General features: G+C 62.7%; 115 protein-coding genes, 2 tRNA genes and 2 pseudogenes (1 of these 119 running past the window's edge). 59 read left to right on the top strand and 60 right to left on the bottom strand.

The genetic code is table 11. The annotated features are described in order from the left end of the window. The 15 genes from V6765_RS20450 to V6765_RS20520 all read right to left on the bottom strand — a co-directional run. Positions 1–767: the 5' portion of a F0F1 ATP synthase subunit alpha gene (locus tag V6765_RS20450; protein ID WP_448432226.1), read on the bottom strand. 763 nt of this gene lie to the left of the window's left edge; 767 of the gene's 1,530 nt are visible here — the first part of the coding sequence; the start codon lies at positions 765–767; its stop codon lies off the left edge, out of view. Further along, a complete protein-coding gene (locus V6765_RS20455; protein ID WP_448432228.1) occupies positions 757–1,515 on the bottom strand; it encodes a F0F1 ATP synthase subunit B family protein in 759 nt (252 codons plus the stop codon). The genes V6765_RS20450 and V6765_RS20455 overlap by 11 nt, the downstream gene beginning before the upstream one ends. Positions 1,516–1,519: 4 nt before the next feature. Then, complete coding sequence (locus tag V6765_RS20460; protein WP_448432230.1) at positions 1,520–1,810, bottom strand: F0F1 ATP synthase subunit C; 291 nt, start codon at positions 1,808–1,810, stop codon at positions 1,520–1,522. After that, positions 1,803–2,504, bottom strand: a complete 702-nt coding sequence (locus V6765_RS20465; protein WP_448432232.1) for a F0F1 ATP synthase subunit A — start codon at positions 2,502–2,504, stop codon at positions 1,803–1,805. The genes V6765_RS20460 and V6765_RS20465 overlap by 8 nt, the downstream gene beginning before the upstream one ends. Beyond that, positions 2,495–2,797 carry an N-ATPase subunit AtpR gene (locus tag V6765_RS20470; protein WP_448432234.1) on the bottom strand — a complete coding sequence of 101 codons (303 nt, stop codon included), beginning with the start codon at positions 2,795–2,797 and terminating at the stop codon, positions 2,495–2,497. The genes V6765_RS20465 and V6765_RS20470 overlap by 10 nt, the downstream gene beginning before the upstream one ends. Beyond that, positions 2,784–3,080 (bottom strand): AtpZ/AtpI family protein, encoded by a 297-nt coding sequence (locus V6765_RS20475; RefSeq protein ID WP_448432236.1) that lies wholly within the window; start codon positions 3,078–3,080, stop codon positions 2,784–2,786. The genes V6765_RS20470 and V6765_RS20475 overlap by 14 nt, the downstream gene beginning before the upstream one ends. Next, complete coding sequence (locus tag V6765_RS20480; RefSeq protein WP_448432238.1) at positions 3,077–3,487, bottom strand: ATPase; 411 nt, start codon at positions 3,485–3,487, stop codon at positions 3,077–3,079. The genes V6765_RS20475 and V6765_RS20480 overlap by 4 nt, the downstream gene beginning before the upstream one ends. Continuing rightward, entirely contained in the window at positions 3,484–4,884 is a 1,401-nt protein-coding gene (atpD, locus tag V6765_RS20485; protein WP_448432240.1) for a F0F1 ATP synthase subunit beta, read from the bottom strand. The genes V6765_RS20480 and atpD overlap by 4 nt, the downstream gene beginning before the upstream one ends. A 15-nt stretch (positions 4,885–4,899) precedes the next feature. After that, a complete protein-coding gene (locus V6765_RS20490; RefSeq protein WP_448432242.1) occupies positions 4,900–5,667 on the bottom strand; it encodes an SDR family NAD(P)-dependent oxidoreductase in 768 nt (255 codons plus the stop codon). 14 nt (positions 5,668–5,681) lie between these two features. Continuing rightward, positions 5,682–6,596: a carbamate kinase gene (arcC, locus tag V6765_RS20495; protein WP_448432245.1), complete on the bottom strand. Its 915-nt coding sequence runs from the start codon at positions 6,594–6,596 to the stop codon at positions 5,682–5,684. A gap of 2 nt (positions 6,597–6,598) precedes the next feature. Further along, on the bottom strand, positions 6,599–7,600 hold the full coding sequence (gene argF, locus V6765_RS20500; protein WP_448432247.1) for an ornithine carbamoyltransferase: 1,002 nt from the start codon (positions 7,598–7,600) through the stop codon (positions 6,599–6,601). A gap of 12 nt (positions 7,601–7,612) precedes the next feature. Next, positions 7,613–8,842: an arginine deiminase gene (locus V6765_RS20505; RefSeq protein WP_448432249.1), complete on the bottom strand. Its 1,230-nt coding sequence runs from the start codon at positions 8,840–8,842 to the stop codon at positions 7,613–7,615. A gap of 14 nt (positions 8,843–8,856) precedes the next feature. Beyond that, positions 8,857–10,305: a YfcC family protein gene (locus V6765_RS20510; RefSeq protein WP_448432251.1), complete on the bottom strand. Its 1,449-nt coding sequence runs from the start codon at positions 10,303–10,305 to the stop codon at positions 8,857–8,859. A gap of 456 nt (positions 10,306–10,761) precedes the next feature. Then, positions 10,762–11,772 (bottom strand): alpha/beta hydrolase, encoded by a 1,011-nt coding sequence (locus V6765_RS20515; RefSeq protein ID WP_448432253.1) that lies wholly within the window; start codon positions 11,770–11,772, stop codon positions 10,762–10,764. Positions 11,773–11,884: 112 nt separating this feature from the next. Next, positions 11,885–12,361 carry an RrF2 family transcriptional regulator gene (locus tag V6765_RS20520; protein WP_448432255.1) on the bottom strand — a complete coding sequence of 159 codons (477 nt, stop codon included), beginning with the start codon at positions 12,359–12,361 and terminating at the stop codon, positions 11,885–11,887. A gap of 134 nt (positions 12,362–12,495) precedes the next feature. Here V6765_RS20520 and V6765_RS20525 point away from each other — a divergent pair, with 134 nt between their 5' ends. The 5 genes from V6765_RS20525 to V6765_RS20545 all read left to right on the top strand — a co-directional run bounded on the left by V6765_RS20525 (position 12,496) and on the right by V6765_RS20545 (position 17,332). Continuing rightward, complete coding sequence (locus tag V6765_RS20525; RefSeq protein ID WP_448432257.1) at positions 12,496–13,425, top strand: NAD(P)/FAD-dependent oxidoreductase; 930 nt, start codon at positions 12,496–12,498, stop codon at positions 13,423–13,425. Continuing rightward, positions 13,425–14,048 carry a class I SAM-dependent methyltransferase gene (locus V6765_RS20530; RefSeq protein ID WP_448432259.1) on the top strand — a complete coding sequence of 208 codons (624 nt, stop codon included), beginning with the start codon at positions 13,425–13,427 and terminating at the stop codon, positions 14,046–14,048. The genes V6765_RS20525 and V6765_RS20530 overlap by 1 nt, the downstream gene beginning before the upstream one ends. 97 nt (positions 14,049–14,145) lie before the next feature. Further along, the gene (locus tag V6765_RS20535) at positions 14,146–15,018 is read left to right on the top strand and encodes a LysR family transcriptional regulator (protein WP_448432261.1); all 873 of its coding nucleotides are present in this window, start codon (positions 14,146–14,148) and stop codon (positions 15,016–15,018) included. Positions 15,019–15,293: 275 nt separating this feature from the next. Then, positions 15,294–16,271 (top strand): DUF1852 domain-containing protein, encoded by a 978-nt coding sequence (locus V6765_RS20540; protein ID WP_448432263.1) that lies wholly within the window; start codon positions 15,294–15,296, stop codon positions 16,269–16,271. Positions 16,272–16,300: 29 nt separating this feature from the next. Then, complete coding sequence (locus V6765_RS20545; RefSeq protein WP_448432265.1) at positions 16,301–17,332, top strand: methionine synthase; 1,032 nt, start codon at positions 16,301–16,303, stop codon at positions 17,330–17,332. Positions 17,333–17,650: 318 nt separating this feature from the next. On the opposite strand, the gene V6765_RS20550 is transcribed toward V6765_RS20545, so the two are convergent. Further along, positions 17,651–18,055 (bottom strand): SDR family oxidoreductase, encoded by a 405-nt coding sequence (locus V6765_RS20550; protein WP_448432267.1) that lies wholly within the window; start codon positions 18,053–18,055, stop codon positions 17,651–17,653. Positions 18,056–18,069: 14 nt separating this feature from the next. On the opposite strand from V6765_RS20550, the gene V6765_RS20555 reads away from it, so the two are divergent. After that, positions 18,070–18,276 carry a hypothetical protein gene (locus V6765_RS20555; protein ID WP_448432269.1) on the top strand — a complete coding sequence of 69 codons (207 nt, stop codon included), beginning with the start codon at positions 18,070–18,072 and terminating at the stop codon, positions 18,274–18,276. A 31-nt stretch (positions 18,277–18,307) separates the two neighbouring features. On the opposite strand, the gene V6765_RS20560 is transcribed toward V6765_RS20555, so the two are convergent. Continuing rightward, positions 18,308–18,397 (bottom strand) — tRNA-Ser (locus tag V6765_RS20560). Positions 18,398–18,651: 254 nt separating this feature from the next. Between V6765_RS20560 and msrA the strand changes: the two genes are divergently transcribed. The 10 genes from msrA to V6765_RS20610 all read left to right on the top strand — a co-directional run bounded on the left by msrA (position 18,652) and on the right by V6765_RS20610 (position 28,129). Next, on the top strand, positions 18,652–19,302 hold the full coding sequence (msrA, locus tag V6765_RS20565; protein WP_448432271.1) for a peptide-methionine (S)-S-oxide reductase MsrA: 651 nt from the start codon (positions 18,652–18,654) through the stop codon (positions 19,300–19,302). Positions 19,303–19,535: 233 nt separating this feature from the next. After that, a complete protein-coding gene (locus V6765_RS20570; RefSeq protein WP_448432273.1) occupies positions 19,536–20,528 on the top strand; it encodes a BMP family lipoprotein in 993 nt (330 codons plus the stop codon). A gap of 141 nt (positions 20,529–20,669) precedes the next feature. Further along, positions 20,670–22,175, top strand: coding sequence for an ABC transporter ATP-binding protein (locus V6765_RS20575; RefSeq protein ID WP_448432275.1), 1,506 nt, complete (start codon positions 20,670–20,672; stop codon positions 22,173–22,175). A gap of 7 nt (positions 22,176–22,182) precedes the next feature. Beyond that, complete coding sequence (locus tag V6765_RS20580) at positions 22,183–23,295, top strand: ABC transporter permease (protein ID WP_448432277.1); 1,113 nt, start codon at positions 22,183–22,185, stop codon at positions 23,293–23,295. A gap of 3 nt (positions 23,296–23,298) precedes the next feature. Then, complete coding sequence (locus V6765_RS20585; RefSeq protein WP_448432279.1) at positions 23,299–24,270, top strand: ABC transporter permease; 972 nt, start codon at positions 23,299–23,301, stop codon at positions 24,268–24,270. 1 nt (position 24,271) lies between these two features. Further along, the gene (cdd, locus tag V6765_RS20590) at positions 24,272–24,670 is read left to right on the top strand and encodes a cytidine deaminase (protein WP_448432281.1); all 399 of its coding nucleotides are present in this window, start codon (positions 24,272–24,274) and stop codon (positions 24,668–24,670) included. After that, positions 24,667–25,461, top strand: a complete 795-nt coding sequence (locus tag V6765_RS20595; RefSeq protein ID WP_448432283.1) for a purine-nucleoside phosphorylase — start codon at positions 24,667–24,669, stop codon at positions 25,459–25,461. Before cdd ends, V6765_RS20595 begins: the two co-directional genes overlap by 4 nt. Before the next feature lie 3 nt (positions 25,462–25,464). Next, positions 25,465–26,238 (top strand): deoxyribose-phosphate aldolase, encoded by a 774-nt coding sequence (gene deoC / locus V6765_RS20600; RefSeq protein WP_448432285.1) that lies wholly within the window; start codon positions 25,465–25,467, stop codon positions 26,236–26,238. A 4-nt stretch (positions 26,239–26,242) separates the two neighbouring features. Beyond that, entirely contained in the window at positions 26,243–27,571 is a 1,329-nt protein-coding gene (gene deoA / locus V6765_RS20605) for a thymidine phosphorylase (protein ID WP_448432287.1), read from the top strand. Positions 27,572–27,607: 36 nt separating this feature from the next. Further along, positions 27,608–28,129 (top strand): hypothetical protein, encoded by a 522-nt coding sequence (locus tag V6765_RS20610; RefSeq protein ID WP_448432289.1) that lies wholly within the window; start codon positions 27,608–27,610, stop codon positions 28,127–28,129. A 34-nt stretch (positions 28,130–28,163) separates the two neighbouring features. On the opposite strand, the gene V6765_RS20615 is transcribed toward V6765_RS20610, so the two are convergent. From V6765_RS20615 to purU, 6 genes are all read right to left on the bottom strand, one after another. Further along, on the bottom strand, positions 28,164–28,436 hold the full coding sequence (locus tag V6765_RS20615) for an usg protein (RefSeq protein WP_448432291.1): 273 nt from the start codon (positions 28,434–28,436) through the stop codon (positions 28,164–28,166). 139 nt (positions 28,437–28,575) lie between these two features. After that, positions 28,576–29,394 carry an aldo/keto reductase gene (locus V6765_RS20620; RefSeq protein WP_448432293.1) on the bottom strand — a complete coding sequence of 273 codons (819 nt, stop codon included), beginning with the start codon at positions 29,392–29,394 and terminating at the stop codon, positions 28,576–28,578. A 72-nt stretch (positions 29,395–29,466) separates the two neighbouring features. Next, a complete protein-coding gene (locus tag V6765_RS20625) occupies positions 29,467–29,853 on the bottom strand; it encodes a hypothetical protein (protein ID WP_448432295.1) in 387 nt (128 codons plus the stop codon). A 36-nt stretch (positions 29,854–29,889) separates the two neighbouring features. Further along, positions 29,890–30,219, bottom strand: coding sequence for a DUF883 family protein (locus V6765_RS20630; RefSeq protein ID WP_448432297.1), 330 nt, complete (start codon positions 30,217–30,219; stop codon positions 29,890–29,892). A gap of 87 nt (positions 30,220–30,306) precedes the next feature. Next, positions 30,307–30,513, bottom strand: coding sequence for a hypothetical protein (locus V6765_RS20635; RefSeq protein WP_448432299.1), 207 nt, complete (start codon positions 30,511–30,513; stop codon positions 30,307–30,309). A gap of 543 nt (positions 30,514–31,056) precedes the next feature. Further along, a complete protein-coding gene (purU, locus tag V6765_RS20640; protein ID WP_448432301.1) occupies positions 31,057–31,941 on the bottom strand; it encodes a formyltetrahydrofolate deformylase in 885 nt (294 codons plus the stop codon). A gap of 321 nt (positions 31,942–32,262) precedes the next feature. Here purU and V6765_RS20645 point away from each other — a divergent pair, with 321 nt between their 5' ends. Beyond that, positions 32,263–33,360 carry a glycoside hydrolase family 5 protein gene (locus V6765_RS20645; protein WP_448432303.1) on the top strand — a complete coding sequence of 366 codons (1,098 nt, stop codon included), beginning with the start codon at positions 32,263–32,265 and terminating at the stop codon, positions 33,358–33,360. Between the two features lie 6 nt (positions 33,361–33,366). Here the strand turns inward: V6765_RS20645 and epmA are convergent, their stop codons facing one another. Then, on the bottom strand, positions 33,367–34,437 hold the full coding sequence (epmA, locus tag V6765_RS20650; RefSeq protein ID WP_448432305.1) for an EF-P lysine aminoacylase EpmA: 1,071 nt from the start codon (positions 34,435–34,437) through the stop codon (positions 33,367–33,369). A 133-nt stretch (positions 34,438–34,570) separates the two neighbouring features. Between epmA and efp the strand changes: the two genes are divergently transcribed. Beyond that, the gene (gene efp / locus V6765_RS20655; protein ID WP_448432307.1) at positions 34,571–35,140 is read left to right on the top strand and encodes an elongation factor P; all 570 of its coding nucleotides are present in this window, start codon (positions 34,571–34,573) and stop codon (positions 35,138–35,140) included. Positions 35,141–35,253: 113 nt separating this feature from the next. On the opposite strand, the pseudogene V6765_RS20660 reads toward efp, so the two are convergent. After that, positions 35,254–35,424 (bottom strand): annotated as a pseudogene (locus V6765_RS20660) (branched-chain amino acid ABC transporter permease); the annotation flags it as partial. Positions 35,425–35,470: 46 nt separating this feature from the next. On the opposite strand from V6765_RS20660, the pseudogene V6765_RS20665 reads away from it, so the two are divergent. From V6765_RS20665 to V6765_RS20735, 15 genes and pseudogenes are all read left to right on the top strand, one after another. Continuing rightward, positions 35,471–35,758, top strand: a pseudogene (locus tag V6765_RS20665) (FCD domain-containing protein); the annotation flags it as partial. Positions 35,759–35,901: 143 nt separating this feature from the next. Further along, positions 35,902–36,222, top strand: a complete 321-nt coding sequence (locus tag V6765_RS20670) for an ArsR/SmtB family transcription factor (RefSeq protein ID WP_448432309.1) — start codon at positions 35,902–35,904, stop codon at positions 36,220–36,222. Continuing rightward, positions 36,219–36,695 (top strand): SRPBCC family protein, encoded by a 477-nt coding sequence (locus tag V6765_RS20675; RefSeq protein ID WP_448432311.1) that lies wholly within the window; start codon positions 36,219–36,221, stop codon positions 36,693–36,695. The genes V6765_RS20670 and V6765_RS20675 overlap by 4 nt, the downstream gene beginning before the upstream one ends. Before the next feature lie 131 nt (positions 36,696–36,826). Beyond that, positions 36,827–38,104 (top strand): cysteine desulfurase-like protein, encoded by a 1,278-nt coding sequence (locus V6765_RS20680; RefSeq protein WP_448432313.1) that lies wholly within the window; start codon positions 36,827–36,829, stop codon positions 38,102–38,104. Between the two features lie 76 nt (positions 38,105–38,180). Then, positions 38,181–38,972: an ABC transporter substrate-binding protein gene (locus tag V6765_RS20685; protein ID WP_448432315.1), complete on the top strand. Its 792-nt coding sequence runs from the start codon at positions 38,181–38,183 to the stop codon at positions 38,970–38,972. A gap of 124 nt (positions 38,973–39,096) precedes the next feature. Next, positions 39,097–39,771, top strand: coding sequence for an amino acid ABC transporter permease (locus tag V6765_RS20690; RefSeq protein ID WP_448432317.1), 675 nt, complete (start codon positions 39,097–39,099; stop codon positions 39,769–39,771). Between the two features lie 81 nt (positions 39,772–39,852). Further along, the gene (locus V6765_RS20695; RefSeq protein WP_448432319.1) at positions 39,853–40,539 is read left to right on the top strand and encodes a GntR family transcriptional regulator; all 687 of its coding nucleotides are present in this window, start codon (positions 39,853–39,855) and stop codon (positions 40,537–40,539) included. Between the two features lie 136 nt (positions 40,540–40,675). Then, entirely contained in the window at positions 40,676–41,545 is an 870-nt protein-coding gene (locus tag V6765_RS20700; protein ID WP_448432321.1) for a glycerophosphodiester phosphodiesterase, read from the top strand. A gap of 305 nt (positions 41,546–41,850) precedes the next feature. Further along, positions 41,851–43,200 carry an extracellular solute-binding protein gene (locus V6765_RS20705; protein ID WP_448432323.1) on the top strand — a complete coding sequence of 450 codons (1,350 nt, stop codon included), beginning with the start codon at positions 41,851–41,853 and terminating at the stop codon, positions 43,198–43,200. Between the two features lie 134 nt (positions 43,201–43,334). Beyond that, positions 43,335–44,615 carry a carbohydrate ABC transporter permease gene (locus tag V6765_RS20710; protein ID WP_448432468.1) on the top strand — a complete coding sequence of 427 codons (1,281 nt, stop codon included), beginning with the start codon at positions 43,335–43,337 and terminating at the stop codon, positions 44,613–44,615. Between the two features lie 12 nt (positions 44,616–44,627). After that, positions 44,628–45,452, top strand: coding sequence for a carbohydrate ABC transporter permease (locus V6765_RS20715; protein ID WP_448432325.1), 825 nt, complete (start codon positions 44,628–44,630; stop codon positions 45,450–45,452). Beyond that, complete coding sequence (locus V6765_RS20720) at positions 45,452–46,510, top strand: ABC transporter ATP-binding protein (protein WP_448432327.1); 1,059 nt, start codon at positions 45,452–45,454, stop codon at positions 46,508–46,510. Before V6765_RS20715 ends, V6765_RS20720 begins: the two co-directional genes overlap by 1 nt. Next, complete coding sequence (locus V6765_RS20725; RefSeq protein ID WP_448432329.1) at positions 46,507–47,274, top strand: glycerophosphodiester phosphodiesterase; 768 nt, start codon at positions 46,507–46,509, stop codon at positions 47,272–47,274. Before V6765_RS20720 ends, V6765_RS20725 begins: the two co-directional genes overlap by 4 nt. Continuing rightward, positions 47,271–48,278: a LacI family DNA-binding transcriptional regulator gene (locus tag V6765_RS20730; protein ID WP_448432331.1), complete on the top strand. Its 1,008-nt coding sequence runs from the start codon at positions 47,271–47,273 to the stop codon at positions 48,276–48,278. The genes V6765_RS20725 and V6765_RS20730 overlap by 4 nt, the downstream gene beginning before the upstream one ends. Further along, positions 48,275–49,102, top strand: a complete 828-nt coding sequence (locus V6765_RS20735) for an inositol monophosphatase family protein (protein WP_448432333.1) — start codon at positions 48,275–48,277, stop codon at positions 49,100–49,102. Before V6765_RS20730 ends, V6765_RS20735 begins: the two co-directional genes overlap by 4 nt. A gap of 35 nt (positions 49,103–49,137) precedes the next feature. On the opposite strand, the gene V6765_RS20740 is transcribed toward V6765_RS20735, so the two are convergent. The 4 genes from V6765_RS20740 to V6765_RS20755 form a co-directional block, all read right to left on the bottom strand. Then, positions 49,138–50,214, bottom strand: coding sequence for an ABC transporter ATP-binding protein (locus V6765_RS20740; RefSeq protein ID WP_448432335.1), 1,077 nt, complete (start codon positions 50,212–50,214; stop codon positions 49,138–49,140). A gap of 22 nt (positions 50,215–50,236) precedes the next feature. Beyond that, the gene (locus V6765_RS20745) at positions 50,237–51,121 is read right to left on the bottom strand and encodes a carbohydrate ABC transporter permease (RefSeq protein WP_448432338.1); all 885 of its coding nucleotides are present in this window, start codon (positions 51,119–51,121) and stop codon (positions 50,237–50,239) included. Further along, positions 51,114–52,049 carry a carbohydrate ABC transporter permease gene (locus V6765_RS20750; protein WP_448432340.1) on the bottom strand — a complete coding sequence of 312 codons (936 nt, stop codon included), beginning with the start codon at positions 52,047–52,049 and terminating at the stop codon, positions 51,114–51,116. Before V6765_RS20750 ends, V6765_RS20745 begins: the two co-directional genes overlap by 8 nt. Before the next feature lie 114 nt (positions 52,050–52,163). Next, positions 52,164–53,456 carry an extracellular solute-binding protein gene (locus V6765_RS20755; protein WP_448432342.1) on the bottom strand — a complete coding sequence of 431 codons (1,293 nt, stop codon included), beginning with the start codon at positions 53,454–53,456 and terminating at the stop codon, positions 52,164–52,166. A 227-nt stretch (positions 53,457–53,683) separates the two neighbouring features. On the opposite strand from V6765_RS20755, the gene V6765_RS20760 reads away from it, so the two are divergent. The 9 genes from V6765_RS20760 (at position 53,684) to V6765_RS20800 (ending at position 63,730) form a co-directional block, all read left to right on the top strand. After that, positions 53,684–54,883 (top strand): ROK family protein, encoded by a 1,200-nt coding sequence (locus V6765_RS20760; protein WP_448432344.1) that lies wholly within the window; start codon positions 53,684–53,686, stop codon positions 54,881–54,883. Positions 54,884–54,916: 33 nt separating this feature from the next. Beyond that, the gene (locus V6765_RS20765) at positions 54,917–56,017 is read left to right on the top strand and encodes a Gfo/Idh/MocA family protein (RefSeq protein ID WP_448432346.1); all 1,101 of its coding nucleotides are present in this window, start codon (positions 54,917–54,919) and stop codon (positions 56,015–56,017) included. A 65-nt stretch (positions 56,018–56,082) separates the two neighbouring features. Beyond that, positions 56,083–56,724 carry a ThuA domain-containing protein gene (locus V6765_RS20770; RefSeq protein WP_292054133.1) on the top strand — a complete coding sequence of 214 codons (642 nt, stop codon included), beginning with the start codon at positions 56,083–56,085 and terminating at the stop codon, positions 56,722–56,724. Positions 56,725–56,769: 45 nt separating this feature from the next. Further along, positions 56,770–57,801: an aldo/keto reductase gene (locus V6765_RS20775; RefSeq protein WP_448432348.1), complete on the top strand. Its 1,032-nt coding sequence runs from the start codon at positions 56,770–56,772 to the stop codon at positions 57,799–57,801. 171 nt (positions 57,802–57,972) lie between these two features. Then, positions 57,973–58,899, top strand: a complete 927-nt coding sequence (locus V6765_RS20780; protein ID WP_448432350.1) for an ArsR/SmtB family transcription factor — start codon at positions 57,973–57,975, stop codon at positions 58,897–58,899. Positions 58,900–59,021: 122 nt separating this feature from the next. Then, positions 59,022–60,530, top strand: a complete 1,509-nt coding sequence (gene arfA / locus V6765_RS20785) for an arabinosylfuranosidase ArfA (protein ID WP_448432352.1) — start codon at positions 59,022–59,024, stop codon at positions 60,528–60,530. 128 nt (positions 60,531–60,658) lie between these two features. Then, positions 60,659–61,936, top strand: a complete 1,278-nt coding sequence (locus V6765_RS20790) for an extracellular solute-binding protein (RefSeq protein ID WP_448432354.1) — start codon at positions 60,659–60,661, stop codon at positions 61,934–61,936. A 70-nt stretch (positions 61,937–62,006) separates the two neighbouring features. Beyond that, on the top strand, positions 62,007–62,888 hold the full coding sequence (locus V6765_RS20795) for a carbohydrate ABC transporter permease (protein WP_448432356.1): 882 nt from the start codon (positions 62,007–62,009) through the stop codon (positions 62,886–62,888). Further along, positions 62,888–63,730: a carbohydrate ABC transporter permease gene (locus tag V6765_RS20800; protein ID WP_448432470.1), complete on the top strand. Its 843-nt coding sequence runs from the start codon at positions 62,888–62,890 to the stop codon at positions 63,728–63,730. Before V6765_RS20795 ends, V6765_RS20800 begins: the two co-directional genes overlap by 1 nt. A gap of 86 nt (positions 63,731–63,816) precedes the next feature. Here the strand turns inward: V6765_RS20800 and V6765_RS20805 are convergent, their stop codons facing one another. Further along, entirely contained in the window at positions 63,817–64,890 is a 1,074-nt protein-coding gene (locus V6765_RS20805) for an ABC transporter ATP-binding protein (RefSeq protein ID WP_448432358.1), read from the bottom strand. 608 nt (positions 64,891–65,498) lie between these two features. On the opposite strand from V6765_RS20805, the gene V6765_RS20810 reads away from it, so the two are divergent. Then, on the top strand, positions 65,499–65,693 hold the full coding sequence (locus V6765_RS20810) for a hypothetical protein (RefSeq protein ID WP_448432360.1): 195 nt from the start codon (positions 65,499–65,501) through the stop codon (positions 65,691–65,693). A 70-nt stretch (positions 65,694–65,763) separates the two neighbouring features. Here V6765_RS20810 and V6765_RS20815 read toward each other — a convergent pair whose 3' ends face one another. The 20 genes from V6765_RS20815 to rplU form a co-directional block, all read right to left on the bottom strand. After that, positions 65,764–67,176: a M20 family metallopeptidase gene (locus tag V6765_RS20815; protein ID WP_448432362.1), complete on the bottom strand. Its 1,413-nt coding sequence runs from the start codon at positions 67,174–67,176 to the stop codon at positions 65,764–65,766. A 134-nt stretch (positions 67,177–67,310) separates the two neighbouring features. Continuing rightward, positions 67,311–68,852 (bottom strand): ABC transporter substrate-binding protein, encoded by a 1,542-nt coding sequence (locus V6765_RS20820; RefSeq protein WP_448432364.1) that lies wholly within the window; start codon positions 68,850–68,852, stop codon positions 67,311–67,313. Between the two features lie 32 nt (positions 68,853–68,884). After that, positions 68,885–69,745, bottom strand: a complete 861-nt coding sequence (locus V6765_RS20825; RefSeq protein WP_448432365.1) for a serine hydrolase — start codon at positions 69,743–69,745, stop codon at positions 68,885–68,887. After that, a complete protein-coding gene (locus V6765_RS20830; RefSeq protein ID WP_448432367.1) occupies positions 69,738–71,372 on the bottom strand; it encodes an ABC transporter ATP-binding protein in 1,635 nt (544 codons plus the stop codon). The genes V6765_RS20825 and V6765_RS20830 overlap by 8 nt, the downstream gene beginning before the upstream one ends. After that, positions 71,369–72,187: an ABC transporter permease gene (locus V6765_RS20835; RefSeq protein ID WP_448432369.1), complete on the bottom strand. Its 819-nt coding sequence runs from the start codon at positions 72,185–72,187 to the stop codon at positions 71,369–71,371. The genes V6765_RS20830 and V6765_RS20835 overlap by 4 nt, the downstream gene beginning before the upstream one ends. Continuing rightward, entirely contained in the window at positions 72,184–73,128 is a 945-nt protein-coding gene (locus tag V6765_RS20840; RefSeq protein ID WP_448432371.1) for an ABC transporter permease, read from the bottom strand. Before V6765_RS20840 ends, V6765_RS20835 begins: the two co-directional genes overlap by 4 nt. Before the next feature lie 167 nt (positions 73,129–73,295). Further along, entirely contained in the window at positions 73,296–74,201 is a 906-nt protein-coding gene (locus tag V6765_RS20845; RefSeq protein ID WP_448432373.1) for a LysR family transcriptional regulator, read from the bottom strand. A 273-nt stretch (positions 74,202–74,474) separates the two neighbouring features. Next, on the bottom strand, positions 74,475–75,854 hold the full coding sequence (locus V6765_RS20850; RefSeq protein WP_448432375.1) for a S41 family peptidase: 1,380 nt from the start codon (positions 75,852–75,854) through the stop codon (positions 74,475–74,477). Further along, a complete protein-coding gene (locus V6765_RS20855; RefSeq protein WP_448432377.1) occupies positions 75,844–77,205 on the bottom strand; it encodes a murein hydrolase activator EnvC family protein in 1,362 nt (453 codons plus the stop codon). Before V6765_RS20855 ends, V6765_RS20850 begins: the two co-directional genes overlap by 11 nt. A 100-nt stretch (positions 77,206–77,305) precedes the next feature. Continuing rightward, positions 77,306–77,788 (bottom strand): 23S rRNA (pseudouridine(1915)-N(3))-methyltransferase RlmH, encoded by a 483-nt coding sequence (gene rlmH, locus V6765_RS20860; RefSeq protein ID WP_448432379.1) that lies wholly within the window; start codon positions 77,786–77,788, stop codon positions 77,306–77,308. Positions 77,789–77,884: 96 nt separating this feature from the next. Continuing rightward, positions 77,885–78,307, bottom strand: coding sequence for a ribosome silencing factor (rsfS, locus tag V6765_RS20865; RefSeq protein ID WP_448432381.1), 423 nt, complete (start codon positions 78,305–78,307; stop codon positions 77,885–77,887). A 110-nt stretch (positions 78,308–78,417) separates the two neighbouring features. Then, entirely contained in the window at positions 78,418–79,275 is an 858-nt protein-coding gene (locus tag V6765_RS20870) for a hypothetical protein (protein WP_448432383.1), read from the bottom strand. After that, complete coding sequence (locus V6765_RS20875; RefSeq protein ID WP_448432472.1) at positions 79,272–79,859, bottom strand: nicotinate-nucleotide adenylyltransferase; 588 nt, start codon at positions 79,857–79,859, stop codon at positions 79,272–79,274. The genes V6765_RS20870 and V6765_RS20875 overlap by 4 nt, the downstream gene beginning before the upstream one ends. Before the next feature lie 34 nt (positions 79,860–79,893). Continuing rightward, complete coding sequence (locus tag V6765_RS20880; protein WP_448432385.1) at positions 79,894–81,168, bottom strand: glutamate-5-semialdehyde dehydrogenase; 1,275 nt, start codon at positions 81,166–81,168, stop codon at positions 79,894–79,896. Continuing rightward, positions 81,161–82,306 (bottom strand): glutamate 5-kinase, encoded by a 1,146-nt coding sequence (gene proB, locus V6765_RS20885; protein WP_448432387.1) that lies wholly within the window; start codon positions 82,304–82,306, stop codon positions 81,161–81,163. Before proB ends, V6765_RS20880 begins: the two co-directional genes overlap by 8 nt. Before the next feature lies 1 nt (position 82,307). Beyond that, complete coding sequence (gene obgE, locus V6765_RS20890; RefSeq protein WP_448432389.1) at positions 82,308–83,366, bottom strand: GTPase ObgE; 1,059 nt, start codon at positions 83,364–83,366, stop codon at positions 82,308–82,310. Between the two features lie 117 nt (positions 83,367–83,483). After that, on the bottom strand, positions 83,484–84,038 hold the full coding sequence (locus tag V6765_RS20895; RefSeq protein ID WP_448432391.1) for a GNAT family N-acetyltransferase: 555 nt from the start codon (positions 84,036–84,038) through the stop codon (positions 83,484–83,486). Then, positions 84,035–84,673, bottom strand: a complete 639-nt coding sequence (locus V6765_RS20900; protein ID WP_448432393.1) for a GNAT family N-acetyltransferase — start codon at positions 84,671–84,673, stop codon at positions 84,035–84,037. The genes V6765_RS20895 and V6765_RS20900 overlap by 4 nt, the downstream gene beginning before the upstream one ends. Positions 84,674–84,819: 146 nt before the next feature. Continuing rightward, positions 84,820–85,092, bottom strand: a complete 273-nt coding sequence (gene rpmA / locus V6765_RS20905; RefSeq protein WP_024706188.1) for a 50S ribosomal protein L27 — start codon at positions 85,090–85,092, stop codon at positions 84,820–84,822. Positions 85,093–85,131: 39 nt separating this feature from the next. Then, positions 85,132–85,446: a 50S ribosomal protein L21 gene (rplU, locus tag V6765_RS20910; protein ID WP_448432474.1), complete on the bottom strand. Its 315-nt coding sequence runs from the start codon at positions 85,444–85,446 to the stop codon at positions 85,132–85,134. Positions 85,447–85,947: 501 nt separating this feature from the next. Here rplU and V6765_RS20915 point away from each other — a divergent pair. The 7 genes from V6765_RS20915 to V6765_RS20945 all read left to right on the top strand — a co-directional run bounded on the left by V6765_RS20915 (position 85,948) and on the right by V6765_RS20945 (position 92,145). Next, positions 85,948–86,037: transfer RNA gene (locus V6765_RS20915), tRNA-Ser, on the top strand. A 320-nt stretch (positions 86,038–86,357) separates the two neighbouring features. Continuing rightward, on the top strand, positions 86,358–87,416 hold the full coding sequence (locus V6765_RS20920; RefSeq protein ID WP_448432395.1) for an ABC transporter ATP-binding protein: 1,059 nt from the start codon (positions 86,358–86,360) through the stop codon (positions 87,414–87,416). A gap of 59 nt (positions 87,417–87,475) precedes the next feature. Beyond that, complete coding sequence (locus V6765_RS20925; RefSeq protein ID WP_448432397.1) at positions 87,476–88,717, top strand: extracellular solute-binding protein; 1,242 nt, start codon at positions 87,476–87,478, stop codon at positions 88,715–88,717. A 66-nt stretch (positions 88,718–88,783) separates the two neighbouring features. Further along, positions 88,784–89,704 carry a carbohydrate ABC transporter permease gene (locus V6765_RS20930; RefSeq protein WP_448432399.1) on the top strand — a complete coding sequence of 307 codons (921 nt, stop codon included), beginning with the start codon at positions 88,784–88,786 and terminating at the stop codon, positions 89,702–89,704. Then, complete coding sequence (locus V6765_RS20935) at positions 89,701–90,558, top strand: carbohydrate ABC transporter permease (protein ID WP_448432401.1); 858 nt, start codon at positions 89,701–89,703, stop codon at positions 90,556–90,558. Before V6765_RS20930 ends, V6765_RS20935 begins: the two co-directional genes overlap by 4 nt. After that, complete coding sequence (locus tag V6765_RS20940) at positions 90,555–91,226, top strand: N-acetylmannosamine-6-phosphate 2-epimerase (RefSeq protein WP_448432403.1); 672 nt, start codon at positions 90,555–90,557, stop codon at positions 91,224–91,226. Before V6765_RS20935 ends, V6765_RS20940 begins: the two co-directional genes overlap by 4 nt. A 4-nt stretch (positions 91,227–91,230) precedes the next feature. Further along, the gene (locus V6765_RS20945; RefSeq protein WP_448432405.1) at positions 91,231–92,145 is read left to right on the top strand and encodes an N-acetylglucosamine kinase; all 915 of its coding nucleotides are present in this window, start codon (positions 91,231–91,233) and stop codon (positions 92,143–92,145) included. Positions 92,146–92,243: 98 nt separating this feature from the next. On the opposite strand, the gene V6765_RS20950 is transcribed toward V6765_RS20945, so the two are convergent. From V6765_RS20950 to V6765_RS20965, 4 genes are all read right to left on the bottom strand, one after another. Beyond that, complete coding sequence (locus V6765_RS20950; protein WP_448432408.1) at positions 92,244–93,356, bottom strand: ABC transporter permease; 1,113 nt, start codon at positions 93,354–93,356, stop codon at positions 92,244–92,246. Positions 93,357–93,359: 3 nt separating this feature from the next. Further along, positions 93,360–96,140: a ribosome-associated ATPase/putative transporter RbbA gene (rbbA, locus tag V6765_RS20955; protein WP_448432410.1), complete on the bottom strand. Its 2,781-nt coding sequence runs from the start codon at positions 96,138–96,140 to the stop codon at positions 93,360–93,362. Then, entirely contained in the window at positions 96,137–97,195 is a 1,059-nt protein-coding gene (locus V6765_RS20960; protein ID WP_448432412.1) for an HlyD family secretion protein, read from the bottom strand. The genes rbbA and V6765_RS20960 overlap by 4 nt, the downstream gene beginning before the upstream one ends. A gap of 430 nt (positions 97,196–97,625) precedes the next feature. Beyond that, complete coding sequence (locus V6765_RS20965) at positions 97,626–98,021, bottom strand: DUF2794 domain-containing protein (protein ID WP_448432414.1); 396 nt, start codon at positions 98,019–98,021, stop codon at positions 97,626–97,628. A 236-nt stretch (positions 98,022–98,257) separates the two neighbouring features. Between V6765_RS20965 and V6765_RS20970 the strand changes: the two genes are divergently transcribed. Further along, on the top strand, positions 98,258–99,409 hold the full coding sequence (locus V6765_RS20970) for a GNAT family N-acetyltransferase (protein ID WP_448432416.1): 1,152 nt from the start codon (positions 98,258–98,260) through the stop codon (positions 99,407–99,409). Between the two features lie 73 nt (positions 99,410–99,482). On the opposite strand, the gene V6765_RS20975 is transcribed toward V6765_RS20970, so the two are convergent. From V6765_RS20975 to V6765_RS20990, 4 genes are all read right to left on the bottom strand, one after another. Continuing rightward, positions 99,483–100,058: a hypothetical protein gene (locus V6765_RS20975; RefSeq protein WP_448432418.1), complete on the bottom strand. Its 576-nt coding sequence runs from the start codon at positions 100,056–100,058 to the stop codon at positions 99,483–99,485. A gap of 109 nt (positions 100,059–100,167) precedes the next feature. Then, a complete protein-coding gene (gene trhO, locus V6765_RS20980) occupies positions 100,168–101,073 on the bottom strand; it encodes an oxygen-dependent tRNA uridine(34) hydroxylase TrhO (RefSeq protein WP_448432420.1) in 906 nt (301 codons plus the stop codon). Between the two features lie 79 nt (positions 101,074–101,152). Beyond that, positions 101,153–102,067 (bottom strand): CHAD domain-containing protein, encoded by a 915-nt coding sequence (locus V6765_RS20985; RefSeq protein WP_448432422.1) that lies wholly within the window; start codon positions 102,065–102,067, stop codon positions 101,153–101,155. 1 nt (position 102,068) lies between these two features. After that, positions 102,069–102,545 (bottom strand): CYTH domain-containing protein, encoded by a 477-nt coding sequence (locus tag V6765_RS20990; protein WP_448432424.1) that lies wholly within the window; start codon positions 102,543–102,545, stop codon positions 102,069–102,071. 183 nt (positions 102,546–102,728) lie between these two features. Here V6765_RS20990 and V6765_RS20995 point away from each other — a divergent pair, with 183 nt between their 5' ends. The 7 genes from V6765_RS20995 to recF all read left to right on the top strand — a co-directional run bounded on the left by V6765_RS20995 (position 102,729) and on the right by recF (position 110,404). Continuing rightward, positions 102,729–103,370, top strand: coding sequence for a 2-dehydro-3-deoxy-phosphogluconate aldolase (locus V6765_RS20995; RefSeq protein WP_448432476.1), 642 nt, complete (start codon positions 102,729–102,731; stop codon positions 103,368–103,370). A 71-nt stretch (positions 103,371–103,441) separates the two neighbouring features. Then, positions 103,442–104,134: a GNAT family N-acetyltransferase gene (locus tag V6765_RS21000; RefSeq protein ID WP_448432426.1), complete on the top strand. Its 693-nt coding sequence runs from the start codon at positions 103,442–103,444 to the stop codon at positions 104,132–104,134. Further along, positions 104,127–104,342: a hypothetical protein gene (locus tag V6765_RS21005; RefSeq protein ID WP_448432428.1), complete on the top strand. Its 216-nt coding sequence runs from the start codon at positions 104,127–104,129 to the stop codon at positions 104,340–104,342. The genes V6765_RS21000 and V6765_RS21005 overlap by 8 nt, the downstream gene beginning before the upstream one ends. A gap of 20 nt (positions 104,343–104,362) precedes the next feature. Further along, positions 104,363–105,475, top strand: a complete 1,113-nt coding sequence (locus tag V6765_RS21010) for an adenosylhomocysteinase (RefSeq protein WP_448432430.1) — start codon at positions 104,363–104,365, stop codon at positions 105,473–105,475. 246 nt (positions 105,476–105,721) lie between these two features. Then, positions 105,722–107,650 (top strand): molecular chaperone DnaK, encoded by a 1,929-nt coding sequence (dnaK, locus tag V6765_RS21015; RefSeq protein WP_448432432.1) that lies wholly within the window; start codon positions 105,722–105,724, stop codon positions 107,648–107,650. Positions 107,651–107,731: 81 nt separating this feature from the next. Then, positions 107,732–108,877, top strand: coding sequence for a molecular chaperone DnaJ (dnaJ, locus tag V6765_RS21020; protein WP_448432434.1), 1,146 nt, complete (start codon positions 107,732–107,734; stop codon positions 108,875–108,877). A gap of 393 nt (positions 108,878–109,270) precedes the next feature. Next, a complete protein-coding gene (gene recF, locus V6765_RS21025; RefSeq protein WP_448432436.1) occupies positions 109,271–110,404 on the top strand; it encodes a DNA replication/repair protein RecF in 1,134 nt (377 codons plus the stop codon). On the opposite strand, the gene V6765_RS21030 is transcribed toward recF, so the two are convergent. Continuing rightward, positions 110,398–110,601 carry a SlyX family protein gene (locus V6765_RS21030; protein WP_448432438.1) on the bottom strand — a complete coding sequence of 68 codons (204 nt, stop codon included), beginning with the start codon at positions 110,599–110,601 and terminating at the stop codon, positions 110,398–110,400. The two genes, recF and V6765_RS21030, sit on opposite strands and share 7 nt — an antisense overlap. A 66-nt stretch (positions 110,602–110,667) precedes the next feature. Between V6765_RS21030 and V6765_RS21035 the strand changes: the two genes are divergently transcribed. Then, a complete protein-coding gene (locus tag V6765_RS21035) occupies positions 110,668–111,435 on the top strand; it encodes a molybdopterin-synthase adenylyltransferase MoeB (protein WP_448432440.1) in 768 nt (255 codons plus the stop codon). A 9-nt stretch (positions 111,436–111,444) separates the two neighbouring features. Here V6765_RS21035 and V6765_RS21040 read toward each other — a convergent pair whose 3' ends face one another. Beyond that, positions 111,445–112,338 carry an MBL fold metallo-hydrolase gene (locus V6765_RS21040; protein WP_448432442.1) on the bottom strand — a complete coding sequence of 298 codons (894 nt, stop codon included), beginning with the start codon at positions 112,336–112,338 and terminating at the stop codon, positions 111,445–111,447. Between the last annotated feature and the right edge of the window lie 27 nt (positions 112,339–112,365).

A 112,365-nucleotide genomic window follows, 5' to 3' on the forward strand; every position in this document is an offset into this window, starting at 1 on the left:
CCACGGGCCGCAAACGCTTCGGCCATCGCCATTGCGGCATAGGGCGCGACATAGACCAGGCCCGGTACATCCTCGTCGCCCGCCGCCATGATGACGGTACGCTCCATCATGCCGCCCTCGCGGATCGCGCCGATGACCTTGGCGACGGCATCACCGCGCTGGCCGATCGCGCAATAGATGCAGCGTACTCCGGTCGTGCGCTGATTGAGGATCGCATCCACCGCGATCGAGGTCTTCCCGGTCTGCCGGTCGCCGATGATCAGTTCCCGCTGGCCCATGCCGACAGGCACCGCCGCGTCCACCGCCTTCAGCCCGGTGGCAAGCGGCCGCGACACCGGCCGCCGTTCTAGAATCCCTGTCGCCGGCCATTCAATGGGGCGGCGGTAGTTCGTCTCGATCGGCCCCTGGCCGTCCCGCGGGCGGCCGATCGCGTCAACGACGCGCCCCAGGAGCGGCGTCCCGACCGGCACGTTTACCACCTCGCGGGTGCGCCGCGCCGTCTCTCCCGGCGTCAGCCGTTCCGTGGGGCCAAGCAGAACGACGCCCAGCCGACCCGGCTCCAGATCAAACACGATACCCTTCACGCCGGAGGCGAATTCCAGCACTTCATCGGCCAGCGCCGAGCCAAGACCGGTGACGATGGCGACGCCGTCGGCGACTTCCTCCAGACGCCCCATCTCGCTGACGCGCGGTGGCGGCGCGGGCGCATCGAGGATTTTGCGCAGCAACGCGCTCGCGCCGGTTTCGGCAGCGCCGTCATCCCTCATCGCGCGCGCTCCCGGCCGGCAGGTCGTCCACGGCCTGATCCAGCATCGCCTCGAGGTCTTCGAGATAGTGGTCGATCGTCCAGTCAATCTGCGCACTGCCCAGTTTCAGACTGAGGCCCGGCGACCGCGTCTGATCGGTCTCGAAACTGAGCTGCGCGCCCGGCGCAAGCGTCTTCAGCGCATCGCGCAGGCCGGCGCGTACATCCTCGGGCAGGGGATTGCGGGTCACGGCCACCGCGTATTGAGGCTTCCCATGCAGCCTGTCGGCCACCTCGGGCAGCCGCGCAACCGCGCGGGCCACGATGCGGCTCTCCAGCGTCTCGTCGGCCAGGTCCGTCAGCGCCTTGCGGGTCAGCGACAACAGCGCCTCGGCGCCGGTTTTCTGCAGTTCGGCCCGGTAGGCGCGCGCATCCTCGGCGCGTTGCGCGGCCCGTTCCGCCTGTTCGTGGTCGATTTTCCGGCGGGCCTCGGCCAGCATTTCGCGGCGCTCCTTCTCGGCCTCCTGCCGGGCGGCTTCCAGCGTTTCGGCGCGACTGGCCTGAAGCGCGTCGATCCGCGCTTCGTATTTGGCCTTCTGCTTCTCAGCCGCCGCCTCGACCCTTGCGGCTTCGCCCATGCGCGTGGAGATTTCCCGCTCGCGCGCGTCGATGCCATCGAGAATGGGCCGGTACAGGAACCGCTTCAGCAGCCAGACGAGAACCAGAAAATTGCCGATCTGCGCGCCGACCGTGATCCAGTCGATCGACATGGCGTCAGCTCCCGGCCCCTTGCGCCGCCGCCTCCAGCGCCGCGTTCCAGAACGGGTTGGCGAACAGCAGGATCATGGCAACGACGAAACAATAGATGGCGGTCGATTCGATCATCGCGAGGCTGACGAACAGCGTGCGCGACAGGGTCGAGGCGGCATCGGGCTGCTGCGCGATGGCGCTGAGCGCGGTCGCGGCGGCGCGTCCTTCGCCAAGGGCCGGACCGAGCGCGCCGAACGATACCGTCAGCCCGGCTGTCAGGATCGAGATGAAGGCGATGATGGAAAGGTCAGTCATGGGGCTTGTCCTTTTTGTCGTCGGCGGCATCGGAAACGGCGGTGGCCGAGGAAATGTAGACGGTCGCCAGAACGGCGAAGATGTAGGCCTGGATGACGCCCGTCAGCAGGCCCAGTATGTCCATGACCACCGGAAAGAAGAACGGCGCGATGGACAAGAGGATCGCGGCGATGACGGCGCCGCTCATGATGTTGCCGTAAAGACGGATGGCGAGCGAAACACCGCGCGATGCCTCGCTGACGATGTTGAACGGCAGCATGATGATCGACGGCTCGGCGTAGGTCTTCAGGTAGCCGCCCAACCCTCGGCTGCCGATACCGAAGACCGGCACTGCCACCAGCACGGAGAGCGCCAGCGCCACCGTGGTCGAAAGCGATGCGGTCGGCGTGTCGAAGCCGGGCACGACCATGAGAAGGTTCGCGGTCACGATGAACAGGAACAGCGTGCCGACGAAATAGAGGATGCGCGGATCGCGCCGCTGCGTCACCTCGGCGATCTGGCCGACAATCAAGCTGACGATGACTTCGAGCGCGGTGCGCCAGCGGCTCGGCGGAACATCCGGGCGCAGCCGGCGCGTGACCAGGGCCGACACCCCGACAAGCAGCGCCATGATGATCCACGTATTGACGATCGTGGCGTTGATGCCAATGCCGAGAATGGTGAAGACGATCGTGTCATCGGGCGTCAGTTGCATCTCTGAGCCTCGCGAGCCTGGCCCGATCGCACGACGGCCACGATGATCGTCCGCGTGAGGAGAAAGCCGAAAGCGAAGGCCGCGATCGCCTGGAGACCCAGCCCCGCGACCCACCAGCCAAGCCCGAGCAGTGCCGCCATGCGCAGCGCGGCACTGAGAAACAGCACCAGTGCCGGGCTCTGCCGGCGCAACGCAAACCGGATGCCGAGCGCAAGGCCGCCGAGAAACAGGGCTGCCGCCACGGCGCCGGCCAGAAAGCCCGGCGCAACCAGTGTCCAGTCAAGTGCGATCATCGTCATTTCCTTCCTTCAAGACCCAGCCCCAGGCAATGAACACGCCAATGACAACACCGCCGAGCAGCAGTGCCAGCGTCCACGAAAACCCTTGCGGCGCGACACGATCCAGCCAGAGGCCCAGCAGCGCGCCGCCCACCGTCGGCACGGCAACCGACCAGCCGATCATGCCGAAGGTGCCAAAGCCCCTGAGCGGGCTCGGGCCGGGTTTGTCGCGCGCGTTCTTCATTCGGCCGGCACGGCGGCCGATCTCGCTGGCAGCGCGGTCGTCCTCGTCGTTCATGGCTGCATCTTCCTCAGGCTTGCGAAGCGGCGCACCATCTCGGCCTCGAGCCGCGACAGGGCGGTGCGCGCCACGCGCTCCTCGTCCTCGATTTCGGCGAAGCTGCGGACCACGCGCGCGCGCAGGCTCTCCAGATCGTCGCTCTCGATCCCGCGGCGCACCGCGACGTCGAGGGAATGCCCCTTCTTGACCAGAAGCCCTTCGTCGATGCCGAAGAACCGTTCCCGCCCGTCCGGCTCGCTCAGCAGGAGAACCGATGGCACCAGGGCCGTGACGAAATCCACATGGTTGGGCAGAATGCCAAAGCCGCCATCCTCCGCCTCCGCCCTGAGGCGCGTGGCAGCGCCCTCGAACAGCACGGCGGAGGGCAGGCGCAGATGAACCTGCATTTGCGCAGCCGTACTCATGCCGCCGCCTCCCCGAGCTCTTTCAGGCTGCCGATCATGTAATAATCGCTTTCCGGGCGGTCGAAACTAGTTTGCGAGAGGATCGCCTCGCAGCCCTCCAGCGTCTCGGCGATGGAAACGAGCCTGCCCGTCGTGCCGGCCGAAGCGCCGACGGTGAAGAAGGGCTGGGTGAGGAAGCGCTCCAGCCGCCGGGCGCGGGCGACGACGGCGCGGTCATGGGCCGACAGTTCCTCGATGCCGAGCATGGCGATGATGTCGCGCAGGTCCTCATATTCCGCGAGCGTCCGGCGCACCGCGCGGGCGACATCGTAATGGCGCTGCCCCACCACGTTCGGCGTCAGCATGACCGAGGTCGAGGCCAGCGGATCGACCGCCGGATAAAGCCCCTCGCTCGCGCGCTTGCGCGACAGCACCACCGAGGCGGAAAGATGCGAGAAGATGTGGGCGGCGGCCGGATCGGTGAAATCGTCGGCCGGGACATAGACCGCCTGGATCGAGGTGATCGCACCCTTGCGGGTGGAGGAGATGCGTTCCTCCAGCTCAGCCAGTTCGGTCGCCAGCGTCGGCTGATAGCCCACGCGGCTCGGCATCCGGCCCAAAAGCCCGGAAAGTTCCGAGCCCGCCTGCACGAAGCGGAAGATATTGTCGATCAGCACCAGCACGTCCTGACCGCGCGTGTCGCGGAAATATTCGGCCATCGTCAGCGCCGATTTTCCGACGAGGTAGCGCACGCCCGGAGCCTCGTTCATCTGGCCGAACAGCATCACCATCTTGTCGCGGACGCCGGCCTCGCCCATCTCGCGCCACAGCTCCTCCGCCTCGCGCGAGCGTTCGCCGATGCCGCAGAACAGGCTGACGCCGTGGTGATGCTCGACCGTGTTGTGGATGAGCTCGCTCAGGAGAACCGTCTTGCCGACCCCCGCACCGCCGAACAGTCCGGTCTTGCCGCCGCGCTCGATGGGGGAAAGCAGGTCGATCGCCTTGATGCCGGTCTCGAGCACCTCCGCGCGCAGCACGCGGTCTGCCAGATGCGGCGGCGCGGCGTGAATGGAACGGCGGTCCTCGGCCTCCGGCGCGGGCCGCCCGTCGAGCGGCCTGCCGAACATGTCGAGCATCCGCCCCAGCACCGCCTCGCCCACCGGAACGGCGATGCCGCCGCCCGTGTCGGCAACCTCGGCGCCGAGCGCCAGACCGCCAACGACGCCGAGCGCAATGCAGCGCACGGTGCGCTCGCCGACCATGGAGGCAACCTCCATCGGAATATCGCCGGCCATCAAAAGGCTGTTGATGGCGGGAACCCGGTCCGCGAACGCCACATCGACGATCCCGCCCCGGATCGCCACGACGGTCCCGCGGGTTACTCCCTCATCGACAGTGTCCGGCGCTGGTTCCTGCATGGGCGGCATCTCCTGTCACGTGGCGGCCATGCCGCCATCCACCGGATATTGCGCGCCGGTGATGAAGGCGGATTCGTCGGATGCGAGGAACAGCACGAGATTGGCAATATCCGCGCTTTCGCCATACCGGCCGAGCGGGATGGTGGAGGCAAGCTGATTCTTGACCTCATCGCCGTGGCCGGGGCTGAACCCGTCTTCGAGCGAGCGCATCATGCGCGTGTTGACCGGCGAGGGATGGACGGAATTGACCCGCACATTGGCCACCGCCGCCTCGACAGCGGCCGCGCGCGTCAGGCCGACCACGGCGTGTTTCGAGGTGATGTAGGGGGCGACATTGGGGCTGCCCTTCAGCCCGGCAATCGACGACATGTTGATGATGCTGCCGGATTTCTGTTTCATCATCACCGGCAGAACATGTTGCAGGCCCAGGAAGGGGCCGCGCACATTGACGGCGATGACCCGATCGAAATCCTCGATCTTCTGCTCGGTCAGCGGGGCGACCTTGCCCTCGATCCCGGCATTGTTGAAGAAGATGTCGATCTGGCCGAACCGCTCCACGGTTTCGCGAACGTAGCGCGCGGTGTCCTCCGGCGAGGACACATCGGCCGCCACCGTCAGAACGTCGGCCGAGCCGAGACTTTCGGCCGCCTTCTTCAGATCCTCTTCGCGCAGATCGACCAGCGCCACGCGCGCGCCCTCCTTCAGGAAGAGCCGGGCGGTCTCAAGCCCGATCCCGGCAGCGCCGCCGGTAATGAGCGCGATCTTGTCCTTCAAGCGAGGCATGGTCTTTCCTTTCCCTATCTTCCATCTCTGACAATGCGGGTGCCGGCGCGTTTCTCCAGAATGGCGGTGGCCTGGTCGAGCCGGCCGATCCCGGCCAGTCCGCCATGACGGGCGAATTCCGCCGCGGCCCTGATCTTCGGCCCCATCGACCCGGCCGGCAAATCGAGCGCACGGGCCTCCTCGGGCGCAAGTTCGGCAATCGCCGCCTCGTCCGGGGTGCCGAAGCCGCGATAGACCGCATCCACATCCGTCAGCAGCAGCAGGGCATCGGCCACGAGTTGTTGCGCCAGAAGGGCGCTGGCGGCGTCCTTGTCGATCACCGCCTCGATGCCGGTCATGCTGCCATCGGGCAGGCGCAGCACGGGAATGCCGCCGCCGCCGGTGCAGATTACGATCACGCCCTGATCCAGCAGAAGCCGCAGCACGCGGATATCCGGGATCTCCTGCGGCGCTGGCGATGGCACGACCCGCCGCCACTTGTCGCCATCCTGCGCAATGGTCCAGCCGGCGGCCTTGGCGCGCGCCTCGGCCTCTTCGCGCTCATAGACCGGCCCGATGAATTTGGTCGGCTTGCCGAAGGCCGGGTCACGTGCGTCGACGACGACCTGTGTCAAAAGCGTGGCGACCGGCTTTGCATGATCGAGCGCGTTTTCCAGCTCCTGCTCGATCATGTAGCCGATCATGCCGCCGGTCTCGGCCCCGAGCACATCCAGCGGATAGGCCTCGTCCGGTTTGTAGGCCGCGCCCTGCAGCGCCAGAAGCCCCACCTGCGGGCCGTTGCCGTGGGTGACGACGAGCCGGTGCCCCGCCTTGACGATGCCGGCCAGCGCATGCGCGGCATCGCGGACATTGGCGCGCTGATTTTCCGCAGTCAGCGGCTCGCCCCGTTTCAGGAGCGCATTGCCGCCCAGTGCCGCCACGACAAGCATGATCAGCCTCCCAGCGTGGCGACTAGAACCGCCTTGATGGTGTGCATCCGGTTTTCCGCCTGATCGAAAACGATCGAGGCGGGGCTTTCGAACACCTCTTCCGTGACTTCCATCGCGTCGAGGCCGAACTGTTCGAGAATCTCCTTGCCAACGCTGGTCTCGGTGTTGTGGAAGGCCGGCAGGCAATGCATGAATTTCGCGCGCGGATTGCCGGTCTTTTCCATGACCTCTTTCGTGACCTGATAGGGCTTGAGAAGATCGATGCGCTCGGCCCATTTCTCCTTGCCCTCGCCCATGGACACCCAGACATCGGTATAAAGGAAATCCGCGCCGCGAACCGCCTCATCCACATTCTCCGTCAGCATGATCCGCGCGCCGGTTTCGGCCGCGATCTCTTCGGCCTCGTTGCGGATATCCGCCGTCGGCCACAGGCTTTCCGGCGCGCAAAGCCGCACGTCCATGCCCATCTTTGCCCCGCCAATCAGCAGGCTGTCGCCCATATTGTTGCCGGCATCGCCCAAGAAGCAGTAGGCGATTTCGCGCAGGGGCTTGTCGCTGTGTTCCTGCATGGTCAGGAAATCAGCGAGAATCTGGGTGGGGTGGAACTCGTCCGTCAGCCCGTTATAGACCGGCACGCCAGACCATTCGGCAAGCGTCTGCACCACCGCCTGCCCGAAGCCGCGATACTCGATCGCATCATAGACCCGGCCGAGCACCCTTGCGGTGTCCTTGACGGTTTCCTTGTGGCCCATGTGGTTGCCGGACGGGCCCAGATAGGTGACGGTCGCGCCCTGATCGTGGGCCGCCACCTCGAAGCCGACGCGGGTGCGGGTGCTGTCCTTCTCGAAGATGAGCGCGATTTCCTTGCCCTTGAGCGTCGGCACCTCGGTGCCCGCATATTTGGCCGACTTCAGGTCGACCGCGAGCTTGAGAAGGAAGGCGATTTCCTGCGGCGTGAAATCGCGCAGCGTCAGGAAATTCCGGTTCTTCAGATTGAAAGCCATACTATTATCTCCTCAGGCCGGATCGCGTATCGTCGGGCAGGACATGCAGCGGCTGCCGCCGCGCCCGCGCCCGAGTTCCGCGCCCGGCAGCTCGATCACCTCGATGCCTTCGGCGCGCAGCGCCGCATTGGTGTCGTCGTTGCGGTCATAGCCCATGACCACGCCGGGACGCAGCGCCAGCACGTTGTTGCCGTCGTTCCACTGCTCCCGCGACTGCTCGAACGGATCGCTACCGCCGGTGGGAATGACCTTCAGCTGCTTGAAGCCCATCGCATCGGCCACGACCTCGAACAGCGGGCGTTTATCGTGACGCATGTCGATCGGCTTGCCACCCTCGCCGGGATGCAGGTCGTAGCAGGTCATTTCTTCCGCGACCTCCTTGAAGCTGGTCACGACATCGCCGCCGCAGAAGGTGAAGACCGTGTCGAGATGCATCGCGGAGCGTTCCTTCGGCATCTGGCAGGCGATCACCCGCTCGGCGCGGCCCTGGCTGAACAGTGCCTCGGCCAAAAGCCCCACGGCCTGCGGCGAGGTGCGCTCGCCCATGCCGACCAGAACAAGGCCGTTGCCGACCGGCATCTGGTCGCCGCCTTCAAGCGTGGCGAGCCCGTGATCGGCCAGCGGATCGCCCCAGATCACCTCGGTCTTGCCGGCGAATTTCGGGTGGAACCGGTAAATCGCAGCGGTCAGCAGGGTTTCCGGACGGCGGGCCTGCCAGTACATCGGGTTCAGCGTGACGCCGCCATAGATCCAGGCCGAATTGTCGCGGGTGAACATGAAATTCGGCAGGGGCGGCAGGATGAAGCCGTGATAGCCGAGATAGCTGCCGAACATGCCATCGGCGGCAAACGGCAGGTCGGCGACCGTCAGCCCGCCGATCAGATATTCGGCCAGTGTGGCACCAGGCAGCGTGTCCATCCAGCCCCGTAATTCCTTCTGCATGCCGATGCCGACATGCTGGGCGGAAATACGGTGATCGAGAACCCATTTGCGGGCCTCGGGATTGTCCAGAACCTCGGCCAGCATCGCGCCGGTTTCCAGCACCTCGACGCCTTCATTGCGCATCGCCTCGCCAAAGGCGTCGTGGTCCTTCTGCGCCTGCTTGACCCAGAACACGTCGTCGAAAAGCAGTTGCTCGCAATTGTCGGGCGTGAGCCGCCGGTGCGCGAGGCCCGGCCGGCAGATGATGACCTGCCGCAACTTGCCGCTTTCGGAATGGACCCCGAGTTCATGGTTGGTCATAACGGACCTCTCTTTCACAGTAATGCGCCGATACTCAGCACGACCGAGATGAAGATCAGCAGGATCAGCATCAGCGGCCAGATGAAGACGATCCAGCGGTCATAGGACACCCGCCCGATGGCGAGCCCGCCGATGACCACCGCGAAGGTCGGATTGATCAGGTTCGCCAGCCCGTTGGCGGACTGATAGGCCGTGACCACAAGATCGCGGCCGACGCCGGCGAAGTCGGAAAGCGGTGCCAGGATGGGCATCGACAGAACCGCCAGACCCGATGACGAGGGAACGAAGAAGCTCATGCCGAGTTCGATCCAGAACATCACATTGATGAAGGCCAGCTCGCCGAGCCCACCGAGCGTCTGTTCGGCGCCGTGCAGGATCGTGTCGGCGATCAGCCCGTTTTCCATGATGACGACGATGCCGCGCGCCAGGCCGACCACAAGCGCCACGCCCAGAAGATCGCGCGCGCCGTCGACGAAATTGCCGGTCAACTGCTTTTCGCCCTGGCGCGAGACCAGTCCGATGACGATGGCCGAACCAAGGAATAGCGCGCTCATCCGCGCCATCCACCAGCCCTGGCTGGAAACACCCCAGATCATGACCACGAAGGTGGCGGCAAAAATCAACAGAACAACCTTCTGAGTGCCGCTCAGCTTCGCCTCGGTCTCTTCCCCGAATTTGTCCTGAAGAAAGATCTTTTTATGGGCCTCGGCCTGTTTCGCGACGACCGAGCGTGACGGATCGGTCCTGACCCGGTGGGCATAGCGCATGACATAGGCCGCGCAGATCACCAGACCGCCCAAGAGGAGCACCAGCCGCAGGATCAGCCCGTCGGTGAAGGGAATGCTTGCCGCATTGGAGGCAATCACGGTGGCGAAGGGGTTGATCGTCGATCCGAGCACGCCGATGCCCGCGCCGATCAGGATGATCGCGACGCCCGTCACGGCGTCGTAGCCGGCGGCGATCATGACCGGGATCAGGATCGCGTAAAAGGCCAGCGTCTCCTCGGCCATGCCATAGGTGGTGCCGCCCAGCGCGAAAAGACCCATCATGATCGGAATGATCCATATCTGGTGCCCCTTCATGTCGAACATCGCCGCCTTGATCCCCTTGTCTATCGCGCCCGTGGCATTCACCACGCCGAGGAAGCCGCCGAGAAACAGGACGAAAAGCGCCACGTCGATGGCGTTGGCCGCATAGCTGTCGGGATTGTAGAACCCGGCAATCGGCGCCAGCATCACGTCGACGAAGCCCTGCGGGTTCGGATCGACCTCATGGAAGGTGCCGGCGACGGCGATTTCGCGCCCGACCTCCTCATTCATGACCCGGTCATACTGGCCGGCCGGAATGATCCAGGTCAGCGCGGCGACCAGGATGATCAGAGCAAAAAGAATGGTGTAGGCCGTCGGAAATCTGGATGAAAGCTCTGGCGCCGTATCGTTCGGCGGCTTGGTTTGGTCGATCATTGCGGTCCTCCGACTGAAAATATCGCCCCCGGCTTGCGCTCTGAAGGGTCCTTTTGAAATGGACCTGACTGATTTCCCGCGACGTCGCATTGACCGAGGTTAACGCGCCGCCGGGAATTGAAATGGCGCGAAAGAGCCCGACAGGCGACGTAATACCAAGAGTCAATGATTAGGACCCATCTGACCGGAGCGATTTTGAAAGCCGGCTAGGCGAAAACCGCAGTGGTAGCCATAGCTACGGCGAGGATTTTCAACGACGCAGGCTTTCAAAAGCGCCCGGCCCTTAAAAGGGGGCGGCGGGTTGATATGACGAGACGTAGGTTCAGCCGACCAAGGCCAAGTTCTTCCCTTATCCGTTAAACCAGATCTGTCTCAAAGGCGTTGAAACGGAACAATCCCTGTCTTGCGCGTGCAACCAGCGATATGGCGCTCCGTATCGCGAATTTCTCCTGACAGTCAGCGCACGTCGCCTCTGGCCAGGATCCATCCGGTTAACGTATCGAGTGCGCCGGGTGCATAGGCATACCGCCCCTCGACGAGAAACCGCGCAACCGCAGTCCATGACCACTCTTCGGTCAATTGCCAGTTGTAGGCGGAGGACTTCAGGAGCCCGTGCGTGGCCTCCGGCCAGATGACGATCCGGGTTCGGTCATCCCGTCCGGATAAAAGGTCGCGATAAATCGCTGCGTTGCGTTCGGCATCGACATTCAGGTCGTCGGAGCCCCAGATTGCAAGCAGGGGCAGATCGAGTTGCGAAAGCGCACGACGCGCATCGACATCCCGGTTGGCCTGAATGAACTGCCAGCGATCCACGGGCATTCCGGCAGGTGCATCAGTCGCCTTTGCTTCCGGCCCGAATATGCGTTCATCTTCACGATGCTGATCCGCAATCTTCAGATTGATCGCCTGCAGATGAAGACCCTGACGAGCGAGCCGGACGCGCGTGAAATACTCTCCCTGATCATGCCAGGATACCGCTGCCCCGACCAGCACGAGAAAATCCGCATCGTCACGCGAGAGCTCCGGCAGAACCCATCCGGCCTGCGAAAACCCCACTGCCCCGATCGCGACGCCCTTCAGGCGCCGGGCCAGGGCCTGAAGGGCCGCGCGCGTTTCCTCGGCACGCTCTTCCATGGTTTGGTGCAGCCAGTTTCCCTCGGAATTGCCAACGCCTGGCTTGTCCCAGGACGCCACGGCTATACCCCGGTCCAGCATGGTGTTGATCAGCGGAGCGTATCCTCCTTCTGAGGTGCGATCCTGCGCCCCATCTCCATGGACGAAGACGACAGCCACCCGGGGTGGCTGGTCGGGAAGCCAAAGCGTTCCCGAGACGGACTTCCCCGAGGACATGAAGTCAAAACGCTCGCTGAAGCGTCGGTCGAGGTCATGGTCGGCCAAACGCCAGAACAAAAGGCCCGCAAAGAGTGACAGTATCAGAGCGGTTGCCAGAACCGAGCGCAATCTCAATGGAGTCCATCTCCAGATCTCATCATTTTATATGGAATACCTATGGGGGGAGTGCCTTGAATGCAAATCGGGTTCGGTCATCTTTCATGGAGGCCGCCCCGATGCAAACATGTCAGCCCTTGATATGCGAAAAGGCCGCTTCCCGATCGCCCGCATCGGCCTGAAGCGCGGCGAACCGGTGCTCGAAATCCTGCGCCAGGTCTTCCACCGAGATTTCGGAAAACTGCTGTAACAGCCGGCGTTCGGCTTCCTGCATCGCCAGGTCAAGCCGGGCGTCGACGGCCTTTTCCACCAGACAGTCGGCGGGTTCGGCGCCGGGGCCGATGTTGAACAAAGGCGGGCTGCCGATCGCCTCGTAGACGTCCAGCAGCGATATCGCGCTCAACGGCCGCGCCAGCCGCCAGCCGCCGCCATGGCCCTTTTCCGAGATCAGAATTTCCTTGTCCCTGAGGCCTGCCATCATCCGCCGCACCACGACAGGGTTGGTCGAAATCATCCCGGCGATCTGATCCGAGGTCGCGCGCTCGACGTGCCGGTCGAGATGGATCAGCACGTGCAGCATGCGGGAGAGGCGGAGATCGCGCGGCATGAAATGGGCTCCTGGCTTTTCGCTGGTCCCTGTCTAGCATCCATCACGCAACAATGAAAGTTTCATGTCTTGCCACGACCCAGGCTTTCATGTAACTCATAAAAATACATAAAGGCCGAACACAGGAGCAGGCTATGGATCATGATGTTCTGATAATCGGCGGCAGTTTTGCCGGCGTCTCCGCCGCCATGCAGCTGGCGCGGGCGCGAAAGGCGGTGCTGGTGCTGGATACCGGCATGCCCAGAAACCGCTTCGCTGAAGCATCGCACGGGTTTCCGGGACAGGACGGGCAAAGCCCGGCCGCGATCAAGGCGCGCTTGCGCGAAGAGCTGAGCGCCTATCCGACCGTGCGCTTTCGCGACGAGGCGGCACTTTCAGCCCGGCGTGAGGGCAATGGCTTCCGCGTGTCTCTGGCCGACGGCGGAGATATCACCGCGCGGCGGATCGTCCTTGCCCATGGCGTGCGCGACAGCCTGCCGGATATCCCCGGCCTTGCCGAACGCTGGGGCGCAAGCGTGCTGCATTGCCCCTATTGCCATGGCTATGAGCTCGACCGGCAGCCCGTCGGCGTGCTGGCGCGCGATGAGATGGCCTTCCATCAGGCCATGCTGCTGCCTGACTGGGGGCAGACGACATTGTTTACCGGAACGGCTTTCCATCCGACAGACGAGCAGGTGCAATCGCTGAAGAGCTGCGGCGTTCAGATCGAGGAGACGCCGGTCAAGGAACTCATCGGGCCCGGTCCGGCGCTTGAAGCGGTGCGACTTGAAGACGGGCGGACGGTTCCGCTTGCGGGGCTTTTTCTGGCGCCGCAGACCGCGCCATCCAGCGACATTGCGGCGCAACTGGGCTGCGAAATGCGGGACGGGCCGACCGGGCCCTATGTCGCCGTCGACCAGACGCAGGCGACCACGGTTGCCGGCGTCTTTGCCGCCGGCGATCTGGCAAGCCCGATGCCGAACGCGACGCTGGCAGCCGCGGCGGGCGTGATGGCCGGAGGCGCTGCCCATCGCTCGCTGATCTTCGATCCCGATCTGAAACAGCACAATAAGAGGGCATCGTGATGGCGCTGGCCGCACAGGACGAATTCTGGAACGATCTCTATTCCAGGGCCTCGCCGACCTCATCCGGAAAGCCGGGAATGGCGCTGGCCCAGTTTGCCGGTCCGCTGTCGCCCGGCGCGGCGCTGGAGCTTGGCTGCGCCAAAGGGGACGATGCCGTCTGGCTCGCCGGGCGGGGCTTTCAGGTGACGGCCGTCGACATATCCTCCGTCGCGCTGGAATATGCCGCGGAGAATGCGCGGCGCGCCGGCGTCGCCGAGCGCATCCGCTTCGAGGCGCATGATCTCGCCGTTTCCTTCCCCGAGGGCGACTATGATCTGGTGACGGCAAGCTTTTTGCATTCCCCGCACGATTGGCCGCGCACCCGGGTTCTGGCGCGCGCCGCCAGCGTCGTCAGGCCGGGCGGGCATCTGCTGATCGTCGAACATGGCTCATACGCGCCGTGGTCATGGTCATCGAATGAGACGCTGCCGCCCACTGCCGAGGAGACGTTTCGCGCGATGGCTCTTGCCGCCCATGACTGGCAGAGAAACTGCGTCTGCCAGATCGAGCGCGTGGCAAATGGGCCGGATGGCCAGACCGCGCTGGTGAAGGACAATATCATCTTCCTTCAACGCATCGGCTGAGCAGGGCTGCTATGGGCTCTTGGACGGATGAAACCAATTGTCTATCATGACGTGACTTCGATAGAATACCCATGTTCATGACAGGAGATCATGCTCCATGATCGACATCCAGCCCCTCGCCATCCTTCGCGAAATAGACCGGACAGGCAGTCTGACCCAGGCGGCCGAGCAGTTGAACCTGACGCAATCGGCCGTCAGCCACGCGATCCGCCGTTTCGAGGACCGCTACGGCGTCAAGCTGTGGGAGCGCGAGGGGCACAAGCTGCGGCTGACGCTCGCCGGAGACTATCTTCTGGGCCTTGCGCAGCGGGTGCTACCGCAACTGGAACACGGCGCCTCTGTGATCGAGGATTATGCGCGCGGGCGGCGCGGCGCGATCCGGGTGGGCATGGAGTGCCACCCCTGCCAGGACTGGCTGATGCGGGTGGTGGATCCGTTTCTGGCGGAATGGCCGGATGTCGAGCTGGATGTGACCACCGCCTTTCAGTTCGGCGGTCTCGCAGCCCTTCTGAGCCACGAGATCGATATTCTCGTCACCCCCGACCCGATCGAACGCGCGGGCCTCGAATACAGGCCCGTCTTCGATTACGAACTGGTTCTGGCGGTGGCCGAGAATCATCCCCTTGCGCAAAAACAACGGATCGAGCCGGAGGATCTGGCGGGCGAAACCCTGATCACCTATCCGGTCTCGCGCGAACGGCTCGATATTTTTACCCGTTTTCTCGTGCCCGCCCATGCCCTGCCGCGCCGCCACCGCACGGTGGAGACGACCGATCTTATGCTGCGGCTGGTGGCATCCGGCCGCGCCGTCAGCGCAACGCCCGACTGGCTGTTGCGCGGGGCGAAGGGGGTGAAGGGCGTGCGGATTGGCGAAGGGATCGCCAAATCCATCCATCTCGGCCACCGCAAGGGCGAGCGCCCCGACTATCTGGATGGCTTCATGGCACTGGCCGAGACCGTTCAGATCTGAGCCTTCGCTGGAGGGCCGGCGACGCCCGGTCGTTTGTCGCGCCCAGTCGGCGAGCGGCTATCGTTGCACGGCGGCTCCAAACCGGATTGCCTCAACATGACGACGTGTCATGTTTTTCTGAAAAATAATCATTTTTTATCATGGAAAAACTCGGGCATACAACATGCATTGCCTGAGCCGTCGTCTCATGAAGACTGCCGACAGGGCAGGCTCAAAAAGGCCTCGAAAACGCAAACAATGCCCGCGCGCGCTTTCTCGGAAGCCAGGATACTACCATGACCAATGACCTCACCTTCACGATCAAGACCATTCGTTTCGACGAAAATTACAAGCCGTCCGATGCCACGCGGACGACCACCAATTTCGCGAATCTGGCGCGCGGTGAGCGCCGGCAGGAGAACCTGCGAAACGCGTTGCGCATGATCGATAATCGTTGCAACGATCTCGCGCATTGGGACAATCCGGAGAGCGACCGCTACGCGGTCGAGCTCGACATCATTTCCGCCGAACTGGATATTGGCGGCAATGGCCAGACTTTCCCGGCCATCGAGGTGCTGAAGACGACGATCCTCGATCGCAGGACCGGCGCGCGAATCGAAGGCATCGTGGGGAACAACTTCTCCTCCTATGTGCGCGATTATGATTTCAGCATCCGACTGCCCGCGCATAATAAGAACCGAGCGGGTTTTAGCGTGCCAGACGATTTCGGCGAGTTGCACGGAAAGCTCTTCCAGTGCTTCGTGAATTCGAAGGCGTACAAGGCGCATTTCCGCAAGCCGCCGGTCATCTGCCTCAGTGTCTCGGAGAACAAGGTCTATCGCCGCACCGCGAACCGGCATCCCGTGCTCGGCGTTGAATACGAGGCCAACGAGCCGTCGCTGACCGAACAGTACTTCCGCAAGATGGGATTGCAGGTGCGCTATTTCATGCCGCCTGAATGCGCAGCACCCCTGGCCTTCTATTTCTTCGGAGACCTGCTCAACGACTACACCAATCTGGAACTGATCGGCACCATCGCAACGATGGAGACGTTCCAGCGGATCTACCGGCCGGAGATCTACAACGCGAACTCGGTTGCGGGCCAATGCTACAAACCGAACCTGAAGCAGAGCGACCACTCGCTCACCCGCATCGTCTATGACCGGGAGGAGCGGACCCGGCTCGCCATCGAGCAAGGCAGGTTCGCGGAGGAGCATTTCATCAAGCCCCACGCTTCCCTTCTGGGCCGATTGTCCGCTCGACACGCCCTTTGACCCATTCAAGAACCCGCAAGGTCGCCATCATGAACAAACTCCTCCCCACCTCGACCGCCGGCAGCCTGCCCAAGCCCGTCTGGATCGCAGAGCCGGAAAAGCTCTGGTCCCCCTGGAAGCTCGAGGGCGATGAGCTCGCCGAGGGCAAACAGGATGCCCTGCGGCTGACGCTGGCCGAGCAACAGCGCGCCGGCATCGACATCGTCAGCGATGGCGAACAGACCCGCCAGCACTTCGTCACGACTTTCATCGAGCATCTCGATGGCGTCGATTTCGAAAAACGCGAAACCGTGAGGATCAGGAACCGCTATGACGCCAGCGTCCCGACCGTCGTCGGCGCCGTCTCGCGCGAAAAGCCGGTCTTCGTCGAGGATGCGAAATTCCTGCGCAGCCTGACCGACGGCCCAATCAAATGGGCCCTGCCCGGCCCGATGACGATGATCGACACGCTTTATGACGCCCATTACCGGAGCCGCGAGAAGCTTGCCTGGGAGTTCGCCAAAATCCTCAATCAGGAAGCCCGCGAACTTGAAGCCGCCGGCGTGGACATCATCCAGTTCGACGAGCCCGCCTTCAACGTGTTCTTCGACGACGTGAATGACTGGGGCATCGCCACGCTGGAAAGAGCGATCGAAGGGCTGAAATGCGAGACGGCGGTTCACATTTGCTACGGCTACGGCATCAAGGCCAATACCGACTGGAAGAAGACGCTGGGTTCGGAATGGCGGCAATATGAAGAAACCTTTCCCAAGCTTCAGGCCTCCAATATCGATCTGGTCTCGCTGGAATGCCACAACTCGCATGTGCCGATGGAACTGATCGAGCTGATCCGCGGCAAGAAGGTGATGGTCGGCGCGATCGACGTGGCGACCGACGCCATCGAAACGCCGGAAGAGGTCGCCGCTACTCTCCGCAAGGCGCTTCAATTCGTCGATGCCAACAAGCTTTACCCCTGCACCAATTGCGGCATGACGCCGCTCGCGCGCAGCGTCGCCCGCGGCAAGCTTGAAGCGCTGAGCGCCGGCGCGGACATCATCCGACGGGAAATTGCCGCTGTATAAGCCAATTGAAATGGCTCTGAAATGCTCGGCAAAGCGCCGAACGGGAAGCTGCTGCCTCGTTGTCGGGAAGCGTAGCCGCCGACCAAAGGCGCTCCGGCAGTTCGTCTTCCCCGATTTCACCGCCAGCCCCGTCTTCCATCAACTGGATTGCATCGACCAGTTGGAAGCGCAGCCGGCATCCGCCATCAGCAAGAAAAGACGTGCAGCGATCCGGGCTGTGCGTTCGTCACGCGCGCAGTGGCGGAACCGATGCAGCCATCGGCGCCGGTAATACGGATATGTCCGGCGATTGAACTGCCCTCCCTCGTTTCATCCTCCCTATGCGGCGGTATATCCGCCGTCGACCGGGATCGTGACGCCGGTGATCATGCGCGACGCCGAAGATGCCAGAAACACGGCTGTACCGCAGAGTTCGTCCGGATCGGCCCAGTCGCCGCCCTTCGGCAATCGGGTCAGGACTTTCTGGCGGATCTCCGGGTCGGCCCGGCCGCGCTCTGTCATCGGCGTGCGGATCCAGCCGGGCGCAATCGCGTTGACCCGGATGCCTTCCTCGGCAAACGAAAGCGCCAGCGATTTCGTCAGCGACACCACGCCGGCCTTGGCCGCCGCATAGGCCGGTATATGCGGCGCGCCGTAATAGGAAAACATCGAGGCGATATTGATGATCGCACCGCCGCGCGCGGCAAGTCCGGCGCGATAGGCATTGGCAACCCCACTATCCACTCCATGATCGCACCTTGCGCGTCACACGATGCGGGCGAATCTGTATCGGGAAACGAAAAATCAATCTCAGCCAGGTCTTCGCCGGCCAAATCTTCGGACTGCGCGAAGTCGAAGACGGCATTTGGATCGTGTCATTTCTCGGCTATGATCTGGGCTTCTTCGACAACAATGAGGACGGTGTCGAACCGGCAGAAAACCCATTCGCCCCGGAGATAATGTAAACCATGTGACGAGAATGGACCGACGAGGTAATGGCGGACAGAGAGGGATTCGAACCCTCGATACGGTTGCCCGTATACACGCGTTCCAGGCGTGCGCCTTCGACCACTCGGCCACCTGTCCGTTCGATGCCTGCTTCGGCGAAGCCGAGCGGCGGGAACGGCGCGATATATACCGATGAAGGCGCGATGATCAACCCGAATTTGTCAGTTTCCTGAAATGATTGCGGCCGGTCGGCAATTGCGCGGCTCTGGCGGCCGGCCGCGGAACCGGAACTTGTGTCCGATCGTTTCGATGCTTATCTAATATGCATCTATCGCCGTCGTTCCGCGGCGCAGGAAAAGCGGAGCCGGCCTACCCGTTCAAAGGAGAATCAGATGTTTCTCTCGACCCTGAAAAAGGAAAAGACCACGCTGCCGACGGCCGAGACCGCGCTGCCCGGCCGCGCCGAGCCGATTCCCACGGCGCGCGAGCATTTCGTCAATGGTCGTCCGCTCGCTCCGCCCTACCCCGATCACCTGAAGGAAGTGATGCTCGGCATGGGGTGTTTCTGGGGCGCGGAACGGCTGTTGTGGCAGACGCCCGGCGTCTATGTGACCGTTGCCGGCTATTCCGGCGGAATCACCCCCAATCCGACCTATGAGGAAACCTGCACGGGGCTGACCGGCCACACCGAGGTGGTGCGCGTGGTCTATGATCCGCAGCAGGTGAGCCTCGAACAATTGCTCGCGATCTTCTTCGAGGCCCATGACCCGACCCAGGGCATGCGCCAGGGCAATGATATCGGCACCACCTATCGCTCCGCGATCTACCTTGAGGACGAGGACGATCTGAAGCTTGCCGAACGCGTGCGCGATCGCTTCCAGTCCGCGCTGAAGGAAAGCGGTCGGGCCGACCTGATCACCACGGAAATCGCGAAGGCTGGCGCATTCTATCCGGCCGAGGATTATCACCAGCAATATCTGGCCAAGAACCCTGCCGGCTATTGCGGGCTCAGGGGCACCGGCGTCTCCTGCCCGATCGGCTGACACGAACGGCCACCGCCAACCGAGTTTGCCGAAGGGAGCGTTCGCGCTCCCTTTTCTCTTATCCTGTCCTGTTGATAACCACCCGCCATTTTTTACCCTTCGGGCAAATTTTGTGATGAAATTTTGTCTGAGCCGTGCAACGATGATGGCAGGGTCGGCCATTGCGCGCCGGCGACCTTCCCGGACAGGGGCCGGGATCTCAGGGTTTCACGCACAGGGAACAGAGCTGCGATATGAAGAAGACCATTTTGAGCCTTATGGCTGTAGCCGCCATGTCGACCACCGCGCTGGCCGCCGATTTCAAACCGGCGCTGGTCTACGGCACGGGCGGCAAGTTCGACAAATCCTTCAATGAATCCGCCTATAACGGCGCCGAAAAGTTCAAGGCCGACACCGGCGTTGAATACCGCGATTTCGAACCCACCGGCGACGCACAGGGCGAACAGGCGATTCTGAACTTCGCCTCGATGGGCTTCAACCCGGTCGTGGCGCTGTCGTTCGCCTGGAAGTCGGCTGTCGAAAAGATCGCGCCGCAGTTTCCCGATACCGAGTTCTACATCGTCGATGACGTGATCGACGCGCCGAACGTCCAGTCCGTCGTATTCAAGGAAGAGCAGGGCTCCTATCTGGTCGGCCTGCTCGGCGCGATGAAATCGGAAACCGGCACGGTCGGCTTTGTCGGCGGCATGGATATTCCGCTGATCCACAAATTCGGCTGCGGTTATGCCCAGGGCGCCCATGCGGCCAATGAAAACGTCAAGGTGCTGCGCAATTTCGTCGGCACCACGGGTGCTGCCTGGAACGACCCGGTCAAGGCCGGCGAGCTCACCAAGAACCAGATGGACCAGGGCGCGGACGTGATCTACGCGGCAGCCGGCGCCTCCGGCCTTGGCGTGCTGCAGGCCGCGGCTGACGCCGAGAAATATTCGATCGGCGTCGATTCCAACCAGAACTACGTTCATCCTGGCTCGGTTCTGACCTCGATGGTCAAGCGCGTCGACAACGCCGTCTACGATGCCTTCAAGGCGAGCCAGGACGGCAATTTCGAAGCCGGTGTCAACAGCCTCGGCGTTGCCGAGGACGGCGTGGGCTGGGCCTATGACGACAACAACAAGGCGCTGATCACCGAAGATATGATGGCCGCCGTCGAAAAGGCGAAGGAAGGCATCATCTCCGGCGAGATCGAAGTCCACGACTACGCCGTCGACAACACCTGCCCCTATTGATGTGAACCCTGGCGGGCGTCTGCGCGTGTTGCAGACGCCCGCCTTTTGATTTCCGCCCCGCCACTTTTTTAGTCAAGCGGGCGGCGCCAACCTGCCCGCCTGTCAATGGCTGCGGCAAGACCTGTTGGAGAGTAAGAGCATTTGAGCCCCGCGATCGAACTCATCGGCATCGACAAAAGCTTTGGCCCGGTCCATGCCAACAAGGACATCAATCTCACGGTTGAGAAGGGCACGATCCACGGCATTATCGGCGAAAACGGGGCGGGCAAGTCCACGCTGATGTCGATTCTCTACGGCTTCTACCAGGCCGATAATGGCGAGATTCGTGTTAACGGCGAGAAGCTGGTGATCGCCGACACCGATGTCGCGATCGATGCCGGCATCGGCATGGTCCATCAGCACTTCATGCTGGTGGAGGATTTCACCGTTCTGGAAAACATCATGCTCGGCGCTGAGGGCGGCGCGCTGCTTGCCAAGGGCGCAAGTGCGGCCCGCAAGGAACTGAAGCGGCTTGAAGAGGAATACGGCCTGGAGGTCGACCCCGACGCCGTGATCGAGGAATTGCCGGTCGGCCTGCAACAGCGCGTCGAAATCCTGAAGGCGATGTTTCGCGGCGCCGAAATCCTGATTCTCGACGAGCCGACCGGCGTGCTGACGCCGTCGGAAGCCGATCACCTGTTCCGCATCCTCGGCATGCTGCGCGACCAGGGCAAGACCATCATTTTCATCACCCACAAGCTGCGTGAGATCATGGCGATCACCGACAAGGTCTCCGTCATGCGCCGCGGCGAGATGGTTGCGACCCGCGAGACCGCCGAGACGACGGTGGAGGAGCTTGCCGAACTGATGGTCGGCCGCCGGGTGCTGCTGCGCGTGGAAAAGGGCGAGGCCAAGCCGGGCGATGTCGCGCTTTCGGTGCGCAACCTCACCGTTCACGACAGCCGCGGCGTGCCGATGGTCAAGAACGTCTCCTTCGATGTGCGCAAGGGCGAGATCGTTGGCATTGCCGGCGTCGCAGGCAACGGCCAGTCGGAGCTGCTGGAGGCGCTGTCGGGCATTCGCAAGCCGCATTCCGGCGAAATCTGGATCGATGGCAAGAAGGTCGTTCACGCCGATCCGGCGAAGATCCGGCAAGCAGGCGTTGCCCATATTCCCGAGGACCGCCACCATATGGGGCTGATCCTGCCGTTCGAGGAGCGCGAGAACAATATTCTCGGCTATCATCATCTTGAGAAATACGGCCGCGCCGGCGTTCTCGACCGTCAGGCGATCCTCGAGGACGCGCGCGAGAAGATCGAGAAATACGATATCCGTCCGCCAAACCCCATGCTGAAGACCGCCAACTTTTCCGGCGGCAACCAGCAGAAGATCGTGGTCGCCCGCGAGATCGAGCGCGATCCGGACATCCTGCTTGTCGGCCAGCCGACCCGCGGCGTCGATATCGGCGCGATCGAGTTCATCCACCGCCGCATCATCGACATGCGCGACAGCGGCAAGGCGGTGCTGCTCGTATCCGTGGAGCTTGACGAGATCCGCGCCCTTGCCGACCGCATCCTGGTGATGTTCGTCGGCGAAGTCGTCGGCGAAACCACGCCGACGGCAGACGAACAGAAACTCGGCCTGATGATGGCCGGGATAGCATCTTGAGGACCTCATGAGCGCCGCCAACACGCCCCTGCCCTCCTGGGTCACCTTCCTGCTGATGCCGCTGCTCAACCTCGTCACGGCGCTGGTGATTTCCGGCCTTGTGATCTGGATGATCGGCCAGAGCCCGTTCGAGGCGCTTGGCATTCTCATCAACGGCGCGCTTGGCAGCGGCATGGGCATTGGCTTCACGCTGTTTTACGCGACCAACTTCATCTTCACCGGGCTTTCGGTGGCGATGGCCTATCACGCCGGGCTGTTCAATATCGGCTCCGAGGGCCAGGCCTATGTCGGCGGGCTCGGCTGCGCGCTGGTGGCGCTGTCGCTGGGCAATTACGTGCCCTGGTATGTGACCATGCCTTTCGCCGTTCTGGGCGCGGGCATATTCGGCGCGGCCTGGGCCTTCATCCCGGCATGGCTGCAGGCCAAGCGCGGCAGCCATATCGTGATCACCACGATCATGTTCAATTTCATCGGCGCGGCGCTGATGGTCTATCTGCTGGTGCATGTGCTGAAGCCCGCCGGCGCGATGTCGCCGGAAACGCGCGGCTTCGCACTTGGCGGCCAGCTTCCGAACCTTGACTGGCTGATGGCGATGTTCGGGTCCAGGCTTGGTCCCGCGCCGCTCAACGTCTCCTTCATCATCGCGCTGGTCATGGGCGTCGCCGTCTGGTTCCTGATCTGGCGCACCAAGTTCGGCTATTCGGTGCGCGCGCTCGGCATGAGCAAGTCGGCCGCCACCTATGCCGGCATTCCCTATGCCCGCACGGTGATCGTCACCATGCTGCTGTCCGGCGGCCTTGCCGGCATGATGGCGCTCAATGTGGTGATGGGCTCGGCGGATCGCCTGCAGGTGGAGTTCGTCGGCGGCGCAGGCTTTGTCGGCATCGCCGTGTCGCTGATGGGCCGCAACCATCCGCTCGGCATCGTGCTCGCCGCAATCCTGTTCGGCATTCTCTACCAGGGCGGCGCGCAGCTTTCCTTCATGATGCCGCAGATCACCCGCGACATGATCGTGATGATCCAGGGTCTGGTCATCCTGTTCGCTGGCGCGCTGGAATTCCTCTACCGGCCGGCGCTGGTCAGGGTGTTTTCCAGACGACAGATGACGGCGGAGGCCTGAGCCATGCAGAGCATCGACATCATCATCGGCATGCTGGGCTCGACCATCCGCCTGTCTATTCCGCTGATCTTTACAGCGCTGGCCGGCCTGTTTTCCGAACGTTCCGGCATTTTCGACATCGGGCTCGAAGGCAAGATGCTGGCCTCGGCCTTTGCGGCCGCCGTCGTCGCCTATTACACCGGTTCGCCCTGGCTCGGGCTGCTCGGCGGTATTCTGATCTCGATCGTCTTCAGCCTTGTCCACGGCTATGCCTCGATCACCGCGCGCGGCAACCAGATCGTCTCGGGCGTCGCGCTCAACTTCGTGGCGGCGGGGCTGACCGTGGTGCTCGGCAACGCGTGGTTCCGCCAGGGCGGGCGCACGCCGCAGCTTGAAAACAGCGCCCGTTTCACCGGCATCGATTTTCCGGGCGCGGAAGCGGCAAGCCAGATGGGCTTTTTCGGCAAGCTCTATTCCGATGTCATTTCCGGCAACAATATCCTCGTCTATATCGCCTTCATCACCGTGCCGATCGTGTGGTGGGTGGTCTACAAGACCCGCTTCGGCCTGCGCCTGCGCGCCGTTGGCGAAAATCCAGGCGCGGTGGATACGGCGGGCATTTCGGTGACGTGGCTTCGCTACCGGGCGGTGATCCTTGCCGGCCTGCTCTGCGGTTTTTCCGGCACCTATCTCGCGATCGCGCAGTCCGCGTCGTTCATCAACAACATGTCGGCCGGCAAGGGCTATATCGCGCTCGCGGCGCTGATCTTCGCCAAATGGAAGCCGGTTCCGGTGATGTTTGCCTGCCTGCTGTTCGGCTTCCTCGAGGCGCTTTCCAATTTCATGCAGGGCAAATCCATGCCGCTGATCGGCGAGGTGCCGGTGCAGGTGTTCCAGGCCATGCCCTATATCCTCACCTGCGTCCTGCTTGCGGGCTTCATCGGCACCGCCCGCCCGCCCAAGGCCGGCGGCGTGCCCTATACCAAGGAGCGGTAAAATGGCGACACCCGCAGATCTGTTCGAGACCGCGCGCGCGGCGAGCGCCAAATCCTATTCGCCTTATTCCAAGTTTCCGGTGGGCGCGGCCATCCTCGCCGAGGACGGCAAGGTCTATGCCGGCACCAATGTCGAAAACCTCGCCTATCCGGAAGGCATCTGCGCCGAGGGCGTGGCGATCGGCCACATGATCATGGGCGGCGCGACGAAGATCAAGGCCGTCGCCGTCTATGCGCCGCGTCTGGCGCTGTGCTCGCCCTGCGGCGGCTGCCGCCAGAAGCTTGCCGAATTTTCCGATGCCGGGGCTGAGGTCTATCTCTGCGACGATGCCGGCGTGCGCGAAACCGTGACCGTCGGCGGCCTGCTGCCCCACGCCTTCGATACCGAGGACATCGGATGACCGAGGCAGCGCTTCTGTTGAAGGAGGCGCTTGGCGATCTTTCGCCGCGCCATGCCATCGTGCTCGGCTCCGGCCTCGGCGGTCTGGCGGACGAGATCGAAAACCCGACGCGCTTTGCCTTTTCGGAACTGCCCGGTTTCCCCGTCGGCGGGGTCAGCGGCCATCACGGCAGTCTCGTTGCCGGCCATCTTGCCGGCACGCCCGTGATCGTGCTTTCCGGTCGGGTGCACTATTACGAGCAGGGCGATGCTGCGGCGATGCGTTTGCCGCTCGAAACGCTAGCCGCTCTCGGAGTGGAAAACCTTATCCTCAGCAATGCCGCCGGATCGCTGCATGAGGACATGCCGCCCGGCTCGGTGATGCTGATCACCGACCACATCAATTACTCCGGCATGAACCCGCTGATCGGCGAAGCCTCCGACCGCCGGTTCACCGGAATGAACCGTGCCTATGACCGCGAACTCGCCGACGCCATGCGGACCGCGGCGGCCGATCTCGACATAATACTTGCGGAAGGCACATATATGTGGTTTTCAGGACCGAGCTTCGAAACGCCGGCGGAGATCCGCATGGCCCGGGTGCTCGGCGCCGACGCGGTCGGCATGTCGACGGTGCCCGAGGTCATTCTGGCGCGCTTTTTGGGTCTGAAGGTCGCCGCAGCCTCCGTCATCACCAATTTCGGGGCGGGTATGAGCCAGGGGGAGCTTGGCCATGACGAAACCAAGAAAATGGCGCCGATCGGCGGCCGCAAACTGGCCGCCATCGTCAAGCGCGCGATCGGCAGGGGGTAAGCCATGAAACACCACACGCTTCAGGAGGCCGCGTCGGTCTCGCTTTCGCTGCTTGACCTGACCAATCTGAACGACGACTGCACCGACAAGGATATCGAGGCGCTGCTGGAGCGCGCCCATACGCCCTACGGCACGCCGGCGGCGATCTGCATCTGGCCGCGCTTCGTCAGTCTTGCCCGGCAGATGCTCGGCCCCGACCACCTGATCAAGATCGCGACTGTGGTGAACTTCCCTGCAGGCGACATGTCGATCGCGGCCGTGGAAGAGGAGACCGAACAGGCGATCCGCGACGGCGCCGACGAAATCGACCTGGTGATCCCCTATGCCAAGCTGAAGGCCGGCAATGAATGGGCTGTCAGCGAGATGATCCGCGCCGTGCGTTTTCTCTGCCGCGAGCCCGTTCTGCTGAAGGTCATTCTGGAAACCGGTGAGCTGGCCGATGCCGGCCTGATCCGCAAGGCCGCGGAGCTCGCGATTGCCGAGGGCGCGGACTTCATCAAGACCTCCACCGGCAAAGTCAAGATCAATGCCACACTGGAAGCCGCCGACATCATGCTCGGCGTTATCCGCCAAACCGACCGCAAGGTCGGCATCAAGCCCGCCGGCGGCATTTCGTCGGTGCGCGACGCCCAGCTCTATCTGAGCCTTTCCGAAACCGTGATGGGCGAAGGCTGGGTGATGCCCACCACCTTCCGCTTCGGCGCGTCCGGCCTTTTGAACGACATCCAGGCCGTGCTGGACGGCAAGCAGTCGAGCGCTTCGGCTGGCGGCTACTGAGCCAATGCTCGCCCAGGAGATCATCCGCAGGAAACGCGACGGGTTGACGCTCTCGGGCGAGGAGATCGCCAGCTTCGTGCGCGCGCTCAGCGACGAAACGCTGTCGGAGGCGCAGGCCGCCGCCTTCGCCATGGCCGTGTTCTTTCGCGGCATGGACGAAGCGGAAACGGTGGCGCTGACGCTTGCCATGCGCGATTCCGGCCATGTGCTGTCCTGGCCCGGCATCGACCGCCCGATCGCCGACAAGCATTCCACCGGTGGCATCGGCGACAATGTCTCGCTGATGCTCGCGCCGATCGCGGCCGCAGCGGGGCTGGCCGTGCCGATGATTTCCGGCCGCGGGCTCGGGCCTTCCGGCGGCACGCTCGACAAACTGGAATCGATACCCGGTTACAGCATAAGCCCCGACGAAACGACGCTCCGGCGGGTCATAAGCGAGACCGGATGCGCGATCATCGGCCAGACGGCGGAACTCGCGCCGGCCGACAAGCGGCTCTATGCGATCCGCGACGTCACGGCCACGGTCGAATCCATGCCGCTGATCGTCTCCTCGATCCTGTCGAAAAAGCTCGCGGCCGGGCTGCAAACGCTGGTGCTGGACGTCAAATTCGGCAATGGCGCATTCATGACCGATCCCGATGACGCCAGAGCCCTCGCCCGCCTTCTGGTGCGGGTCGCCAACGGCGCGGGGCTCGCCACCACCGCGCTGGTCACCGACATGAAAGAGCCGCTCGCCGATGCCGTCGGCAATGCGGTGGAGATCGAAAACGCGCTGGCGTTTCTCAGGGGCGAAAAATCCGGAACGCGGCTTGAAGCCGTCGTGCTCGCCTTCGCCGCCGAGATGATCGCCAATGCCGGCCTTGCCGAAGACCATGACCACGCGCGCGAAATGGCGCTCGTGACGCTGAAAAGCGGCAGGGCGCTGGAGAGCTTCGGCCGGATGGTGACGGGCCTTGGCGGCCCGGCGGATTTCGTCGAGCGGTGGCAGAGCTATCTCCCCAAGGCCGCGATCATCCGCCCGGTCGAAACCCCCGCCTCCGGCTATCTTTCCGCTTGCGATGCCAGGGCGATCGGTCTGAGCGTGGTATCGCTCGGCGGCGGGCGGCAGCGTCCGACGGACCGCATCGACCACAGCGTCGGCTATTCCGGGCTGAAGCCGCTCGGTACCAGCATCGAGGCCGGCGAACCGCTCGCCATGCTTCATGCCGCCGGCGAGGACGATTGGCAACAGGCCGCCGCCAGCCTGCGCGCGGCCATCACGATCGCCGACAAACCACCGGCAGAACGCCCGCTCATCCTCGACCGGGTCGACCTGCGGGCCGACGACCTGTAGTCTCAGTCACACATGCATCAGCAGAAGGACGCACCGATGACCTTCAAGACCCTGCTCGCCATTCTCGTTCTCTCCGCCCCGGCCTTTGCCGCCGACCCGACAGAGCCGGTGCGCGAGGTCATGGCCGTGACGGAGAACAACTGGGCCGAAGGCGCCTCGGACTACGAGCCGCTGTTTTCCGAAAAACGCCTGTCCCGTCTGTTCAGCGCGGATTTCCAGACGCTTTATGCCGAGGCGATGGAAACGCCCTATGCCGAGGAAGCCGGCTCACCCTTCGACTACGACGTCGTGACCAACGCCCAGGACGGTTGTCCGCTCGAAAACGTTATGATCTCGTCGCCAACCCGGGACGGTGCGGCAACCCATGTCACGGTGGAGTTCCAGTCATTCGCCTGCATGGGCGACGCCGATGAATACCAGATCTATTCGACCGCGCGCTTCGTCCTCGTCGAGGAAGACGGCGTTGCCCGTATCGACGATATCCTTGCCACCAATCCCGACGGCATCGCGATCTCGGCCAAGGAGCAGCTGCAGGCCGTGATCGATACCGAGGAGTGAGCCCGGCGGCTTTCCGACTGGTGCCGATATCAACTCAGTGGATCGTGAACTCGCCCGACACCTGTCGCCATTCATTGGGGCCGATCAGCCGTCTGTGGGCGTATCGAACGGAATGCAGCGGCCCGTCGAGCTTTTCCCGCCAGAAGTCGAGGAATTTGTGCATCTCGGGAAAGTCGGGGGCGAGATCGTAGTCCTGCCAGACATAGGTCTGTAGCAGGCTTTCGAAATCCGGCAGGCGGTAGAGGATATGCGCGGTCGTCAGCCCGTAGCCGGCGAGCTGCAATTCGAAGTCCGATGCAAGTTTCATGGTCCACCTCATTATCGTTGACAATATCAGAGGCTGACGTATTTTGCCGGCGGCTTCAATCTGAAAATTTCGTTTTAATAAACAAATTCAATATCTTGGCAGCACATCGCCCTGAGTGCTGCCAAGATATCCGGAAGACTCAGTCCCATTCCGGCGCCCATTCCGGATCGATCAATCGCATGCCCGCATCGAGTTCGCGGATGCGCATGACCTCCTCGCCGGAGAGCCGGATCGACGCCGCCTCCAGATTGGACTTCACCCGTTCGGGCCGGCTGGAGGTGGGGATCACCACATGGCCTTCCGCCATCAGAAAGGCGAGCGCGATGACGCCTTCGCCGGTCTCATGCGCGTCCGCCACTTCCTTCAAGATCGGATTGCCCACGACCATGCCCTGGGCAAGCGGCGAGTAGGCCGTGAGCGCGATATCGTGCGCCCGGCAGTAATCGGCCACGACCCTGTTCTGGTTGAACACGTGGCACTCGACCTGATTGGTGGAAATCTTGCGATCGCCGAGAAGGCGCGCGGCTTCTGCCAGCAGGGTCGTGTTGAAATTGGAAACGCCGATGCGTTTGGTCAGGCCATCGTCATAGACCGCGGCGAGTTCACCGATATAGTCCTCGAACGCCGGACCGTCCGGGCGGCCGGGCCAGTGCAGCAAAAGCAGATCGAGCTTGTCGAGCCGCAGCCGCGCCATACTCTCCTCCACGCTCGGGCGGAAGGAGCCGTGCCCGTAATTGTCGATCCAGACCTTGGTGGTGACGAAGATATCCGCGGGCGTGAAGCCGGAATCGGAAATCGCATTGCCGACTTCGGTTTCATTATCATAGGCCTGGGCGGTGTCGATGTGGCGGTAGCCTGCCTCGAGAGCGGCGATCACCGTCTCATAGGCCTCGCTGTCATTCCGCTTCCAGGTTCCGAATCCCATCTGCGGTATGCCGTTGACGGTCTTCATGGTCATGTATCATTCCCTGCGACGCGCGAACGGAAATCAGGCGGCATGCTCGCCGCCTGTTTTCCGTTGCCGTCGTCGTCAATTCTTTTTCTGGTAGGCGCGCATCAGCACGAAGGCCAGCGCGGCGATGGAGGCAACGCCCGTGATCGGCTTCTGGTTGATCATGGTTGGCACGACGCCGACCACGCTTTGAAGCATCTCCTCGGTCGCATATTTCGCGGCGCGGAAACGCCGCCGCTCCATGCGGTTCATCATCATCGCATAGGCAAGGACGAACAGCGCCAGCGCGAGCGAAGCGATGGCGATCGTTAACGTGGCGCCAAGGGGGCCAAATTTTTCCGCAAGATAGATGGCAAGCGCTGCAACGCCGCTGACAAAGGCGGCGAGAAACAGAAAGAACAGAATAACGGCGACAACCGCGTTCCGCTTGGCTGAACGCGCAATGATGCGGCCATCCACTGCCATGGCGGCCGCCACGAGTGATATGAGCCGATCCATCATCTAGCGCCGCGTCAGGAGCGCCATCAGAAATCCGAACCCTGCAGCCATCAGGATCGACTGAAGCGGACGGCTGCGGATATGATCCTCAACATCTTCCTCGAATGAAAGCGCCTCGTCGCGAGCGCGGTCATAGGCGTCCTGGCCGCTCTTGATCGCATCGTCGCGGAACTTCTCGGCCTTGACGCGGGCGTCACTGGCCTTCTGATTGCCAAGCGCGCCGATCATCTTCGTCAGTTCGGCGATATCGCCGCGCAGTTGATCAATCTGCGCCTGAATGTCGGCTTCCGTCGTCTTGCCCGCCTGGGCTTCCGTCGATTTATTGGCTACCATTGTGAACTCCTGAATTTAGGCTACTTCCTTACGATAACGCCCGAGCATGATCCTTGTTCCAGATCAAAGCAACCGGCAACGGAAAAATCAGCCCGCCAGAGCTTGGTCAGGGCCCTCACGATAAAAGGTTTCCACATGGGTGCGGATGGCAAGGCGCAGTTCTTCCATCGTCTCGTAGAACCGGCCGTCGAGACCATGCACGTGAAACTTCACCGCCACGAACTTCAAGCGACCGTTTTCGGGGATGACGATACCGACCGGCTGGCCGGCGAATTCAACCATCTGCTTTTTCATGAAATGCACCTCCGACCCTTGAAAAGCGGCCGGCCTCTTATGTTTTAGACGTATGTTTTCAACCTGCGTGTGCAGTCTGACGCATATGAAACCGGGCGCTTCTCAGGGCAAAGCCAAAGCCGGGCTCCGGTTGATGGGTCAGGCCGCACTGCCTTTCGAAGGACAGACGCAAAACAGGACATAATTGAGATATCGGCGTTGATTGATTTCTAAAGTATCCATCTCGACGGGCATCGAACGCCTCCTCTCCTTGAAGCGGCACAGGGCCGCATTCCGGTTATCGTGATAGCCAAAACCGGCCACGAATACCAGAGTTATATTTTACCGATAATGAGGATATTCTTCAAATTCATGACACAAACGCTCGAAAAATTGAAATTTATTTTCCGGGCGAAAGCACCGATGGGTCCGTAATCCTCCGCCTTCCCATAGATAGCGCGAGGCAAACGACGAACAAGGGCCCGGCCGATAAAATTGACCGCCAGTCAACAAATACAATTCCTGGATGCAGCCTGAATTGTGACCGCGTTGCGGGACGGGGCCTCAGCCCATCCGCTCGGAGGCGTAGGAGCCGGCAGACGGCGCGAATATCACCGTCCGGTTGCCGTTGATGAAGACCCGGTGATGAATATGCGCGTGGATGGCGCGGGCGAGCACCAGCGCCTCGACATCGCGCCCCAGCGCCACATAATCATCCGGGCTTTGGGCATGGGTGATGCGCACCGTTTCCTGCTCGATGATCGGCCCCTCATCGAGATCCGGCGTTACGTAATGCGCGGTGGCGCCGATCAGCTTCACGCCGCGCTGATAGGCCTGTTTGTAGGGGTTGGCGCCCTTGAAGGACGGCAGGAAGGAATGATGGATATTGATCACCCTTCCCTCCATCTTCCGGCACAGCGCATCGGAAAGCACCTGCATGTAACGCGCCAGCACCACGAGTTCGGTATCGGTCTGGTCGATCAGCTCCATCAACCGCGCCTCTGCCGCCGCCTTGTTCTCCTTGTTCACCGGAATATGGAAGAACGGGATATCGTGGTTGACCACCAGCTTCTGGTAATCGAGGTGGTTGGAAACGATCCCGACGATGTCGATCGGCAGCGCGCCGATACGCCAGCGATAGAGCAGGTCGTTGAGGCAATGGCCGAAGCGCGAGACCATGATCAGCGTCTTCATCCTGTAGGAGCCGTCATGGAACTTGTAATCCATCGAAAACGGGGCCGCGATCGCCTCGAAACCGTCTTTCAGACTGTCGAGGCTGGCGCCGGTTTCGGAAATGAAGCTGATGCGAATGAAGAACCGGCCGGTGTCCAGATCGTCATATTGCGAACTGTCGATGATGTTGCAGCCCTCGGTGGCGAGATAGCCGGAAATCGCGGCAACGATGCCACGCGTGGACGGGCAGGTCACCGTAAGCACATAATCATTCATAGCCGTCTCCCATTCCTTGAGCGCCAGCCGGTCGCGGCGGCCGATCGGTCATAAAAGCTTGCGGCAGCGCTTTCAACCGCTGCCGTGTCCAGCGCATCAGACTATGGGCGGGGCGATCGCGCTTTTGCATTGGCGACGCATAAAGGTCGATTGCCGCCACGCAAGCAGGCTAAGGTCGGTCATAACTGGAAAAACGACGGCCGGGAAACCAAATAAGCTATGTCGCCGTATCATTGACAAAGGTGTGCGCTATATTCCTGTTAATTCATCGCTGCTACCATAGAGGCGCCATCTGATGGAGCCATGTCCGGAGTTTTGTGAATGCCAAGTCTGAAAGGGTTTTTGCCGTGCCCCAGCGCCTCTGCCAGCCTCAGGAAGCTGTTTTTTACGGCGGCGGTTTCGCTGACCGCGCTTTCGGTATCCGTTCAGGCCGGCATGGCCGCGGCTTGTGAGATGAGCCTGCGCGGCATCAATGTCGCCGGCGCCGAATTCGGCAAGCCGGGCGATCCCTATGGCGAGGGCTATATCTATCCCACCAAGGAAACCATCGATTCGCTTGCCAATGACAAGTTCAACGCCATACGCCTGCCCTTTCTGTGGGAGCGCCTCCAGCCGCAGTTGAACGGCATTCTGGATGACACGGAACTGTCGCGCATTCAGGCGACGGTAGATGACGCACATGCCAACAACATGGTGGTGATCCTCGACCCCCATAATTACGCGCGTTATCGCGGCGAGGTGATCGGCAGCCCCAATGTGCCGGTCGAAGCCTTCGCCGATTTCTGGAAGCGCCTCAGCTCCGTGTTCGCCAATGACGAGGACGTGATCTTCGGCCTGATGAACGAGCCGCACGATATCGAGGCCGCGGACTGGCTGACGGCCGCCAACGCGGCGCTGAAATCGATCCGCGATATCGGCGCCGGCAATCTCGTGCTCGTGCCCGGCACCGCCTGGTCCGGCGCGCATAGCTGGAGCCAGAGTTTCTACGGCAACTCCAACGCCTCCGTCATGACCGGCGTGCAGGACCCCGTCGACAATTTCGCGTTCGAGGTGCACCAATATGCCGATGACGACTTTTCCGGCAAAGCTGACAACTGCAACAAGATCGACGGCGCCGTGAGCGCCATCCAGAGCTTCACCAACTGGCTGAACGCCAATGATTACCAGGGCTTCCTCGGCGAATTCGGCACCTCCGACCAGCTTTCCTGCCTCAAGGGGCTGAAGCAGATGGTCGACATCATCGAGCAAAATCCCAAGGCCTGGATCGGCTGGGCATATTGGGCAAGCGGCGAATGGTGGCCGAAAAATTCGCCGATGATCATCCAGCCGGATCTGCGCAATGGCGGCAAGGCGCAGCTCACCACGCTGCAGCCGGTCCTGAACGAACCGGACACGCGGCTCGCCTGCAACGCCCACTAAAATCTTCTAGCTTCCGGCCACGGGCGCCCAAAGCACGTCTTCGATGCGGCGGGCGCCGGTGGCGAGAATCGCCAGCCTGTCGAAGCCGAGCGCGATGCCGCTTGCCGGCGGCATGATCCTGAGCGCGTCGAGGAAATCCTCGTCGATCGGATAGGTCTCGCCGTAGATGCGCTGTTTTTCAGCCATGTCGGCGACAAAGCGCCGGCGCTGCTCGTCGGCATCGGTCAGTTCGCCGAAGCCGTTGGCAAGCTCAACGCCGCAGACATAGAGTTCGAAACGCTCGCTGACCCGCGGATCGGCCTCGCTCTTGCGCGCAAGGGCCGCCTCGCAGGCGGGATAGGCATCCAGCACCGTGGCCGCGCCATGGCCAAGTTCCGGCTCGACCTTTTCCACCAGCACGCGCGAGAACATATCCGACCAGCTATCGTCCGGGCCATAGCGAAGCCCCGCCTTGTCCATGCGGGCGGCAAGGGCCTCACGGTCCCCCTCCCCGTCACATCCGATCGTCGCCAGAAGATCGATCCCGGCAAAACGTTCAAAGGCCTCGGCAACGTTTAGCCGCTGGATGGCTGCGAACGGGTCGCAGGCACTGCCGCGCCACGAGAACTGCGTCGCCCCCGCCGCCTTTGCCGCCAGCGCCAGCAGCGCCTGGCAATCCGCAAACAATCGCTCATAGGGCGCGTGGGCGCGATACCATTCCACCATTGTGAATTCGGGATGATGCAGCGGCCCGCGCTCGCGATTGCGATAGACGCGGGAAAAACAGACCAGCCGCTCCTCACCCGCCGCCAGCAGTTTCTTGGCGGTGAATTCCGGCGATGTGTGCAGATACATCTGCTGTCCAGCACCGTCATTGCCGATCATGGTGGCGGCAAAGGCGTGAAGATGGGTTTCGTTGCCGGGCGAGACCTGCAGCGCCGGCACATCGGCCTCGATGAAATCCTCGGCGGCAAACCAGGCGCGCATCGCCGCCATCATTCGGTTGCGGGCGAGAAGCGCCGGCCTTCGGTCCGCATGGCGGTCGGGACGCCACCACGCTCCGTCGCCCGCTTCTCTTCTGTCAGTCGGCTTGTTCATATGGGTTTCCGAGCCCTCACAGGCGGTTTGCGGCGTTTGGCACTGGCATTAAGGTGCAATTTGCGTTAGTCCCGCTCTCACAATTCAAGAAGGATTGCGGCCAGAGGCCGCGCTTTGAAAGCAAGGAAGTTTCATGGTCAAGGTCATCGCCTCGTCGCTGCGCAAGGGTAATGTCGTCGATGTCGACGGCAAGCTCTATGTCGTGCTCACCGCCCAGAATTTTCACCCCGGCAAGGGCACGCCCGTTACCCAGGTGGACATGCGCCGGATCGCCGACGGCGTCAAGGTTTCGGAGCGCTGGAAGACGACGGAACAGGTCGAGCGCGCCTTTGTCGAGGACAATGACCACACCTTCCTCTACGCCGATGGCGAAGGCTATCACTTCATGAACCCGGAGACCTACGACCAGCTCACCATGAGCGCGGACGATGTCGGCGATGCCGCCGCCTATCTCTCCGAAGGCATGACGGTGATCCTTTCGATCCACGAGGGCGTGGCGATCGCGATCGAACTGCCGCGTCAGGTGACGCTGGAAATCACCGAGACCGAGCCGGTGGTCAAGGGCCAGACCGCCTCGTCCTCCTACAAGCCCGCCATGCTCTCCAACGGCGTGCGCACCATGGTGCCGCCCCACATCGACGCCGGCACCCGCGTCGTCATCCTCACCGAGGACGGCTCCTATGTGGAACGCGCCAAGGACTGAGCGGCATTCGGTCCGCGAACCTTCCGGCAAACAATCTCTCCCCTTGAGGGAGAGATTAAGTCTGCATCGCCTTTTTGCTGCGACCAACAAGGAAGCGATCTGAGGCTCAATGGTCACAGCGCCGTCGTCTTGCGGCGGCGCCTGATATGCGCTCCGAGAATGCCCTGCGGGCGCACCAGCAGGATGACGCAGAGCATGACGCCGATGGCGACGATCTGGAGCGAGGCCGCCCGGGCCTGCTGATCGGTCGGCACCAGCGCGGAGAGAGCGGCACCAGAGCCGGCCCGCGAGGCGACGCTCAACCAGAAATTCCCTTTCGCGTTCTACCGCTGCAGCGGGTCTTCCGTGCTGCTGATGACCGAGAGCCTTTGGCCGCAATCCGGCCCCTGCACGCGCCATGCCACCTACGCCTTCTCGCGCGCAATCAACGATCGGGTCAGCCCCGAGGTGGATTACGACCACCGCGCCATGGTGAACGCGCTTGAACGGCGCGATCCGGATGCCGCGCGCACAGCACTGGCCACCGATATCACGAAACGTCTGAAAACAAGTAGAATCAATGCCTTGCGCCTTGCTACAAATTTAAACCGGACAGCAGTGGGTCAAGCCCGAAGATGACGTCCGATAAAGGGATAGGTTTGTCGGCAGTCTGAGGGCGTCGGATTTCCGGCGCCTTTTTTGCCGCCCAAAATGCAGGTAAAAAACTGCGCTTTACATGCAGGTAAATACCTGCATAATGACGGGCGTTGAAAGTGAGGACCATGGATACCGATACCGTTTTCAAGGCGCTGGCCGATCCGACACGCCGCAAGCTGCTCGACCTTCTGTGCGAGCGGAACGGGCAGACCCTCGGCCAGCTCTGCGAAAACCTCGACATGACCCGCCAGTCGGCCACCCAGCATCTCGGCCTTCTGGAAAAGGCCAATCTCGTCACCAGCGTCCGGCGCGGGCGGGAGCGGCTGCATTTCATCAATCCTGTGCCGCTCTACGAAGTCTACGAGCGGTGGGTGCGCAAGTTCGAGCACCAGCGGCTCAACCTGCTGCACGACCTCAAGACAGAGCTCGAAGGAGACAGCAAATGACAGATCAAACGACCCGGCAGACAACCACATTCGTCTACGTGACCTACATCGCCTCGACGCCTGAGAAAGTGTTCGAGTCCATCATCAAGCCGGAGGTGACGCGCCGCTATTGGGGCCACGATAACGTGTCCGACTGGCGGCCAGGCTCACGCTGGCAGCATGTCCGCGACAACGAGCAGCGTACTGTCAATCTCGTCGGCGAGGTGATCGAAAACACGCCGCCCACACGCCTGGTGGTAAGCTGGGCAAACGAGTCGGAGGCCGCGGACCCGCTAGCCTACAGCCGGGTAACCTTCGATATCGAACCCTATGAGGAGATGGTGCGGCTTACCGTGACGCATGATGACCTAGTGGTCGGCAGCGGTATGGCGAACGGCGTCACCAAGGGCTGGCCGATCGTGCTGTCCAGCATGAAATCCTATCTCGAAACCGGCCGCGGCCTCGACGTTTTCGCCAAGCCCAAGGCGGCCTGAAGAAAGGGGCGCATCAAGAATAACAAGAGAGATAGTTGAAATCTGAAATATCTTGTGATCAAATAATCAAAACAAAATTATGCAGACGGGCGGCAGATCGCCGTCCGTCGGGAACGACACAGGATAAGCCGATGAATATGCAGACCGAATCCGCCCCGCTCAGCAACAGCTTTCCGGTTGACGAGATCCGGTCCCTGTTCCCGGCGATCGCCAAGGCCGGCGATTTCGTCTTCCTCGAAAACGCCGGCGGCGCGCAGGTGCCGCAAAGCGTGGTGGACGCTGTCACCAATCACCTGATCGATGCCAACGTCCAGCGCATGGCAAGCTACGAGCACAGCGCCCGCGTCGACGCCGGGCTGGAGGCCGCGCGCGAAAGCGTTGCCGTGCTGATCAATGCCTATCGGCCGGAGGAGATTTCCTTCGGCCTCAACGCCACCTCGTTCATCCGCCTCGTCAGCCTCGGCATCGCCAGGATGCTGGACGAGCGCAACGAGATCGTGGTTACCGACATGGACCACGACGCCAATATCGCGACGTGGCTGGCGCTCCAGGAAAACGGGGCGAAGATCGTCTGGTGGCGGATGCGCGAGGACGGAACGCTCAACCCGGAAGACCTGAAGCCGCTTGTCAACGCGCGCACCCGGCTGGTCGCCTGCACGGCAACCTCGCACGCGATCGGCACCGTGGTCGATGTCGCAGCCGTCGGCCGCATCGCCCATGCCGCCGGCGCGGAGGTCTTCCTCGACAGTGTCCATTTCGGCCCACACGGGCTGATCGACGTTCAGGCCTGGGATTGCGACTATCTGGTCTGCTCGGGCTACAAGAACTTTTCACCGCATATGGGCTTTCTGTGGGGACGCTATGACGCGCTCTGCAGGCTTCCCACCTTCAAGGAAGACTTCATCCCCGACGTGCCGCCCTACAAGATCGAGGTTGGCACCTTTCCCTATGAGAATGTCGCGGGCATGGATGCCGCCGTGCGTTATCTCGAAAGCGTCGGCGAGCGGTTCCTGCCGTCCGGCGAACACAGCCGCCGTGCGGCGATTGGCGCGGCGATGGGGGCGATCCGCGATTACGAGATGATCCTGGCCAGGGAAATGCTCTCCGTGTTGAAGCGCCACGGCGCGGTGATCTACGGCATTTCCGACAATGACAGGCTCGGGCAACGGGTGCCGACAATCTGCTTCAACATACCGGGCCTTGCACCAAAGACGCTTTCGGAGGAGATGGGCAAAAGACGCATCGGTATTCGCGACGGGCATATGTTCGCGCCGCGCCTGATGGCGCGCCTCGGCCTTGCGATGGACAGCGGCGCGGTGCGCGTCTCGCTGCTGCATTACAACAAGCTTGAAGAAATCGAACGCTTTGACACAGTGCTTGGCGAGATCATCGCCGCGCACAAAAGCTGAAGCGTCACGATGCCGGCGGCGCGAGAGCGCGTCGCCACAAACCGCATGCGGTCACCACCAGAGGGAGAATGAAAAAATGATGCTTACCCGCCGCCACGCCATCATGCTTGCAACGGCAATCGGACTTGCCGCCGGAAGCCTTTCGGCAGCAGCAGCCGAGCCTTTCCGCATCGGCGCCTATCCCAGCAATCCGCCGTTCGAATACAAGAATGCCAGCGGCGCTTTCGAGGGCTTCGAGGTGGATATCGCCACCGAAGCCGCCAAGCGCGCCGGCCTCGAGCCGGAAATCGCCGATTACGGTTTCCAGGCGCTGTTTGCCGCCACCACATCGGGCCGTATCGATGGCGCGATTTCCTCGATCACGATCACCCCGGAACGCCTGGAATCGCAATCCTTCACCCAGCCCTATTACGATTCCGACATGGGCATCGCCGTCAAGGAAGGCATCACGCTTTCCGGCACTGAAGAGCTGAAGGACAAGACCGTCGGCGTGCTCTCCGGTTCCACCGGCGCGAAATGGGTCGATGAAAACAAAGAGAGCCTCGGCATCAAGTCGGTCAAGGGCTACAACGCCCAGCAGGACATGTTTCTTGATCTCGGCGCGGGCCGCGTCGATGCCGTCGTCTCCGACATTCCGGGCATGGAATACCTGTTCACCAAGATGAAGGGCTTCGAGGTCGCCGCGCGGATCAAGACCGGCGAGCAGTATGGCATGATGATGGGCAAGGATCATCCGCAGCTCGACGCCATCAACGAGGCGATCACCACGATGAAGGAAGACGGCACCATGGCCGAGTTCCACGAAAAGTGGTTCGGCTCGGCGGCGCCGGCCAATTCCTCCACCGTCACGGTCTTCGCCATCCCGTGATCGCGCATGACGGAGGGCGTCGCGGCGCCCTCCTCTCTTCTTGCCGCCGCAAGGCATGGCCGGAAGACGTCGCGTCCAACAGACGCGGCAAGACGCATGTCACGCTCACCGAAAGTTGCCGCCGATGACCCTCGTCGAAACCTTCTTCAACACCGAAGTGCTTGCCGCGAGCATGCCGCTCCTTTTGCGCGGGCTGATGAACACGCTGATCCTCGGCGTGCTTGCCATCGTGATCGGCGTCAGCGCCGGACTTTTGATCTGCGTATTGCGTCTCTACGCGCCGAAGCCGATCCGGTTTCTGACGGTCGCCTATATCGACGTGTTCCGCGCCATGCCGGTGCTGGTGGTGCTGATCCTGGTCTATTACGCCCTGCCCTTTGTCGGCATCCGCTTTTCCGCCTGGACGTCCGCGATCCTGTCGTTTTCGATGGTGATGGCCGCCTATTCGGCGGAAGTGTTCCGCTCCGGCATCGAAAGCGTCCCGAACGGGCAGTTCGAGGCAGCCTCGGCCCTTGGCCTGTCCTTTCCGGTCACCCTGTGGAAGGTCATCCTGCCGCAGGCGATAAGGATCGTGATCCCGCCGACCACCAGCAATTGCGTTTCAATGTTCAAGGATACCGCGCTCGCCTCCACCGTTGCGATGCCCGAACTCCTCAAGGAGGCGCAGGACGCGCAGGCGTTTTACGCCAATCCGACGCCGCTGATCGGCGCGGCGATTATCTATCTGGTGTTCCTGCTGCCGCTGGTGCGCCTCGTGGCCGTTCTGGAACAGCGGTTCCGCCGGGCGAAAACCCGCTAAGCGCCCCCGCGCGCTTGACTTTGATGCCTCTTGCCCCGACAGACGGTGAAAGGCTCGCACCACCACCGGGAGAGAGGCGCAATGAACAATACGGGACTTTCCAGGATTTCATCGCGGATGACCGTCCAGGACGGGGTGTACGAGCAATTGCGCCAGGCCCTGATGTGGGGCCAGTTCGAACCCGAACAGGTCACCACGATCTCCTCGCTCGCCGCCGAATTCGGCACCAGCCATATGCCGGTGCGCGAGGCGCTGCGCCGGCTTGCCGCCGAGAAGGGGCTCGAGATCAGCCGCAACGGTTCGGCCCGGGTTCCCGCAGTTTCGCGCCAGCGGCTCGATGATCTCTGCCGCGCGCGCACCGCGCTGGAGGGGCTTGCGACCAAGCTTGCGACGCCGCGCATGAAGACGGCCGAGATCGAGCATTGCCTCGCACTGGCGCGCGAACATGAGGCGCTCGGCCGCGATGGCCATGTCCACGAGATGCTGCGCAAGAACCAGGAATTCCATTTCGCGATCTATGAGCTTTCCGGCTCGGAAATCCTGCCGCAGATGATCGAGACATTGTGGCTGCGCTTCGGCCCCTATATGCGCATGCTCTCCGATCTCGTGATCCATCAGATCAACGAGGGCACGATCCACCCCTATTCGACCTATCACTACGAGATGATCGAGGCCTTCCGGCGCGGCGATGCCGAGGCGGCCGCAGCACTCATGGTCAAGGATATCGAGGCGACGCAGGCCCTGCTGCAGGACATGTGCCCGATCTGAGGTTCGCTCGCGCCCGACCGGAAGCGCTCCAACGCTTACGTCGGAGAAGCGGCTTCATACATTGTTCATGAGCGCCGGATAGAGGCGGCGGGCCATTTCGGCAGTACCACGAAGCAGATGAAAGCGAAGCCAGACCATGTCGCACAACAGCGGACTCCATCTTGAACTGAACGGCCGCAAGACGCGGCTGAAATGGCACCAGTTGCGCAAGCGCCTCGCCGATCCCGTCTTTTCCCTTGCGGTGATGGCGGAAGGTTTCGAGCTCGGGGCCTCGATGGAGCTTGACCTTCGGGTGCGCGCCGATGGCGGTTTTGCCGTCGTGCACGACGATACGCTGGAAAGCGAGACGGATGGCCGGGGCCTCGTCTCCGCGTCGCGGCGTAAGGACCTTGAGAACGTGCGCTACGCCGTCGGCGGCGAGCCGCTTATCCTGTCCGAAGACCTCGCGCGGCTGCTCTCAGGCGCCCATCCCGACGCGCTGGTGCAATTCGACATGAAATCGGATCTCGGCGTGATCGGCAATGCCGGGCTTGCCCATCTGCGCCAGATCATCGGCGCCAATGCCGGCAAGATCATCGTCTCGGCGACCGATCTCGCGCTGATCGCGGCGATGCGCGAGACCATGCCGGACGTCGCGCGCGGCATCGATCCCTCCGAGGATATCTGGGAGGCCTGGGAGAAGGACGGGCTTTCGGCCGCCTCCGATGTGCTCGATGCGGCGCTGGCGGGGCCCACCGCAGCCGGCACCATCTACCTGCACTATCCGCTGGTTCTGAAAGCGGCCGACCATGGTCTCGACATGATCGCCGCCAGCCACGAGGCCGGCCTTCTGGTCGACGCCTGGACCTTCAATCCCGCCCGGCCCGACGACGGGCTGACGGCCGAGGAGCTTGAAACCGTAAGGCGCCTGCTCGAACTCGGCGCCGACCAGATAACCACCGATGAGGCGCCGCTGCTTGCGGCGGCATGGGGCGCGGCGGGGCACACCGCTTCCCTTTCAGACTGAGGCGGCTTCCGTTCCGGAAAGGTCCATACCGGTAATTTTTTTGTACACGTGTACATTTGTCATGTACACGTGTACAAAATGTCACGTGGGCGTCATGAGGAGGACATAGGTCATATCGTGCGTCCGATCGGCGAAGGCTACATTCCGCGGTTTGGAGGACGTGCGCGGGTAGTTTTCGCTTCACCGGCATCGTGCTGTTCCGGCAGGCCCGGAAACAAGAAACGGCCGATGCGATATGACAACACGGGCGGGGGCTTCCGTGACAATTTCGGGGGCCTCATGCTCAGGGACCTGGAGAGACCCGCATGAATATCAAGGCATTTATCGGCACGGCGGCCATTGCGATCGCGGCCGCCACGTCAGGTGCGGCGCATGCCGAGGACTACACCATCACCGTCTGGTCGGGCGGCACCGACGACAACTCGCTCTACCGCGTCGACGCAATTGAAATGGCCGCCGACTATCTCGAGCGTCAGGCCGCCATTCGCGGCGACGATCTCAACATCACCGTCGAAAAGCAGGTCTGGTCGAGCTGGGACGACTTCAAGCAGGCTGTGACGCTGGCCGCCGAATCCGGCACCGCCCCCAACATCATCGTCACCGGCCATGAAGACATCGGCCCGTGGTCGCAGGCCGGCATTCTGCGCCCGATCGAGGACTATGTCGATTTCGACGCCTGGCCGCTCAACCAGCTCTATGACAACCTCATCGACGTATCGAGCTATGACGGCATGATCTGGGGCATTCCGCAGGATGCCGAAGCCCGTCCGTTCTTCATGTCCAAGCCGGACCTGAAGGCGATCGGCTACAGCGATGCCGATATCGACGCGCTTCCCGGCAAGATCGAGAGCGGCGAATACACGCTTTACGACATGCTCGACGATGCCAAGAAAATGCAGGATGAAGGCGTGGTCGAACCCGGCTACGGCTTTGCGCCGCGCGTCAACAACGGCACGGATTACTGGCAGTTCTATCAGTCCTTCGGCGGCGAAATGGTTGACCCGGAAACCGGCAAGCTGGTGTTCGACAAGCAGGCCATGACCGACATGTACCAGTTCTTCGCCGACGCGGTGGAGATGGGCGTGACGCCGAAGACTTATCTCGGCGGCGAGTGGGACAGTTGGCACACCAATGTCGCGACCGGCAAATACGGCGCCTGGCACGGCGGCACCTGGCACAAGCTGCAGTGGGAGAACCAGTACGGCCTTCCGGATTTCTTCGACACCGTCTCGTTCTCGCTGATCCCGGCTGGCAATGAAAACGGCAGGCCCAACACCATCACCCACCCGCTGGTCTACCTGATCTCGACCCAGGGCACCGATGATGACGCGGCGATCTCCGCCGAGCTTGTCGCCGTTGCCTCCGAGCCGCGCATCAACGCGCTGCACGCGGTCCAGTCCGGCCATCTGGCCATCGGCGAGGCGGAGACGACCATCCCGTTCTACGCCAATGACCGTTGGGCCAGCGAAGCCACCGAAAAACTGCTCCCCTACGCCAACTCGATCCCGAACAATGCCGATTTCGGCATCTACTGGGAAGCGATGTTCAAGGGGCTGGAATCGGCATGGGCCGGCACGACCTCCGTCGAGGACGCGGTGAACCAGGCTCAGGCGACGGTCGAGAACGGCCTCGGCGACCAGATCATCATTCGCTGAACGGAGCGAAGATGACCGAGAACACCTCCGTCGAAAGAGGTATCAACCCGGGCGTGGCAACGCGCCCGGGCGATGCCGAGACCGGCAAGGCCGCCCGCAAGGGCGGCCCCCGCATCAGTCCGTTCGGCATCCTGATGCTGTCGCCGGCGCTTCTTTTTCTGCTCGCCTTCTTCTTCGCACCCGTGGTGCTGACGGCGGTCTTTTCCTTCACCAACATGACCAGCGCGACCGGCATTACCGGTGGCGCTTACGTGGTCAGCCCCAACGCGCTGCGCAATCTTGAATGGCAGGGCATGGACAAAGCCGTGACCGAGAGCCTGAGCGGCACGTCGATCACCGTTGACGAGGCGGGTCTTGCCCGCGCCGCTGCGGCCGGCGTCGATCCGGATTTCCTCGAAGATATCGAAGACCGCCTGATGGGCGCGCATTTCGAGGATGCCCGCAGCTTCGAACGCGAGCTGAAAACGCTGCCGAACCGTCCGCGCCGCATCCGCGATCTCAAGCTTGCCGCCGAACCCTTCGGCCAGTCGATCCTCAACACCCGCTTTGCAACGCGCGATCAGGCGATGACGGCCATCGATGCGGTTGCACCGGACCTTAGCGAAGATCAGCGCGACGCGGTTCTGAGCGAAGCCTATACCGGCTGGGTCTGGACCACGGACAATTTCAAACGGCTGGCGACCACGCCGGCAACCGGTCGGCTTCTGACCAATACCGCGCTTTATGTCGGCCTGACGCTTTCGATCTTCAATGTCGGGCTCGGCCTGTTTCTCGCGATCGCGATCTTCTACATGCCCAAGGCCAGCGGCTCGGTTTTCAGCGTGCTCTGGCTTCTGCCGCGCATCACCCCGGTCGTGCTTTATGCCGTCATGTGGCGGTGGTTCACCTGGGATGACGGGTTTCTGCCCACCATTGCCGCCCAATTCGGCCTGCCCTCGTTCAACTACATGAAAGGCTCCGTGCCAACGGCCTGGGCAACGATCATCACCCTCAACGGCTTCATCGGCGCGTCCTTCGGCATGATCCTGTTCAGCGGCGCGCTCCGGGCCATTCCCGTCCAGCAGCTTTGGGCGAGCGAGGTCGATGGTGCAAGCCGCTTTCAGCAGGTCCGCAAGATCATCCTGCCGCAGTTGAAATGGCCGATCCTGTTCGTAACCTGCTATCAGTCGCTGTCGCTTCTGTCGTCCTACCAGGAGATCTGGCTGACGACCAATGGCGGGCCGGGCAACACCACCAATGTGTGGGCGCTCGAAGCCTTCCGCATTGCGCTGTCGAACTTCACCGGCAATCTCGAATATGGCCTCGGCGCTGCCATGGCGCTGGTGCTGGTCGTCGTCGGCCTCACGCTTTCCATCATCTTCCTCCGGCTCTTCAAGTTCGGGGAAATGCTGGAAAAGCCGAAGATCGAATTTTAGGGAGGTCAGGACATGTCACGCAATTTCGCCGCCTGGCCGCTCATTCTGGTGCTGGGGCTGCTCAGTCTGCCGCTGGTGATCATGTATGTCTTCGTGTTCATCGACAGCTTCACCAACGCGCCGCCGGGCTCGATGATCCCTAACGAGTTTACGCTCGAGCACTGGCAGTTCCTTATCGATCCGTCGATTGCCGGCAATGTCTGGTCGGCAACGCTCAACACGCTGATCTTCGCCTGCTCGATCGGCGCGATCGTGGTGTCGCTTTCTTCCATGGGCGGCTATGCGCTTTCGCGCCTCAACATGCCGTTCCGACAGTTCTTTCTTGCCGGCATCATGGTGATGCACGCCTTTCCGTCGGTGACGCTGATCATCGGCGTATTCCTGGTGCTGCAGTTCATCGGCCTCTACGACACGCTGATCGGCGTGGTCTTCGTCAAGGCATCGCTGATGCTGCCCTTCGGCATCTGGATCATGAAGGGCTTCTACGACACCGTGCCCTGGGAGATCGAGATGGCCGGCGTTCAGGATGGCGCCTCGCGCTTTACCGTCTGGCGGCGGCTTATCCTGCCGCAGGTCAAGCCCGGCCTGGTCGCCCTCGTCGTGTTCTCCTTCCTCGATGCCTGGGGCGAATATGTGCTGCCGCGCATTCTGGCGCCGACGGCGGATTACCGGGTGCTCTCGGTCTATCTCGAGCGGGTCTCGCAGAAGGATTCGATCACCTACGACTTCAATCTCTTCAAGGCGGTGGGGCTCTACTACACCCTGCCCGTGATTATCCTTTTCATCATCTTCCAGAACCGGCTGATGAACATCTTCAGCGGAGGCACCAAAGGCTGATGCGTATCAAGCTCGAAAATTTCACCAAGACCTTCGACCACACCACCGTCATCGACAAGATGAACCTCGAGGTGAACGACGGCGAAATGCTGGCCCTGCTCGGCCCTTCCGGCTGCGGAAAGTCGACGACGCTTCTTGCCATTTCCGGCATCCACCGCATCAATGGCGGACGGATCCTGTTCGGCGACAAGGACGTCTCGAACGTGGCGAGCCAGAAGAGAAATGTCGGCGTGGTGTTCCAGAACTATGCGCTCTACCCGCATATGACGGCGTTCGAGAACATCGCCTTCCCGCTGGAAGTGCGCCATGCAAGCCGCGAGGAGATCGACCGCGAGGTTCGCCAGATCGCCGAACTCGTGCATATCGACCGCTATCTCGACCGCCGCCCCGGCCAGCTTTCCGGCGGCCAGCAGCAGCGCGTTGCGCTTGCCCGCGCGCTGGTGCGCAAGCCTGCCGTTCTGCTGTTCGACGAGCCGCTCGCCAATCTCGATGCCAAGCTCCGCCTCGAAATGCGCTCGGAGATCCGCCGCATCCAGATGGAAACCGGCATCACCGCCATTCTCGTCACCCATGACCAGGTGGAAGCGATGTCGATGTGCGACCGGATCGCGATCATGAACGAAGGGCAGATCATCCAGATCGACACGCCGACGGAGATGTACCGCAATCCCAAGACCCAGTTCGTCGCGGGCTTTCTCGGCAATCCGCCGATCGCCTTCGTCAATGGCCGGGCGGAAGCCGGCGTCATCCGGCTCGAGGAAGACGACGTCATCCTGCCGATGCCCGCCAACGCGAAAAAGGCGGAGGACGGCGCGCCGATCATCGTCGGCATCCGGCCGGAGATTTATGGCAGCAATGACGGCAGCCCGGTCGGTGGCCGCGTCAGCTTCGTGGAAACCCAGGGCCGCGAAAACCTCTATGACGTAGCCCTGCCCTCGGGCGCGGTTCTCCGGTCGATCCAGCCGGTGCGTCACGATATCGCGATCGGCGATGAGGTGCGCTGGGGCGTCCGCCCCGATGACCTTCTGGTGTTTCAGCAGGACGGGACACGCCTATGAGCGGCGCGCCCGGACTTTCCGACTTTACAGCGCGCTATGGCTGGCCGGAGATATCCGGCCCGCTCTGCGTCGCCCATCGCGGGGCGAGCGACCATGCCGTCGAAAACACGCTCGCCGCCTTTCGCGTCGCCTCCAAACTCGGCGCCGATATGTGGGAGTTGGACACGCAGCTCACCCGCGACGGCGTCGTGGTGGTCTCCCATGACGACCATCTTGAGCGGGTCTTCGGCGTCCATACCCGGATTTCGGAAATGACTGCGGCTGAGTTGGCCGCCCTCGAGGGCGTCGACGTTCCGACCTTCTCTGAAGTGGCCGCTCTCGGGCGCGAACTTGGCACCGGCCTCTATGTCGAACTCAAGGCGCCCGGCACCGGCCTGAAATGCTGGCAGGAGCTCAAGGATCACGACCAGCGCTTCGCCGCCCTCGGCTCCTTCGACACGGCGCAGGTGCGCGAATTGCGCGAGGCCGGCTGCGACTTTCCGCTGGCCGTGCTGGTCGGCATGGGCAAGGACCCGATGGCGCTGGCCGAAGAGGCCGGTGCGGATCTCGTGCATTTGTGCTGGGAAAAGGATGGTCCGCGGCCGCAGGACAAGGTGACAGCCGAACTTTGCGACCTTATCTTCCGCTCACAACGGCAGATTGTTCTCTGGCATGAGGAGCGGGCGGATATCCTGAAAGACATGATCGACCTTCCGGTTCTGGGCATCTGCACCAACCGGCCGGAGATGATGCAGACCGGCGAGGCATCCAGCAACATTACATGAGCGATCCAGTATTTCCGAAACGGGCCGTGACGTCCCATGATGTCGCCCGGCACGCCGGCGTTTCCCGCGCCGCCGTGTCGCGCACCTTCACGCCCAATGCCTCCGTCTCCGAGGAAACCCGGCAGAAGGTCATCAAGGCCGCCAATGAGCTCGGCTACCGCGTCAATTATCTCGCCCGCAGCCTTATCAACAAGCGCTCCGATCTCGTCGGCGTGGTTGCCGCCGGCCTCGACAATCCGTTTCGCACCATGCAGATCGACCACCTGACGCGCGGCCTGCTGGCGCGCGACCTGCGGCCGATCCTGCTGCCGACCTCCCGCTCGGAGGATGTGACCACCTTTATCCGGCAATTGCTGCAATATTCGGTCTCCGGCGTCATCGTCACATCGGATGCCCCGCCGACGGAGCTGTGCGAGGAATGCGCCGGCAACGGCATTCCGATCGTCCTGATCAACAAGGGCGAGAACATCCCCCTGGTCGACCGCGTGGTCAATGACGACGAGGTCGCTGCCCGGGCGGCCGCCGATTATTTCTTCGATGCCGGCAGTCGGCGGCTGGCCGTCATGGCCTCGCCGCACCTGTCGTTCACCGGCCGCAGCCGCAGACAAGCCTTTATCGCGCGCGCTGAGGAGCTCGGCGCGGCGCTCGAGGTGATCGACGTCCCGGTCAACGACTACAAGTCGGGCTTCGAACAGGGCGCCGCTCTGGCCGAAAGCGCCGCCGAGGCGCTGTTCTGCGTCAATGACTACATGGCCTGCGGCGTGATCGACGCGCTGGCGCGCCTTGGGCGCGACCGGGACCATCCCGGCCTCAGGATCATCGGCCACGACGATATCCCCCAGGCGGGCTGGGACGCCTACCGGCTGACCACCTTCGCCCAGGCCTGCGACCTGCAGACCGAGGCGGCGATCGATTTCCTCGAAACCCGCATCGCCGATCCCGACCTTCCGGCGCGGCTTGAAACCACGCCCGTGCAGCTGGTGGAACGAAAGTCGGCCGCATGACCAGCCTGTCCGAACATGACATTGAAGCGCGCTATGCGTTCGCGCGGGCGCTTGCTCAAAGCGCCGGCGAACGGGCGCTTCAGCTTCAGCGAGACGACGCCGCGATTTCGATCTCGAACAAGGGGCTTCAGGATTTCGTCACCAATGCCGACCGGGAATGCGAGGCGCTGATCCGCGCGGCGATCGCCCGCGACTTTCCCGAGGACGGCTTCGTGGGCGAAGAGACCGGCCGGACGGTCGGCGACGGCCCTGTATGGGTGATCGACCCGATCGACGGCACCAATAACTACATGCGCCGCCTGCCCGACTGGGGCGTATCAATCGCGCTGGTGGCCGATGGCGAGATCATGCTCGGCGCGATCTTCGACGCGACCACGCAAACCGTATTCCACGCCCGCCGGGGCCATGGCGCCTTCAATGGCGACAACCGCCTTGCCGCTTCGACAATCGATGACCCGCAAACCGCATTGGCGCTCACCGGCCATTCCCGCCGCACCGCGATCGGCCCTTATCTCGACCTGCTCCTGAAGCTGCACGAGCAAGGCTTCGATCACCGCCGCATCGGCGCTGCGGCTCTCGGACTCTTGCGCGTGGCTGAAGGCAAGGCCGAGCTCTATTACGAGGCGCACCTTAATTGCTGGGACGTTCTGGCCGGCATATTGATCGCGGAAGAGGCAGGCGCCGTTGTCGAACGCCCCGCACTCGCCGACCTGCTCCGCCAGGGCGGACCGGTGCGCGCCTGCGGCCCCGAGATCGCATCTGCCGTCAGCGAATTGTTCCAGCCACTGGCGGAGCGCCGTCAACCGCGAAGGGGACAGGCCTGACCGCCCGCCGGTCGTCCGCGCCGCTTCCAGTTCGGCTACAACGCCTCGCCCGTCTCGCTGTCGAAGATGTGGACGCGTTCGGGGTCAATCTTGGCCTCGAAGGGCTGGCCGTGGCGGACCTCGCGTTCGCCGTCGACGATCGCCGTCACATGCTGGCCGCCGAGTTCGAACACGACATGGCTCTGCGCGCCGGTCGGCTCCACCAGCAGCGCCGTGCCGTTGATCACCGAACCGGTTCCGATATCGGGATTGAGGTGTTCGGGGCGCAGGCCGACCGTGACCTTGCGGTCGGGCGTGAGGCCGGCATGGTCGCCGGAGATCGCCAGCACCGTGCCATCGGCAAAGCGCACCGCCGGCGCGCCGTCCGCGGCGACGATCGTGCCGGGCAGAAGGTTCATCGCCGGCGAGCCGATGAAGGCGGCAACGAACAGGTTGGCCGGCTTGCGGTAAAGCTCGATCGGCGTGCCCTGCTGCTCGATCCGGCCCTGGTTGAGCACAACCACCCGGTCGGCCAGCGTCATCGCCTCGATCTGGTCATGGGTCACATAGACCGAGGTGGTCTCCACGCGCTGATGCAGCGTCTTGATCTCCGCGCGCATCTGCACCCTGAGCTTGGCGTCGAGGTTCGACAGCGGCTCATCGAACAGGAACACCGCCGGATCGCGCACTACCGCCCGGCCCATGGCGACGCGCTGGCGCTGGCCGCCGGAAAGCTGCGAGGGCTTACGGTCGAGCAGCGCCGTCAGGTCCAGCATCCGCGCCGCCTCGTTCACCCGTTCTTCGATCTCGGCCTTCGGGCGCTTGGCGAGACGCAGGTTGAAGCCCATGTTTTCGGCCACCGTCATATGCGGATAGAGCGCGTAGGACTGGAACACCATGGCGATGTTGCGCTCGCGCGGCGTCAGATCGTTGACGATCTCTCCGCCGATCGCAATTTCGCCGCCGGTGATTTCCTCAAGACCGGCAATCATGCGCAACAGCGTGGATTTCCCGCAGCCCGACGGTCCGACAAGGGCGACGAACTCGCCATCCTTGATGGTCAGCGAAACGCCATGGATGACCTCGAGAGCGCCGTAGGACTTTCTGATATTGCTGAGTTCGACGGATGCCATTTTCGACAAGCTCCCGGAGGGTTCACGATTTCACGGCGCCGGCGGTGAGCCCGGCGATGATGTGTTTCTGGGCGATAAAGAAGGCGATGATCGTTGGCAGGATTGTCAGCGTGATGAAGGCAAGCACCAGCTGCCATTCGGTCGCGAACTCACCCTTGTAGACCATGATGCCGAGCGGCCAGGGATAGCGGTTTTCCGTGTTCAGCATGATCAGCGGAATGATGTAGCTGTTCCAGCTCTGCACGAAGGCGATGATGCCGACCGTGGCGATGATCGGCCGCGACAGCGGCATGGTCACGTGCCAGAAGAAGCCGATATAGCCGCAGCCATCGACGAAGGCGGCGTCGAACAGCTCCTCCGGCAGGTTGCGGAAATAATTGCGAAACAGCAGGATGCTCATGCCCAGCCCGAAGGCCACCTGCGGCAGGATGACGCCCCAATAGGTATCGAGCAGGCCGAGATCGCGGATGCGGATATAGAGCGGCAGAATGGCGGTCGCCGCCGGGAACATCAGCCCGATCAGGAAATAGTTGAGCAGATAGTCCGAACCGAAGAAACGGATATGGGCGAAGCAGAAGGCGGCGCAGGCGGCAAATACGATGGTGAGGAACACGGTCAGCACCGCGATCAGCAGTGAATTGCCCATCTGCAGCCAGTAGCGCTTCGACATCAGGATATCGGTATAATTGCTCCACTGCCATTGGTCGGGCAGGCCGAACGGGCTGCCGCGCAGATCCGGCAGCGTCTTGAACCCGCCAAGCGCGGTGGTGATGAGCGGGATGATGACAATGCCGGCAACGAGCAGCAGCGAGACATAGAGATAGGTCTTGGTGCCGACCTTCAGCCTACGGCCTTCCCCGCCGGATTTTGCCGCATCGATCGGCGCGCTTTCGGAGATCTCAGTCATTTTTCATGAATATCCGTTTGTAGCTGAAGGCCAGCGTGACGCAGATGATGAACAGAATGACGCCGACGGCGCTGCCGAAACCGACCTGCATGCGGGTGACGCCGAAATTGTAGAGGAAGGTCACCATGGTCTGGGTCGAGTTGGCCGGACCGCCGCCGGTAAGCGGCATGACGAGATCGAAAAGCTGCAGCGAGCCGATGACGGCGAAGAACACCGAAAGCCGCACGGTGGAGCCCAGCATCGGCAGGGTCACTAGCCGGAATTTCTGCCAGCCGGTCGCGCCGTCAATGTCGGCCGCCTCCAGAATGCTGCGATCGATCGCCTGCAGGCCGGCGATGAACAGCATCATGTGGAAGCCGAAATATTTCCAGACCACGACGGCGAGGATGGCCGACATGGCGGTATCGGGGTTGGCGAGCACAAACGGCGGCTCCGCACCGAAGAAGTGCCAGATGCCGGCGACGAGGCCGAAATCGCCGTCATAGACGAAGCGCCAGATCATGCCGGCGGCGACATCGGCCAGCACATAGGGCAGGAAGAAGATCAGCCGGAAGAACAGCGCGCCCTTGATCCGCTTGGTCACCATCGAGGCGAGCCACAGCGCCAGCGGCAGCTGGATGACGATCGAGACGGCGATGATCAGGCCGTTATTGATCAGCGCCTTGGTGAAGGCGCTGTTGCGGAAGATAAGCTGGTAGTTGCGGAAGTCGACCCATTTGCTCGGCTCGCCGTAGCCGTTCCAGCTGAAGAAGGAGTACCAGGCCGCCTCGCCGATCGGCAGGATGACGAGCAGCGTGAACAGCACCAGCGCCGGCGGCAGGAAGATGATCAGCACCGGCCATTTGGTATGGGCCAGCGAGCGCCGTCTTCTGGACCTGCCCGGGGCAGGCCCGACCGGCGCGGGCAGGATGGAATCGGTGGTCGTCATTGGCATTTTCCCGCATGCAATGCGGCGGCGGTATGCCGCCTTGCCCCGCCGCCGGGGACGGCGGCCACGGGCCTGGATTCCGGGCGCCGGCGAGCGGCGTCCGGGATCGGCGCGTTACATGTTTTCCAGTTCGTAAGTGTCCTGGATCTGCTGGGCGGCGTCTTCCGGCGAGGTCGCGCCGGAGACGATCGCGACGCTCATGTCGTTGACGACGGCGCCGACATTGGGGCCGAGATCCTGGTCGAGATAGTTCTGGTGCCAGGTTTCATCGGCGAGCGCCTCGGCGCTGCTCTTCAGAAGCGGATCGGTGATCGAATCGGCGACGCCGATCGTGACCGGAATGACCTTCTGGACCTCGGAGATCCTGCGGGCGACGTCCGGGCTGGTGTAATATTCGAGGAATTTCTCGGTCTCGGGCGGCGCGTCCTTGGTCACGGCCCAACCCGTCAGCCCCCCCATATTGTCGGTGACGACGCCCGGCGCGCCTTCGATGACGGGAAAGGCGAAGCGGCCGATATTGTCTTCAGCAAGCCCCTTGCCGTCGGTGGAATTGCTGATCTGGGTCCGGCCGGTGTTCTCGAACGACAGGATCATCGCCGCGCGACCGTCGCCGAAGGCTGCGAGCGCATCGTTCCAGGTCGCGCCGAGATAGCCGTTCTGGAAGGGTTCAAGCGCGCCAAGCGCAGCAAGCTTCTCGCCGGCCGCAACGAAGGGCTCGCCGGCAAAGCCGCCATTCTCGCCGGCCTTGGCCGCCATGAAGCCGTCATGGCCCGCCTCGCGCATGGCGAGATAGCCCCAGTAGAAGTGGATCGGCCACTTGTCGCCGCCGCCGCCGGCAATCGGGGTGATCCCGGCCTCCTTCAGGGTCTTGACCGCGCCCATGAAGTCATCCCAGGTTTCGATCGATGTGCCGCCCACGCCGGCCTCGTCGAACAATTCCTTGTTGTAGAAGAACGAGACGACGCCGTTCAGCACCGGCGCGGCCCAGACCTGGTCGTCAAACGTCATGCCGGCAATCGAGGACGGCTTCAGCGTGTCGCGCCATTTGTTGTTGTCGGCGTCGAGCGCCGGCGTAATGTCCCTGAGGACGCCGGTTTCGGCCTGCGCCTTCAGAACGCCACCGCCCCAGGTGTAGAACAGGCTGGGGATCTCGGACGATTGCAGCAGGGTCGGCAGTTTCGCCTTGAAGGCCTGGTTTTCCAGGAACTGCATCTCGATCGTGACGCCCGGATTGGCCTCTTCGAACTCGTCGGCGACCTGGCGCCAGACTTCCACGACCGGCTCCTGGTTTTCCAGATGGAGCCATTTGATGACGGTTTCGGCCGATGCCGTATTCGCCGTCGCCGCAAAGGCGACAAAACCCGCGGCTGCAGCGCCATAACGAAGCCAATTGGCAGTGATTGACATGTTGCACTCCTCCCAAAGTACTTTTTGCACACTCCGGATTAAATAAATGGCGCGCCCTGAATTTTGTCAACCCGTAACTGCCGTCAATCGAGCAAACTGCCTTTAAAATAGCCATACCATGCAGAAATTGCTTGCATGGCGCGTTGGGCCGGGACTAAGAACAGGCATAAATTATTTCGTGATACGGAAAAATTACGCCCCTGCCCTGAACCTGCCCGACGAGCCCCATGAAGACCGCCGATCCTGAATTGATGCGAGCAATCAACCGGTTGAGCGTGCTGGACACGATCCGGCGCAACGGCCCGATTTCGCGCATCGAGATCAGCAAGCGCACAGAACTTTCGACCAGCACGGTTTCGGCGATCACCGGCTCGCTGATCGACGATGGGCTGATCCTGTCGCGGCATGAGGGCGACCTGCGCAATGCCACTGTTCGCGGCCGCCCGCGGGTTATGCTCGAACTCAACCCGGACGCTTCGCGCGTTGTCGGCGCCAAGATCGCGGCGACGCGCATGACCTTCGTGGTGGCGGATTTCTGCGGCGAGGTGCTGTCCGAATTTTCGCTTCCCGTACGCATCGACAGGATGCCGATCGACGTCATCGCCGATCTGGTGGAAGACGGGGTGCGCGCCTGCGTAATGGATAGCGGGCTGACGCTTGCCGAAATCGACATGATCTGTCTCGGCATTCCCGGCGTGGTCGAGCACCGCACCGGCGTGGTGCGTTCCAGCCCGATCTTCAGCGACGAGAATGTGGATTTCGCCGCCGTCATGTCGCCGCGCTTCGGCATCCGTACGATCATCGAAAGCGATGTCCACGCCGTCACGCTTGCCCATCACTGGTTCGGCAAGGCGCGCCACCTCGAGGATATGGTGCTGGTCTCGCTGGAGCGCACGCTCGGCCTCGGCGTGCTGCACAACAGCCAGCTTTTTCGCGGCGCGGGCGGGCTCAGCCACAATCTCGGCGACCTCGTGCTCGGCAGCAGCGCCGACGGCATGTCGCGGCTGGCAAGCCTTGCCGGCGAAAGCGCGATCCTCGGCGACGGTCCGCGCGAGGGGCTCTATGCCGATGCCGTGCGGCTCGGGCGCGGCATCTCGCACGCCCAGACACTGATCAAGGCCAAGGACGCGCAGATCATGTCAGCGGCACAGCGCGCCGGCGACGCCATCGGCGTGACGGTCGCCAATATCGTCACCCTTTTCGCCCCGCCGCGCGTTATCCTCGTGGGTTCCAGCCTTGCGCTTGGCAAACCCTTCATCGACCGGCTGACAAAGGCCTTCAACAGCGCGATCCCGCCATCGCTCGCCGATGTCAGTGAACTGGTCTTTGACGACGCCGAGGATTTTTTCTGGGCGCGGGGAGCGGCGGCCGTCGCGCTTTACGAACTGTATGAATCGCCATGGAGCACAACCGGCCCTGCGCTTTGAACGCCGGGCTTCGCGCTTTGGGAGGAGTGAGAAATGGAAAAAGTAGGTATCGGCATCATCGGATGCGGCAATATTTCGGGCGCCTATCTGAAGGCGATGGCCGGATTCGACATTCTCGATATTCGCGGTATCGCCGACCTCAACCAGGCGGCAGCCGAAGCGAAAGCCGCCGAGTTCAATGTGCCCGCAAGCACGATCGATGCGCTTCTGGCCGACCCCAAGGTCGAGATCATCCTGAACCTCACCATTCCGCGCGCCCATGTCGCGGTGGGCCTCAGGGCGCTTGAGGCCGGCAAACACACCTATTCGGAAAAGCCGCTCGGCATTAATTTCGCGGAAGGGAAAAAACTTGCCGAGGCGGCGGAAAAGGCAGGACTCAGAATCGGTGCGGCCCCCGACACGTTTCTCGGCGGCGGCCACCAGACAGCGCGTGCGCTCGTCGACAGCGGCGCGCTCGGCCTTGCCGTCGGCGGCACGGCGAGCTTCATGCGGCCGGGCCATGAATCCTGGCACCCCAATCCCGATTTCTACTACGATATCGGCGGCGGGCCGATGCTCGACATGGGGCCCTATTACATCACCGATCTCGTTAATCTTTTCGGCCCGGTGAAGAAGGTCGCCGGTTTTGCGACCATGCTGCGCCAGGAACGCGAGATCACCAGCGAACCGCGCCGGGGCGAAACGATTTCGGTCAAGGTCCCGACCCATATCGCCGGCACGCTGTTCTTCGAAAACGGCGCGGTCGTGCAGGTGACGATGAGCTTTGACGTGGCCGGCCACAAGCATCTGCCGATCGAGATCTACGGCACGGAGGGCACGCTGCTGGTCCCCGACCCCAATTTCTTCGCCGGACCGGTCTCGCTTCTGAAGAAGGGCGGCGACTTCGAGGATCATCCGGTAGACCAGCCCTATGCCGACGGCAATTACCGCTCGATCGGGCTTGCCGACATGGCCTATGCGATCCGCAACGACAGGCCGCACAGGGCCAACGGCGATCTGGCGCTGCATGTGCTGGAGGTGATGGAGGCTTTCACCACCGCCGCCGAAACCGAAAAGACCGTCGGGATCACCACCACCGTCGCGCGGCCGGCGCCGCTGTCGGATTCGCTGATCGACGGCGCGCTCGGCAAATAGGCCGAACGGCGAGAAACCATCAACCCGGCCGGTAACATGCCGGCTGACGCGAGAGGAGAGATATCATGCGCGAAGCACTCATTGTCTGGGGCGGCTGGAGCGGCCACGAGCCGGAGGAATGCGCCCACATCATCCGCGACATGCTGCAGGAAGACGGGTTCAAGGTCTATCTGGAACATTCCACCGAGGCCTTCGCCGACCCGCAGATCAAGGATCTGAGCCTGATCGTTCCGATCATGACCATGTCGAAGATCGAGAAGGAGGAGGTCAAGAACCTGTCCGCGGCCGTCGAGAGCGGCGTCGGCATTGCCGGCTATCACGGCGGGGCGGGCGACGCCTTCCGCGATTCGGTCGACTATCAGTTCATCATCGGCGGCCAGTGGGTCGCCCATCCCGGCAATATCATCGACTACACGGTCAATGTGACGAAGCCGGACGATCCGATCATGGAGGGGATTTCCGATTTCCCCTACCACTCGGAGCAGTATTACATGCATGTCGATCCCTCCAACGAGGTGCTGGCCACCACCACCTTCAGAGGCGACCATGCGGAATGGATCGACGGCGTGGTCATGCCGGTGGCGTGGAAGCGCCGCCACGGCAAGGGCCGGGTGTTCTATTCCTCGCTGGGCCACATCGCCAGCGAGTTCCAGGTTCCGGAAATGGCGACCATCTTCCGCCGCGGCGCCAACTGGGCGGCGCGCTGAGCCGCGCGACCGCCTCTGCCATCAGTCAATAGAAAGGAAACGCTCATGGATTATCGCAGGCTTGGAAACAGCGGCGCCGTGGTGACCAGTCTCTGCCTCGGCACCATGACCTTCGGCGACGAGGCCGACGAGGCGACCTCGTTCCGGCTGATGGACGCTTATGTCGCGGCCGGCGGCAACTTCATCGATACCGCCAATGTCTATTCGACCGGCCTTTCCGAGGAGATCGTGGGGCGCTGGCTGAAGCAGAAGCCCGGCATCACCAAGGAGCTGGTGATCGCCACCAAGGCGCGGTTTCCCATGGGCGACGGGCCGAACCGCATCGGCCTGTCGCGCAAGAACCTCGCCGAAGCGCTCGATGCCTCGCTGGTCCGCCTTGGCGTGGAGCAGATCGACCTCTACCAGCTTCATGCCTTTGACGCGCTGACGCCGCTGGAAGAATCGCTGCGCTTCCTCGACGATGCCGTCTCCAGCGGCAAGATCGCCTATTACGGCTTCTCCAACTTCCTTGGCTGGCAATTGACCAAGGCGGTCTGGATAGCAAAGTCGAGCGGCTTTTCCGCCCCGGTCACCCTTCAGCCGCAGTATAATCTCTTGGCGCGCGGCATCGAGCACGAGATCGTCCCGGCCTGCCAGGATGCGGGAATGGGGCTTTTGCCGTGGTCGCCGCTCGCCGGCGGCTGGCTTTCCGGCAAGTACAAGCGCGACCAGATGCCGACCGGCGCCACGAGGCTCGGCGAAAACCCGGCGCGCGGCATGGAAGCCTATGACAAGCACAATGCCAAATCGGTGACCTGGGAGGTGCTCGGCGCGCTGGAGGACATCGCCGGCGCGCATAATGCCAGCATGGCCCAAGTGGCGCTCGCCTGGCTTGCGGCGCAACCGGCCGTCACCTCCGTCATTCTGGGCGCGCGCACAGAGGCCCAGCTTGCCGACAATCTCGGCGCGGCTGAGCTTCAGCTTTCCACGGACGAGATCAAGCGCCTGTCGGACGTTTCCCACCAGCCGATGCCGGATTATCCCTATGGAGAGGCCGGGGCGGCGCAGCGCTTCCGCAAGATCGAAGGCGGTCGTTGAGAATTTCGAGGCCGGCGGCTAGCTGCCGGCATCGCTGCTTTTTGGGGCCATGCGGGCCGGGCAGTCCCGCGAGGCGGAATTTGCCATTCCGCGTGTCGGGAAATTTGACCGCGCCAAGAATCCTGATATGAACGTTTTTTGACGAACGCCTGCCAGCAGCGAACCACATCCATGCCACGTAACTTTCTTGTCGTTGATCCTGAAAAGGACATGCATGTCATCAAGGGCCTTGCAGCGCCCGCGCGCATTTCGGTCCTCAAGCTGTTGCGGCGCAAGGGCGCGCTCAATGTCAAGGAGATCGGCGAACTTCTGGACCTGCCGCAGTCGACGGTGTCACTGAGCGTGCAACTGCTGGAGGAGGCCGGGCTGATCCGCACCGAAAGCCAGCGGGCGCGCAAGGGCAATCAGAAGCTCTGCACCAGCATTTATGACGAGGTCGTCATCATGTTCGGCGATGCCGCGGAGGAGCGCCGCAATGACGCGATCGAGGTGGCGATGCCGGTCGGCCTCTATACCGCCTGCGACGTCAGCGCGCCTTGCGGCCTATGCACAGACGAGGGGATCATCGGGCTTCTGGATGTGCCCGATTCCTTCCTCGACCCGGCGCGCATGAAGGCGGGGCTGATCTGGTTCACGCGCGGTTCGGTGGAATATCAGTTTCCCAATAATGCCCGGCTCGACAATCGCGACGTCGCCGAGATCGAATTCTCCGTGGAGCTTTCCTCTGAGATGCCCGGCACCAATCCGGACTGGCCCTCCGACATAACGATCACCGTCAATGGCGTCGATATCGGCCAGTGGACCTCGCCCGGCGATTTCGGCGACCGCCGCGGCGTCTTCACCCCCGACTGGTGGAAGCTGAAGGGCTCGCAATACGGCATGCTGAAGCGCTTCCGCGTGACCGACACCGGCTCCTTTGTCGACGGCGTCCGGATGTCGGATGTCTGCCTTGCCGATCTCGGGCTCGAGAAGAAGCATTCGATCCGCCTCTGTCTGAGCGTGCGCGACGACGCGCGCCATCCCGGCGGCATCAATATTTTCGGCAAGGGCTTCGGCAATTACGATCAGGATATTGTCCTGCGCCTGACGACGAGATAGCCCCGTCGGGATAAAAACCTGCCCGCACAACTCCGGAAAACCGCTTGACGAAAGGATCGATCGGGTCTTTATTATCCATAAATATTGGTTTGCACCAAAAAACAAAATTTCGGGGAGGTAGCATGCAGGCCCGCGTCACCGCGCACAAGAATTTCACCATATCCACGATCGATCCGAGGCTCTACGGCTCGTTTCTCGAGCATCTTGGACGCGCAGTATACACCGGCATCTATGAGCCTGACCATCCCAGTGCGGATGAGAATGGCATGCGCCGCGATGTCATCGATCTCGTGCGTGAACTCGATACCCCGATCTGCCGCTATCCCGGCGGCAATTTCGTCTCGGCCTATAACTGGGAAGACGGCATCGGCCCGCAGAGCGAGCGCCCTACCCGGCTCGACCTTGCGTGGCGGACGGCGGAATCCAACCAGGTCGGCATCCACGAATTCGCCCGCTGGGCCGAAGCCGCCAATACCGAGATGATGCTGGCCGTCAATCTCGGCTCGCGCGGGCTCGATGCGGCACGCAATTTCGTCGAATATGTCAACCATCCGGGCGGCAGCTACTGGTCCGACCTGCGCCGCAAGAACGGCCAGGCCGATCCGTGGAACGTCAAGCTCTGGTGCCTTGGCAACGAGATGGACGGCCCCTGGCAGGTCGGCCACAAGTCCGCCGCCGAATACGGCCATCTCGCCAACGAGACCGCCAAGGCGATCCGCGCCTTCGACGACAAGCTGGAACTGGTGGTCTGCGGCTCGTCCCATTCCGAAATGCCGACCTTCCCGCAATGGGAGGCCACGGTTCTGGACGAGACCTATGACCAGGTCGACTATATCTCGCTGCACATGTATTTCATGAACTATGAGAAGAACACGCGCGAATATCTGGCGCTGCCGGAAAAGCTCGACCGCTATATCGGCACTGTCAGCGGCGTGATCGACTATATCAAGGCCAAGAAGCGCTCGAAGAAGAACGTCAAGATCTCCTTCGACGAGTGGAACGTCTGGTATCACGAGCGCGAAGCGGACGAAAAGCGTATGAAGGAGTGGGACTGGCCGCACGCGCCGGTTCTTCTGGAGGATATCTACAATTTCGAGGATGTGCTGCAGGTCGGCTGCATCATCAACACCTTCATCCGCCGTTCGGATGTGGTGAGCATCGCCTGTATCGCCCAGCTCGTGAACGTCATCGCGCCGATCATGACGGCGCCCGGCGGCGCTGCCTGGAAGCAGACGATCTATCATCCCTTCCAGCTCGCCTCGCGCTACGGTCGCGGCACGGCGCTGGCGCTCGACGTCGACTGCGCCACCTATAATGCCGATATCGCGGCCAATGTGTCCTATCTCGACATTTCCGGCGTCCACGACGCGGATGAGGGCACGCTGACCTTCTTCGCCATCAACCGTCACGGAGAGGAGCCGATGACGATTGATCTGGCGCTGGAGCGCTTCGGCGAAATCAGGTCGGTCGAGCACACGCTGATCAAGCATGACGACCTCGAAGCGGTGAATACGCAGGAAGATCCGGAAAACGTGAAACCCGTGAAGCAGGACGGCGCCAGCGTGTCCGGGGCCAAGGTTTCAATTACGGTGCCTGCCTATTCCTACTCGATGATCCGGGTGACGCTCTAGCGTCAGCAGCGTCGCCGCTGCGCGCAATCAAGCAAGACGGCGCGCCGCATGCCTCCTGAACCGAGGCCGGCGCGGCGAAAATGCCAACCATACGGCGGGAGGCCGTATTGCAAAGAGAGGAGAAGACGATGGCTAGAATGTTAGGTGCGGCCATGGGCGCGATCATCGCCGCGGGGGTATTCGCCACCGCCGCCCAGGCTCAGGAAACGGTCACCTGGTGGGACTTTCTCAGCGGCGGCGACGGCGTTCGCATGAAGCAGCTGATCTCCGATTTCAATGCCGAGCATGAAGGCGAGATCACCATCGACGCGACCACGCTGGAATGGGGCACGCCGTTCTACTCGAAGGTGCGAACCTCCGCCGCGATCGGCGAAGGTCCCGATATCATGACCTATCACGCAAGCCGCATACCGCTTGCCGTCAGCCAGGGCATCCTGCAGGAGATCACGCCTTCGGACTGGGAGACGATGGGTCTTTCCGAGGCCGATTATGCGCCGGCGACCTGGGACGCGGTGACGGTGGACGGCAAGCAGTACGCCGTGCCCTTCGACACCCATCCGATCGTGCTCTACTACAACAAGGACGCGCTCGCCGAAGCCGGTCTCCTGACCGAGGACGGCAAGCCGATGGGGCTTGATTCCCGCGAAGGCTTCGAAGCCACGCTGAAGGGTCTGAAGGAAGCGGGCGCGGAGTTTCCGCTTGCCTCGACCACCGCGGACGGCACCTTCATGTTCCGCACGATCTACTCCCTCATGGGCCAGCAGGACGGCGAGCTGATATCCGACGGCGAATTCCTCGCCGGCGACAACGCCGAAAAGCTGCAAAATGCGCTGGCCGTGTTGCAGGGCTGGACCAATGACGGGCTTCAGACCACCTATACCGACTATCCCGCGACCGTGGCGCTGTTCACCTCCGGCGAATCGCCGCTGATGATCAACGGCGTGTGGGAAGTCCCGACGATGATCGACCTCAAGGAAGAGGGCAAGCTGTTCGAATGGGGCGCCGTCGAGCTGCCGGTGATCTTCGACCACCCCGCCACCTATGCCGACAGCCATTCATTCGCCATTCCCGCCAATTCCGGCAAGGAGATGAGCGCGGAGAAGAAGGCGGCCGTGCTGGAAGTCATGTCATGGATGGCGAAGAACTCGCTGTTCTGGGCGACGGCGGGCCACATCCCGGCCTACGGTCCGGTCACGGAGTCGGCGGACTACCAGGGCATGCAGCCGAACGCCACCTATTCGAGCGTGACGGAAAACATGATCTTCGACCCGAAATCGCCGCTCGCCGGCGTGGCCGGGCCGATCTATGACGTCATGTCCACCTATTTCGTGCCGACGCTCAATGGCGAAATGGAGCCGGCCGAGGCCGTGGAGGAAATCAAATACGAGCTGAACGATCTTCAGTGATCGCTGCGGGCCGCCGGCATCAACGCCGGCGGCCGTTTCGCATGGCAGTTCTACGATTTGAGGCCTCACAATGCTCCGCAACAAACGAAACGAAGCGATTGTCGCCCTGCTTCTGGTCGCCCCGTTCGTGGCCATTTACGGATTGATCTTTATCTATCCGACCATCCGGCTGCTCATCATCTCGTTTCAGGATGCGCCGCTGATCGGCAGCGGCGAATTTGTCGGCCTCGACAATTATACCCGGCTCTGGGGTGACCGGCGCTTCAACACGGCATTCTGGAACACCGCCTATTTCGTCGCCATCACCGTCATTCCCGGCACGCTGGTGGCCTTCGCTATTGCGCTCGGCATCAACCGGCTGAAGGGCAGGCTGCAGGCGCTGGTGCTGGCGATGTTCTTCCTGCCCTATATCCTGCCGGTATCGGTGGTCTATCTGATCTGGGACTGGACGCTGAACTTCCAGTTCGGCATCGCCATGTATATCTTCGATATTCTCGGAATCGATCGGGTGCCGGTGTTCAAATCCACCGTCTGGTTCATGCCGGCCGTTGGTCTCATCACGATATGGTGGACTGCGGGCTTCTCGATCCTGCTGTTTCTCTCCGGACTGCGCGCCATCCCCGCCGAGATCTACGAGGCGGCGGCGCTCGATAACGCATCGCGTCTGACAACCTTCCGGCAACTGACCTGGCCGCTGATGTGGCCGGTGACGGCGCTGGTGCTGACGATCCAGCTGATCCTGCAACTGAAGATCTTCGACCAGGTCTATCTGTTTTCGGTCGGCGGCCGGCCGAACGACAATCTGGTGCTTGTCTACTACGTGTTCCAGCGGGCCTTCCAGTATGACCAGGGCGGCCGGGCCGCCGCCGCTGCCGTCGTCCTGTTCATCATCGTCATCGTCGTGTCGGTGCTGAACTTCCAGCTGACCAGGCTTTCGAAGGGGCGCGAATGATGAACGCAACAACGGCAAAACGCCTGAATGTCGCCGGCCTCCTGATCACGCTGCTGACGGTCGTGATCGCCGTCATATGGGCGTTTCCGCTCTATTGGGGGGTCATCTCGTCGCTGAAGCCGGAAGACGAGGTGGTGCGGCGCTATATCGAATTATGGCCGGAAACCCTGACCTTCTCGCATTATTATTTCGCGCTGACCCAGACCCAGATCGGCATCTGGTATCTGAATTCGATCGTCACCGCACTTGCGATCACGGTGCTGACCGTCGGGTCCTCGATGTTCTGCGGCTACGCGATCTCGCAGCTTCAATTCCCGTTCCGGCGGGTCCTGTGGTGGCTGATCCTGGCGAGCTTCATGGTACCGATGCAGGTGCTGATCGTGAACCATTTCGAGCTGATGGCCCGCTTCGGCCTGATCAACACCTGGGCCGGGATCGTTCTGCCGCAACTGATCCACCCGGTGGTGATCATCGTCTACAAGCAGTTCTTCGACAATGTGCCGAAGGATTTCCGCGAGGCGGCGGCGATGGACAATGCCTCCGAATGGCGCATTCTCACGCGCATCTACATGCCGATGAACTGGGGCGTCACCACCGCGCTTGCGATCGTCACCTTCATCTGGTCGTGGAATGCTTTTCTGTGGCCATTCCTGGCGGTCACCCAGACAGAGATGATGACGATCACCGTCGGCATCACCCAAGTCAACGACGCCTTCGGCGTCTATTACGCCCGCGAACTATCAGCCGCGGTGCTGGCCGGCCTGCCGGTTGCGGTCGCCTATCTGATCTTCCAGCGCAGGGTGACCCAGGCGATCACCCTCTCCGCCGGCATCAAGGGGTAAAACGTCACACGATCATGGTCATGCAAAAACGCCGCGGCATCCTGTCCGCGGCGTTTTCGTGAGGGACCGAAGCGCTCCCGATATCGTCAATGCACGTGATAGGCGTTGCCGGCCTCATCGAAGAGGTGAAGCGCCGTTGCATCGAAGACAAGTTGCACCTGATCGCCGGTCCTGGCTTCGGAGCGCCCGGTGTCGGTGGCGATCAGTTCCGTGCCGTCGGCAAGGGTGCAGTAAAGCAGCGTCCTTTCGCCGAGCCGCTCGACAACGCCGACCGTCGCCTTCGTGGTGGCCGTTTCACCTTCTTCCGCCACGCGCACGGCTTCCGGGCGTATGCCCATCTCGTAGCGCCCGGCTTTCATTTCGGGAATGTCGATCTTCACAGTCGAGCCATCATTGAGACGCGCCATACGGTCGTCAGCTGAGAGATCGACCTCCAGGAAATTCATACCGGGTGAGCCGACAAAACCGGCCACGAAGCGCGAGGCCGGCCTGAGATAGATCTCCATCGGCGTGCCGATCTGTTCGATCCGGCAATTGTTGAGCACCACGATCCGGTCGGCCAGCGTCATGGCCTCGGTCTGGTCGTGGGTCACATAGATCATCGTCGCCTTCATGCGGTTATGCAGCCGTGCAAGCTCGACGCGGGTCCTGACCCTGAGCGCCGCATCGAGGTTCGACAGCGGTTCGTCGAACAGGAAGGCCTTGGGCTCCTTGACGATCGCCCGGCCGATCGCGACGCGCTGGCGCTGGCCGCCGGAAAGCTGGGCGGGACGGCGCTCCAGCAATTCCTCCATCTCCAGCATGCGGGCGGCTTCCTTGACCCGGGTCTCAATCTCATCCGCGCCCATGCGGATATTGCGCAGGCCGAAAGCCATGTTGTCGTGCACGGTCATATGCGGATAGAGCGCGTAGTTCTGGAACACCATCGCGACATTGCGCTGGCCGGGCGCCAGGTTTTCACTGCGAACCCCGTCGATCGTCAACGCCCCGTCATCGATAGTCTCAAGCCCCGCGATCATCCGCAAAAGCGTCGACTTTCCCGAACCCGAAGGTCCGAGAAACACCATCAACTCGCCGGATTCGACGGCGAGCGAAATATCGTTGATAACATTGACGTTCCCGAAGCTCTTCGAAACACTGTCGAGCTTGATTGGAGCCATCTTTTCCTCCCGAAACGGCTTTTGAACCATTCTTTCCGGTCCGCACCAGAAGTCAAGATGTAGAGTGTCGCCATCGCCGCATGGTCGCAGAAAAGCCGATAAGATTACCGCACGGACAACACGCCACCAAACTCAAGCTAATGGCTTGTGCGAGAGACAGGCCTCTGGCGTTGCTATTCCGCTTGGCAAAGGTCCCTTCCCTACCCGGCTTCAGCAGCAACGCCTTTCTCTTTGGGGAACCTGAAATCACGTGATGATCTCGGCCAACGTTTTCCGGACTCCCCCTTTCACAGACGAAATGAAGAAGCTCCGTCGTTATTTATTATCTGTAGTATTGAAATATAAAATAGTACATATACCATAAATACACAATATATCTAAAATAGACATGTAAAAATCGGTAATTAAACTCAAGTACGACCTCGTATTCGAATTTAATTGCGGCCGATTGTGCCTCATCAAAGCTGCTGAGCTCGCCACAGGCCGCACAGCGCCCTCGGCCATCGCCGACCGGAATCATTCAAGTTGTCCGGTCTGCGGGCGCGCCGGGACTGAACCGTAAAATTTTGCCCTACGACTACACGCAACCCAGATTCTGGAGGAGCCCGATGACCAACCCGACGACCGACCGAACCATCTGCGACCCCCAGTTCCGCAACACCGAAAGAAGACCGGCGCAAGAGCTTTACGATTTGATCGAGATCGCCCTTGAGCTTTCAATGCGGCTCGGCCACGCGGACACCGCGAGCTATCTCTTCCTCGCGAGCGATTGCCTGCAGGCAAGCAGAAAAGACATTTCCTGAGCGCAACGTCGCATTCATGCGTCGTGCGGCGTTGGCGTGTCTGCGTGAACAGTTTTTGCTCTGAACCTCGTCAGCGCGTCTTGCCAGGCCGCTTCCGCCCGGTCTTCTCGCTCCATTCGGCCCATGTTTGCTCGATGAGCTCCGGATCGGCGGCGGCTTTGAGGCCGGTGGCGGCGATGGCCTTGGCGGCGTGGACGAAGGCCTTGTGGGCGGCCGGGCTCTTGCCCTGGGCGACCACCTGCCAGGTGTGGGGATTGGTGCCGATCGCCCAGGCCGGCGTCCAGCATTGCGCCGTGGGAATAACCCAACTGACATCGCCGACATCGGTCGAGCCGGCGCGGAAATGCGACTTGCCCTCAAACGCCCTCAGTCCCCGGTGAAGCGGCTGGCTTCCGTCGACCCGGCTGTTGGAAAGCGCATCCTCCCGAACCTGATAGAGCCGGATGCTGCTATCGATCGCCTCCTGCGAGAAGGTTTTCTGAATGTCTTTCGCGAAAGCCTCGTCGGCCTCGTCGAAGGGCACGGGGCCGAGCGCCGTCATCTGCTCGTGCATCGCCGTTTCGAGCGTGATGTTGGGCAGCAGGCTGTTGGTCGCCTTGCCGAGTTCCAGTTCGACACTGGTCTCCGTCATCATAGCCGCGCCTTCGGCGATCTTCTTCACCCGTTCGGCAAGCGCCCGCGCGCCGACGATTTCCGGAGCCCGGATCATGTAGCGGCCGGCCGCGCGCGCCTGCACGACATTGGCCGCGACGCCGCCGGTTTCGGTGATCGCGTAATGGATCCGGCAATCGGAGCGCATGTGCTCGCGCAGGAAGTTGATCCCGATATTGGTGAGTTCCAGCGCGTCGAGCGCGGAACGACCGAGATGGGCGGCGTTGGAGGCATGCGCGGCCGTACCCTTGAAGCGGATATCGTACTCGATCACGGCGAGATTATTGGTGGAGCGCACGCCGTTGAAGGGGGCCGGATGCCAGGTGAGCGCGAGGTCGACATCGTCGAACACGCCGGCCTCGGCCATGATCGTCTTGGCGCCGCCGCCCTCCTCCGCCGGGCAGCCATAATAGCGCACGGTCGCGGCAATGCCGTTCTTTTCCAGATGCCGGGCAAGGCCGACGGCCGCCAGAAGCGAGCCCGCGCCGAGCAGGTTATGGCCGCAGCCATGGCCGCTTGCGCCCGGTTTGTCGGACTTCTCCTCGGCAATGCCGGCGACCTGGTTCATGCCGGCCAACGCATCGAATTCGCCGAGGATCGCGATCACCGGCCTGCCGCTGCCATATTCGCCGCAAAAGGCGGTCTCGATGCCGGCAACGCCGCGCGTGACGGAAAACCCGTATTTCTCCAGAAGCGCCGCCTGGAGCTTCGCCGATTCGAATTCCTCGAATTTCAGTTCGGCAAGCTCCCATATCCGGTCGGAGAGTTCGATGAATTCCGGCTTCAATGCCTCGATTTCATTCGCGAGTTGTTCGATCGCCTGCTGCGTCATGGGGAGGTCCTGTTTGCTGCCGGGGCAGCGGGTCTGGGGTCATGAAAGGTCGCGCGGCCCATGTCGACGGGCCGCGGGATAAGGGTGTTTGAGGAGAAACGCCGCGCCGCAGGTGCAGCGCGGCGACGAGCCGGTCAGTCGACCGAGACTTCCCATACGCGGGGATTGCCCTGCCATACGGGGGAGCCTTCGAGGCTCGCGGTCGCGGCCCAGATGTCGACCATGTCGTACATGAACAGGCCCGGCATATCCTCGAGCATCAGCGTGTGGAAATCGTCGAAGATCTGCTGGCGCTTTTCCTGATCGGTTTCGCGATAGGCGGCGTCGAGCAGTTCGATGGCCTCTGGATTTTCCCACATCAGCGATGTGTTCTCGTCCTTGTCGCCGACATAGAAGCTCATCATCAGCGCCGGATCGAGACGCGGCGAAACCGACTGTGAGATCACCTGGTAATTGCCCGAGCGGCGGCGTTCCACCTGGGTGGCGTAGTCGAGCACCTCGATTTGCACGTTGAGGCCCGCCTGCTGCATCATCGCCTGGGCGATGATTGCCGCCGGATAGCTCGGCACATTGCCGCGACGGTTGGCGATGATCGAGATCGGCTCGCCGTTATAGCCGGCGTCCTTCAACTCCTTCTTCGCCGCCTCGATATCGTAGGGCAGGCACTCTTGCTGGGTCTCGCTGTAATAGATCGAGTTGGTCGCGATCATCGAGCAGTTGGGCGTGCCGGTTCCATTGGAGGCGGCGGCGACAAGCTGCGGCAGATCGAGCGCCATGGCCATGGCGCGGCGAACGCCCGGATTGGCGAGCACCGGATCGCGGGTCTGCATGTAGAACAGGTTCTTGCCGTTGTTGACGGCGACGATCAGCTTGCTGTCATCGCGATCCTCGAATTCCGGCATCAGGTCCGGCGAGACTTCGGCGAGATCGAGCGCGCCGGACTGGATGCCGGCCTTCACCGTCGAAGCGTCGGGAACCACCATGAACTTGACGCCGTCGGCGAGCGGGTCCTTGGCCCCGACCGTGCCATCCGGTTCGCCGTCGTTTGGCGGCGAGACATAGGCGTCATTCTTGGCGAGATGGACATATTCGCCCTTCTTCCACTCGTCCCACTTGAACGGGCCCGTGCCGATCGGCGCTGCGAAGCTGCCATCCTCGCCCACGGATTTCGGCGAGATGATGCCGGTGAATCCGCATTCCGGGCGGGCCATCAGGCCGAGGAAGACCGCCGAGGGCTCGGCAATGGTCATCGTCACGGTGGCATCATCGACCTTCTCGACGCCGGTCAGCTTGACCACGCGGCTGCCGTCGAAATCCGGCAGGCAGCGCCACTTGCTGTCGGCGTCCATGTAGCGGTTCATGGACCAGACCACGTCGTCGGCGGTCATCTTGTCGCCATTGTGGAAGGTGACATCGTCGCGCAGCGTGAAGGTATAGGTCAGCCCGTCATCGGACATGGCGACGGACTTGGCGAGAAGCGGTTTAACCGCGCCATCCTCGGTATAGCCGACGAGACCTTCGAGAATGTGCATCATGATCGCGTCGGTATTGCCGTCGCGGTTAACGCCCGGATCGTTGGAGCGCAGGTCGGAAGAGAGCGCGACGACGATGTCGCGCGCGGCCGCCGTCTGGGTGAGCGCCGCCAGCATCACGCCGGCAAGGAGTAGTTTCTTCATGGTTATCCCTCTTTGGTTCTGTTGTCAGGCCTTCAAAGTCCGGTGAAACAGGCGCGGGCAAGCCGGCCGATCGTCTCGAGTGCCACCGTATAGCCGGGAAGCCCGTCCGGCATGGTGAGCGGTACCCCGTCCGTGTAGGCGGCGAGGATGAAAAGCGGCGCGCCGTCGCGATAGACGATGCCCGCATCCATGCGCCCGCGCTTTCCCCTTCCGCCCTTGCTGGCGATCACCGTGTCGAAGGGAAGGCGCGAGTGAATTCCGTAGCGCAGGACCTGCGATTTCAGCATTTTCAGCGCGAAGGCCGACAGCTCCTGCGAAATGCCGAGCCGCGCCGAGGCATCGGCATCGGTCTGGGCGGCAAGGATGGTATCGAGCAGCATCACCTGGTCGGCCGCCGTCGTCACCGTCACCGCGTCGAGCGGATGGTCGTGCGGCAGGGCGATCGGCGGGATCAGGAAGCGGTGATGGGTGCCGGTCATGCCGATTGCCGCGCAATAGGCCTGAACCTCCTCCAGCGTCAGCCGCTCGAACACCATATGGGTGCAGACATTGTCGGAAAGCGTGATCATGCCGGCGATCGCATCGCGCAGCGACAGCACCATGCCGGGCGTCATGTGGCGCAGCACGCCGCTCGCCACCTGTTCGGCGTGGCGCGGCTCATAGACGATCTTCTCGTCGAAGCTGAGCCGCCCCTCCCCGATCGCCTTCAGCGCGGCCATCATGATCGAGATCTTGCGGGTCGAGGCCGACGGGGTCTCCTCGGTGGCGCCGCGCTCGATGGTTTCGCCTGTCAGCAGGTTCTTGACCTTGAAGCGGACGGTGAAATCCCGGGCATCGCAGATCTTCGCGAGCTCGGCGGCCGTCGCTTCGGTCTTTTCGGTTGTTTCAGTCATCTTGTTCCTCCAGACGCCATTTGAGCTTCACGCCGCCGCTCTCGTTGAAATCGAGCGCGGGAATGGCCCGAAGCAGGCGTTGCGTATAGCCGTGCTGCGGGCGGTCGAAGATCTCGTCGCGCGGGCCTTCCTCAACAATCTTGCCGTGCTGCATCACGATCACCCGGTCGGCAATCTGCTCGACCACGGAAAGGTCGTGGCTGATGAACAGGCAGGAAAAGCCGTGCTTCTTCTGCAGGTCGGCGAACAGCGCCAGCACCTGCGCCCTGACCGTCACGTCGAGCGCGGACACCGGCTCGTCGGCGATCAGCAGTTTCGGCTCGCGCACCACGGCGCGGGCGATTGCCACGCGCTGGCGCTGGCCGCCGGAAAGCTCGTGCGGCAGGCGGTCGGCGAACTCGCCGGGCAGGCCTACTTCGGCAAGGGTCGCGAGCGCCCGTCGGCGCCGTTCGGCAGCGTTGAGCCCGGGCATGGTGCGCAGCGCCTCTTCGACAAGCTTGACGATCGTCATGCGCGGGTCGAGGGAGGAATACGGGTCCTGGAACACCATCTGGCAATTCTGCCGATAATTCGCCCAGTCCTGTTCCCGCGGCTTGCCGTTGAACAGGATATCGCCCTCGGTCTGGTGAATGAGGCCGGCGATGGTGCGCCCGAGCGTGGTCTTGCCGGAGCCCGAGCCGCCGACCAGCGCCACCACCTCACCCTGACGGATATCGACCGAGACGCCGTGCAGGGCACGCTTGGCCTGACCCTTGCGAAACAGCGCGCCGGCCTTGTGGTAGTCGACGATCACGTTCTTGACGGAAAGCACCGGCGTATCGTCCGGCGGGAATGCGCGCGTTTCGCCGCGCCCCGGCAGCGATGACAGCAGCTTGCGGGTATAGGCGTGCTGCGGGTTTGTCAGGATGTCGTCGGTGGTGCCGGTCTCGACGACGACACCCTTTTCCATCACCGCGATCCGGCTGGTATAGCGTGCCACCATCGGCAAATCGTGGCTGATCAGAAGCACCGCCGTGCCTTCGGCGCGGGTCAGTTCCACCATCAGCTCCATCACGTCGCGCTGGATCACCGCGTCGAGCGCCGTTGTCGGTTCGTCGGCGATGAGCAGCGCCGGTTTCAACAGCATGACCGAGGCAAGCATGATGCGCTGGCGCATGCCGCCGGAAAACTCATGCGGATAGGCTGACAGCGCGCCCTTCGGATCGACGATGCCAACCCTTTCCAGCATGGCGAGGATCGCATCCCGGCGCTTTTCGCGGGAAAGCCCGGTGTGGAGCTTCAGCCCTTCCTCAAGCTGCCGGCCGATAGTCATCGACGGGTTGAGTGAGGTCATCGGCTCCTGGAACACCATACCGATCCGCGCGCCGCGCAGCGATCTGAGATCACGCGGGCTCATGGTCAGCGTGTCGCGGCCCTCGAACACCGTTTCGCCGCTGACAGGCGTGATGCCGGCGGGCAGAAGCGACATCAGCGCGCGGGTCGCCAGCGTCTTGCCGGAACCCGATTCGCCGACAATGCCGAAAATCTCGCCGGGTCGAACATCGAAGGAGACATTGTCGACGAGCTTGACGCCGTTGCCGAGGGAAAGCGTCAGGTCGCGTACGGAAAGGAGAATATCCCTCATCATTTCAGCCCCCTCATGCGCGGGTCAAGCCGGTCGCGCAGCGCGTCGCCCAGAAGATTGATGCCGAGAAGCGTGAGCGCGATGCAGAGGCCCGGGAAGACGCCGAGCCACACGGCCTGCTCGATGAACGGCCGGCCGGCGGCCAGCATGTTGCCCCAGGTGGGCGCCGGCGGCGGCACGCCGAGGCCGAGGAAGGAGAGCGCGCTTTCCGACAGGATCGCCCAGCCGAACATGGTGGTCGCCAGCACCGACATCGGCGCCAGGCAATTGGGCAGGATATGGCGGAACACCGTGTAGAACTCGCTGTTGCCCATCAGCTTCGAGGCCTCGATGAATTCGGATTCGCGCAGCGTCAGCACCACGCCGCGCACCAGCCGCGCCATTGACGGCGTATAGGCGATGCCGAGCGCGAAGATGATCCCGTACTGGTTGGCGCCGAAGACGGCGAGCAGGCCGAGCGCCAAAAGAATGCCCGGAAAGGCGAGCAGCGCATTGTTGACGGCCATGATCAACCCATCGGTGAGACCCCGCGTATAGCCGCTGACGAGGCCGATCAGCGTGCCCATGACAATGGTGAAGGTGACGGTGAGCGTACCGATCCACACGCTCGCCCCGGCACCGACCATGATCCGGCTCAACACGTCGCGGCCGAATTCGTCGGTGCCCATCCAGTGGGCAAGGCTCGGTGGCTTCAGCCGGGCGACGAAATCGAGTTTGAGCGGATCATAGGGCGTCCAGAACGCGCCGAGAAGGGCGACAACGAGTAGGAGACCGATCAGGAAACCGCCGATCGCGGCATTATAGGAAAGTTTTCTCATTGTGCCGTCACCCGGGGATCGAACAGCGGATAGAACAGGTCGATGATCAGATTGACGACGACATAGGAGAGCGCCACCAACAGCAGGCAGCCCTGAATGACCGGGTAGTCGCGCTGGAAAATGCTGTCGACCATAAGCCGGCCAAGCCCGGGGATCGAGAACACGGTCTCGATCACCGCAATCCCGCCGAGCAGATTGCCGAGGATCAGGCCGATCATCGTCCAGGTCGGACCGAAGGCGTTCTTGAAGGCATGACGCCATAGAACGGCCATTTCGGAAAGCCCCTTGGCGCGGGCATGGGTGATGTAATCGAGCCGCAGGACTTCGAGCGTCGAGGCGCGGGACATGCGCAGCAGCACGCCCATCTCATGCATGACGAGGGTGGCCACCGGCAGGATGATATAGATCAGCCCCTCGGTGAAATTGTCGCGCAGTGACACGTAGCCGAGCACCGGAAGCCAACCAAGCTCGAGCCCGAACAGCAGGAGAAGCAGAAGGCCGAGCCAGAAAGTCGGGATCGAAAGAAGCAGCGTCGCCGTTCCGACAAGCGCGAGATCCGTCACCGAATTCTGCCGCCACGCCGCGATAATGCCCGCGGGCACGGCCAGAATGGCGGCGAGCACCACCGCGATCAGCACGATCTCGCCACTGATGACAAAGCGCGAGGCAACCAGCGGCAGCACAGGCTCGTCATTGATGATCGAGCGGCCAAGATCGCCGGAGAGCGCGTTTTCGCTCCAGATCAGGAATTGCTGCGGCAGCGATTTGTCGAGACCAAGCTCGGTCTCGAGCGCGGCGATCTGCCGGTCGTCGGCCATATCGCCGAGCAACAATTCCGCCGGATTGCCGGGGATGAGACGGATAAGGCCAAACACAGTGATCGATACGATGATCACCGTCGGTATAGCCATCGCGACGCGATGGAGGAAAAATCTGAGCATCAGAACCCCTCTGAGCCCTGCCCTTGCGGCGGCAGGTTGCTTATTGGCGAAAGTATGACGAAGCGAAAAAGACACCGCAATACTATGATAATTTTCATAGAGTTATGCAGTCGCGCTTACCGGTTACCAGCCTCGCACGTCATTGAAAAACCGGCAGCGGAGGCAGTCTATTCAACCACTTGCGAACGCTCGATCTGGCGCTTCAGCGCCGCCATCAGCCCCTTTGCGGCAAGCGACATTGGCACGCCTTCGGCGGTCGCGATCCCGAAGCGCTGCGTCAGTTTCGGCTCAAACGGCCGTTGCACCACGGGCAGGTGCTTGTAGAGATTGGCGTAGAAACTGCTCGCAAGCGCGATCCCCAAACCCTCGGCGGCATAGGCGCAGGCGGAGGAGTTGGAATGCGTTTCGATACGCACGTCGGGACGGACGGCCTCGTTCTGCAACAGCCGGTCGAGCATCACCCGATGGGCGCGCAGCCGGCCGAGCATGATCAGCGGCTCGCCGCGCAGATCCTCCGGCCGAATGACATCGCGAGCGGTCAGCCGGTGCTCCCGGTGCATGACGGCCACGCTTCGCCCCTCGGCGACGATCTCGAGCCGGATGCCCGGGCTGATCTCGCCCTCATGGCGCAGGAAGCCGAAATCGATCACCCGCTGGTCGATCATCCGCTGGATGGTCATGGTTGTCTCAAAGAAGGTCTCGACCCTGACGCCGGGAAAATCCTCGCGATAATCCTTCAGCATGGCGGGCGCGAAATTCTCCCACATGCTGCTCGGCAGGCCGATGCGCACCGCCTCGGTTTCCGACGCGCCGGTGCGGATTTCATCGGCAAGCTGGCTGAAACGCGCCAGGTTCAGCAAAACGGTCTTCGCCTCGGCCTCCAGCGTGCGCGCCTCCGGCGTCGGCACCAGCCTTCCCTTGACACGCTGGAACAGCGTCAGATCGAGATCGGATTCCAGTTGCTGGACGAGGCGGCTGACGCCCGACTGGCTGAGCCCCGTGCTCTTGGCCGCCCCCATCGTCGAGCCCGTCGACAGCACCGCGCGAAAGACCTCGAGCTGTTTTATGTTCATTGCATCCATCTCTGCTGGCATTGCCGGTTCGCCCCAAGCTACGCCACCGTCGAGGCCCTGTCATTGACCATTGCATCAATGACTTTGCGCGCCCGAGGCCCGGCAATTGTTCAGCACCGGACCTCCAGAGGCAGGTTCAAAGGAACCCGAAAATAAAGTTGGACCGCCAAGGCCCGAATTCGCCCAGGCCTTGGCGGTCCAACAATAATAGCAAGTCGCGGTGTCATCCCGACTCAAAGCCGGCATGACGGAGCCGCCTGGAAAGGCAGCGCCTCAGTGGGCGTCTTCCATTTCCTTTTCGGGCTCGGGCGCCTTGGCGGCCTGGAGCTCCTGGACGGCCTTTTCCGGATCGGCCGGGAAGGCGTCGTCGGTGACCTTGCCTTCAAGCAGGTCGATCGCGTATTTCAGCTGCACGTCGTCCTCGGTCTCGCGCGGCACATAAGCGACCGAGCCGGAACCCTCGTCGGTTTCCGCATCGCCCTGGATATGGCCGCGCAGCGCGGATTCGCCTTCCGGACGGATCAGGCCTTCGAGGTCTTCCGGTAGCACCTGCTCGACGACGATGTCGGGGCTGATGCCGGTGCCCTGGATCGAGGTGCCCGACGGCGTGTAATAGAGCGCCGTTGTCAGCCGGAGCGAGCCTTCCGAACCGAGCGGAACGATGGTCTGGACCGAGCCCTTGCCGAAGGTGCGGGTGCCGACCAACGTCGCCCGCTTCAGGTCCTGCAGCGCGCCGGCGACGATTTCGGACGCCGAGGCGGAGCCGCCATTGACGAGCACCACCAGCGGCTTGCCGTCGGTGAGATCACCGGGACCCGCATCGAAGCGGCGGGTCTCGCTGGAATTGCGGCCACGGGTGGAAACGACTTCGCCTTCGTCAAGGAAGGTATCGGCCACGGCGACGGCCTGATTGAGGAAGCCGCCCGGGTTGAGACGGAGGTCGAGAATATAGCCCTTGAGCTTGTCTTCCGGCACTTCTTTCTTGATCTCGTCAATCGCCTCGACCAGGCTTTCGTCCAGCTTCTCGTTCATGAAGGTGGTGAGGCGAATATAGCCGATATTGTCGTTTTCGACGCGCCATTTGACGGACTGCACCGGAATGATGCCGCGCACGATCGTCATCTCGATCGGCTTGGCCACACCGTCGCGCAGAATGGTGATGTCGATCGGCTCGCCGACCTCGCCACGCATGCGGTCGACCGCATCGTTGAGCGAAAGGCCGCGCACGCTTTCGCCGTCGATCTCGACGATCTTGTCGCCGGCCAGCACGCCGGCATTGGAGGCGGGCGTATCGTCGATGGGTGCGACGACCTTGACGACGTCATCCTCCATCGTCACCTCGATGCCGAGCCCGCCGAATTCGCCCTTCGACTGGTCGCGCATCTCTTCGGATTCCTCGGCCGTCATATAGCTCGAATGCGGGTCGAGCCCGCTCAGCATGCCGTTGATCGCATCCTGGATCATCTTCTGCTCGTCGGGCGGCGAGACATACTGGCTGCGCACCCGCTCGAACACGTCGCCGAACAGCGACATTTCGCGGTAGGTCGAATCGTCGCCGGCCGCGCGCGCCGGTATGTCGGCCGAAACCAGAATGCCGGTCGCCGCCGCGCCAAGTGCGGCGCCTGCCAGCAGAAGCGTTGCCCTACGTATCATTGCGTGCCTTTCCATCAATATTGTCCACCCACCAGGGTTGAGAATCGACCGGCGTCCCATTGTGTCGGAACTCAATGTAGAGTGTCGGCCTGTCCGTTTCCAGCGCCATTGTCGCAGCGCTCGCGATCCGTCTTGTGCCCATTTCGGCCAGCGGCTCGCCCGAGAATATGAAATCGCCCTGGCGAACCTTGAGATCCTCCATGCCGGTCATGACGATATGATACCCGTCGCCGACATTGAGGATGACCATCTCTCCGTAACTTCTGAAGCGCCCGGCGTAAACCACCGTCGCGTCGGCGGGGGCGCTGACGAGCGCGCCCGGTCGCGCCGCAATGGTCATTCCGGTCGCCGTATGCCCCGTTCCGTCCGGATCGCCGTAGCGACGCAGGATTTCGCCCGAAACCGGCAGGATCAGGCGGCCTTTCAGATCAGAGAATGGATATGCAGGCGTAATGCGGTTTTTATCGGGCGTTGCCGAAAGCGCGCGCTGGCGCGCCTCGATTTGCTGCGCCTCGGTCATCTGCCGGCGGCGTTCGGCCTCCTGCCGCGCCAGAAGAGCGGCGTTGCGGGCCGACGTGATTTCGGTCTCCAGGCTGGCGATCAGGCCGTTGAGGTCGGTCGCGCGGGCGGCCAGCAGTTCGGCCTGACGACGCTCGGCTTCGAGCTGTTCCGCGCTGGTTTCCCGGGACTTCTCGTTTTCGGCGATCAGCAGGTCCATGCGCCGGCTTTCCTCGGCAAGGCTGTCGAGATCGCCGGCAAGCCCGTCGCGGGCCTGCTGCTGTTCGGCCTTGACCGTCCGCAGCGATGTCAGGTCGGCGAGCACGGTCTCCATCCTCGCCCGCATTTCCGGCACCACGCCGTTCAGCAGGATGGCGCTTCTGACGGAATCGAGCGCATCGCCGGGGGCGACCAGCAGGGCCGGCGGCGGATCGCGGCCCATGCGCTGAAGAGCTGCGAGCACATCGGCCAACACATCGCGCTCGGCATTGAGGGAGGCTTTCAGCGCCTCCTCCTGGTCCGAAAGATCAGAAAGCCGGGCTTCGGCCGCAGCAATCTGTTCCTCCAGCCCGCGCCGGCGCTCGGCCGAGGCCACGAGCGCCTCCTTCAGGCTTGCGGTATCGCCGGCAAGGGCATCGATCTCGGCCTCAAGCGAGGCAATCTTTTCGTTAGAAAGCGCAATCGAGCTTTCGATCTGGTCGAGCTCGATTTCCTTGTCGGAGCGCTCGGTGGAGAGCCTGTCGACGAGCTCGGTTGATCCGGCGGTCGGCTCCTGCGCGACGGCGATCGCGGGCGCAGCCCAGGCGGCAATGCCGCAGGCGAGGATGATCCGCAATGATCTGGTTGCCGCCATATCCGTTTCCGCGCGAGGAAAAGTGGATTTAGATCGTCGACAGGTTAACGAAATAACAAGATCACCAGAACACACAAAATTTTGATGGTTCTTACCAGGTTCAGGCGCGGTGATAGGGGTGGCCGGAAAGCAGGGTCACGGCGCGGTAAAGCTGTTCGGCAAGCAATATGCGCACGATCTGGTGCGGCCATGTCATAGCGCCGAAGTTGATCGTCAGATCGGCGCGTTCGGCAAGGGCGGGGTCAAGCCCGTCGGCGCCGCCGATCGCGAACATCATCTCGCGCTTGCCGGCATCGCGGAACTTTTCGATCTGGCCGGCAAAGCCGACGCTGTCGAAGGACTTGCCGGTTTCATCGAGCAGCACCAGCACGGTTTCGGGCGAGATCGCGGCCTCCAGCGCTGCCGCTTCCTCCCGCTTGCGGGTCGCGGCATTGCCGGCGCGGCTTTCATTGACCTCGGTAACCTTGGAGAAATCGAGCCCCTGCGCCTTGCCGGTCTTCTTCAGCCGGTCGAGATAGCGGGCGACAAGCTCTTTCTCCGGGCCGGACTTCAGGCGGCCGACCGCGAAAATGCCGATCTGCATATGCTTTTCTTTCGGCCCGCAACAACCGCGTCGCGCAGTACGTTCTGCACCGCGCGGTCCGTTCGGGCATTTACGCCGGCTCCTGGCAGCTTGCTGCTAGTGCAGGCGCGCCTCGTTCATTTCGGGCGCCGACCACATCTTCTCGATATTGTAGAATTCGCGGACTTCCGGCCGGAACACATGGACAATCACGTCGCCGGTGTCGATCAGCACCCAGTCTCCGGACTCCTGGCCCTCGACCTTGGGCGTGCCGGCGCCCGACTGTTTGATGTCCTTGACCAGATGGTCGCAAATCGCCATGACGTGACGGTTCGAACGCCCGGAAACGACCACCATATGGTCGCCGAGAGCCGATTTTCCACGAATGTCGATGGTCACAATATCTTCTGCCTTCGAATCCTCAAGGCTGGCGAGGACGGTGGCGAGAGCATCATCGGCGGCATGGACGTCGCTTCTGCTGCCCTGTGGCGCGGTATCCGCGCCCTTCGCGTGCAATGTTGTCAGGGTTCTTCCTTTCATCCGGACCAAGCACGAATGCGACTCGTCACTCCGGCGGGCCGCTGGCTATAAAGGTGATGCCAAAGCCCGCCTGTTGCAAGGGTTTTCCTGCGCAAATTTGAGTGGAGGCCTCAGGGACGTATCCAGAAGGCCACCGCCGCGGCATCATCGCTGACCTTGTAGCGCGGGAATTTCTCGCCTTCAGGGTCATCGATCCGCTCGATGCGGCGCAGGCGCTCAAGTAGCGCCGGCAGACCGTCGCGAAAGGCGGCGTCGATCAGCCCGGCGGGCGAAAACGCGTCGTAATTGTCGCAAAGCGCGGCGAAACCATCCGAGCACAGCAGGCCACGCACCGGCGCGCGCAAGTCGCAATCTTCCCGGACGATATGGTCCGCGGCCGCTGGCACGAGGCCGAGGGTGAAGACATGTCCATCCGGCGTATTCTGGCGGGCGCGGCCGGCGCGCAGCATCGCCATGGTCTCGGCATCGCCGGCGATATCGGCGACGCCCTTGAAACCGCCAATGCGTTTCAGATGGGCGCGGGCGGCGGCGATTTCCCGCTCGCGATTGCCCTTCAGCGCCGTGGTTTCGAACACATGGCCGGCCGCGTCCTCAAGAAACAGCCGGCAATCGCCGAGTCCGTAGGTCACGAGGCGATCGTCCTCGATCCGCAGCATCTGGAAGGCGGCGGCGGGCCACGTATAGCGCGGCAGGTCATCCTTGCCGGCGGCGGCATGATAGAGGTCGCGTGCCGAGGCGTTGATGGCCGCGACGGTCTCGGCAACGGGCCGATCATCGGCTTCGGCGAACATCCGCGCCGCATGGGCCGCAAGCCAGGCGGCGTCGCCTTCGGTCATCACCTCCCGCTCGCCGATGCCGGTCGCGCCATCGATCACGAAGACCGAATGCGCGTTCCAGCCATAGCGGTCGTCGCTCGCCCCGCCGGGCTTGCCGGGATCGGTGATGTCGGCGACGATCTCAAGCTTCATCTCTTGTTTTCCAGTCTGAGCGCTGTCGAGGAGACGGCCGAGCGCGGGCCGTGGATGAAGGTCCAGGCCGGCGGCTTCATGCGCGGCAGCGCTCTGGCCGCGCGCTCGGGCACGCGAGCCCTGTCGAGCGTGCGGGCCGCCTTGGAGGAAAGATAGGTGAGCGTCGCGCCGGGCCGATCGATGACGGCGATCGGCACGGTGGCCGCAATCCGCCGCCATTCCTGCCAGCGGTGGAAGTCGCCGAGATTGTCAGCGCCCATGATCCAGACGAAGTGCACCGCCGGGTTGCGGCGGATGATGTGGCGAATTGTGCGGGCGGTATAGGCCGTGCCAAGCGTCTTCTCGATGGCGGTCACCCTAATGCGCGGATCGCCGGCCATGGTGTCCGAAAGCGCCAGCCGCTCGGCAAGCGGGGCGAGGCCATTGCCGCTTTTCAGCGGATTGCCGGGCGTGACCAGCCACCAGAGCTGGTCGAGCCCGAGCCGCTGAAGCGCAAGCTTCGCCACCAGAAGATGCCCATCATGCGGCGGATTGAAAGAGCCGCCGAACAGCCCGACCGTCATGCCGGGCTGCAAAGGCGGCATGACGAGGTGGCGGCGTGCGATCTCCGTCAAGCCGTCAGGCCCGCGTCTGGCCGCTGCCGCGCACCAGATATTTGAACGAGGTGAGCTGCTCGACGCCGACCGGGCCACGCGCATGCATCTTGCCGGTGGCAATGCCGATCTCGGCGCCCATGCCGAACTCGCCGCCATCGGCGAACTGGGTCGAGGCATTGTGCAGCAGGATCGCCGAATCGATCTCGTTGAAAAAGCGGGCGACGACCTCCGGGTCCTCGGCGATCACGGCTTCCGTGTGATGCGAGGAATATTTTCCTATGTGCTCAATCGCGCCGGAGATGCCGTCCACCAGCTTCACCGCGATGATTGCGTCGAGATATTCTGTCGTCCAGTCGTCATCGCTCGCCTCGTCGCGGCCCCGGGCATAGTCGATCATGTCGTGGTCGACGCGCACCAGGCAGCCTTTGGCCTCCAGCGCCTCGATCAGCGGGGTGGCGAACTTATCGGCGGCCGCGCGATCGATCAGCAGCGTTTCGGCGGCCCCGCAAATGCCGGTGCGGCGCATCTTGGCGTTGACGACGATCTCGCGCGCCATGTCGAGGTCTGCGGATTTGTCGACATAGATATGGCAAAGCCCTTCCAGATGGGCGAAGACCGGCACCCGCGCCTCCGTCTGGACGCGCGCAACAAGGCTCTTGCCGCCGCGCGGCACGATCACGTCGATATTGCCGGAAAGCCCGGAGAGCATTTCGCCGACGGCTGCGCGGTCGGTGGTCGGCACGATCTGGATCGCGTCTTCCGGCAGGCCGGCCTTTTTCAGGCCGGCGGCAAGCGCTGCATGGATCGCGCCGGAGGATTGCGCCGAATCCGAGCCGCCGCGCAGGATCACGGCGTTGCCCGCCTTCAGGCACAGTGCGCCGGCATCCGCCGTCACATTGGGGCGGCTTTCATAGATCACGCCAATGACGCCGAGCGGCGTGCGCACGCGCTCGATCTTCAGCCCGTTGGGGCGGTCCCAGGCGGCAATCACATCGCCGACCGGATCGTCGAGCGCGGCGATCGCGCGGATGCCGTCGGCCATCGCCTTGATCCGGTCGCCATTCAGCTCCAGCCGATCGATGAAGGAGCCGGCCACGCCGTTTTCCTTCGCGCGGGTGACATCTTGCCGGTTGGCGACGAGAATGGCGCCGCTATCTGCCTCGATCGCGTCGGCCATGGCGGCAAGTGCTGCGTTCTTGGTTTCCGTTGGCGCGATCGCCAGCGCGCTTGCTGCCTTGCGGGCGCGGCGGCCGAGATCGGCCATCGCGGTCTTCACATCCTGAACCTGATCAAGCATGGGCTGATCCTTCACGTTTTGCTGCCGACATCACGAGGTCGTCGCGATGCACCATCGCGGCGCGGGCGGGATAGCCCAGGATCGCCTCGATGCCGGCGGTCTTCTGTCCTGCGATCATCCGGGCCTCGTCGCTGTCGTAACCTGAAAGCCCGCGGGCGATCTCGCCGCCCTTGGCATTCACAATGGCGACAGTGTCGCCGCGCGAAAAGTGCCCGTCAACAGCGGTGACGCCGGCGGCGAGCAGGCTGTTGCCGCGCTTTAAGGCCGCGACCGCGCCGTCATCGATATGGATGGTGCCGGCGGGCAGAAGCTGGCCGGCAATCCAGGTCTTGCGGGCGCTGACGGGCGCGCGCGAGGCGTGGAAGATTGAATGGCGCGCGCCATCCGCGATCGCCTGCAGAGGATGATCGATCTTGCCCGACGCGATGATCATGGCGCAGCCGGAGGCGGTCGCGATCTTGCCGGCCTCGACCTTGGTGCGCATGCCGCCGCGCGACAGTTCCGAGGCGGCTCCGCCCGCCATCGCCTCGATCTCCGGCGTGATCGCCTCGATTTCCGCGAGGAACCGGGCATCGGGGTCCAGATGCGGCGGTGCGGTGTAGAGCCCGTCAATGTCGGAGAGCAGCACCAGCAGATCGGCGCCGATCATGGTGGCGACGCGGGCGGCCAGCCGGTCATTGTCGCCGTAACGGATTTCGCTGGTGGCGATCGTGTCGTTCTCGTTGATGATCGGCACGGCGCCGAGCTTCAGCAATTGCCGGAGCGTGGCGCGGGCGTTGAGATATTGCCGGCGCTCCTCGGTGTTCTGCAGCGTCAGCAGGATTTGCCCGGCGATGATGTCATGCGCCTTCAGGCTTTCGGTCCAGGCGCCGGCAAGGCCGATCTGGCCGACGGCTGCTGCTGCCTGCGCCTCTTCCAGCTTCAGCGCGCCCGAGGGGGTGCCGAGAATGGTGCGCCCGAGCGCGACCGCGCCGGAGGAGACGACCAGCACCTCGACGCCGGCGGCTCTGAGCCCGGCGATATCGGCGGACAGTTTTTCAAGCCAGCCGCGCTTCAGGCCCGTGCGGCCATCCACCAGCAGCGCCGAACCGATCTTGATGACGATGCGGCGATAATGGGCAAGCGTACGCCCGCTCATGTCAGGGCTCCCATTTGTCGTGGCGGCCCTTGTCCTCGGCAGGTTCGGGCGCCGCAAGCCCGAGGCGCGCCTCCTCGGCGCGGATCACGGCGGCAAGCTCGCGCTGAACCTCGGTCATGCCGATCTGGGCGACCGCCGAAATGGCATGAACGGGCCCGCCGCTTGCCTTTTCAAGCGCCTTGCGCTTTTCCTTCAGGGTGTCGTCATCGAGTATATCGACCTGCGACAGCGCAACGATTTCCTGCTTTTCGCCTAGTTCTACGTCATAGGCTTCCAGTTCCTTGCGCACCGTCGCGTAGGCCGTGGCGACATCTTCCTCAAGGCTCGAGACCAGATGCAGCAGTACGCGGGTGCGCTCGACATGGCCGAGGAAGCGATCGCCGATGCCAACGCCTTCATGTGCGCCTTCGATAAGGCCGGGAATATCGGCAAGAATGAACTCGCGCCCGTCAATGCTGGCAACGCCGAGATTGGGATGGAGCGTGGTGAACGGGTAGTTGGCGATCTTCGGCCGCGCTCTTGTGACGGTCGCAAGGAAGGTCGACTTGCCGGCATTCGGCAGGCCCACGAGCCCGGCATCGGCAATCAGCTTCAGCCGGAGCCATATCGTCTTTTCCTCGCCCTCAAGGCCGGGATTGGCCCAGCGCGGGGCCTGATTGGTCGCGGATTTGAAATGGGCATTGCCAAAGCCGCCATTGCCGCCGGCGGCCAGCCGGTAACGCTCGCCTTCGCGCGTCAGGTCGCAGATCAGCGTTTCACTGTCTTCCTCGAACACCTGGGTGCCGACGGGAACCTTGAGCGTCACGCTTTCGCCCTTGGCGCCGGTGCGGTTGCGGCCCATGCCGTGGCCGCCGGTCGCGCCCTTGAAGTGCTGCTGATAGCGGAAATCGATCAGCGTGTTGAGCCCGTTGACGGCCTCGACCCAGACATCGCCGCCGCGCCCGCCATCGCCGCCGTCCGGGCCGCCGAACTCGATGAACTTCTCGCGGTGAAACGACACCGAGCCCGCCCCGCCATCGCCGGAGCGGATATAGACCTTTGCCTCATCGAGAAATTTCATCGTTCCGTCGCTTCAGTTTGAGTGATTGCCGCATCGATATAGGCCATGCGGGCGAAGGTCAAAGATTATCGTGAATTTCGGCATGCCGCCGGGCCGCGCTGGCGGCCCGGCGGATGGTCAGAACCGGTATGGCGTGAACAGCGCCGGCGTCAGCGCGGTGGTGATCTCCTGGGTCATCCTTCCGCGGCTGACCGACCAGATTTCGCGCTGGCCGGTGATCTTGGAGCCGAGCCGTTGCAACACGCGGAGCGAGGCCGGGTTGTCGGAGAACGCGCCGGAATGGAGCGTGGCGCCGGTTTCAGCGAAAAACCGTTCCGCGACACCCGAGACCGCCTCGCTCATGAAGCCGCGGCCCCAATAGTAGCGCCCGAGCCAGTAGCCGAGATGATAGCCGCCCTGCCGCCGCTCAATCGAGACAAGCCCGATCGCAACGCCATCGCCCGGCTGGGCGATCGCCACCGGCCAGCTGTCGTCGTTTCCCACATGGCTCAGCCACTCGACCGCATCTTCCAGCGTGTAGGGGGACGGCACGCGGGCGAGCATCCGGGTGATCTCCGGATCGGCCAGCAGGCCCGCGATCCGTTCGGCATCCGTGACGCGAACCGGCCGCAGCCTCAGCCGCTGGGTGTCGATGACGGGGCAGGAGCCGAGCATCTCGGCCGCCGCGCTCATCGTTGACCTCCCCAGCTCTTCAGCGACATCCAGTTGCGCCGGTCGAGACGGTACCATTCGACCGAGACCGCGCTGCCGACGGCCAGCGACTGCACCATGCCGGGGCCCTGGAACTGGAAGCCGCACTTGTGCAGCACCCGGCGCGACCGCTCGTTGACGACCCGGCAACGGGCATCGATGTGGTCGACTTCGTTGCGGGTGCGGAAGATCATGTCGATCAGCACCTGAACGGCTTCGGTGGTGTAGCCATGGCCCCAATAGGGCTCGCCCAGCCAGTAGCCGATCTCGACGATGTTTTCCTCATACGGAATGTTCTCTATCCCGCAGCAACCGAGGAATTCGCCGTTATCCGCTTTGGTGATGGCATAGACGCAATTGCCGATCGCGCCCTCTTTGGTTCGCTCCACGAAATTGGCGGCATCTGTTGCAGAATAGGGATGCGGCATGCGCGACACCATGGTCGCGATTTTTTCGTTGTTGGCGAGATGGGCAATGGCGTCAATGTCATCTTCGTGCGGGGCCCGCAGAACGAGCCTTTGCGAAAGAAGAACGGGGCAATCCCGCCTTTGTTGATCGGGCCTCAGCCGCTCTCTGGAAAGCCGGGATTGGCTCTCCCTTTGTAGATCCCTTTGCATTTTTCAGGTCCTTTCCTGGTTTGAAACGAAAGAAGGGAAGATGGTGGCGTCCCATCTTCCCTTCTCTTTTCAAAATCCAGGTCCGGTAACCTGAAAATCTAAGCCGGGTCGATGTGACGCCGGCTGATCTTTAAGCGGTACCGGCTTTATTCCGCTGCTTCTGCCTGTTTCGGGGCCACGGACACATACATGCGGCCATTGGCGCGCGCGCGGAATGTCACGTTGCCTTCAATCTTGGCAAAAATGGTGTGGTCCTTGCCCATGCCGACATTGTCGCCGGGATGCCACTTGGTGCCGCGCTGACGAATGATGATGTTGCCCGGAATGACGTTCTCGCCACCGAACTTCTTCACGCCAAGGCGCTTGGACTCAGAATCGCGACCGTTGCGCGACGAACCGCCAGCTTTTTTGTGTGCCATTGGAGTTCTCCTTTAAACCTTCGAAATCTGCTTTTTCGATCAGCCGGCGACGATGTCGGTGATCTTGACGACCGTGTGATGCTGGCGATGGCCGCGCGAACGCTTGGAGTTCTGGCGACGACGCTTCTTGAAGGCGATGACCTTCTTGCCGCGGGTCTGCTCGACGACTTCCGCCTTGACGAGCGCGCCCTTGACGAAGGGTGCGCCGATCGTGGCGTCAGCGCCTTCGCCGACCATCAGCACTTCAGCAAATTCAATCTTCGCGCCGGCGTCGCCATCGAGCTTTTCGATGGTGATCACATCCTCGGCGTTGACGCGGTACTGTTTACCGCCGGTCTTGATGACTGCGAACATATTTTGACCTTTCATGTTCTCGCCCGGTTCTGCTCCCGAAAGGAGAGCGACCGTCTTTTTGTCAGTCTGGTTAAAGCAGGGATTTCAAAGAGAAAATCTTTTCAAAACCCGGTCTGCCGGTGAATTGCGGGCAGGCCCGCTGCAATGCGCGCGCCAAAAGGACACACGCGTCCGGAAGCGTGCATACGCGAGGCGCGCGCTGAAGTCAATAAATCCCGGCGCAAGCAAGCGATTTTCGTTGGCGCTATTGCATGGATGCAATCGGAAAGGTCTCGATGTCCTCCCCGAGCATGGCCGCCCGGCCCTCCACCTGCCGGAAGCCCCGCGCCGCCGTCCGCAGCTGGTAAGACCACGCCTCACTCCTCCAAAGTTCCGCGCTCGCGCCCGTCTGCGCACAAGACACTGCCCGCAGACCAAAAAACCACCATCATCGCTCTTGCAAGACAAGCCTTTGCCCGCTAAGAGACACCCCGCGTTCAAACGCAGACCACGGCACTTTATGGAGAGGTGGCAGAGTGGTCGAATGCACCGCACTCGAAATGCGGCATACGGGCAACCGTATCGAGGGTTCGAATCCCTCCCTCTCCGCCAGATTTTTGTTAAATTTCAATAACTTGTTGTCGTCTCGGCGCCGGCCCCAGCTTGTGCGGCTGCTTGAGTCCTGTGTGAGAATGACCGAGGGTCACGTTCGCGGCACTTTCCTGTCGCCGAGAGGCGTGTCGGCATCTCCCGGCGGCGGGGAACATTGCGAGGCCTTCAGCAGCGAAATTCCCCTAACACAATGATACTTAAAGAAGTTCTATGAATCGGGCGGAAAACAACGCGATCGCTCCGAATTGACTCTTTACAGCCTCCGATAAAACAGCAATGATCCAATTGGTATTCTAATGGTATTGTTGAAGGGCTGGTTGTTGGCGCGTCTATCACTCAAGGGTATCGTCAAGCGCTTCAAGGAAACGGAAGTGCTGCACGGGATCGATCTGGAGATCGGGGATCGTGAACTCATCATCTTTGTCGGACCGTCCGGCTGCGGAAAGTCGACGCTGCTGCGGCTGATCGCGGGCCTCGATCCGATTACCGGCGGCACGCTTTCGATCAATGGCAAGGTCATGAATGACGTTGCGCCCTCGAAGCGCGGGGCTGCCATGGTGTTTCAGTCCTATGCGCTTTATCCGCATATGGATGTCTATGAGAACATGGCGTTCGGCGCACGGTTGATGGGGCTTTCGAAGGATGAGATCAGCGCCCGCATTGCCGAAGTGACCCGGATGCTGAGGCTTGAGGACTATCTGAAACGCAAGCCGCGCCAGCTTTCGGGCGGGCAGCGCCAGCGCGTGGCCATTGCCCGCGCCATGGTGCGCAAGCCTGACGTTTTTCTGCTCGATGAACCGCTTTCAAATCTCGATGCCGCCCTCCGCGCCGACGTGCGCCTCGAGATCGCGCGCCTGCACCGCGATATCGGCGGCACGATGATCTATGTGACCCACGACCAGGTCGAGGCGATGACGCTGGCCGACCGGATCGTGGTGATGAACAATGGCTATATCGAACAGGTCGGCAGCCCCCGCGAACTGTTCGAAACGCCTGCCAACACCTTTGTGGCGACGTTCATCGGGTCGCCGAAGATGTCGCTTCTCGATGTCGACAGCACTGCTGGGAAACTTGCGATAGCGGGCACCGGCGCGATACGAGGCCCGGCCGGCATCGCGGAGGGCGCGCTCACCATCGGCGCACGCCCGGACGGCCTTTCCGTCGTGGCGGGACACGTCGACGAAGGCTTTGCCGGCTCGGTGATCTACACCGAATATCTCGGCGACGATTCATATGTTTACGTTCGGCTGACAAGCGGCGAGCAGGTCACCATCAGGGTGCCGCCAACCGTCTTCTTCGATGCCGACGACGACGTCACCGTGCAGGCGCAGGCAGATGCGCTTCACGTCTTTGACAGGGCGAGCGGCCAGCGTGTTTGATAACGGCTTTACCGCTTGTCATCGGTAATTCAGGGGAACGGAACAAAAGGAGCAATCTGATGACACCCTTTGCCAAGACTTTTCTGGTGGCCACGGCCGTCGCCGGCATGGCCGCGCCGGCTTTGGCCGAAGACATTTCCTTCTGGGGCTGGCGCGTGGAGGACGTGCCGCAATACGAAGAATTCATCGACGCCTTCGAGGCGGAAAACCCCGACATCAATGTCAATCTCAGAATGATCGAAGCCGTCAATTACGGCACCATTCTTTCGACCGCGCTTGCGGGCGAGGCCGGCCCCGACGCGATGATGGTGCGCGCCTACGGCTCCTTCGAGAGCGTGGCATCCGGCGGTTATCTCATGCCGCTTTCGGAAGAAAACGTGCCGGCGCTGAAGGATTTCCCGGCCGATGCGCTGAAGGCGGAAACCCTGCGTGCGGACAACACCGTCTACGCCATTCCCTTCGCCTCGCAGACGATGATGGTGCTCTACAACAAGGATGTGTTCAGCGAGCTTGGTCTCGAGCCGCCGAAGACATGGGACGATATGAAAGCGGCCGCCAAAGCGCTTCAGGAAGCCGGTCTCTACGCCTTTGCCAATGGCACGGCGGACGCATGGCAGAACGAAGTCATCACCTTCGGCCTCGGTTCGTCGACCATGGGCAAGGCCTTTTACGAGGACGTGATGAGCGGCGATGCCGATTTCACCGATCCGCGCTTCGTCGAAGCGCTGACCCGCATCAAGGATATGAGCCAGTATTTCCCCGACGGCTTCATCGGCCTCGACTATGCCTCTTCGCAGCAGTTGTTTGCGACGGGCATGGCCGGCATGTTCGTCGGCGGATCCTATGAAATCGCCGCCATGAAGGGCATGAACCCCGATATCAATATCGGCGCCATTCCCGCACCCGTGGTCGATGAGGGCGATGAAGGCCTTGTCGCCGTGTTCTATGACGGCGGCTATGCCGGCAATGCGGCGACCGAGCACAAGGATGCGGTGCTGAAGTTCCTGAACTTCCTCGCTTCCAAGGAATTCGGTCAGGCCTTTGCCAACGAGCTCTCCAACATCTCGCCGATCCCGGGCGTCACCTTCGACAACCCGGACCTTGAGGCCGTTGCCGAACTCAACAAGACCTCGATGCCTTACATGATGCTGGTGAATTTCCGCTTCGATCAGCCTTCGGGCTCGACGCTGGTTCAGGAAAACGTCCAGAAAATGATGGCCGGCGAGGCAACGCCTGAAGAGGTCGGCGCGACCGTGACCGAGGGGCTGTCGAAATACTACGAGCCCTTCCAGAACAACTGATTTCTCGACGTTTGGGGGCCGGCCTTTTGCGGCCGGCTCGCTCTGATCAAGACGGAAGCGAATGCAATGAACCGCCTGATGCCGACGCCACGTGGCCTTTGGATCACCTGTCTGATCCTGCCCGCTCTTGCGGTGATGCTGCTCTTTGTCGCCTACCCGATCGTTTCGGCGCTGGCCTACGCCTTCTATCACTGGAACGGCATGGCGCGGGGCGAGTTTGTCGGCTTCCAGAATTTCTACGATGTGCTGTTTACTGAACCGTATAAATCGACGGTTCAAAACGCCTTCATCAACAATGTCATCGTCTTTATCACGCTGATGGTGGTGCAAAACGGCGCCGCGTTCATTCTCGCCTATGCGCTGTGGCGCGAGTTTCCGCTGGCCCGGTTCCATCGCATTGCCGTGTTCCTGCCGGTTGTGCTGTCGACCGTGATTGTCGGCTATTTGTGGAAACTGTTCCTCAATCCGCTGTTCGGCATCGTCAACCAGACGCTGAAAGCGGTCGGCCTTGCAGGCTTGGCGCAGCCCTGGCTCGGCCAGTCCGATACCGCGCTTGCCTCGCTCATTCTCGTCAATGCCTGGCACTGGGTCGGCTTTCCGACACTGATTTTCCTGGCCGCCATGCAGCGCATTCCTGGCGAAATCTACGATGCCGTGCGCATGGAGACCGAAAGCGAGTGGGTGAAGATCCGAAAGATCATCTGGCCGCTGGTGGCGCCGGCGGCAACCATCGTGTTCGTGCTGCAATTCATCGGGTCGTTCAACTGGTTCGAACTGCCCTATGTGATGGAGGGCATGAGCGGCTCGCCCTTCGGTAATACCGATGTGCTGGCGCTTTATTTCTACCGCCTCGCCTTCGGCAACCCCGGCGCGGGCAGCTCGGATTTCGGCCATGGCTCGGCGCTGGCGGCGCTCGTCTTCATCTTCATCACGGTGTTTGCCACCGCCATGACGCTTTACCTGCGCCGCCGGGAGATTGAGCTTTGAGCGATACGACCTATACCGACCGCTCCGGCCTAATGCGCACATTCGGGCGCGATGGATTGCTGCAGATCCTGCTGATAGCCAATACCTTCATCATGATCGCGCCGATCGTGATCATGGTGTTTTCGGCCTTCAAGCCGTCAATGGCGATCTTCCGCGAGCCTTTCGCGATTCCCGATTTCACCGATCTTTCGAATTTCGAGGCGATCTGGACCGAGACCCATTTCGTCCGCTACTTCTTCAACTCGCTGCTGATCACCGGCTCGTCCATTCTTGCCATTCTGGTGCTGGGGTCGATGGCGGCCTATGCGCTGGGGCGCTATAATTTCAGGGGCTCCAGCTTTCTGCTGCTGTTCTTCCTGGCCGGTCTGACCCTGCCGCTGAAGCTCGCCGTCATCCCGCTCTTCGTGCTGATGCGCAAGATGGGCCTGCTCGACAGCCAGCTATCGCTGATCCTCATCTATATCGCCATGGGCCTGCCATCGACCGTGTTCATCATGACCGGGTTCATTCGCTCGCTGCCCGGCGAGCTGGAAGATGCCGCGCGCATGGACGGCGCGTCCGAAGCGCGGATCATGTGGTCGGTCATGCTGCCGCTGGCGCGACCCGCCATGGTGATTGCCGCAATTCACAATCTCGTGCCGATCTGGAACGATTTCTTCTTCCCGCTGATCTTCATCCAGAACGATCTTCTGAAAACCCTGCCGCAGGGACTGACGAGCTTCATGGGGGAATACACCACCAATTGGGGCGTGCTGTTTGCCGGGCTGACCTTCGCCGCAGCCCCCATCACGCTGCTCTACATCATCTTGTCCCGCCAGTTCATCAACGGCATGACCTCGGGCGCGATCAAGTGACGCTGAAGCTGAAGAAAGGCGGGCTGGTGGTTTCCTGCCAGGCCCGCGCGGACAACCCGCTCCACGGCGCGCTTTTCATGGGCGCGATGGCGCTCGCGGCGCGTGACGGCGGGGCATGCGCCATCCGCGCGAATGGCGTTTCAGACGTGCGGGCCGTCAAGGCCGCGGGCCTGCCCGCCATCGGCATCGACAAGCAGTTTTCCGATGCCGTGCCGGTCTATATCACGCCGACGCTTGCAGCCTGCGATGCGCTTGCCGAGGCCGGAGCCGACATTATCGGCATTGACGCCACGCCGCGCCCGCGCCGGGGCGACGAACCGGCAAGGCTCATCCGCCACATTACCGAAACGCTTGGCCTCGAGGCCTTCTGCGATATCGCAACGTCCGACGAAGGGGCGGCCGCAGCGGACATGGGGGCAACCTATGTGGCGACAACGCTTTCCGGATATACCGATGACACCAGACGCAACGATGACCTGCCGGACTACGCCCTGATCGAGGCGCTGGTCGCCCGCATCAAAACGCCGGTGGTGGCCGAGGGCCGGTTCTCGACGCCCGAACGCGCCCGCCGCGCGTTTGATTGCGGCGCTTATGCCGTCGTTGTCGGCACGGCGATTACCAATCCGCGCGAGATCACTCGCGGTTTTGTCAGGCAGATCGAGGGCTGAGGCCATGGACAGCTATTTCCTCGGCGGCGATATCGGCGGAACGGCATCGCGGTTTGTCCTTTGCGATCAGGCGGGAACCATCGTTCAGCGGGGTGCTGCGGCCGGCGCCACCGGCCACACCTTCAACGCCGAATCCCGTGACAGGCTTGAGGAAAGCATCGCCGCGATTGCCGCGCAGATAACAAGGCCCGTTGACGCGGCCGTCTTCGGCCTCACCGGCTATGGCCCGCGCGCGCGTCGCGATATCGAGGACATGCTGATTGCCGCGCTGAAGCTGACGCGCGCGAAGATTTTCATTTCCGACGATATCGAGCTTGCCTACCGCAGCCTGTTTACGCTGGGAGAAGGCCACCTCGTTTCCGCCGGCACGGGGTCGATTGCCGTTCACCTCGACAGCGAGGGCAGGCTTTTCCGCATTGGCGGGCGCGGCATCCTGATCGACGATGCGGGCTCCGGCGGCTGGATCGGCCTTGCCGCCGTGCGCGCGCTCTACCGCCGGCTCGACGAGGAGGGCGCGCCGGGCGACATGCGCCTGCTCGCCGATGCGCTTTATGCCGCCGTCGGCTCCGACGACTGGTCGGATATGCGCGCCTATATCTATGCCGGCGACCGGGGGCGCATTGGCGCGCTCGCGCGTTCTGTTGCCGATGCCGCGGAGGCCGGCGACGCATGCGCAAACGGGCTTCTGCGTGAGGCCGGCGCTGAACTCGCCCGCCTTGGCAACATCCTGATTGCCCGCAACGGCAACCATCCCGTCGCCTTTGTCGGCGGCGTGCTGAAGCTGCATCGCGTCATCGCCGAGACGATCCGCCGGAGGCTTGCCGGCGAGGCGCGCTTTCCCGTCCTCGATCAGGCGGAGGGCGCTGCCCGGCTGGCCCTTTCCTTTTTTCACCCTGCATCTTCAGGACCTTCCGCCTGAATTCGACCGCCAAAACTGCCTTATGGGCATGTTTGCGACCCGCGGTCCTGGCCAGATTTCTCCTCCGTCGTTTCGGGCCGATGCGACAAAACAAAAGTCTACCTTAGCGACCGCCGGAATCGCCATAATGATAATGAAAACAGGGCGAGGCCGATGGCGGCGAGGCTGAGAAGCTGCGGCCAGATGACCGCAAGCCCCGCGCCCCGGAACATGATCGATTGCGCCAGCGCGACGAAATGCGTGTCCGGCGCCAGCGACATGAGGGTGCGCAGAACCGCGGGCATATTCTCCACCGGCGTCAGGCCGCCCGCCAGAATCTGCAGCGGAAACAGAACGAGCATCAGCAGCAGCCCGAATTGCGGCATTGAGCCGGCAATGGTGGCCAGGAAGATGCCAAGCGAGGTCGTCGCAAACAGCTGCAGCGCCATGCCGAGTATCAACAGCCACAGCGAGCCCGCCACGGGAATGGCAAGCCATGTCTGCACCACGACGGTGATCGAAAAGCAAGCCGCGCCCATCACCACCGCCGCCATCGGCCATATTTTGCCGAGCATGATTTCCGCCGGCGTCACCGGCATGACGAGAAGATGTTCGATGGTGCCGCGTTCGCGCTCGCGGATGAGCGCGGCACCGGTCAGGATGACGGAGAGCAGCGCGACATTGTTGACGACCTCCATCATGGCGCTGAACCAGTTTGGATTAAGCTCGGGATTGAAGCGGGCGCGCAGAACCAGACCAACGGGAGCGGGTTCGCTGGCGCGGTAGCGCTCAAGGAACTCGGAGACCTCGCCCGATACGATCGCCTGCACATAGCCTGCGCCGGTAAAGGCCTGGGTCATCCGCGTGGCGTCGACGTTGAGCTGCATGGCCGGCTCGCTGCCGGCCAGAAGGTCGCGCTGGAAGTTCGGCGGGATGACGAGCGCGAAGGTATCGACGCCTTCGTCCATGCGCCGGTTCATCTGTGACAGCGTGATCGTCTGCGGGGGCAGGAAATAGGGCGGGTAGAAGGCCGAGGCGATGCGCTCCGAGAGCGCGGAGGCATCCTCGTCGACGATGGAGATCGGCGCCTTGTTCAGCGTGAAGGGCACCGCGACCGCCGCCGCATAGACCTGAAGCGTGAATACGACGACGATCAGCACCAGAAGAGCGGGCGTGCGCAGCAGGCTCCACAACTCCTTTATGCCCAGTCGCCAGATCGTCGATATCCGCATGGTTCAACGCGCCTGCTTGCGGAGGAAGAGAACGCTGAGCAATAACAGCGCGAGGCCGGCCGCAAACAGCGGCATGAGCGAGGGCGTCAGATCGCCGAAACCCAGCGCCTTGGAAAAGGCGCCGCGCGAGATGGTGACGAAATGGCTTGCCGGGTTGATGGCCCCGATCAGCGCGGCCTCGCCCTCCATGGAGGCGATCGGATCGATCATGCCGGAATACTGGACGGCCAGCATCATGGTGACGACAGTGGTCAGGAAAATCGCGGCGATCTGGCTGTTCATGAAGCTCGAGATCAGCAGTCCGAGCCCGGTCGCCGCGATGGCGTAAAGCAGGCCGCCAAGCGCATAGGCCGGAATGCTGCCGGTGAAGGGGACGCGCTGCACGACAATGGCGAAGGCTGTCATCATCGCGAGATTGATCATGGCGAGGCCGACATAGGGTATCTGCTTGCCGAGCAGAAACTCCAGCCGGGTGACGGGCGTCACGTAGAGATTGACGATGGAACCAAGGTCCTTCTCCCGCACGATCGAGAGCGTGGCCAGCATGGTGGGAATGAACAGGAGCACCAGGGCGATGACGGCCGGAACCATGGCGATGATGCTTTCCACGTTGGGATTGTAGCGGAACCGCGTCTCAAGCCGGAAGTCCTCGGCCAGTGCCTCTTCTCCAAGGAGCGCGCGGGCCTGCCGCATCAGCCAGTGCGCGTGCAGCCCGTCGACATAGCCCTTGGCGGTCTCCGCGCGTGATGGCATGGAACCGTCGAGCCACCCGCCGATTTCCACGTTGCGGCCGGCCGCCACCTCGCGCGCGAAGCCGGGCGGTATCTCGAGGGCAAGGCTGATCTCGCCGCTGCGCATGCGCCGGTCCATATCGGCATGATCGATGATCGGAGGACGCTCGGTGAAATAGCGCGAGCCCGCAATGTCGAGCGTATAGTCGCGGCTGACCGTCGTGCGGTCGTGGTCGAGCACCGCGAAAGGCAGGTCCTCGACATCCATGCTGATCCCGTAGCCGAGGACGAACAGGAGCACCAGACTACCGATAAAAGCGAAGGCGGCGCGGATCGGGTCGCGGCGCAGTTCCAGCGCCTCGCGCCGGGCATAGCTCATGATCCGCCGCGGATCGAGCCGGCGATTGTGCACAGGCTGATGCCCAGGTCCGATGGCGTGGACGATATCCGCGGAAACGGCATCCGTTTGCGGCCCGCCTGCCGCGCTGCCCCCCTCCCCGATCGCATCCTCCAGATAGGAAACGAAGGCTTCCTCGAGATTGGCAGTGCCGCGCGTCTCGACGATCGCGGCCGGTCTGTCAGACACCAGCACCTTGCCGGCATGCATCAGGGAAATGCGGTCGCAGCGCTCCGCCTCGTTCATGAAGTGCGTGGAGATGAAGATCGTCACGCCGTCATTGCGCGCCAGATCGACGAAACTCTGCCACAGCTGGTCACGCGCGATCGGGTCGACGCCGGAGGTCGGCTCGTCGAGGATCAGCATCTCGGGCGCATGGATCATGGCGACGGCGAGCGACAGGCGCTGGGTGACGCCGAGCGGCAGGGCATCGGGCAGCGTTTCCAGCACATCCGTCAGGTCGAAGCGTTTCGCCATTTCGGCGATTCGGGCCGGAATATCCGCCGCCGGCAACTGAAAAAGGCGGGCATGCAGGTCCAGGTTCTGACGAACGGTCAGCTCGGAATAGAGCGAAAAGGATTGCGACATGTAGCCAACGCGCCGGCGGGTATCGAGATCGCGCGGATCGACCTCGCGCCCGAACAGCCGCGCGGTGCCCTCACTGGCCGGCAGGAGGCCGGTCAGCATCTTCATCGTCGTCGTCTTGCCGCATCCATTCGAGCCGAGAAAGCCGAAGATTTCGCCCCTGGGAATGCGGAAGCTGACATTGTCCACGGCGGTGAAATCGCCAAAGCGCATCGTCAGCCCGTCGGCCTCGATCGCGGGCGCGCCGTCGCCGCGCTCGGGCCGGGGCGGAATATCCACCTTCTTATGGCGGCTGCGCTTTTCCTGCGGCAGTACGGCGATGAAGGCGTCATCGAGCGAGGACGTGCCAGTCTTCGCCTGAAGCTCGGCCGGCGTTCCCGTCGCCAGCACGCGGCCGCCGTCCATGGCGACGAGCCAGTCGAACCAGGCCGCCTCCTCCATATAGGCGGTTGCGACGATCACCCCCATGCCCGGCCGGTTGGCCCTTATAGCGTTGATCAGTTCCCAGAACTGCCGCCGGGAAAGCGGGTCGACGCCCGTTGTCGGCTCATCGAGGATCAGGAGGTCGGGATCGTGGATCAGCGCGCAGCACAGGCCGAGCTTCTGCTTCATGCCGCCGGAAAGCTTGCCGGCCGGGCGGTCGGCAAAGGGATCAAGACCGGTGGCGGCCAGAAGTTCATGAATGCGGCGCTCGCGCTCCCTGCGGGCATGACCGAAGAGGCGACCGAAGAAATCCACATTCTCGAATACGGATAGGGTCGGATAGAGATTCTTGCCGAGCCCCTGGGGCATATAGGCGATGCGGGGGCCGATCGCGCTGCGGTCGCGCGCCTTCCGCATGTCGGCGCCCAGCGCCTCGACCGCGCCGGCCTGGACCTTGCGCGCCCCTGCGATCAGCGAGAGCAGCGTCGATTTCCCGACGCCGTCAGGGCCGATCAGGCCCACCATCCTGCCGGCAGGAAAGTCAATCGATACGTCGTCGAGCGCACGGGTCTTCTTGAACGCATGGCTGACGTTCAGCAGGCGCGCCGCAAGCGCGGGAGCATCGCTGGTTTGCGCCGGCCCGCTCATTCCAGCAATCCGGTGCGCAGGCTTTCAGGCCATGCCGCCTCCGGGTCGGTCTTGACATAGGCTATGCCGGGCAGACCCGGTTTGACGTAATCGGCGTATCGTTCAAGAAGCGCCGGCGCAACGCGTACCCGCACGCGGAACATCAGCCCCTGGCGCTCCTCGGCTGTCTCGACGGTGCGCGGAGTGAACTGCGCGACATCGGACAGAAACGAGACGGTAGCCGGAATCACCACGCCCGGCGCGGTGTCGAGGACGATGCGCGCCTCCGAGCCGATGGCGAGACGCCCGGCCTCCAGCGTGGGCAGAAAAACGGTCATGTAGACATCGCCGAGATCGATGAGGTTCAGGACCCGCCCGCCGCCGGCGACAACCTCGCCCGGTTGGGCGACGAGATACTGCACCCGGCCGTCCCGGGGCGAGCGCAACGTGCTGTCATCGATCTCCGTCTGGATCCGCTCTATCGCCGCCTTGGCCGCCTCGATATTGGCCTCCGCATCCACGATCCGCGCCCGCGCCGTGGCGATGCCCACCTCGGCGACGGCGACCTGGGCCCGCGCGGCGTCGAGCGCCGCGCGGGCGCCTTCGAAACGGGCGCGATCATCCTCCACCGTCTGCTGGGCCACGGTGTTGCGTTCGACGAGCTGTTGCGAGCGGTTGAAGCGGCTCTCGGCCGAGCCAAGCTCTGCCTCGCGCTGGGCGACGACCGCCAGCGCGGCGGAACGTTCGGCCTCGGCCTGCTTAACGCCGCTCTCCGCCACGTCGCGGCCGATCCGGCCGCGCTGCAACTGCGCACGCGCTTCCCGCAACATCGCGTCGAGCTGCTGGGTGTCCATATGGGCAAGCACCTGGCCAGCCGACACGGTGTCACCCTCCTGCACGAGAATATCGCTGATCCGGCCACCGGAGCGGGCGGATATGTCGATGGAGACCGCCTCGATGCGGCCATTGCCCGAGGCAATGCCGGCCGGCAACCCCTCCTCCGCCAGGCGCTCGGTCAGATACCAGCCGGCAACGGCCGCAACCGCCACGAGCGCCACCGCGAACCAGAGGTTCATGAAGAGTCGTTTCAGCCGCTCAAGCATAGGGATCGCACTCGGTCGTCGTTGGGAAGAGCCATCTTATATCCCAAAATCCTGGAGCATCGGGCGAAAAGTGGAATCCGGTTTTTCGATAACCCGATGCGTCGCAACAAACCATAGTGAGGTTCAGATTAACCGCTCCATGATCTAGGACAATAGGAAGCTGCATCATATAGAAAAATCGCGTCGCACGAGATGTGAACGCGAACGGAGCCCCTTTTTGCCAAACTGGAGTGCTCCATTACCGCCTCAGGCGTTGGGCAAAAAGAGGAATCCTTTTTCGAAGATTCCGACGCGCCAAGGAAAAATGGCTAAATCAACGGGCGGAGGATCGCCGCCAGCAAAATACCGCGCCCAACGCGCGCAAACCCGGCTTGGGTGCAGAACAGCCGGGAGCCGGGCAGAACTACTTCTCCACCAACTTCAAATTCCGGTCGAAGACCTTCAGCACCTGTTTCAGGTCATGCCCGCGCTTGAGCACCATGCCGGCGGTATTGGTGACCGAAAACGCGCCCTGCTTGGCCGCAAGTTTCGGGTTCTTCTCGATCCGGTAGAGTGGCATTTCGCCTGCGCGCTTGAAGACCGAGAACACCGCCTTGTCTTTCATGTGGTCCAGCGCATAGTCGCGCCACTCGCCCTCGCCGACCATGCGGCCGTAGATCCAGAGGATCGCGTCCAGTTCGCGCCGGTGGAAGGTCACCGGCAGGGGCTCGGCCTTCTGGCCGGCGCGATATTGGCTGAGCTCCACCACATTGGCGTTGGCGGCAGCCCGGCCGCGTTGCGTTTCCGGCTTGTCAGCCATGGCGTCTCCGCTTCGCAAACATGACACTTACAAGACAGTCTGCCCGTATCGGCCAAAATTGCAAGGCCGGTGTGGCGTGAGAGTGGCCAACGCTTTGTTAACCGAAACCGGTTATCCCTTGTTAAGTGCGTTTGTAAGAGTTCAGTATCCATGCGTTCAGGCCCCCCAGAGCTGCCCGTCTTGCCGGACATGCCGCGCGCATCGCGCTTCGGCCGCCGGCCGAAAGGGGCGCGGCCATGAGCATCATTCGCAAGGACCTTGGCCAACGCCCGCCTGCCCGCCTCAAATCCAAGCTTTCCGTCGTCCAGCCCGGCAAGGCCGTACCCGATATCCGCCTTGAAGTCAGAAGCGGCGGCGAGTTTTCGCTCTATTCGCAAGCGCCCGACCATATGGAGCCGGCGATGGACCGGCTGGCCGAGAGTGCGATCGAGCGCAACATCTTCCAGACCCCTGCCTTCCTGCTGCCGGCGCTCGGCGAGCGCCATTCGCTGCTCAGGGTCGCGCTGATGGAAGACGGCGACAGCGATGACAGTCTGACCGCGCTGATGACCTTTTCGGTGCGCGGCAATGGCTCGCATCTGCTTGCCCACGCGATCGGCGATATCGGCTATCACGCGCCGCTGATCTCGCGCCACCGGCCGATGGCGACACTCGACCAGCTTTTCGAGGCGCTTGCCGGCTCGCTCGTCAACCTGCCGGGCATCGCCGTATTTCCGCATCTGCTCGCCGATGGCGCGTTCATGCGCTTCGCCCGCGCGGTGGCCGCCGCCCGCGGCCTTGCCTTCCGGGTCACCCATGCCCGCCGGCGACGCGCGCTGTCCGGTCCGATCAACCCCGCCAACGCAGCGCTAACGCCGGACGAGCGCGAGGCGTGGCAGGCCAATCTTGCAAAGTGGGAGGCGCTTAACGCGCGCGGGAAGATCGGTTACCATATCGCCCGCAATCCATCCGAAACGGCGCTGATGCTGGATGAGCTGTCAGCGCTCACGACGACGGTCGCGGAAGACCGGTCCCGATTTGCGGCGCTGCTGCCCACGGCCAAGAAGCTCGGTCGCAACGACCAGCTTCGCATCCACGCGCTCTATCTTTCGGGCGAGATGATTGCGGCGGCGATCCAGCCGGTCACGGCCGGCGAAGCCTGGATCTGGCAGGTGTTCGTGCGGCCGGACATGGAACAGGAAGCGGTCGACGAGCAGTTGATCATGCGGCTGACGGAATGGAACACCCGCGACGCCAATATCGCGGTGACCCGCGCAGCCCCCGGCGTCGGCCCCTATCTGGCGGAGCGGTTCTGGCCGGTCGAGGAAGGCTATGCCACGCTGATGGTCGCGATCCGCCCCGGCATGGAACGCGCGATCGACGCGCTGGCCCGCGAGCACCGGGACTGAGCGTTCAAATCATTCTCAAGACAGACGGCCCGGACCGCAGGCCGGGCGGCTCAAAAGAGAAATCCGAAGCCTCTCAGCGGCACTTCTTCAGGCGCGAGTCTTCCGGCCGGTTCATCAACGCGAAAATATCGATATCGGACAGCAACGGATGGAATTCTCCGTCGGAATCCGCCCTGATCAGCACATCGAGCGGCACTGCGGGGGCTACCATCGCGCCGTTCCAGCAGGTGGAATCGAGATCGACCTCGAAACCCGGCTTGGCGCTGCCGGCGCCGCGCGCGACCGCCATCTGCTCCTGCTGATCCCGCAGGCGCAGCGCATCGGCGGGCGCCAGTCTCAGAAGCGTCACCACCTGCCCCGGCTTGCGGAATTCGGCAACCGCGGCATCGACCTTCTCGGAATCGGCATTCACCAGCGTATAATCCTGGCTGATATCGCCGCCCGCGCCGCGCTGATAGACGGTCAGCTCGACCTCGCCCTTCGGCAGCCGGAACTCCTCCGGGGCCAGAACCGCGATCCGAAGCGAAGCGGGATTGGCGGCGATCGGCGTGGGGATCGGCTCGGAGGCACCCGGCAGGAACGAGAAAGTCGAACAGGCCGAAAGCAGCACTGCTGCCGAAACTGCCAGAGATTTTGCCAGAAAACGCATGATGCCGACCGTCTTGCTTGGTTGTTGGGGCGAACCTAACCATTCATGATTAAAGACGGGTAAATTAGGGACCGGCGCAACGCCCGTCCCTGAGTATCAGACGAATACCTTACGCCCCGAGATGGCGCTCGCCGCGGGCTTTCGCCAGCGCGATCTGGTGCTGGCGCTCGCGGAAGCGGGCGCGGTCGGTCTCCGAATAGCTGTCGGCGCAATGCGGGCAGGAGACGCCTTCCTCGTAATCGGCGGAAATCTTGTCCTCGGGCGTCACCGGATGGCGGCAGGCGTGGCAGAGTTCGTGCTCGCCTTCCTTCAGGCCATGGGTGACGGAGACGCGCTCGTCGAAGACGAAGCAGGCACCGTCCCAGAGGCTCTCCGCCTCCGGCACTTCCTCGAGATATTTCAGGATGCCGCCCTTCAGGTGATAGACCTCGTCGAAGCCCTGCTCCTTCATGAAGGCCGTCGCCTTTTCGCAGCGAATGCCGCCGGTGCAGTACATCGCGATCTTCGGCTTGTTGTGAAGGCCCTGGTTTTCTGCGACCCATCGCGGAAATTCGCGGAAGGTCTTCGTCTTCGGATCGACGGCGCCGCGGAAGATGCCGATCGCGGTCTCGTAGTCATTGCGGGTATCGATCACGATCGTGTCGGGATCGGAGATCAGGTCGTTCCAGTCCTTCGGCTCGACATAGGTGCCGACCGTCTTCAGGGGGTCGATATTGTCGACGCCCATGGTGACGATTTCCTTCTTCAGACGCACCTTCATTCGGTTGAACGGCATTTTCGAGGCGTGGCTTTCCTTGTGCTCCATGCCGGCAAGCTCGGGCCGGGCGCGGATGAAGGAGAGCACATTGGCGATGCCCGCTGGCGTGCCCGCAATCGTGCCGTTGATGCCTTCATGGGCGAGAAGCAGCGTACCCTTGACGCCGTTCTCGTCGGCTGCGGCCTGAAGCGGCGCGCGGAACGATTCATAATCGGCGAAGCGGGCAAAATGATAAAGAGCTGCGACCAGATAGGACATGGCCTGTCTCCGCGTTACGTTTTCAATCGGCAGGGGCGTGTTTGCGGCCAATACACCCATTGCTGAGGCTTTGCAATTGTCAGCCTTCGCTGCGCGCGATGCGCTTGCGCCAGAGCGTCTTGATAATCGCGCTCTCGATTTCCGCCTCGTCGTCGAACACCTTGCGGGCGTTCTTCACCGCCCGGCGGCGCAGCCGCGCCCTTTGCGCGATCGCTTCCTCGCGGCAGATCCGGTGGGTCTTTTCAGACAGTGCCGGCCCGTCCGGGCCGTCAAGCAGCGCGATCATCACGCTGAGATCATGCTCGTGGCCAATGAGATCGGCAAGCGCCTTGGCGTCGGCGCGTTTGGCCTTCAAGGCCGTCGGCCAGATATCGGCGACAAGCGCGCAGAACATCCAGTAGGTCTGCGCCTCCTTGCGCAAATCGTGGAAGTGCTCGTCCGTCGCCTCGGCCCGCACCGCCATGACGGCGACATGGGCGGAGGCAAGCTGCTTGCGCCAGGCCTTGGCGATCGCCTTTTCCGGCGATTTCCCGTCGAAATCCTGGTCTTCGACCGCCGTGATCGCCTCCCGGCAGACGTCGATCGCCGCCTTCGCCTTCTTCTGCAGCGCATCCTCGGAAACCGCCCTGGCATCGCGCCGCACGATCAGCGCCGCCTCCAGCCGGGCCAGCGCCATGTCGACCTTTCCCTCGGCCGCATTCAGCCTGAGGTAGCGGACGCATTCGATCAGTGCGGCGGCGTCCCGGTCGGCCGACAGGGAATTCGCCAGATCGCGGATGCGGGCATTTTCCGCTTTCGCGAAATCCTTCGCGGCGGGGCGGACCAGCCGGTAGAGGCCGCGCACCCGCTTGAACTTCTTTCGGGCGTCGTGAACCGCCTCATGCACGCCGTTTGGCTGCTTCTTCAGGGCGCGGATCGCGTCCTCGAGCTGGGAGACGGCGACTTTCCGGACGGCGGCGTCGAAAGGGCGGTCGGGATCGAGAGAGAACGCCATGTCAGCCTGCCTCCTCGGGATGCCTGCCGGTTTCCGACAACGTCTGGTTCAGATAGCGCGGATCGCCGGTGACCTCGCGGCCGAGCCAATCGGGAAGCGGTGGCGTGGCGGCCTCGTCGGGCAGTTCCACCTCCGCCACCACGAGCCCTGCGAGATCGCCATGATAGACGTCGATTTCCCAGACGAATGCGCCGTCTGCGAGACAGTAGCGTGTCTTGTCGATGACGGCGCCCAGCGCATGGCTCACAAGTTCCAGCGCATCGGCAAGCGGGATGTCGTATTCATACTCGTCCCGGCATAGCGAGGCGCCGCCGAACTTCATCGTCAGCCGCGCGCGGCCGCCATCGAAGATGCGCACCCGCGCGGAGCGCTGCGGGCCGCTCATCAGATAGGCCTGGGTCAGGCGGACGCCCTTTTCCGCGCCATCTTTCCAGCCTTCGCCATCGACCAGAAACTTGCGTTCGATTTCCTTGGCCATCATCGTTCTCCCGGACGCTTTCAGCCCTGCCTCTGGCGGTCATGCCGCCGTGACGAAATTCCCTTATGAAGATCACTGCGCCCGCAGGCAATGGGCAGCAAAGAATAACCCCGTTCCGGGCTCGACTTGCCGGCTTTGCCGGGGTATCCCATGGACAATATCAACCACGAAAGCGGTGCGAGAATGGAAGCGAAAACTGAAACCCTCCTCAAGGCGCTGACGGCGCAACCCGTCATTCCGGTGATGATCGTGGAATCCGTCGAACACGCCGTGCCGCTGGCGCGCGCGCTGGTGGAAGGCGGGCTCAAGACGCTGGAAATCACGCTGCGCACCGACGCCGCGCTCGACGCCATCAAGGCGATGACCGACGAGATCGAAGGGGCCGTGATCGGCGCGGGCACCATCCTTTCGGCGCGCGATTATGCCGCAGCCGAAAAGGCGGGCGCCGAGTTCATCGTCTCGCCCGGCATCAACGGCGATATTCTCGATGCGGCGGACGACAGCGACGTGCCGCTGCTGCCGGGCACGGCGACGGCCAGCGAAGTGCTGTCGCTGCGCGAGGAAGGCTACCGGGTGATGAAGTTCTTCCCCGCCGAACAGGCCGGCGGCGCGCCCTATCTGAAGGCGCTTGCCTCGCCGATCCCCGATGTCATGTTCTGCCCGACCGGCGGCGTGTCACTTCAGAATGCGCCGGATTACCTGAAGCTTCCCAACGTCATCTGCGTCGGCGGCTCGTGGGTGGCGCCGAAGGACATGGTCGCGCGCGGCGACTGGGACGGCATCCGCAAGCTTGCCGAAGAGGCCTGCGCGACGCTGAAGGCCTAAGCCGTCGCTGTTTCAAGGTGTTGACGACCCCGGCCTTTCGTCGGGGTCTTTCCGATTGCAAAGGTATTGCGATGCAGGATCTGACGAATTTTGCGCCACGGAAGCGCCCACAGCCGATCGTCGCCGAAGGCGCGAGCGTGATTGTCGAGCCTTATGATGGCGCTCGCCACGCCGTAGAACTCTGGGAAGGGCTCGGCGGGACTGCGGACGCGATCAACGATCTTCTGAAGTATTTCCCGAACGGGCCGTTTGCCGATGCTTCGGATTTCCGCGCCTGGCTCGACCGGGAAAACGCCTCGGGAAGCTACGTCACCCGGGTCTTCCGCTCGAAGGAAACCGGCAGGCTGGTCGGCATGGCGAGCTATATGCGGCTCGACGAGAAGAACGGCGTGATTGAGGTCGGCGCGGTGGCGCATGGCCCGGCAATGCAGCGATCGACCATGGCGACCGAGGTTCACTACCTGATGGCGCGCCACATTTTCGATGATCTCGGCTATCGTCGCTATGAGTGGAAGCTCAACAACGACAACGAAAAGAGCCATGCCAGCGCGAAGCGGCTCGGCTTTACCTATGAGGGCACCTTCCGCAACCACATGGTCGCCAAGGGCCGGAACCGCGACACCGCATGGTATGCGATGATCGACAGCGAATGGCCGGCGCGCAAGGCGGCCTTCGAAGCGTTTCTGGCGCCGGAAAACTTCACCGCCGATGGCAGGCAGGTCCGCACCATTGCGGAGATCAGGGAGGCAGGCGCGCATGGCTGATCAACCCACCGGCAACCGCTCCACGATTATCGCCGCGGCGCTGATATTCTTTGGCCTGCTGATCGGCGGTTATTTCCTGCCCGACGCGGTCAATTATCTCGCGCAATACTCCGTCTGGCTCGCGGTTGCAGTCGGGATTGCCTTCGTCCTTGCGGTTTTTCTGGTATTCTGGCTGCGCGGTCGCTATCAGAAGCGCCACGGACGATAGCGCTGAAAGAAACGAACTGAATGACTGAAATCACGCCGACATGGGCGAAGGCCCATATGCCGCGCACCGCACGCGCGGTCGAAAACCTGCCCGACATGACCGGAATCCGGCTCGCGATGAGCATGCATCTCGACATGAAGATGCTGCCGCTGGTGGAAGGGCTGGCAAGCCGCGGGGCGGCGCTGTTCGTGACCACCTGCAATCCGGCGACCGTGCGCAACGAGGTTGTCGACGCAATGCGCGCCGCCGGCGCGCGGGTCGATGCCTACAAGAACATGCCGGAGGAGGACTGGCGCGCGGCGATCCGCGCCGGGCTAGAATGGGGTCCGACCCATCTCAGCGAAATGGGCGCGGATTTTACCCATATGCTGCTCAGCGAAGGGATGGAGATGCCGCCGATCAGGGCCGGGCTGGAGGCCACGGGCTCCGGCATCAACCGGCTGCAGGGCGCGCTGCCGCCATGGCCGATCTTCAACTGGGACGACCTGCCGGTGAAGGAAGGGCTGCACAACCGCCATATGGTGGGGCTGACCACCTGGAACGCCTTCTTCACCCGCACGCTGTTGAGCCTGCATGAAAAGACCGTGCTGGTGGTCGGTTACGGCTCGGTCGGCCAGGGACTTGCCGCGAGCGCGCGCGCCTTCGGCGGCACGGTGATGGTCGCCGAGATCGATCCGGCGCGGGTTCTGCAGGCGCGTTATGATGGCTTTTTGGCCGGATCGGTTGAGGCGCTTGCGCCGCTCGCCGATGTGATCGTCACCGGAACCGGCGGCCATCATGTCGTGCCATATTCGGTGATCCAGCGCCTGAAGGACGGCTGCTTCCTGCTCAATGCCGGCCATCGCATCGATGAAATCGAACTGGCGCCGCTCGCCAACCTGCCGCAGACCAAGGCCCTGCCCGCCGTCACGACCTACCGCCTCGCCTCGGAAAACTGCATCCATCTCTTCGTCGATGGCGCGATGGCCAATCTCGTTGGCGGCGAGGGCGACAGCCTCAACGCCTTCGACATGACGCTCGCGGTGATGGCCGAAGGCATTGGCCATATCGTCGGCGATGGCGCGTCTGCGGCGAGCGGCGTGCACCTGCTGCCGCGCACGGTCTGGGAACGCGCCTGCCCGGCTGCCGCATGACCGCCACGGAGTCGATATTTCCGGCCCGTGCCCACCGGCTGTGCGATCCGCGATCACGTGTAAAATTTGGTCATAAATGGCGTTTTAAGCCGCCCACAGCGCCTTGCAGAGCGTTTTGGCGCTTATTATATACCGATCACAACGGCGTTATCGCCGCCCTGGAAATCAAATCAAGACCATGCTCAAGGGGCCGTCAAGGAATGCCTGAAGGGTTCGGATGGCCTGCTTAAAAGGAGAGAAAATAAAATGGCTAAAGTAATTGGTATCGACCTGGGAACCACCAACTCCTGCATCGCCATCATGGATGGCAAGGATGCGAAGGTGATCGAAAACGCCGAAGGCGCGCGCACGACGCCGTCGATGGTGGCCTTTTCCGAAGATGGCGAGCGCCTTGTCGGCCAGCCCGCCAAGCGTCAGGCCGTCACCAACCCCACCAACACGCTGTTCGCGGTGAAGCGCCTGATCGGCCGCCGCTACGAAGACCCGACCGTGACCAAGGATAAGGGCCTCGTTCCCTTCGAAATCGTCAAGGGCGACAATGGCGACGCGTGGGTGAAAGCCAATGGCAAGTCCTATTCTCCCTCGCAGGTCTCCGCCATGGTCCTTCAGAAGATGAAGGAAACCGCGGAAGCCTATCTCGGCGAAAAGGTCGAACAGGCCGTCATCACGGTTCCGGCCTACTTCAACGACGCCCAGCGTCAGGCCACCAAGGACGCCGGCAAGATCGCCGGTCTTGAAGTGCTGCGCATCATCAACGAGCCGACGGCTGCAGCCCTCGCCTACGGCCTCGACAAGAACGAAGGCAAGACCATCGCCGTCTATGACCTTGGCGGCGGCACCTTCGACGTGTCGATCCTGGAAATCGGCGACGGCGTCTTCGAAGTGAAGTCGACGAACGGCGATACCTTCCTCGGTGGTGAAGACTTCGACATGCGTCTCGTCGAATATCTCGCCGACGAGTTCAAGAAGGAAAACGGCATCGACCTGCGCTCCGACAAGCTTGCCCTGCAGCGCCTGAAGGAAGCCGCCGAAAAGGCCAAGATCGAGCTGTCGTCCTCGTCGCAGACAGAAATCAACCTGCCGTTCATCACGGCGGACGCAACCGGTCCGAAGCACCTGACGCTGAAGCTGACGCGCGCCAAGTTCGAAAGCCTTGTCGACGACCTCGTCAAGCGCACCGTCGGCCCCTGCAAGGCCGCGCTGAAGGATGCCGGCGTTTCGGCGAGCGAGATCGATGAAGTCGTTCTCGTCGGCGGCATGAGCCGCATGCCGAAGGTGCAGGAAACCGTCAAGCAGCTGTTCGGCAAGGACCCGCACAAGGGCGTGAACCCGGATGAAGTCGTGGCGCTCGGCGCTGCCATCCAGGGTGGCGTTCTGCAGGGTGACGTCAAGGACGTTCTGCTGCTCGACGTGACCCCGCTGTCTCTCGGCATCGAAACGCTCGGCGGCGTGTTCACCCGTCTGATTGATCGCAACACGACGATCCCGACGAAGAAGAGTCAGACCTTCTCGACGGCTGAAGACAACCAGTCCGCCGTGACCATCCGCGTTGCCCAGGGCGAGCGCGAAATGGCCGCCGACAACAAGATGCTCGGCCAGTTCGACCTCGTCGGCATTCCGCCGGCCCCGCGCGGCGTGCCGCAGATCGAAGTCACCTTCGACATCGACGCCAACGGCATCGTCAACGTCTCGGCCAAGGACAAGGGCACCGGCAAGGAGCACCAGATCCGCATCCAGGCATCGGGTGGTCTGTCCGACAGCGACATCGAGCAGATGGTCAAGGACGCCGAAAGCCATGCCGAGGAAGACAAGAAGCGTCGTGCGGCCGTCGAGGCCAAGAACCAGGCCGAAAGCCTGATTCACTCCACCGAGCAGTCGCTCAAGGAGCATGGCGACAAGGTCTCCGAGGATGACCGCAATGCCATCCAGACCGCGATCGACGAGCTGAAGACCGCCGTGGCCGCCGAAGAGCCGAATGCCGATGACATTCAGGCCAAGACCCAGACGCTGATGGAAGTCTCCATGAAGCTCGGTCAGGCGATCTACGAGGCCCAGCAGTCCGACGAGGAAGCCCAGGCTTCCGCCGACGCGGCCCGCGATGCCAAGTCTGACGATGTGGTCGACGCCGAATTCGAAGACGTCAGCGACGACGACGACAAGAAGAAATCGGCCTGATCCTTCGATCGGATAGGACCTGAATGATTCCGGCCGTCCCAGGACGGCCGGTCACTCTTTTTCAAGAGGTATTGCATCTCCATGGCAAAAGCGGATTTTTACGAGACACTCGGCGTCGGTCGCTCGGCCGACGAAAAGGAGCTGAAGAGCGCCTTCCGCAAGCTTGCGATGAAGTATCACCCCGACCGCAACCCGGACAACGCTGAAGCCGAGAAGAAATTCAAGGAAATCAACGAAGCCTACGAGACCCTGAAGGACCCGCAGAAGCGGGCCGCCTATGACCGCTTCGGCCATGCCGCGTTCGAAAACGGCGGACCGGGCGCCGGCGGCTTTGGCGGCGGTGCACAGGGCTTCGGCGGCGCCGGCGGTTTCTCGGATATCTTCGAGGATATTTTTGGCGAAATGATGGGCGGAGCGCGCGGTCGCCGCCAGCCGAACGGCCGCGAACGCGGCGCCGATCTGCGCTACAATATGGAAATCAGCCTTGATGAGGCCTTCCACGGCAAGACGGCGCAGATTCGGGTGCCGAGCTCGGTCGTGTGCGACGAATGCTCCGGCTCGGGCGCAAAGCCCGGCTCGACGCCGACGACCTGCGGCACCTGTCACGGCGCGGGGCGCGTGCGCGCCGCGCAGGGCTTCTTCTCGGTCGAGCGCACCTGCCCGACCTGCCACGGGCGCGGCGAGATCATCTCCGACCCCTGCCCCAAATGCCGGGGCGAGGGCCGCAAGGTCGAGGAGCGTTCGCTTTCGGTGAACATTCCGGCCGGCATCGAGGATGGCACCCGCATCCGCCTTCAGGGCGAGGGCGAGGCCGGGCTTCGCGGCGGACCGTCGGGCGATCTCTACATCTTCCTGTCGGTCAAGCCGCATCCGTTCTTCCAGCGCGACGGCGCGGACCTGCACTGCTCCGTGCCGATCTCGATGACGCAGGCGGCCCTCGGCGGCAAGTTCGAGGTGACCACGCTCGACGGCGCGAAATCGCGGGTCGCAGTGCCCGAAGGCACCCAGGCCGGCAAGCAGTTCCGCCTGAAGGGCAAGGGCATGCCGGTGCTGCGTTCCTCGCATCGCGGCGACCTCTATATCCAGGTCCGCGTCGAAACCCCGCAGAAGCTCACCAAGCGCCAGCGCGAGTTGCTGCAGGAATTCGATGAGCTTTCCTCGAAGGAGAACAACCCGGAATCGAACGGGTTCTTCTCCAAGATGAAGGACTTTTTCGGGACCGAGTGAGTGGCTCGAAGCTTCATTCGCATTTCAGGGCGTCGGGTTTTCCCGGCGCCTTTTTTGTTTGCGCAGTCTTTGCTTGCGCCATGCTTGGCTCATCCGGCGTTTATCTCCGCCACCTCCTCATCCGTCAGGCCGGACTTGATCCGGCGTCCAGGGCAACCCGGCAAGACCTTGCCTCCGCTTGAAATCGATGGCGTTTGTGGTGGGGCCCTGGATCCCGGCTCAAGGCCGGGATGACGAAAACAGAGGCGGGTGGATCAGGTGGAAAGGCCGGTGTCGCCCCACCGCATTCTCATAGGCCGACAAGCGCCAGCGACCTCTTGGCATCGCCGGCCTTTCACCTCGCCCGCTTTTGCCGCATAAGAGGCGGACTGATTTGAACCGAACACCGGTGCCATGCTGCCCTCGATCTTCCTCACCGCGCTGAAGCTCACGGATTTCCGCAATTATGAAAAGGCGGCGCTGGCCTTTGACGGGCGGCATGTGGTGCTGACGGGGGATAATGGCTCGGGCAAGACCAATCTGATGGAGGCTGTTTCGTTTCTCTCTCCGGGGCGCGGCCTCAGGCGGGCGGCCTACGGGCAGGTGACGCGCAAGGAGGCGGCCGCCGGATTTACCGTGTTTGCCGAGCTAGAAGGCATGGAGGGTTCGGTCTCGATCGGCACCGGAACGGATGGCATCGAGGGCGCCGGCCGCAAGGTGCGCATCAACGGCACGCCGGCGGCGAGCGGCGACGAGCTTCTCGACCATGCCCGGGTGATCTGGCTGACGCCGGCCATGGACGGGCTGTTTACCGGCGGAGCGACCGACCGCCGCCGGTTTATCGACCGCATGGTGCTGTCGATCGATCCCGCCCATGGCCGCCGGGTTGCCGATTTCGAGCGCGCCATGCGCTCGCGCAACCGGCTGCTTTCAGAACGGCGCATGGAGCCGGTATGGCTTTCCGGGCTGGAGGAGCAGATGGCGGGCCTCGGCGTGGCGATGGCGCTGGCGCGGCGCGAACTGGTGACGCTGCTCGCCGCCCTGATTGCCGAGACCACGGGCGGCTCGCCCTTCCCTGCCCCCGAGATCGCGCTTTCCGGCTTCTTCGCCGATCATGCCGAAGCCCCGGCCATCGACCTCGAGGACCGCTACCGCGCGCTTCTGGAGGAGGAACGCTTCCGCGATGCCGGCGCGGGACGCACGCTCGACGGCCCACACCGCAGCGATCTGGAGGTGCGCCACGCGGCAAAGGCGATGGAGGCCGCGCTCTGCTCAACCGGCGAGCAAAAGGCGCTGCTGATCGGCCTGGTGCTGGCCCATGCCAAACTCACCCGCCGCATCAGCGGCCACCCGCCGATCATGCTGTTCGACGAGGTCGCCGCCCATCTCGATGCCGGCAGGCGCGCAGCCCTGTTCGAGCGGATCGACGATATCGGCGGCCAGGCCTTCATGACCGGCACCGACAGGGCGCTGTTTGACGCGCTCGGCGAACGCGGCCAGTTCTTCAACGTCGCCGCCGGCAGCATCGCCGAGGAAAGCGCTCAGTAATGCGGCGGCTTGGTGATTGCCGGGCGTTCGCCGGCGGTTTCCTCCAGCGTCAGGAACCGGTCGGTCAGCACCTCGAACTGCTTCTTCAGCCGGTCGATTTCCTTCCACTGCTGGGCAAGCTGTTCAGACAATTCGTCGATGGTTTTCGCCTGGTAGGCGACGGTTTCTTCCAGTTTAAGAATACGGTCGTCACTCATGGGGTTTTCCATCACGTTTGCGGGTTCTTGGCTATCCGTTCCTGCCGTGCCTGATATAGTGAAACGATGAGCGACATTGAACCCTTTTCCGCCGATGAAATAGAACGTTACGCTCGCCATATCGTGCTGCCGGAAATCGGCGGTCCGGGCCAGCAAGCGCTCAAACGCGCCCGGGTGCTGGTGATCGGCGCGGGCGGGCTCGGCGCGCCGGTGCTTGCTTATCTGGCCGCCGCCGGCGTCGGAACGCTCGGCATCGCCGATGATGACGGCGTCAGCCTTTCCAACCTGCAGCGGCAGGTTATCCACGACACCGGCACGATCGGCCAAAGCAAGACCGAAAGCGCCGCCCGCGCAATCGCCCGCCTCAATCCGCATGTCACCTGCCGGCGCTATGACGAGCGGCTTGAGGACGGCAATATCGACGCCGTGCTGAAGGGCTTCGATCTTCTGATCGACGGCTCCGACAATTTCGACACGCGCTATCGCGCCGCCGATGCGGCGGAGCGGGCGGAAATCCCGCTGGTGACCGGCGCCGTCGGCCGTTTCGATGGTTCGCTGACCGTCCTGAAGCCCTATGAAACAGGCAAGGACGGCGCGCAAAACCCGCGCTACCGCGATCTCTATCCCAAGCAGCCCCCGGCAGGGCTCGTGCCCTCCTGCGCCGAGGCCGGGGTGATCGGCCCCGTTACCGGCGTGATCGGCACGCTGATGGCAATGGAGGCGGTGAAGCTGATCGCCGGCGCGGGCGAACCGCTGATCGGCCGGTTGCTGCTTTATGACGGGCTCGGCGCGCGGTTCGAGACGATTTACTACGCGCGCAAACCGGCCCGATGAGCGGCGACATCAAAGCGCGTTGATCGGCAGTTTCAGCATCGGCCGGCCATCCTGATCCTTCGGGATTTCGCCGGCGCGCATGTTGACTTGCAGCGAGGGCAGGATGAGCCGGGGCATGGACAGCGTGGCGTCGCGCGCCTCGCGCATCTTCACGAACTCATCCTCGCTGATGCCGTCCCTGAGATGGATGTTGTGCGCGCGTTCCGAACCAACCGTGGTTTCCCAGGCGATATCGCGGCCATTCGGCCCGTAATCGTGGCAGATGAACAGCCGCGTTTCCGGCGGCAACGCCAGAACGCGCTTGATGGAGCGGTAGAGCGTGCGGGCATCGCCGCCGGGAAAATCGGCGCGCGCCGAGCCGCCATCCGGCATGAACAGCGTATCGCCGACGAAGGCTGCATCGCCGATCACATGGGTCATGCAGGCCGGCGTATGGCCGGGCGTGTGCATGACATGGGCGGTCATCGTGCCGATCTGATAGCTGTCGCCATCGCCAAACAGCCGGTCGAACTGGGAGCCGTCGCGCTGGAACGCGGTGCCCTCGTTGAAAATCTTGCCGAACGTGTCCTGTACGATGACAATGTTTTCGCCGATGCCGAGCTTGCCGCCGAGCTGCTCCTGGATATAGGGCGCGCCGGAAAGATGATCGGCGTGAACATGGGTCTCGATGACCCACTCCAGCCGCCAGCCATTGCTGCGGATAAACTCGATAAGCCGGTCCGCGCTTTCAAAGCTGATGCGGCCGGCGGCCTGGTCGAAATCCATGACGCTGTCGATGACCGCGCAGGCATCGGAGGCGGGATCCTTGACGATATAGGAGATCGTGTTGGTCGCGGGGTCGAAAAAACCATGGACCTCGGGCTTCAGCGCCGGGTCCGGCGTGAAAGGAAGAGGCTTGCTCATGACGTTTCCTCCTGTTGGAATGATTTT

This window comes from Martelella sp. FOR1707, from assembly GCF_053484265.1.

Excerpts from the sequence above, each read along its gene's own strand:
- V6765_RS20455 (WP_448432228.1), bottom strand. The coding sequence starts at position 1,515 with ATGTCGATCGACTGGATCACGGTCGGCGCGCAGATCGGCAATTTTCTG.
- V6765_RS20460 (WP_448432230.1), bottom strand. The coding sequence starts at position 1,810 with ATGACTGACCTTTCCATCATCGCCTTCATCTCGATCCTGACAGCCGGG.
- V6765_RS20465 (WP_448432232.1), bottom strand. The coding sequence starts at position 2,504 with ATGCAACTGACGCCCGATGACACGATCGTCTTCACCATTCTCGGCATT.
- V6765_RS20470 (WP_448432234.1), bottom strand. The coding sequence starts at position 2,797 with ATGATCGCACTTGACTGGACACTGGTTGCGCCGGGCTTTCTGGCCGGC.
- V6765_RS20475 (WP_448432236.1), bottom strand. The coding sequence starts at position 3,080 with ATGAACGACGAGGACGACCGCGCTGCCAGCGAGATCGGCCGCCGTGCC.
- V6765_RS20480 (WP_448432238.1), bottom strand. The coding sequence starts at position 3,487 with ATGAGTACGGCTGCGCAAATGCAGGTTCATCTGCGCCTGCCCTCCGCC.
- atpD (WP_448432240.1), bottom strand. The coding sequence starts at position 4,884 with ATGCAGGAACCAGCGCCGGACACTGTCGATGAGGGAGTAACCCGCGGG.
- V6765_RS20490 (WP_448432242.1), bottom strand. The coding sequence starts at position 5,667 with ATGCCTCGCTTGAAGGACAAGATCGCGCTCATTACCGGCGGCGCTGCC.
- arcC (WP_448432245.1), bottom strand. The coding sequence starts at position 6,596 with ATGCTTGTCGTGGCGGCACTGGGCGGCAATGCGCTCCTGAAACGGGGC.
- argF (WP_448432247.1), bottom strand. The coding sequence starts at position 7,600 with ATGGCTTTCAATCTGAAGAACCGGAATTTCCTGACGCTGCGCGATTTC.
- V6765_RS20505 (WP_448432249.1), bottom strand. The coding sequence starts at position 8,842 with ATGACCAACCATGAACTCGGGGTCCATTCCGAAAGCGGCAAGTTGCGG.
- V6765_RS20510 (WP_448432251.1), bottom strand. The coding sequence starts at position 10,305 with ATGATCGACCAAACCAAGCCGCCGAACGATACGGCGCCAGAGCTTTCA.
- V6765_RS20520 (WP_448432255.1), bottom strand. The coding sequence starts at position 12,361 with ATGCCGCGCGATCTCCGCCTCTCCCGCATGCTGCACGTGCTGATCCAT.
- V6765_RS20525 (WP_448432257.1), top strand. The coding sequence starts at position 12,496 with ATGGATCATGATGTTCTGATAATCGGCGGCAGTTTTGCCGGCGTCTCC.
- V6765_RS20530 (WP_448432259.1), top strand. The coding sequence starts at position 13,425 with ATGGCGCTGGCCGCACAGGACGAATTCTGGAACGATCTCTATTCCAGG.
- V6765_RS20535 (WP_448432261.1), top strand. The coding sequence starts at position 14,146 with ATGATCGACATCCAGCCCCTCGCCATCCTTCGCGAAATAGACCGGACA.
- V6765_RS20540 (WP_448432263.1), top strand. The coding sequence starts at position 15,294 with ATGACCAATGACCTCACCTTCACGATCAAGACCATTCGTTTCGACGAA.
- V6765_RS20545 (WP_448432265.1), top strand. The coding sequence starts at position 16,301 with ATGAACAAACTCCTCCCCACCTCGACCGCCGGCAGCCTGCCCAAGCCC.
- msrA (WP_448432271.1), top strand. The coding sequence starts at position 18,652 with ATGTTTCTCTCGACCCTGAAAAAGGAAAAGACCACGCTGCCGACGGCC.
- V6765_RS20570 (WP_448432273.1), top strand. The coding sequence starts at position 19,536 with ATGAAGAAGACCATTTTGAGCCTTATGGCTGTAGCCGCCATGTCGACC.
- V6765_RS20580 (WP_448432277.1), top strand. The coding sequence starts at position 22,183 with ATGAGCGCCGCCAACACGCCCCTGCCCTCCTGGGTCACCTTCCTGCTG.
- V6765_RS20585 (WP_448432279.1), top strand. The coding sequence starts at position 23,299 with ATGCAGAGCATCGACATCATCATCGGCATGCTGGGCTCGACCATCCGC.
- cdd (WP_448432281.1), top strand. The coding sequence starts at position 24,272 with ATGGCGACACCCGCAGATCTGTTCGAGACCGCGCGCGCGGCGAGCGCC.
- V6765_RS20595 (WP_448432283.1), top strand. The coding sequence starts at position 24,667 with ATGACCGAGGCAGCGCTTCTGTTGAAGGAGGCGCTTGGCGATCTTTCG.
- deoC (WP_448432285.1), top strand. The coding sequence starts at position 25,465 with ATGAAACACCACACGCTTCAGGAGGCCGCGTCGGTCTCGCTTTCGCTG.
- deoA (WP_448432287.1), top strand. The coding sequence starts at position 26,243 with ATGCTCGCCCAGGAGATCATCCGCAGGAAACGCGACGGGTTGACGCTC.
- V6765_RS20610 (WP_448432289.1), top strand. The coding sequence starts at position 27,608 with ATGACCTTCAAGACCCTGCTCGCCATTCTCGTTCTCTCCGCCCCGGCC.
- V6765_RS20615 (WP_448432291.1), bottom strand. The coding sequence starts at position 28,436 with ATGAAACTTGCATCGGACTTCGAATTGCAGCTCGCCGGCTACGGGCTG.
- V6765_RS20620 (WP_448432293.1), bottom strand. The coding sequence starts at position 29,394 with ATGACCATGAAGACCGTCAACGGCATACCGCAGATGGGATTCGGAACC.
- V6765_RS20625 (WP_448432295.1), bottom strand. The coding sequence starts at position 29,853 with ATGGCAGTGGATGGCCGCATCATTGCGCGTTCAGCCAAGCGGAACGCG.
- V6765_RS20630 (WP_448432297.1), bottom strand. The coding sequence starts at position 30,219 with ATGGTAGCCAATAAATCGACGGAAGCCCAGGCGGGCAAGACGACGGAA.
- V6765_RS20635 (WP_448432299.1), bottom strand. The coding sequence starts at position 30,513 with ATGAAAAAGCAGATGGTTGAATTCGCCGGCCAGCCGGTCGGTATCGTC.
- purU (WP_448432301.1), bottom strand. The coding sequence starts at position 31,941 with ATGAATGATTATGTGCTTACGGTGACCTGCCCGTCCACGCGTGGCATC.
- V6765_RS20645 (WP_448432303.1), top strand. The coding sequence starts at position 32,263 with ATGCCAAGTCTGAAAGGGTTTTTGCCGTGCCCCAGCGCCTCTGCCAGC.
- epmA (WP_448432305.1), bottom strand. The coding sequence starts at position 34,437 with ATGAACAAGCCGACTGACAGAAGAGAAGCGGGCGACGGAGCGTGGTGG.
- efp (WP_448432307.1), top strand. The coding sequence starts at position 34,571 with ATGGTCAAGGTCATCGCCTCGTCGCTGCGCAAGGGTAATGTCGTCGAT.
- V6765_RS20670 (WP_448432309.1), top strand. The coding sequence starts at position 35,902 with ATGGATACCGATACCGTTTTCAAGGCGCTGGCCGATCCGACACGCCGC.
- V6765_RS20675 (WP_448432311.1), top strand. The coding sequence starts at position 36,219 with ATGACAGATCAAACGACCCGGCAGACAACCACATTCGTCTACGTGACC.
- V6765_RS20680 (WP_448432313.1), top strand. The coding sequence starts at position 36,827 with ATGAATATGCAGACCGAATCCGCCCCGCTCAGCAACAGCTTTCCGGTT.
- V6765_RS20685 (WP_448432315.1), top strand. The coding sequence starts at position 38,181 with ATGATGCTTACCCGCCGCCACGCCATCATGCTTGCAACGGCAATCGGA.
- V6765_RS20690 (WP_448432317.1), top strand. The coding sequence starts at position 39,097 with ATGACCCTCGTCGAAACCTTCTTCAACACCGAAGTGCTTGCCGCGAGC.
- V6765_RS20695 (WP_448432319.1), top strand. The coding sequence starts at position 39,853 with ATGAACAATACGGGACTTTCCAGGATTTCATCGCGGATGACCGTCCAG.
- V6765_RS20700 (WP_448432321.1), top strand. The coding sequence starts at position 40,676 with ATGTCGCACAACAGCGGACTCCATCTTGAACTGAACGGCCGCAAGACG.
- V6765_RS20705 (WP_448432323.1), top strand. The coding sequence starts at position 41,851 with ATGAATATCAAGGCATTTATCGGCACGGCGGCCATTGCGATCGCGGCC.
- V6765_RS20710 (WP_448432468.1), top strand. The coding sequence starts at position 43,335 with ATGCTGTCGCCGGCGCTTCTTTTTCTGCTCGCCTTCTTCTTCGCACCC.
- V6765_RS20715 (WP_448432325.1), top strand. The coding sequence starts at position 44,628 with ATGTCACGCAATTTCGCCGCCTGGCCGCTCATTCTGGTGCTGGGGCTG.
- V6765_RS20720 (WP_448432327.1), top strand. The coding sequence starts at position 45,452 with ATGCGTATCAAGCTCGAAAATTTCACCAAGACCTTCGACCACACCACC.
- V6765_RS20725 (WP_448432329.1), top strand. The coding sequence starts at position 46,507 with ATGAGCGGCGCGCCCGGACTTTCCGACTTTACAGCGCGCTATGGCTGG.
- V6765_RS20730 (WP_448432331.1), top strand. The coding sequence starts at position 47,271 with ATGAGCGATCCAGTATTTCCGAAACGGGCCGTGACGTCCCATGATGTC.
- V6765_RS20735 (WP_448432333.1), top strand. The coding sequence starts at position 48,275 with ATGACCAGCCTGTCCGAACATGACATTGAAGCGCGCTATGCGTTCGCG.
- V6765_RS20740 (WP_448432335.1), bottom strand. The coding sequence starts at position 50,214 with ATGGCATCCGTCGAACTCAGCAATATCAGAAAGTCCTACGGCGCTCTC.
- V6765_RS20745 (WP_448432338.1), bottom strand. The coding sequence starts at position 51,121 with ATGACTGAGATCTCCGAAAGCGCGCCGATCGATGCGGCAAAATCCGGC.
- V6765_RS20750 (WP_448432340.1), bottom strand. The coding sequence starts at position 52,049 with ATGACGACCACCGATTCCATCCTGCCCGCGCCGGTCGGGCCTGCCCCG.
- V6765_RS20755 (WP_448432342.1), bottom strand. The coding sequence starts at position 53,456 with ATGTCAATCACTGCCAATTGGCTTCGTTATGGCGCTGCAGCCGCGGGT.
- V6765_RS20760 (WP_448432344.1), top strand. The coding sequence starts at position 53,684 with ATGAAGACCGCCGATCCTGAATTGATGCGAGCAATCAACCGGTTGAGC.
- V6765_RS20765 (WP_448432346.1), top strand. The coding sequence starts at position 54,917 with ATGGAAAAAGTAGGTATCGGCATCATCGGATGCGGCAATATTTCGGGC.
- V6765_RS20770 (WP_292054133.1), top strand. The coding sequence starts at position 56,083 with ATGCGCGAAGCACTCATTGTCTGGGGCGGCTGGAGCGGCCACGAGCCG.
- V6765_RS20775 (WP_448432348.1), top strand. The coding sequence starts at position 56,770 with ATGGATTATCGCAGGCTTGGAAACAGCGGCGCCGTGGTGACCAGTCTC.
- V6765_RS20780 (WP_448432350.1), top strand. The coding sequence starts at position 57,973 with ATGCCACGTAACTTTCTTGTCGTTGATCCTGAAAAGGACATGCATGTC.
- arfA (WP_448432352.1), top strand. The coding sequence starts at position 59,022 with ATGCAGGCCCGCGTCACCGCGCACAAGAATTTCACCATATCCACGATC.
- V6765_RS20790 (WP_448432354.1), top strand. The coding sequence starts at position 60,659 with ATGGCTAGAATGTTAGGTGCGGCCATGGGCGCGATCATCGCCGCGGGG.
- V6765_RS20795 (WP_448432356.1), top strand. The coding sequence starts at position 62,007 with ATGCTCCGCAACAAACGAAACGAAGCGATTGTCGCCCTGCTTCTGGTC.
- V6765_RS20800 (WP_448432470.1), top strand. The coding sequence starts at position 62,888 with ATGAACGCAACAACGGCAAAACGCCTGAATGTCGCCGGCCTCCTGATC.
- V6765_RS20805 (WP_448432358.1), bottom strand. The coding sequence starts at position 64,890 with ATGGCTCCAATCAAGCTCGACAGTGTTTCGAAGAGCTTCGGGAACGTC.
- V6765_RS20810 (WP_448432360.1), top strand. The coding sequence starts at position 65,499 with ATGACCAACCCGACGACCGACCGAACCATCTGCGACCCCCAGTTCCGC.
- V6765_RS20815 (WP_448432362.1), bottom strand. The coding sequence starts at position 67,176 with ATGACGCAGCAGGCGATCGAACAACTCGCGAATGAAATCGAGGCATTG.
- V6765_RS20820 (WP_448432364.1), bottom strand. The coding sequence starts at position 68,852 with ATGAAGAAACTACTCCTTGCCGGCGTGATGCTGGCGGCGCTCACCCAG.
- V6765_RS20825 (WP_448432365.1), bottom strand. The coding sequence starts at position 69,745 with ATGACTGAAACAACCGAAAAGACCGAAGCGACGGCCGCCGAGCTCGCG.
- V6765_RS20830 (WP_448432367.1), bottom strand. The coding sequence starts at position 71,372 with ATGATGAGGGATATTCTCCTTTCCGTACGCGACCTGACGCTTTCCCTC.
- V6765_RS20835 (WP_448432369.1), bottom strand. The coding sequence starts at position 72,187 with ATGAGAAAACTTTCCTATAATGCCGCGATCGGCGGTTTCCTGATCGGT.
- V6765_RS20840 (WP_448432371.1), bottom strand. The coding sequence starts at position 73,128 with ATGCTCAGATTTTTCCTCCATCGCGTCGCGATGGCTATACCGACGGTG.
- V6765_RS20845 (WP_448432373.1), bottom strand. The coding sequence starts at position 74,201 with ATGAACATAAAACAGCTCGAGGTCTTTCGCGCGGTGCTGTCGACGGGC.
- V6765_RS20850 (WP_448432375.1), bottom strand. The coding sequence starts at position 75,854 with ATGATACGTAGGGCAACGCTTCTGCTGGCAGGCGCCGCACTTGGCGCG.
- V6765_RS20855 (WP_448432377.1), bottom strand. The coding sequence starts at position 77,205 with ATGGCGGCAACCAGATCATTGCGGATCATCCTCGCCTGCGGCATTGCC.
- rlmH (WP_448432379.1), bottom strand. The coding sequence starts at position 77,788 with ATGCAGATCGGCATTTTCGCGGTCGGCCGCCTGAAGTCCGGCCCGGAG.
- rsfS (WP_448432381.1), bottom strand. The coding sequence starts at position 78,307 with ATGAAAGGAAGAACCCTGACAACATTGCACGCGAAGGGCGCGGATACC.
- V6765_RS20870 (WP_448432383.1), bottom strand. The coding sequence starts at position 79,275 with ATGAAGCTTGAGATCGTCGCCGACATCACCGATCCCGGCAAGCCCGGC.
- V6765_RS20875 (WP_448432472.1), bottom strand. The coding sequence starts at position 79,859 with ATGCCGCCTTTGCAGCCCGGCATGACGGTCGGGCTGTTCGGCGGCTCT.
- V6765_RS20880 (WP_448432385.1), bottom strand. The coding sequence starts at position 81,168 with ATGCTTGATCAGGTTCAGGATGTGAAGACCGCGATGGCCGATCTCGGC.
- proB (WP_448432387.1), bottom strand. The coding sequence starts at position 82,306 with ATGAGCGGGCGTACGCTTGCCCATTATCGCCGCATCGTCATCAAGATC.
- obgE (WP_448432389.1), bottom strand. The coding sequence starts at position 83,366 with ATGAAATTTCTCGATGAGGCAAAGGTCTATATCCGCTCCGGCGATGGC.
- V6765_RS20895 (WP_448432391.1), bottom strand. The coding sequence starts at position 84,038 with ATGAGCGCGGCGGCCGAGATGCTCGGCTCCTGCCCCGTCATCGACACC.
- V6765_RS20900 (WP_448432393.1), bottom strand. The coding sequence starts at position 84,673 with ATGCAAAGGGATCTACAAAGGGAGAGCCAATCCCGGCTTTCCAGAGAG.
- rpmA (WP_024706188.1), bottom strand. The coding sequence starts at position 85,092 with ATGGCACACAAAAAAGCTGGCGGTTCGTCGCGCAACGGTCGCGATTCT.
- rplU (WP_448432474.1), bottom strand. The coding sequence starts at position 85,446 with ATGTTCGCAGTCATCAAGACCGGCGGTAAACAGTACCGCGTCAACGCC.
- V6765_RS20925 (WP_448432397.1), top strand. The coding sequence starts at position 87,476 with ATGACACCCTTTGCCAAGACTTTTCTGGTGGCCACGGCCGTCGCCGGC.
- V6765_RS20930 (WP_448432399.1), top strand. The coding sequence starts at position 88,784 with ATGAACCGCCTGATGCCGACGCCACGTGGCCTTTGGATCACCTGTCTG.
- V6765_RS20945 (WP_448432405.1), top strand. The coding sequence starts at position 91,231 with ATGGACAGCTATTTCCTCGGCGGCGATATCGGCGGAACGGCATCGCGG.
- V6765_RS20950 (WP_448432408.1), bottom strand. The coding sequence starts at position 93,356 with ATGCGGATATCGACGATCTGGCGACTGGGCATAAAGGAGTTGTGGAGC.
- rbbA (WP_448432410.1), bottom strand. The coding sequence starts at position 96,140 with ATGAGCGGGCCGGCGCAAACCAGCGATGCTCCCGCGCTTGCGGCGCGC.
- V6765_RS20960 (WP_448432412.1), bottom strand. The coding sequence starts at position 97,195 with ATGAACCTCTGGTTCGCGGTGGCGCTCGTGGCGGTTGCGGCCGTTGCC.
- V6765_RS20965 (WP_448432414.1), bottom strand. The coding sequence starts at position 98,021 with ATGGCTGACAAGCCGGAAACGCAACGCGGCCGGGCTGCCGCCAACGCC.
- V6765_RS20970 (WP_448432416.1), top strand. The coding sequence starts at position 98,258 with ATGAGCATCATTCGCAAGGACCTTGGCCAACGCCCGCCTGCCCGCCTC.
- V6765_RS20975 (WP_448432418.1), bottom strand. The coding sequence starts at position 100,058 with ATGCGTTTTCTGGCAAAATCTCTGGCAGTTTCGGCAGCAGTGCTGCTT.
- trhO (WP_448432420.1), bottom strand. The coding sequence starts at position 101,073 with ATGTCCTATCTGGTCGCAGCTCTTTATCATTTTGCCCGCTTCGCCGAT.
- V6765_RS20985 (WP_448432422.1), bottom strand. The coding sequence starts at position 102,067 with ATGGCGTTCTCTCTCGATCCCGACCGCCCTTTCGACGCCGCCGTCCGG.
- V6765_RS20990 (WP_448432424.1), bottom strand. The coding sequence starts at position 102,545 with ATGGCCAAGGAAATCGAACGCAAGTTTCTGGTCGATGGCGAAGGCTGG.
- V6765_RS20995 (WP_448432476.1), top strand. The coding sequence starts at position 102,729 with ATGGAAGCGAAAACTGAAACCCTCCTCAAGGCGCTGACGGCGCAACCC.
- V6765_RS21000 (WP_448432426.1), top strand. The coding sequence starts at position 103,442 with ATGCAGGATCTGACGAATTTTGCGCCACGGAAGCGCCCACAGCCGATC.
- V6765_RS21005 (WP_448432428.1), top strand. The coding sequence starts at position 104,127 with ATGGCTGATCAACCCACCGGCAACCGCTCCACGATTATCGCCGCGGCG.
- V6765_RS21010 (WP_448432430.1), top strand. The coding sequence starts at position 104,363 with ATGACTGAAATCACGCCGACATGGGCGAAGGCCCATATGCCGCGCACC.
- dnaK (WP_448432432.1), top strand. The coding sequence starts at position 105,722 with ATGGCTAAAGTAATTGGTATCGACCTGGGAACCACCAACTCCTGCATC.
- dnaJ (WP_448432434.1), top strand. The coding sequence starts at position 107,732 with ATGGCAAAAGCGGATTTTTACGAGACACTCGGCGTCGGTCGCTCGGCC.
- recF (WP_448432436.1), top strand. The coding sequence starts at position 109,271 with ATGCTGCCCTCGATCTTCCTCACCGCGCTGAAGCTCACGGATTTCCGC.
- V6765_RS21030 (WP_448432438.1), bottom strand. The coding sequence starts at position 110,601 with ATGAGTGACGACCGTATTCTTAAACTGGAAGAAACCGTCGCCTACCAG.
- V6765_RS21035 (WP_448432440.1), top strand. The coding sequence starts at position 110,668 with ATGAGCGACATTGAACCCTTTTCCGCCGATGAAATAGAACGTTACGCT.
- V6765_RS21040 (WP_448432442.1), bottom strand. The coding sequence starts at position 112,338 with ATGAGCAAGCCTCTTCCTTTCACGCCGGACCCGGCGCTGAAGCCCGAG.